This is a genomic window from Marinovum sedimenti, from assembly GCF_054052205.1.
In genome coordinates this window covers 57,672-171,015 of the sequence record NZ_JBSWBT010000002.1, presented here as the reverse complement: position 1 = coordinate 171,015, position 113,344 = coordinate 57,672, and the positions used below count along the sequence as shown (strand labels likewise).

At 60.4% G+C, this 113,344-nt stretch carries 101 protein-coding genes and 10 pseudogenes (2 of these 111 only partly in view); 60 read left to right on the top strand and 51 right to left on the bottom strand.

Annotation, left to right across the window (positions count from 1 at the left end; all coding sequences use genetic code 11):
• From ACW9UO_RS18175 to ACW9UO_RS18165, 3 genes are all read left to right on the top strand, one after another.
• Positions 1-12, top strand: partial view of a L,D-transpeptidase gene (locus ACW9UO_RS18175; RefSeq protein WP_457088737.1) — the 3' portion only. Its footprint begins 552 nt before the window's first position; the window shows 12 of its 564 coding nt (coding positions 553-564); its start codon lies beyond the left edge, outside the window; it ends in the stop codon at positions 10-12.
• A gap of 82 nt (positions 13-94) precedes the next feature.
• Positions 95-247: a hypothetical protein gene (locus ACW9UO_RS18170; protein ID WP_457088736.1), complete on the top strand. Its 153-nt coding sequence runs from the start codon at positions 95-97 to the stop codon at positions 245-247.
• A 4-nt stretch (positions 248-251) separates the two neighbouring features.
• Positions 252-1,562 (top strand): multicopper oxidase family protein, encoded by a 1,311-nt coding sequence (locus ACW9UO_RS18165; protein ID WP_457088735.1) that lies wholly within the window; start codon positions 252-254, stop codon positions 1,560-1,562.
• A gap of 41 nt (positions 1,563-1,603) precedes the next feature.
• On the opposite strand, the gene ACW9UO_RS18160 is transcribed toward ACW9UO_RS18165, so the two are convergent.
• Complete coding sequence (locus ACW9UO_RS18160) at positions 1,604-2,701, bottom strand: mandelate racemase/muconate lactonizing enzyme family protein (protein WP_457088734.1); 1,098 nt, start codon at positions 2,699-2,701, stop codon at positions 1,604-1,606.
• A gap of 139 nt (positions 2,702-2,840) precedes the next feature.
• Between ACW9UO_RS18160 and ACW9UO_RS18155 the strand changes: the two genes are divergently transcribed.
• Positions 2,841-3,575 carry an FCD domain-containing protein gene (locus ACW9UO_RS18155; protein ID WP_457088733.1) on the top strand — a complete coding sequence of 245 codons (735 nt, stop codon included), beginning with the start codon at positions 2,841-2,843 and terminating at the stop codon, positions 3,573-3,575.
• A 22-nt stretch (positions 3,576-3,597) separates the two neighbouring features.
• On the opposite strand, the gene ACW9UO_RS18150 is transcribed toward ACW9UO_RS18155, so the two are convergent.
• Positions 3,598-4,341 (bottom strand): FadR/GntR family transcriptional regulator, encoded by a 744-nt coding sequence (locus ACW9UO_RS18150; RefSeq protein WP_457088732.1) that lies wholly within the window; start codon positions 4,339-4,341, stop codon positions 3,598-3,600.
• Positions 4,342-4,494: 153 nt separating this feature from the next.
• Here ACW9UO_RS18150 and ACW9UO_RS18145 point away from each other — a divergent pair, with 153 nt between their 5' ends.
• Complete coding sequence (locus tag ACW9UO_RS18145) at positions 4,495-5,277, top strand: fumarylacetoacetate hydrolase family protein (protein WP_457088731.1); 783 nt, start codon at positions 4,495-4,497, stop codon at positions 5,275-5,277.
• A 17-nt stretch (positions 5,278-5,294) separates the two neighbouring features.
• A complete protein-coding gene (locus ACW9UO_RS18140; RefSeq protein ID WP_457088730.1) occupies positions 5,295-6,743 on the top strand; it encodes an NAD-dependent succinate-semialdehyde dehydrogenase in 1,449 nt (482 codons plus the stop codon).
• Between the two features lie 81 nt (positions 6,744-6,824).
• Here the strand turns inward: ACW9UO_RS18140 and ACW9UO_RS18135 are convergent, their stop codons facing one another.
• Positions 6,825-8,765: a glycoside hydrolase family 127 protein gene (locus ACW9UO_RS18135; protein WP_457088729.1), complete on the bottom strand. Its 1,941-nt coding sequence runs from the start codon at positions 8,763-8,765 to the stop codon at positions 6,825-6,827.
• 207 nt (positions 8,766-8,972) lie between these two features.
• Here ACW9UO_RS18135 and ACW9UO_RS18130 point away from each other — a divergent pair, with 207 nt between their 5' ends.
• From ACW9UO_RS18130 to ACW9UO_RS18100, 7 genes are read left to right on the top strand one after another with little or no spacing between them, the layout of a single operon-like run.
• Positions 8,973-10,253: an ABC transporter substrate-binding protein gene (locus ACW9UO_RS18130; protein WP_457088728.1), complete on the top strand. Its 1,281-nt coding sequence runs from the start codon at positions 8,973-8,975 to the stop codon at positions 10,251-10,253.
• A 57-nt stretch (positions 10,254-10,310) separates the two neighbouring features.
• Positions 10,311-11,186, top strand: a complete 876-nt coding sequence (locus ACW9UO_RS18125) for a carbohydrate ABC transporter permease (RefSeq protein WP_457088727.1) — start codon at positions 10,311-10,313, stop codon at positions 11,184-11,186.
• A gap of 13 nt (positions 11,187-11,199) precedes the next feature.
• Complete coding sequence (locus ACW9UO_RS18120; protein WP_457088726.1) at positions 11,200-12,084, top strand: carbohydrate ABC transporter permease; 885 nt, start codon at positions 11,200-11,202, stop codon at positions 12,082-12,084.
• 44 nt (positions 12,085-12,128) lie between these two features.
• Positions 12,129-13,205: an ABC transporter ATP-binding protein gene (locus tag ACW9UO_RS18115; protein WP_457088725.1), complete on the top strand. Its 1,077-nt coding sequence runs from the start codon at positions 12,129-12,131 to the stop codon at positions 13,203-13,205.
• A gap of 56 nt (positions 13,206-13,261) precedes the next feature.
• Complete coding sequence (locus ACW9UO_RS18110; protein WP_457088724.1) at positions 13,262-14,119, top strand: DMT family transporter; 858 nt, start codon at positions 13,262-13,264, stop codon at positions 14,117-14,119.
• 23 nt (positions 14,120-14,142) lie between these two features.
• The gene (locus ACW9UO_RS18105) at positions 14,143-15,570 is read left to right on the top strand and encodes a sulfatase-like hydrolase/transferase (protein WP_457088723.1); all 1,428 of its coding nucleotides are present in this window, start codon (positions 14,143-14,145) and stop codon (positions 15,568-15,570) included.
• A complete protein-coding gene (locus tag ACW9UO_RS18100) occupies positions 15,567-16,700 on the top strand; it encodes a mandelate racemase/muconate lactonizing enzyme family protein (protein ID WP_457088722.1) in 1,134 nt (377 codons plus the stop codon). The genes ACW9UO_RS18105 and ACW9UO_RS18100 overlap by 4 nt, the downstream gene beginning before the upstream one ends.
• A 16-nt stretch (positions 16,701-16,716) precedes the next feature.
• Here the strand turns inward: ACW9UO_RS18100 and ACW9UO_RS18095 are convergent, their stop codons facing one another.
• A complete protein-coding gene (locus tag ACW9UO_RS18095) occupies positions 16,717-17,382 on the bottom strand; it encodes a GntR family transcriptional regulator (RefSeq protein ID WP_457088721.1) in 666 nt (221 codons plus the stop codon).
• Positions 17,383-17,526: 144 nt separating this feature from the next.
• Between ACW9UO_RS18095 and ACW9UO_RS18090 the strand changes: the two genes are divergently transcribed.
• The 3 genes from ACW9UO_RS18090 to ACW9UO_RS18080 all read left to right on the top strand — a co-directional run bounded on the left by ACW9UO_RS18090 (position 17,527) and on the right by ACW9UO_RS18080 (position 21,044).
• The gene (locus ACW9UO_RS18090; protein ID WP_457088720.1) at positions 17,527-18,306 is read left to right on the top strand and encodes an HpcH/HpaI aldolase family protein; all 780 of its coding nucleotides are present in this window, start codon (positions 17,527-17,529) and stop codon (positions 18,304-18,306) included.
• 96 nt (positions 18,307-18,402) lie between these two features.
• Complete coding sequence (locus ACW9UO_RS18085) at positions 18,403-19,836, top strand: aldehyde dehydrogenase family protein (protein WP_457088719.1); 1,434 nt, start codon at positions 18,403-18,405, stop codon at positions 19,834-19,836.
• A 38-nt stretch (positions 19,837-19,874) separates the two neighbouring features.
• Positions 19,875-21,044: a mandelate racemase/muconate lactonizing enzyme family protein gene (locus ACW9UO_RS18080; RefSeq protein ID WP_457088893.1), complete on the top strand. Its 1,170-nt coding sequence runs from the start codon at positions 19,875-19,877 to the stop codon at positions 21,042-21,044.
• Positions 21,045-21,167: 123 nt separating this feature from the next.
• On the opposite strand, the gene ACW9UO_RS18075 is transcribed toward ACW9UO_RS18080, so the two are convergent.
• Positions 21,168-22,697, bottom strand: a complete 1,530-nt coding sequence (locus ACW9UO_RS18075) for a sulfatase family protein (protein ID WP_457088718.1) — start codon at positions 22,695-22,697, stop codon at positions 21,168-21,170.
• A 127-nt stretch (positions 22,698-22,824) separates the two neighbouring features.
• Between ACW9UO_RS18075 and ACW9UO_RS18070 the strand changes: the two genes are divergently transcribed.
• The 5 genes from ACW9UO_RS18070 (at position 22,825) to ACW9UO_RS18050 (ending at position 27,698) form a co-directional block, all read left to right on the top strand.
• Positions 22,825-24,048, top strand: a complete 1,224-nt coding sequence (locus ACW9UO_RS18070; RefSeq protein ID WP_457088717.1) for an ABC transporter substrate-binding protein — start codon at positions 22,825-22,827, stop codon at positions 24,046-24,048.
• Between the two features lie 63 nt (positions 24,049-24,111).
• The gene (locus ACW9UO_RS18065; RefSeq protein ID WP_457088716.1) at positions 24,112-24,981 is read left to right on the top strand and encodes a carbohydrate ABC transporter permease; all 870 of its coding nucleotides are present in this window, start codon (positions 24,112-24,114) and stop codon (positions 24,979-24,981) included.
• On the top strand, positions 24,978-25,856 hold the full coding sequence (locus ACW9UO_RS18060) for a carbohydrate ABC transporter permease (RefSeq protein ID WP_457088715.1): 879 nt from the start codon (positions 24,978-24,980) through the stop codon (positions 25,854-25,856). The genes ACW9UO_RS18065 and ACW9UO_RS18060 overlap by 4 nt, the downstream gene beginning before the upstream one ends.
• Positions 25,853-26,611, top strand: coding sequence for an SDR family NAD(P)-dependent oxidoreductase (locus ACW9UO_RS18055; RefSeq protein WP_457088714.1), 759 nt, complete (start codon positions 25,853-25,855; stop codon positions 26,609-26,611). Before ACW9UO_RS18060 ends, ACW9UO_RS18055 begins: the two co-directional genes overlap by 4 nt.
• Position 26,612: 1 nt before the next feature.
• A complete protein-coding gene (locus tag ACW9UO_RS18050) occupies positions 26,613-27,698 on the top strand; it encodes an ABC transporter ATP-binding protein (RefSeq protein WP_457088713.1) in 1,086 nt (361 codons plus the stop codon).
• Between the two features lie 47 nt (positions 27,699-27,745).
• On the opposite strand, the gene ACW9UO_RS18045 is transcribed toward ACW9UO_RS18050, so the two are convergent.
• Positions 27,746-28,597, bottom strand: coding sequence for an SMP-30/gluconolactonase/LRE family protein (locus tag ACW9UO_RS18045; RefSeq protein ID WP_457088712.1), 852 nt, complete (start codon positions 28,595-28,597; stop codon positions 27,746-27,748).
• 97 nt (positions 28,598-28,694) lie between these two features.
• Here ACW9UO_RS18045 and ACW9UO_RS18040 point away from each other — a divergent pair, with 97 nt between their 5' ends.
• The 3 genes from ACW9UO_RS18040 to ACW9UO_RS18030 all read left to right on the top strand — a co-directional run bounded on the left by ACW9UO_RS18040 (position 28,695) and on the right by ACW9UO_RS18030 (position 32,513).
• The gene (locus ACW9UO_RS18040; RefSeq protein WP_457088711.1) at positions 28,695-29,405 is read left to right on the top strand and encodes a GntR family transcriptional regulator; all 711 of its coding nucleotides are present in this window, start codon (positions 28,695-28,697) and stop codon (positions 29,403-29,405) included.
• A 268-nt stretch (positions 29,406-29,673) separates the two neighbouring features.
• Positions 29,674-30,837 carry a mandelate racemase/muconate lactonizing enzyme family protein gene (locus tag ACW9UO_RS18035; protein WP_457088892.1) on the top strand — a complete coding sequence of 388 codons (1,164 nt, stop codon included), beginning with the start codon at positions 29,674-29,676 and terminating at the stop codon, positions 30,835-30,837.
• Positions 30,838-31,061: 224 nt separating this feature from the next.
• Positions 31,062-32,513: a phospholipase D-like domain-containing protein gene (locus tag ACW9UO_RS18030; RefSeq protein ID WP_457088710.1), complete on the top strand. Its 1,452-nt coding sequence runs from the start codon at positions 31,062-31,064 to the stop codon at positions 32,511-32,513.
• A 65-nt stretch (positions 32,514-32,578) separates the two neighbouring features.
• On the opposite strand, the gene ACW9UO_RS18025 is transcribed toward ACW9UO_RS18030, so the two are convergent.
• Complete coding sequence (locus ACW9UO_RS18025) at positions 32,579-34,225, bottom strand: thiamine pyrophosphate-binding protein (protein ID WP_457088709.1); 1,647 nt, start codon at positions 34,223-34,225, stop codon at positions 32,579-32,581.
• A 13-nt stretch (positions 34,226-34,238) separates the two neighbouring features.
• Positions 34,239-35,075 (bottom strand): FadR/GntR family transcriptional regulator, encoded by an 837-nt coding sequence (locus ACW9UO_RS18020; RefSeq protein WP_457088708.1) that lies wholly within the window; start codon positions 35,073-35,075, stop codon positions 34,239-34,241.
• 39 nt (positions 35,076-35,114) lie between these two features.
• Here ACW9UO_RS18020 and ACW9UO_RS18015 point away from each other — a divergent pair, with 39 nt between their 5' ends.
• From ACW9UO_RS18015 to ACW9UO_RS17995, 5 genes are all read left to right on the top strand, one after another.
• Positions 35,115-36,011: an NAD(P)-dependent oxidoreductase gene (locus ACW9UO_RS18015; protein WP_457088707.1), complete on the top strand. Its 897-nt coding sequence runs from the start codon at positions 35,115-35,117 to the stop codon at positions 36,009-36,011.
• A 65-nt stretch (positions 36,012-36,076) separates the two neighbouring features.
• Positions 36,077-37,048 (top strand): TRAP transporter substrate-binding protein, encoded by a 972-nt coding sequence (locus ACW9UO_RS18010; RefSeq protein WP_457088706.1) that lies wholly within the window; start codon positions 36,077-36,079, stop codon positions 37,046-37,048.
• 68 nt (positions 37,049-37,116) lie between these two features.
• The gene (locus ACW9UO_RS18005; protein WP_457088705.1) at positions 37,117-38,403 is read left to right on the top strand and encodes a TRAP transporter large permease; all 1,287 of its coding nucleotides are present in this window, start codon (positions 37,117-37,119) and stop codon (positions 38,401-38,403) included.
• Positions 38,400-38,873, top strand: a complete 474-nt coding sequence (locus ACW9UO_RS18000; protein ID WP_457088704.1) for a TRAP transporter small permease — start codon at positions 38,400-38,402, stop codon at positions 38,871-38,873. Before ACW9UO_RS18005 ends, ACW9UO_RS18000 begins: the two co-directional genes overlap by 4 nt.
• The gene (locus ACW9UO_RS17995; protein ID WP_457088703.1) at positions 38,870-39,202 is read left to right on the top strand and encodes an NIPSNAP family protein; all 333 of its coding nucleotides are present in this window, start codon (positions 38,870-38,872) and stop codon (positions 39,200-39,202) included. The genes ACW9UO_RS18000 and ACW9UO_RS17995 overlap by 4 nt, the downstream gene beginning before the upstream one ends.
• Before the next feature lie 87 nt (positions 39,203-39,289).
• Here ACW9UO_RS17995 and ACW9UO_RS17990 read toward each other — a convergent pair whose 3' ends face one another.
• The gene (locus ACW9UO_RS17990) at positions 39,290-40,195 is read right to left on the bottom strand and encodes a 5-dehydro-4-deoxyglucarate dehydratase (RefSeq protein WP_457088702.1); all 906 of its coding nucleotides are present in this window, start codon (positions 40,193-40,195) and stop codon (positions 39,290-39,292) included.
• 430 nt (positions 40,196-40,625) lie between these two features.
• On the opposite strand from ACW9UO_RS17990, the gene ACW9UO_RS17985 reads away from it, so the two are divergent.
• The 13 genes from ACW9UO_RS17985 (at position 40,626) to proC (ending at position 53,689) form a co-directional block, all read left to right on the top strand.
• Positions 40,626-41,249, top strand: a complete 624-nt coding sequence (locus ACW9UO_RS17985) for a GntR family transcriptional regulator (protein WP_457088701.1) — start codon at positions 40,626-40,628, stop codon at positions 41,247-41,249.
• 306 nt (positions 41,250-41,555) lie between these two features.
• The gene (locus ACW9UO_RS17980) at positions 41,556-42,536 is read left to right on the top strand and encodes a Bug family tripartite tricarboxylate transporter substrate binding protein (protein WP_457088700.1); all 981 of its coding nucleotides are present in this window, start codon (positions 41,556-41,558) and stop codon (positions 42,534-42,536) included.
• Between the two features lie 70 nt (positions 42,537-42,606).
• A complete protein-coding gene (locus ACW9UO_RS17975; RefSeq protein ID WP_457088699.1) occupies positions 42,607-43,089 on the top strand; it encodes a tripartite tricarboxylate transporter TctB family protein in 483 nt (160 codons plus the stop codon).
• Positions 43,089-44,621, top strand: a complete 1,533-nt coding sequence (locus ACW9UO_RS17970; RefSeq protein ID WP_457088698.1) for a tripartite tricarboxylate transporter permease — start codon at positions 43,089-43,091, stop codon at positions 44,619-44,621. Before ACW9UO_RS17975 ends, ACW9UO_RS17970 begins: the two co-directional genes overlap by 1 nt.
• A gap of 370 nt (positions 44,622-44,991) precedes the next feature.
• Positions 44,992-45,780, top strand: a complete 789-nt coding sequence (locus ACW9UO_RS17965) for a GntR family transcriptional regulator (RefSeq protein WP_457088697.1) — start codon at positions 44,992-44,994, stop codon at positions 45,778-45,780.
• A 1-nt stretch (position 45,781) separates the two neighbouring features.
• A complete protein-coding gene (locus ACW9UO_RS17960; protein WP_457088696.1) occupies positions 45,782-46,939 on the top strand; it encodes a mandelate racemase/muconate lactonizing enzyme family protein in 1,158 nt (385 codons plus the stop codon).
• Positions 46,940-46,967: 28 nt separating this feature from the next.
• Positions 46,968-48,002, top strand: a complete 1,035-nt coding sequence (locus tag ACW9UO_RS17955; RefSeq protein ID WP_457088695.1) for a transporter substrate-binding domain-containing protein — start codon at positions 46,968-46,970, stop codon at positions 48,000-48,002.
• A gap of 57 nt (positions 48,003-48,059) precedes the next feature.
• Positions 48,060-49,196 carry an ABC transporter permease subunit gene (locus ACW9UO_RS17950; RefSeq protein ID WP_457088694.1) on the top strand — a complete coding sequence of 379 codons (1,137 nt, stop codon included), beginning with the start codon at positions 48,060-48,062 and terminating at the stop codon, positions 49,194-49,196.
• A 1-nt stretch (position 49,197) separates the two neighbouring features.
• Positions 49,198-50,277, top strand: coding sequence for an amino acid ABC transporter permease (locus tag ACW9UO_RS17945; RefSeq protein WP_457088693.1), 1,080 nt, complete (start codon positions 49,198-49,200; stop codon positions 50,275-50,277).
• Entirely contained in the window at positions 50,270-51,007 is a 738-nt protein-coding gene (locus tag ACW9UO_RS17940) for an amino acid ABC transporter ATP-binding protein (RefSeq protein WP_457088692.1), read from the top strand. The genes ACW9UO_RS17945 and ACW9UO_RS17940 overlap by 8 nt, the downstream gene beginning before the upstream one ends.
• Positions 51,004-51,927, top strand: a complete 924-nt coding sequence (locus tag ACW9UO_RS17935) for an ornithine cyclodeaminase family protein (RefSeq protein ID WP_457088889.1) — start codon at positions 51,004-51,006, stop codon at positions 51,925-51,927. Before ACW9UO_RS17940 ends, ACW9UO_RS17935 begins: the two co-directional genes overlap by 4 nt.
• A 26-nt stretch (positions 51,928-51,953) precedes the next feature.
• Entirely contained in the window at positions 51,954-52,880 is a 927-nt protein-coding gene (locus ACW9UO_RS17930; protein ID WP_457088888.1) for an aminotransferase class IV, read from the top strand.
• Entirely contained in the window at positions 52,877-53,689 is an 813-nt protein-coding gene (gene proC, locus ACW9UO_RS17925) for a pyrroline-5-carboxylate reductase (RefSeq protein WP_457088887.1), read from the top strand. The genes ACW9UO_RS17930 and proC overlap by 4 nt, the downstream gene beginning before the upstream one ends.
• A gap of 27 nt (positions 53,690-53,716) precedes the next feature.
• Here the strand turns inward: proC and ACW9UO_RS17920 are convergent, their stop codons facing one another.
• The 14 genes from ACW9UO_RS17920 to ACW9UO_RS17855 form a co-directional block, all read right to left on the bottom strand.
• Positions 53,717-55,552: a sigma-54-dependent Fis family transcriptional regulator gene (locus ACW9UO_RS17920; RefSeq protein WP_457088886.1), complete on the bottom strand. Its 1,836-nt coding sequence runs from the start codon at positions 55,550-55,552 to the stop codon at positions 53,717-53,719.
• A gap of 225 nt (positions 55,553-55,777) precedes the next feature.
• Positions 55,778-56,266 carry a hypothetical protein gene (locus ACW9UO_RS17915; protein WP_457088885.1) on the bottom strand — a complete coding sequence of 163 codons (489 nt, stop codon included), beginning with the start codon at positions 56,264-56,266 and terminating at the stop codon, positions 55,778-55,780.
• Positions 56,267-56,657: 391 nt separating this feature from the next.
• Positions 56,658-58,229 (bottom strand): GMC family oxidoreductase, encoded by a 1,572-nt coding sequence (locus ACW9UO_RS17910; protein WP_457088884.1) that lies wholly within the window; start codon positions 58,227-58,229, stop codon positions 56,658-56,660.
• A gap of 15 nt (positions 58,230-58,244) precedes the next feature.
• The gene (locus ACW9UO_RS17905; RefSeq protein ID WP_457088883.1) at positions 58,245-58,769 is read right to left on the bottom strand and encodes a Twin-arginine translocation pathway signal; all 525 of its coding nucleotides are present in this window, start codon (positions 58,767-58,769) and stop codon (positions 58,245-58,247) included.
• Positions 58,770-58,809: 40 nt separating this feature from the next.
• Positions 58,810-59,205 carry a VOC family protein gene (locus tag ACW9UO_RS17900; protein WP_457088882.1) on the bottom strand — a complete coding sequence of 132 codons (396 nt, stop codon included), beginning with the start codon at positions 59,203-59,205 and terminating at the stop codon, positions 58,810-58,812.
• A gap of 102 nt (positions 59,206-59,307) precedes the next feature.
• Positions 59,308-60,351, bottom strand: a complete 1,044-nt coding sequence (locus ACW9UO_RS17895) for an NAD(P)-dependent alcohol dehydrogenase (RefSeq protein WP_457088881.1) — start codon at positions 60,349-60,351, stop codon at positions 59,308-59,310.
• Between the two features lie 115 nt (positions 60,352-60,466).
• Positions 60,467-62,098, bottom strand: a complete 1,632-nt coding sequence (gene groEL, locus ACW9UO_RS17890; RefSeq protein WP_457088880.1) for a molecular chaperone GroEL — start codon at positions 62,096-62,098, stop codon at positions 60,467-60,469.
• A 66-nt stretch (positions 62,099-62,164) separates the two neighbouring features.
• Entirely contained in the window at positions 62,165-62,968 is an 804-nt protein-coding gene (locus ACW9UO_RS17885) for an iron-sulfur cluster assembly protein (protein WP_457088879.1), read from the bottom strand.
• Between the two features lie 5 nt (positions 62,969-62,973).
• A complete protein-coding gene (locus ACW9UO_RS17880) occupies positions 62,974-63,999 on the bottom strand; it encodes an amidohydrolase family protein (protein ID WP_457088878.1) in 1,026 nt (341 codons plus the stop codon).
• 103 nt (positions 64,000-64,102) lie between these two features.
• Entirely contained in the window at positions 64,103-64,477 is a 375-nt protein-coding gene (locus tag ACW9UO_RS17875) for an MmoB/DmpM family protein (protein ID WP_457088877.1), read from the bottom strand.
• A 22-nt stretch (positions 64,478-64,499) separates the two neighbouring features.
• Positions 64,500-65,561: an aromatic/alkene monooxygenase hydroxylase subunit beta gene (locus tag ACW9UO_RS17870; RefSeq protein ID WP_457088876.1), complete on the bottom strand. Its 1,062-nt coding sequence runs from the start codon at positions 65,559-65,561 to the stop codon at positions 64,500-64,502.
• A 47-nt stretch (positions 65,562-65,608) separates the two neighbouring features.
• Complete coding sequence (locus tag ACW9UO_RS17865; protein ID WP_457088891.1) at positions 65,609-66,667, bottom strand: NADH:ubiquinone reductase (Na(+)-transporting) subunit F; 1,059 nt, start codon at positions 66,665-66,667, stop codon at positions 65,609-65,611.
• A 79-nt stretch (positions 66,668-66,746) separates the two neighbouring features.
• The gene (locus ACW9UO_RS17860) at positions 66,747-68,411 is read right to left on the bottom strand and encodes an aromatic/alkene/methane monooxygenase hydroxylase/oxygenase subunit alpha (protein ID WP_457088875.1); all 1,665 of its coding nucleotides are present in this window, start codon (positions 68,409-68,411) and stop codon (positions 66,747-66,749) included.
• 561 nt (positions 68,412-68,972) lie between these two features.
• Entirely contained in the window at positions 68,973-70,217 is a 1,245-nt protein-coding gene (locus ACW9UO_RS17855; protein ID WP_457088874.1) for an RNA polymerase factor sigma-54, read from the bottom strand.
• A gap of 95 nt (positions 70,218-70,312) precedes the next feature.
• Between ACW9UO_RS17855 and ACW9UO_RS17850 the strand changes: the two genes are divergently transcribed.
• On the top strand, positions 70,313-71,257 hold the full coding sequence (locus tag ACW9UO_RS17850; RefSeq protein WP_457088873.1) for a hypothetical protein: 945 nt from the start codon (positions 70,313-70,315) through the stop codon (positions 71,255-71,257).
• On the opposite strand, the gene ACW9UO_RS17845 is transcribed toward ACW9UO_RS17850, so the two are convergent.
• The 4 genes from ACW9UO_RS17845 to ACW9UO_RS17830 all read right to left on the bottom strand — a co-directional run bounded on the left by ACW9UO_RS17845 (position 71,254) and on the right by ACW9UO_RS17830 (position 73,342).
• Positions 71,254-71,433: a hypothetical protein gene (locus ACW9UO_RS17845; protein WP_457088872.1), complete on the bottom strand. Its 180-nt coding sequence runs from the start codon at positions 71,431-71,433 to the stop codon at positions 71,254-71,256. The two genes, ACW9UO_RS17850 and ACW9UO_RS17845, sit on opposite strands and share 4 nt — an antisense overlap.
• A gap of 22 nt (positions 71,434-71,455) precedes the next feature.
• The gene (locus tag ACW9UO_RS17840; protein ID WP_457088871.1) at positions 71,456-72,592 is read right to left on the bottom strand and encodes a WD40 repeat domain-containing protein; all 1,137 of its coding nucleotides are present in this window, start codon (positions 72,590-72,592) and stop codon (positions 71,456-71,458) included.
• On the bottom strand, positions 72,593-72,883 hold the full coding sequence (locus tag ACW9UO_RS17835; protein ID WP_457088870.1) for a hypothetical protein: 291 nt from the start codon (positions 72,881-72,883) through the stop codon (positions 72,593-72,595).
• Positions 72,884-73,087: 204 nt separating this feature from the next.
• Positions 73,088-73,342, bottom strand: coding sequence for a hypothetical protein (locus ACW9UO_RS17830; RefSeq protein WP_457088869.1), 255 nt, complete (start codon positions 73,340-73,342; stop codon positions 73,088-73,090).
• Positions 73,343-73,478: 136 nt separating this feature from the next.
• Between ACW9UO_RS17830 and ACW9UO_RS17825 the strand changes: the two genes are divergently transcribed.
• The 6 genes from ACW9UO_RS17825 to ACW9UO_RS17800 all read left to right on the top strand — a co-directional run bounded on the left by ACW9UO_RS17825 (position 73,479) and on the right by ACW9UO_RS17800 (position 79,853).
• A complete protein-coding gene (locus tag ACW9UO_RS17825; RefSeq protein WP_457088868.1) occupies positions 73,479-74,105 on the top strand; it encodes an aspartate/glutamate racemase family protein in 627 nt (208 codons plus the stop codon).
• Between the two features lie 213 nt (positions 74,106-74,318).
• On the top strand, positions 74,319-75,920 hold the full coding sequence (locus ACW9UO_RS17820) for an ABC transporter substrate-binding protein (protein WP_457088867.1): 1,602 nt from the start codon (positions 74,319-74,321) through the stop codon (positions 75,918-75,920).
• A gap of 69 nt (positions 75,921-75,989) precedes the next feature.
• The gene (locus tag ACW9UO_RS17815) at positions 75,990-76,943 is read left to right on the top strand and encodes an ABC transporter permease (protein ID WP_457088866.1); all 954 of its coding nucleotides are present in this window, start codon (positions 75,990-75,992) and stop codon (positions 76,941-76,943) included.
• A gap of 3 nt (positions 76,944-76,946) precedes the next feature.
• A complete protein-coding gene (locus ACW9UO_RS17810) occupies positions 76,947-77,837 on the top strand; it encodes an ABC transporter permease (protein WP_457088865.1) in 891 nt (296 codons plus the stop codon).
• Positions 77,824-78,873, top strand: a complete 1,050-nt coding sequence (locus tag ACW9UO_RS17805; protein ID WP_457088864.1) for an ABC transporter ATP-binding protein — start codon at positions 77,824-77,826, stop codon at positions 78,871-78,873. The genes ACW9UO_RS17810 and ACW9UO_RS17805 overlap by 14 nt, the downstream gene beginning before the upstream one ends.
• Positions 78,870-79,853, top strand: a complete 984-nt coding sequence (locus ACW9UO_RS17800) for an ABC transporter ATP-binding protein (RefSeq protein WP_457088863.1) — start codon at positions 78,870-78,872, stop codon at positions 79,851-79,853. Before ACW9UO_RS17805 ends, ACW9UO_RS17800 begins: the two co-directional genes overlap by 4 nt.
• A 45-nt stretch (positions 79,854-79,898) precedes the next feature.
• On the opposite strand, the pseudogene ACW9UO_RS17795 reads toward ACW9UO_RS17800, so the two are convergent.
• Positions 79,899-80,003: pseudogene (locus tag ACW9UO_RS17795) on the bottom strand (integrase); the annotation flags it as partial.
• Between the two features lie 209 nt (positions 80,004-80,212).
• Positions 80,213-80,605 (bottom strand): annotated as a pseudogene (locus ACW9UO_RS17790) (integrase core domain-containing protein); the annotation flags it as partial.
• 136 nt (positions 80,606-80,741) lie between these two features.
• On the opposite strand from ACW9UO_RS17790, the pseudogene ACW9UO_RS17785 reads away from it, so the two are divergent.
• A pseudogene (locus ACW9UO_RS17785) lies at positions 80,742-82,033 on the top strand (IS110 family RNA-guided transposase).
• 201 nt (positions 82,034-82,234) lie between these two features.
• Here the strand turns inward: ACW9UO_RS17785 and ACW9UO_RS17780 are convergent.
• The 5 genes and pseudogenes from ACW9UO_RS17780 to tnpA form a co-directional block, all read right to left on the bottom strand.
• Positions 82,235-83,001 (bottom strand): annotated as a pseudogene (locus ACW9UO_RS17780) (transposase); the annotation flags it as partial.
• A 25-nt stretch (positions 83,002-83,026) separates the two neighbouring features.
• Positions 83,027-83,323: a hypothetical protein gene (locus tag ACW9UO_RS17775; protein WP_457085819.1), complete on the bottom strand. Its 297-nt coding sequence runs from the start codon at positions 83,321-83,323 to the stop codon at positions 83,027-83,029.
• Positions 83,323-84,936, bottom strand: a complete 1,614-nt coding sequence (gene tnpC / locus ACW9UO_RS17770; RefSeq protein ID WP_457087087.1) for an IS66 family transposase — start codon at positions 84,934-84,936, stop codon at positions 83,323-83,325. The genes ACW9UO_RS17775 and tnpC overlap by 1 nt, the downstream gene beginning before the upstream one ends.
• Before the next feature lie 62 nt (positions 84,937-84,998).
• Positions 84,999-85,346, bottom strand: coding sequence for an IS66 family insertion sequence element accessory protein TnpB (tnpB, locus tag ACW9UO_RS17765; protein WP_457085817.1), 348 nt, complete (start codon positions 85,344-85,346; stop codon positions 84,999-85,001).
• Positions 85,343-85,720: an IS66-like element accessory protein TnpA gene (gene tnpA, locus ACW9UO_RS17760; protein ID WP_457085816.1), complete on the bottom strand. Its 378-nt coding sequence runs from the start codon at positions 85,718-85,720 to the stop codon at positions 85,343-85,345. The genes tnpB and tnpA overlap by 4 nt, the downstream gene beginning before the upstream one ends.
• A 196-nt stretch (positions 85,721-85,916) precedes the next feature.
• Here tnpA and istA (ACW9UO_RS17755) point away from each other — a divergent pair.
• Together istA (ACW9UO_RS17755) and istB (ACW9UO_RS17750) are read left to right on the top strand one after the other, a co-directional pair.
• Positions 85,917-87,427, top strand: a pseudogene (istA, locus tag ACW9UO_RS17755) (IS21 family transposase); the annotation flags it as partial.
• 93 nt (positions 87,428-87,520) lie between these two features.
• Positions 87,521-88,249 (top strand): IS21-like element helper ATPase IstB, encoded by a 729-nt coding sequence (gene istB / locus ACW9UO_RS17750; protein WP_457088862.1) that lies wholly within the window; start codon positions 87,521-87,523, stop codon positions 88,247-88,249.
• Positions 88,250-88,323: 74 nt separating this feature from the next.
• Here the strand turns inward: istB (ACW9UO_RS17750) and ACW9UO_RS17745 are convergent.
• Positions 88,324-88,769 (bottom strand): annotated as a pseudogene (locus tag ACW9UO_RS17745) (IS21 family transposase); the annotation flags it as partial.
• A 233-nt stretch (positions 88,770-89,002) separates the two neighbouring features.
• On the opposite strand from ACW9UO_RS17745, the gene ACW9UO_RS17740 reads away from it, so the two are divergent.
• Positions 89,003-89,593 (top strand): hypothetical protein, encoded by a 591-nt coding sequence (locus tag ACW9UO_RS17740; protein ID WP_457088861.1) that lies wholly within the window; start codon positions 89,003-89,005, stop codon positions 89,591-89,593.
• Between the two features lie 94 nt (positions 89,594-89,687).
• On the opposite strand, the gene ACW9UO_RS17735 is transcribed toward ACW9UO_RS17740, so the two are convergent.
• From ACW9UO_RS17735 to ACW9UO_RS17695, 9 genes are all read right to left on the bottom strand, one after another.
• On the bottom strand, positions 89,688-90,494 hold the full coding sequence (locus ACW9UO_RS17735) for an ATP-binding cassette domain-containing protein (protein WP_457088860.1): 807 nt from the start codon (positions 90,492-90,494) through the stop codon (positions 89,688-89,690).
• The gene (locus ACW9UO_RS17730) at positions 90,487-91,521 is read right to left on the bottom strand and encodes an ABC transporter ATP-binding protein (RefSeq protein ID WP_457088859.1); all 1,035 of its coding nucleotides are present in this window, start codon (positions 91,519-91,521) and stop codon (positions 90,487-90,489) included. Before ACW9UO_RS17730 ends, ACW9UO_RS17735 begins: the two co-directional genes overlap by 8 nt.
• On the bottom strand, positions 91,521-92,411 hold the full coding sequence (locus ACW9UO_RS17725; protein WP_457088858.1) for an ABC transporter permease: 891 nt from the start codon (positions 92,409-92,411) through the stop codon (positions 91,521-91,523). The genes ACW9UO_RS17730 and ACW9UO_RS17725 overlap by 1 nt, the downstream gene beginning before the upstream one ends.
• A complete protein-coding gene (locus ACW9UO_RS17720; RefSeq protein WP_457088857.1) occupies positions 92,408-93,415 on the bottom strand; it encodes an ABC transporter permease in 1,008 nt (335 codons plus the stop codon). The genes ACW9UO_RS17725 and ACW9UO_RS17720 overlap by 4 nt, the downstream gene beginning before the upstream one ends.
• Before the next feature lie 80 nt (positions 93,416-93,495).
• On the bottom strand, positions 93,496-95,070 hold the full coding sequence (locus ACW9UO_RS17715; RefSeq protein WP_457088856.1) for an ABC transporter substrate-binding protein: 1,575 nt from the start codon (positions 95,068-95,070) through the stop codon (positions 93,496-93,498).
• A 57-nt stretch (positions 95,071-95,127) separates the two neighbouring features.
• The gene (locus tag ACW9UO_RS17710) at positions 95,128-98,973 is read right to left on the bottom strand and encodes a hydantoinase B/oxoprolinase family protein (protein WP_457088855.1); all 3,846 of its coding nucleotides are present in this window, start codon (positions 98,971-98,973) and stop codon (positions 95,128-95,130) included.
• Positions 98,970-99,914 (bottom strand): IclR family transcriptional regulator, encoded by a 945-nt coding sequence (locus tag ACW9UO_RS17705; RefSeq protein ID WP_457088854.1) that lies wholly within the window; start codon positions 99,912-99,914, stop codon positions 98,970-98,972. The genes ACW9UO_RS17710 and ACW9UO_RS17705 overlap by 4 nt, the downstream gene beginning before the upstream one ends.
• Entirely contained in the window at positions 99,874-101,028 is a 1,155-nt protein-coding gene (locus tag ACW9UO_RS17700) for a M20 aminoacylase family protein (RefSeq protein WP_457088853.1), read from the bottom strand. The genes ACW9UO_RS17705 and ACW9UO_RS17700 overlap by 41 nt, the downstream gene beginning before the upstream one ends.
• A 90-nt stretch (positions 101,029-101,118) precedes the next feature.
• Positions 101,119-101,328 (bottom strand): hypothetical protein, encoded by a 210-nt coding sequence (locus ACW9UO_RS17695; protein ID WP_457088852.1) that lies wholly within the window; start codon positions 101,326-101,328, stop codon positions 101,119-101,121.
• A gap of 264 nt (positions 101,329-101,592) precedes the next feature.
• Here ACW9UO_RS17695 and ACW9UO_RS17690 point away from each other — a divergent pair, with 264 nt between their 5' ends.
• The 7 genes and pseudogenes from ACW9UO_RS17690 to ACW9UO_RS17660 form a co-directional block, all read left to right on the top strand.
• Positions 101,593-102,978: an ISNCY family transposase gene (locus tag ACW9UO_RS17690; protein WP_457088851.1), complete on the top strand. Its 1,386-nt coding sequence runs from the start codon at positions 101,593-101,595 to the stop codon at positions 102,976-102,978.
• 16 nt (positions 102,979-102,994) lie between these two features.
• Positions 102,995-103,264: a hypothetical protein gene (locus ACW9UO_RS17685; RefSeq protein ID WP_457087457.1), complete on the top strand. Its 270-nt coding sequence runs from the start codon at positions 102,995-102,997 to the stop codon at positions 103,262-103,264.
• Between the two features lie 214 nt (positions 103,265-103,478).
• Positions 103,479-104,511, top strand: a pseudogene (locus tag ACW9UO_RS17680) (IS30 family transposase).
• A 108-nt stretch (positions 104,512-104,619) separates the two neighbouring features.
• Positions 104,620-104,952 (top strand): annotated as a pseudogene (locus ACW9UO_RS17675) (helix-turn-helix domain-containing protein); the annotation flags it as partial.
• Positions 104,953-105,122: 170 nt separating this feature from the next.
• Positions 105,123-106,652, top strand: coding sequence for an IS21 family transposase (istA, locus tag ACW9UO_RS17670; protein ID WP_457088850.1), 1,530 nt, complete (start codon positions 105,123-105,125; stop codon positions 106,650-106,652).
• An 11-nt stretch (positions 106,653-106,663) separates the two neighbouring features.
• Positions 106,664-107,428 carry an IS21-like element helper ATPase IstB gene (gene istB / locus ACW9UO_RS17665; RefSeq protein ID WP_457085811.1) on the top strand — a complete coding sequence of 255 codons (765 nt, stop codon included), beginning with the start codon at positions 106,664-106,666 and terminating at the stop codon, positions 107,426-107,428.
• A gap of 105 nt (positions 107,429-107,533) precedes the next feature.
• Positions 107,534-107,821: pseudogene (locus tag ACW9UO_RS17660) on the top strand (transposase); the annotation flags it as partial.
• On the opposite strand, the pseudogene ACW9UO_RS17655 reads toward ACW9UO_RS17660, so the two are convergent.
• The 7 genes and pseudogenes from ACW9UO_RS17655 to hmgA form a co-directional block, all read right to left on the bottom strand.
• Positions 107,819-107,956: pseudogene (locus tag ACW9UO_RS17655) on the bottom strand (transposase); the annotation flags it as partial. The pseudogenes ACW9UO_RS17660 and ACW9UO_RS17655 sit on opposite strands and share 3 nt — an antisense overlap.
• Before the next feature lie 125 nt (positions 107,957-108,081).
• The gene (locus ACW9UO_RS17650) at positions 108,082-108,264 is read right to left on the bottom strand and encodes a DUF2783 domain-containing protein (RefSeq protein ID WP_457088849.1); all 183 of its coding nucleotides are present in this window, start codon (positions 108,262-108,264) and stop codon (positions 108,082-108,084) included.
• A gap of 2 nt (positions 108,265-108,266) precedes the next feature.
• Complete coding sequence (locus ACW9UO_RS17645) at positions 108,267-109,892, bottom strand: FAD-dependent oxidoreductase (protein ID WP_457088848.1); 1,626 nt, start codon at positions 109,890-109,892, stop codon at positions 108,267-108,269.
• Positions 109,893-109,910: 18 nt separating this feature from the next.
• A complete protein-coding gene (locus ACW9UO_RS17640) occupies positions 109,911-110,861 on the bottom strand; it encodes an MBL fold metallo-hydrolase (protein ID WP_457088847.1) in 951 nt (316 codons plus the stop codon).
• A 12-nt stretch (positions 110,862-110,873) separates the two neighbouring features.
• Entirely contained in the window at positions 110,874-112,130 is a 1,257-nt protein-coding gene (gene fahA, locus ACW9UO_RS17635) for a fumarylacetoacetase (protein WP_457088846.1), read from the bottom strand.
• Positions 112,127-112,768: a maleylacetoacetate isomerase gene (maiA, locus tag ACW9UO_RS17630; protein ID WP_457088845.1), complete on the bottom strand. Its 642-nt coding sequence runs from the start codon at positions 112,766-112,768 to the stop codon at positions 112,127-112,129. The genes fahA and maiA overlap by 4 nt, the downstream gene beginning before the upstream one ends.
• Positions 112,765-113,344: the final stretch of a homogentisate 1,2-dioxygenase gene (gene hmgA / locus ACW9UO_RS17625; protein WP_457088844.1), read on the bottom strand. 779 nt of this gene lie beyond the right edge of the window; only the last 580 of its 1,359 coding nucleotides appear in the window; its start codon lies off the right edge, out of view; its stop codon occupies positions 112,765-112,767. The genes maiA and hmgA overlap by 4 nt, the downstream gene beginning before the upstream one ends.

The following is a 113,344-nucleotide window of genomic DNA, read 5'->3' as shown; positions in this document are numbered from 1 at the left end:
AAACTGATCTAGGCACAGCTCCTGCTGATCCGGCAACGGGCTGGGCCTATTGGTCCGGGCCTGTATGATATTCTGTGCAACAGGGCGATCCGACATGGAAAAAGACATGCTGGCACCGTCTAATACGCGCCGCCCGTTGATGTCTGGCGCGACGGGTTTTGGAGGTGGCGAACCCTTGATTGGCGCGATGTCACGCGCGCAGGCGCGGGCCGTATCGTCCAAAACGCCGCTCATCGCCCGGGCGTGAAGATATGCGGGATGTGAGAGATGTGAGCTCAGCCCTGACCCGCCGTGACGTGCTGGCCGGGTTGGCCGCGCTTTGCGTTCCGGGGGCGGTTGCGGCTGCGCGGCAGTCCGTGGTTCTGCGCCCCTCTGCGATTGTGGCGCGGGTTGCGGGGTTTGATCTAACCCTTCTGGGCTTCAATGGGCAGGTTCCTGGCCCCGAAATTCGGACCCGCCAAGGCGACCAGATTGATATCCGGCTAGAGAACGGACTGGACGATGGCGCGCTTGTGCATTGGCACGGGTTGCGGGTGCCAAACCAGATGGACGGGGTCAACGTGCTCACGCAGGATGTAGTGGTGCCCGGTCAATCACACGACTATCGCTTTGCGCTGCCGGATGCCGGAACCTATTGGTATCACTCGCATTACCTGTCGTATGATCAAGTCAGCCGCGGTCTGTTCGGGGCCTTCGTTGTGGAGGAGACAACCCCGCCGGACGTTGATCATGACATCACCGCGCAACTGTTCGACATGATGATCGACGGCGAGGGCGGCTTCGACGACACGTTTGACCCTGCGCAGTTCGCCACCGCCGGGAAAATCGGCAATGTCGCCACCGCCATTCTGTCACGCAGCACAGTGCGCCGGGGCGACAGGCTGCGCCTGCGGTGCATCAATCCCTCGATCGACAGAATCTACGATTTGAGCCTGTCGGGCCTTGCCGGAGCCATTGTCGCGCACGATGGGATGCCGCTGGCCAAGCCAAGACCGCTGTCGGTGATCACTCTGGCCCCCGGCCAGCGCTGCGATGTGATTGCGGATGTCACCGGGCCGATCTCGCTCACCGATGTTTACGACGGCGGCGATGTTTTGTTGGGCGAAATCGCGGCGGAGGGCGCGCGGGAGCCGAGCCAGAGCGCAATTCCGACCTTGCCGCCAAATGCGATGCCTGTGCCGGACCGCGATGCGACCCCGGTTGAACTGGTGATGCAAGGCGGCGCTGGCGGCGACGCGCATGGTGGGTTTGGCACCTGGGCGCTGAACGATGTGTCGGGCCTGCCGGGGCAACCGCTGGTCGATGTGCGCCGCGGTGCCACCGTCCGGATCACCCTGCGCAACCAGACTGCGTTTGCGCATGTGATGCATCTGCACGGGCACCATTTTTACGAAGTTGATGCTTCTGGCACACTCGGCGATTATCGCGATTCGACGCTGGTCGGGGCGTGGGGGGCGCGCGATATTCTGTGTGTGCTCGACAACCCCGGCGCTTGGATGTTGCACTGCCACATGCTGAGCCATCAGACCGACGGCATGGCGACTTGGGTTCGGGTGAGTTAAGCTACCCCGTGCGGCACCCCGGCCCGGTTTTGCAGACCTGCTCAGGCCGCCGGATCGTGGGCGTGGCGCAGCTTGTCCCAATCGAATTCCACGCCAATACCGGGGGTCATGGGGGCCACGGCGCGATGATCTTCGATCAGTAGCGGGCGGTGGGTATAAGCGTCGATCGGGAAGCTGTGCACCTCAAGCCAACCGCCGTGCGGCTGCGCCGATACGAGGCTGACGTGCAGCTCTTGCATGCCGTGGCTGCACACCGGAATGTCAGCTTTTCGCGCCATATCAGCAACTTGCAACCAGCCGGTGATGCCACGGCAGTTCGAGGCATCAGGCTGGATAAAGGCGAGCTTGGACCGCTCAAAAGCATGGCGAAATTCCGGTTCCGTATGCAGGTTTTCGCCCATCGCCAGCGGGCAACCGGTGGCCTCGGCAATCTGGCCATAGCCGGCGTAATTGTCAGGCTCGATCGGCTCCTCGAACCATAGAATGTCAAACTCCATAAACCCGCGCGCGGCCTCGATCGCCTGATCCACGGACATCGCATAATTGGCGTCGACCATGAATTTCACATCTGGCCCGATCAGATCGCGCACGGCGCGGGCACGCGCAAGGTCTTCGGCAAGGTCGGGTTTGCCCACCTTGATTTTCACCCCGTCAAACCCCTGATCAAGATAGCCCTGAACGCTGGCCAGCAGCTTGTCCTGCGAATAGTTAAGATCGATCCCGCCACGGTAGGCGTGGCACCGATCAGACGTGCCGCCCAAAACCTGCCACAGCGGCTGCCCCAGCGCGCGGCATTTCGCATCCCACAGCGCAATGTCGATGGCGGCGATGGCAAAACTGTCGATGCCGCCGCGCCCGATGTAGTGGATATGCTTGCCCATTTCGGCGTTCAGCGCGGCAATATCATTGGCCTCGCGCCCCTTAAGCCAGCCTGCGAAATCGTGTTCGATCATGGCAAGGATCGCATGCCCACCCTTGCCGCCGGTATAGGTATACCCGGTGCCCGAAACCCCATTGTCGAGGTGCACCGTGGCGATCACCAGCTCGAAATGCGTGTGGTCGCCATGCATGGCGTCACTGAGCACCTCGGCAAGCGGCAAGGTGAACAATTCGGCGGTGACGGCTTCAATCTTAGGCATAAAGGGCTCCTCCAACAAATTTGGTAATACCAAATTTCACGTATATCCGTCAACTTCTGAACGAAGGCGCTGTTATCACAATTTTAGTAAGGCCATATTGCCACCTTGATAGGCCCATCGCCGCGTGAGATAAAAATTCATGGATGACGACCAATCAGCCTCGGCAGACCCCGCAACCGGTCCGCGCGAAAGCGCGGTAAGCCGGGTCGTTGCCGCCCTCGAAGCCCAGATTTTCTCGGGCGCATTAAAGGATGGCGACTCCCTGCCGGCTGAGCGCAGCATCGTCGAAACCATGGGCGTCAGCCGTCCTGTGGCGCGCGAGGCGATCAAGATTCTCGGCGGCAAGGGCCTGTTGGACATCCAGCCGCGCCACCGCCCTGTTGTGCGCAAACCCGGTGCGGATACGGTGATGGACGTGCTTGGCGGGCTGGTCGGGCACCTGACGGGGCGCCCCGGTGGCGTCCGCCAGATTTTCGATGTGCGCATTTTTGTCGAGGCCGGGTTGGTACGGCAGGCGGCGGTCTCGGCGGACAAGGGCGATATCGCGCGTCTGCGTGCGGCGCTTGAGGCAAACCGCGACAGTATCGACGATTCGCTGCGGTTTTATCAGACGGACAATGCCTTTCACGCTGTGCTCTATTCCTTTGCCGGAAACCCGATTTTCCCGGCCATCCATCATGCGTTCCACGACTGGCTCGACAGTCGCTGGCGCCAGATGCCGCGCCTGCCCGAACGCAATCGCAAGAACTATGAGGCGCATGCCGCCATCGTTGAGGCGATCCTAGACCGTGATCCCGACCGCGCCGAACAGGCGCTGCGCGATCACCTTGAATCCGCCTGGGCGCAGGTGCGCGACACGTTCGACGATCTTTAATCCCGGCCAATCTCAGCACACCTTAGCGTGTGAGCTTGACCACTTTCGACAGCCGTTTCGCGGCATCGGCAAGGTGCTCTTTCATCCCCTGATAGGCGGCTTCGGCGTCCTGCGCTTCAATCGCCTGCGCAATCGCACGGTGCAGGGGCACCGATTCCCGGTTCATCCGCTCCTCGGGGTTCGTCAGCCGGATTGACAGCATCAGCCCGGCAAAGATCGCGTTTTCAAGCGCTTCGAGGTAGCGATTGTTGGTCGAGCGCAGCACAGCGATGTGAAAGCGGGCATCGGCGAGCACGTATTCGCTGTTCTCGCTGGTATGCGCCTCCATCTGATCGACCGCGTCCAGGATCGCCTTAAGCTGCGCGTCGCTGCGCCGTTTGGCGGCGTAATAGGCGGCATCGGGTTCGATGGATTGGCGCAGTTCCATCAGGCTGATCAGCCGCTCGTCCTCGATGGTCAAAGATTGGTGCCACATCAGAACATCGCGGTCGAGCATCTGCCAATTGCCCACGTTCTGCACCCGCGTGCCGATCCTTTGGCGGACCTCAAGCAGCCCTTTGGCCACCAGCATCTTGACCGCCTCGCGCACCGCGGTGCGGCTAACGCCGAACTCATCGCACAGCGCGTTTTCGTCGGGTAAGAGTTGGCCGGGCACAAGCTGTCCATCAAGAATACGCTCGCCAAGCTTGCGCGAGATTTGGCCAGAGAGCGAGCGGGAGAGGGTGTTGGACGTCGGGTGCAAGACGTCTTGGTCTGAAGCGGGCACGGCGGAATCTCCTGTCTTTACAGTAAACATAATACCTTTGCGGCGGAAAGCAACGGCCCGACCTTTTGGGGGCCGGGGACATGCGGTCAAATTAATGTATTGATATTATGTTTGATGGTATAGTAGGAATATCGGTAAAAGAGGAGATTACCGATGTTATCGCAAGATCAAGTTGCCGAGGCCGCGCGCGCGCTGTTTCAGGCAGAGCAGACCCGCGTGCAGGCCAACCGCCTGTCGGCCACCTATCCGCAAATCGAGATTGAGGATTCCTATGCCATCAGCCGTGCTGTGGCCGCGACGCGCGCCAAAAATGGCGACCGGCTGATTGGCCACAAGGTCGGGCTGACCTCCAAGGCGATGCAGGCGGCGTCAAAGATTGACGAGCCGGACTATGGCCACGTCTTTGCCAGCATGTTGATCCAAGACGATGCGACGGTGGTCCACGCGGATTACTGCGTGCCGCGCGTCGAACCTGAGCTGACCTTTATCCTGAAGTCGCCGTTGCAGGGCCCCGGTCTGACGCTTGACGATGTGCTGGCCGCGACCGAATTTGTGGTGCCCTCGATCGAGATCATCGACGCGCGGGTGACGGAGCCGCGGCGCATCTTTGACACCGTGGCCGACAATGGCGCGGCGGCCGGGCTGGTGCTCGGGGCCAAACGGTTCCGCCCTGACGAGATTGACTTGCGCTGGGCTGGCGCATTGTTCCGCCGCAACGGCGAGATCGAAGAGACCGGCATCGCCGCGGGCGTCATGGATCATCCGGCCAATGCCGTGGCCTGGCTGGGCAACAAACTGGCGGCCTATGGCGGCGGGCTAGAGGCGGGGCACATGGTGCTTTCGGGCTCTTTCACCCGCCCGGTCTGGGCCGCCCCCGGTGACCGGCTCGAGGCCGATTTCGGCCCGCTCGGCACTGTTTCCCTTAGCTTTTCTTGACATTTCAGGAGCCTGTTATGACTGCACAACCCAAATATCTGATCGGTGACAGCTGGGGCACCGCCTCGGATCTGCCGCCGATGAACGTGGTGAACCCCGCCACCGAAGAAACCCTTTACGAGGTGCCCTGCTGTAGCCCCGACCACGTGGCGCAGGCGCTGATCCATGCCGAGGCCGGTTTCGCCGAATGGTCGGCGCTGCCCGGCTGGAAGCGCGCGCAATACCTGCGCCGCATTGCCGAAGAGATCGTCAAACGCCGCGAAGATTTTGGCCGCGCCATTGCCACTGAAATGGGCCGGGTCCATGCGATGGCGGTGGGCGAGGCCGACTCTGCCGCCGAGCAATTCGTCTGGATGGCGGGCGAGGCCGAGCGGCTGTTTGGCCAAACCATCACCTCGCGTTTTGGCGGACATCTCAGCATCACGCCCGAGCCGGTCGGCATCGTCGCGGCTTTCAGCCCTTGGAACTTTCCGCTTGGTCTGCCTGCCCGCAAACTGGCTCCGGCGCTGGCGGCAGGCTGCGTGGTGATCCTGCGCCCCTCTGAACAGACGCCGCTGGTGGGCACGATCCTTGGCGAATGCTGTCAGGCGGCGGGGCTGCCGGTGGGCGTGGTGCAGATCCTGCAAGGCCACCCCGAGGGTGTGTCGCCCGCGCTGATGGAGTCGGACGCGGTGCGCAAAATCTCCTTTACCGGCTCGACCCGCGTTGGGCGGCTGTTGATGGCGCAATCGGCGCAAACGGTGAAACGGGTGTCGATGGAGCTTGGCGGTCACGCGCCGCTGATCATCTGCCCCGACGCCGATGTGCCCGCAGCGGCCAAGCTGGCGGCGAAGTTCAAGTTTATGAACACCGGCCAGATTTGCGGCTCGCCCAGCCGGTTTTTCCTGCATGAAGACGTGGCGAACGAATTCACCGATGTCTTTATGACTGAGGCGGAAAATGTGCGCATGGGCGACCCGATGTCCCCCGAGACGACCATGGGCCCGATGGCCAGCCCGGCGCAGCTGGATAAGCTGGAGCGGTTGGTTGCGGACGCGGTTGAGCGTGGCGCAACGCTGCGGCTTGGCGGCGGGCGGGCGCGCGAACAGAACAAGGGGTTTTTCTTTGCGCCCACGGTGCTTGAGAACGTGACGGATGACGCCGAGATCATGTCGGAAGAGCCGTTCGGCCCGGTCGCCTCGCTGACCACCTATTCCGACCTTGGCGATGCCATTGCGCGGGCCAACAGCACGCAATATGGCCTTGCGGCTTATGCCTTTACCCGCTCGGAAGTTGTGGCGCGGCGGTTGTCGCGCGACTTGCAATCGGGGATGGTGGGGATCAACAACTTCCTGTTGTCGCACTATGAAGCGCCGTTCAGCGGCGTGAAACATTCGGGCGTTGGCATTGAAGGCGGACAGATGGCGATCAACGAATACCTGACCTTCAAGACCACCCATGCCGAATTCGAAGTGCAAGCGGTCTGACAGCAAAGCAACGCGCACCGGCCTCGTGCCGGTGCCGCAGGGGTGATGGGATACCGCAGAGATGCGGTATCCCTGTTTCGTTTAGCCCTTGCGCGGCAGCCAGACCGCCATGGTGTTGTCGTCGCGGTTGTTCCACGCGAAGTAGGGGATCAGCGTCGCGGGCACCGTGCCGTGATCGGCCGCAGTGACCGGAGCGTAAAGCGCCTGCGTCGACCAGGCCGCGCGCCGGGGCATCGTGGTGCGCAACAGGGTCAGACCGGTGAACAGTCCCGCACCGTCGACCGGCGCGAACTGCGCATCGGCGGGCAGGGCGACATCATTGATCGTTACGCCGTCAGGCAGGTCAGCCCCCTCAAGACAATAGACCACCGGACCGGCCATCACCGCCACCTGATTGCGGATCTCCTCAACCTCTGGCCGGGCGGCCAGAACGCGGGGGCGGATGTCCAGTGTCAGCTCGATCTCGTCGCCAGCCGACCAAGTCCGGGTAAGCGCGAGGTAGCGCGGACCGCTGCCTGTCACCTCGACCGCCTCGCCGTTGACACGCACTGTGGCTTCTTCGCTCCAACCGGGGATGCGCAGATGCAGGGTGGTCTCGCTGTCGGGGGCATCCCCGACGTGAATGCGCACATCGCCCGACCACGGGAAATCCAACTCTTGCCGCAGGGCGATGCGCCCACCTGCTAGGTCGGTGTCGAGCGTGTTGGTGCCAAACAAATGCACCCAAACCGCAGCTTCCGCCGTTGAATAGGCCCAGCGGTGCAGCCCGGCGATGGTCCGTGTCACCTGTGGCGGGCAGCAGTAACAGGTCCACCGGGTCCAGCGGCGCGGCGAGTCATTGTTGCCGATGAAATGCGCCGCGCCGTTAAACCGCAGCGGGTTGGAATAGGTGAAATGCGTGCCCGACAGCGACAGGCCCGACAGACCGGTGTTGTACATCACCTGTTCGATCACGTCGGCATAACGCGCGTCGCCGGTCAGTTGCAGCATTCGCCAGCTCCACATCGCGTTGGCGATATTGGCGCAGGTCTCGTTATAGGCGGTGTCCGAGGGCAGCTGATAAGGCCGGCCATAGGCCTCGGCGATTTGCTCATACCGGGGGTGGCTGCGTTCCGATGTGCCCTTGTGCAGTGCGCCGATGCCGCCGGTGATGTACATCTTGCGATAGGTCGAATCCTCCCAGATCCGGGTGATCGCGTCCATCAGCGGCTGTTCGTCGGTCTCCATCACAAGGTCGGCGGCCCCGGCCCAAAGATACGGCCCGGTCACGCAATGCCCGACCGCTTCGGTCTCTTCAAGCAGCGGCACGCGCGCCTGGCTTTGATCGCCGTTGTTGCCGTTCAGGCCAGGGTGCGCGCCGCGATTTTCGACAAAGATCCGCGCCAGCGCGAGGTACTTTTCGACACCGGTTTCGCGGTACAATTCGACCAGTCCCATGATCTGCGAGGGGTTAAAGCCAAAGCGCGCCAGATCGGGATCGCGGCTGATAAAGGTGTCATACAGATTGTCGGCGGCACGAATTGCGATGTCCATAAACCGCATGCTGCCGGTCACTTGATGGTGCAGGCAGGCCGTGGTGAACAGGTGGCCCAAATTGTACATCTCGTGGTGTTCGATGTCGGTCCAACGGCCCAGATCGGTCAGGGTGATCTGGGTGTTGAGATAGCCATCGGGCTCTTGCGCGGCGGCGATGATATCGATCCGGTCGTCCATCCGTTTGGTCAGATCGGCGTCGGGCGCAATGTCCGTCAGCAGCAGGATCGATTCCAGCGCCTTATAGCAGTCGCCATCGCTCCAGTAGCGGCCATAAAACGGGCCTTCGCCGCGCGGCACCGCGCGGAAGTTGCCGAAGTAGGCGGCGTTCTTGGGGTCTTCCATCGCGTCGAGAACGCTGTGAATCAACTCACTGCGAACCAGCTCAAGCTTGTCCGCCCAGAAGCCACCCGTCCAACGGGTTGCCCGATCAGCAGGGCGCTGCAACAGCGCTTTTGGGCTGATCCGGGTTACAGGATTTCCATCCATTTATCTGTTCTCCCTCAGTTTTTCGTCATTCAGGTCGTTGGATTTGCGCACGCCCGCACAGGCCTGCTCTGGCCAGACCACGGCGTTCGGCGCTGATTTTCTTGTGCTTCGAACCGACTTGACGGATGATGCACAAACATATTATGTTTCGTTTTGTCGACAAAAAGCAATACCAGCGACAAACTTTACGAATTGGAGGAGGACACGATGAATAATCTGAGACAGACGGTGGCCGGCATCTGCCTGAGCCTGCCGCTTGCGGTCAGCGCCCTGACCCTACATGCGACCCCGGCCAGCGCCGAAGGTGAAGTGCAACTGTTCCACCGCTCTGCAGCCGAAGCGATGCGCACGCCGCGCATGGCGATGTGGAATTACTGCAGTGAAAAGCTCGATATTGAAATCGTCGAAAACTTCTCGCCGCCCAAGCAATATGAGGTCCAGCTTCCGGTTCAGCTGTCCAGTTCGACCCCGCCAGACATCTATGCCTATTGGGCCGGGGGCCGGTCGCAATTTCAGGCCGCCACGGGCAAGATCATGGCGCTGAACGAGATGTGGGAGGACATCAAAGGCAATTACCCCGCCGGTGTTCAGGCCACCAGCACCGAGCCCGATGGCAACGTCTACACCATCCCGACCACGTTCCAGCCGAATGTGTTTTGGTACAACAAACGGGTCTTTGCCGAGCATGGCCTTGAGCCGCCGAAAGACTGGGACGCGTTCCTTGATGTTGCGGCCAAGTTGAAAGAGGCCGGTGTCACGCCCTTCCTTTTGGGGTCGAAATCGGGCTGGGAGCCGCTGTTGTGGTTCGATTACATGGTCCTTCGCGTTGCTGGATCAGAGTTCCGCAATGGTCTTATGGCCGGCACCGAAAGCTATCTTGATCCGCGTGTGATCGAGGCGATGGAGCTTTGGAGTGGCCTGCTCGAAGCGGGATATTTCAACGACCGCACCTCCAGCCTTGGCTGGCAGGAAATGGCGACGCGTTTCGCGTCTGGCGAGGGAGCGATGGAGCTGATGGGCACATGGACCGTTGGCAACTTTATCAAGGCCGGGCTTGAGCCGGGCACAGATTTTGATGTCTTCGACTTCCCGATGATCAAAGACGGCATCGAATTGGCCGTTGAAGGCGCCGTTGAAGGCTGGGCCGCGAGCGGAGCGGGCGAAAACACCGACAACGCGGTTGCCATGCTGAAATGTGTGGCCGAACGCGCACCGCAGGAATTGTTCGCGGCGCAGGCCCAGCGGATGGCGGCCAACAAGGATGTGCCAATCGAAATCTATGAACCCGCGTCGTTCCAACCCACGATCGCACGGTTCCAGAAGATGCTCGGCGCACCGTTCCACCAGAACCTCGAACTTGCCACGCACCCCGGTGTGACCGAAGTGGCCAAGCGCGAACTGCCCCGCTTCCTCGCCTATCCGGACCAGTACATGAAGGTGCTGGAAATGCTGGAAGATCGCCGCAACGACGTCTTCGGCGAAAGCTGAGGCATCGCGGCCGGGCGTCCTCCCTCGCCCGGTCGCACCCATAAGGAGGACACCGCCATGAACGCCCGGCTTACGCCTTGGCTATTCCTGATGCCCGCGATTTTGATCTATGGCATCTTCGGCGCCTATCCGATTTTCCAGACCTTCGCCATCAGCCTGACCGATCAGGTTGGCGTGGCGGCTCCGGGGAAATTCGTGGGCCTGAACAATTACATCACGCTGATCCAGGACGATTATTTCCTGAATTCGCTGAAAAACACCGGCATCTGGGTGATTGCCTTTCTGATCGTGCCCAATTCGCTGGCCATCACCATCGCGCTGTTGGTCAAACAGACCTTTTGGGGCGCGAGCCTGATTAAGACGGTGTTTTTCCTACCGCTGGCGCTGTCGTTTGCCATCGTCGGCGTGGTCTGGGGCTGGATCTATGAACCCGATGTCGGGCTGCTGGATCAATTGCTGATCGGGCTCGGGCTTGAGGGGCTGATCGTCGAATGGCTTGGCCCAGAGGCGGCGACCTATTCGGTGATCGCGGCGGCGGCGTGGCGCCAGACGGCCTTCGCCACCGTGGTGTTTCTCGCCGGTCTTTCCTCCATCCCGACCGAGCTGATCGAGGCCGCCAAAGTCGACGGTGGCACTCGGCGGCAGATCTTCTTTCGCATCACCTTGCCGCTGTTGAAACCGGCCAGCACCATCGCGGTGTCTTCGGCGCTGATCCATGCGCTTTTGGCGACCGAGATCGTGTTGACCATGACCGAGGGCGGCCCGTTCGGCTCCTCCGAAGTGGTGGGCTACCGGATGTATATGGAGACCTTCTGGAACTACAAATTCGGCTACGGCGCTGCGATTGGTGTGATTGTCACGCTGATGACGGCAACCATGGTGGTGCCCTATGTGCGCCGCATGGCCAAGGCCCAAGAACGTGATTGGAGCTGAGGCGATGAGTGATATGACCACAGAAATCTCTGCGCCGCAGCGTGACATGATTGACCGCGGCACCCTGCGCGAACGTCTGGAAGAGCCGTTTATGCGCGGCGGCCAGATTGCGCTGCTTATCCTGCTGGCGCTGGTGTTCTTTTTGCCGGTGCTGGGGACGCTGCTGACCGCAGTGCGCACCATCCCCGACATCACCCAGAACGGCGCTTGGGCGCTGCCGTCAAGCTATGAATGGGGCAATCTCAGCCGGGCCTTTGTTGAAATGCTGCCCTATCTCAAGGCGTCGGTGATCATCACACTGCCCTCGGTGGCTGGTACGCTGCTGGTGGCGATGATGGCGGGCTATGCGCTGTCGCGGATGCGGTTTCAGGGACGGATCTGGATGTTTCTGGTGATCGTTTCGCTGAGCTTTGTGCCGATCCACACCCAGCTGATCCCGGTGTTCCGGTTGATGTCCGACCTTGGCCTGCACGATACCTTTATCAGCCAGATCATCGTGCACATCATGCGCCAGATCCCCTTTGCCGTGCTGATCATGACCAACTTCTTCAACACGGTTCCGGGCGAATTGCGCGAAGCCGGTCGCATTGATGGGGCCAGCGAATGGACGATCTTTCGGCGGATCTATGTGCCGGTGGCGCGGCCTGCGCTTTCGGCGCTGATCGTGCTGGAATTCACCTGGATCTGGAACGATCTGCTCTGGGGCCTCGTGCTGACGCAGGGTGCTGGCAAAAAGCCCGTCACCGTCGGCATCCTGTCCTTTGAGGGCGAATACGAGATTGCCTGGAACATGGTGGCGAGCGGCGCGGTGGTGGCCGCGATCCCAACGCTGGCCGTCTTCCTCGCCTTCCAGAAACACTTCATCCGCGGGATGACAATGGGGTCGGTCAAGGGCTGAAGCCCGCCCGACATCCCCGAAAATTCCCGACAAGGAGACAACACATGGCACATGTAACCATCAATCAGGTGATCAAGAATTACGGCGCGGTGCGCGCGATCAAGGGCATCGACGTTGGCATCGATGACGGCGAGTTTGTCGCCCTCGTTGGCCCCTCGGGCTGTGGCAAAACCACGCTTTTGCGGATGATTGCCGGGCTTGAGGACATCACCGGCGGCACCATCGAAATCGGCGGCAAGGTGGTGAATAACCTGCAACCCAAGGCGCGCGACATCGCAATGGTGTTTCAGAACTACGCGCTTTATCCGCATATGAAAGTGGCCGACAACATGTCGTTCTCGATGCAGTTGGCCGGGGCATCAAAAACCGAGATCAAGGCCAAGGTCGAGGACGCCGCGCGCATTCTCAACCTTGAGCCCTACCTCGACCGCTACCCCCGCGAATTGTCGGGCGGCCAGCGCCAGCGGGTTGCGATGGGCCGTGCAATTGTGCGCAATCCCAAGGTGTTCCTGTTCGACGAGCCGCTGTCAAACCTGGATGCCAAGCTGCGGGTGTCGATGCGCGCCGAGATCAAATCGCTGCACCAGCGGCTGGGCACCACGGCGGTTTACGTCACCCACGACCAGATCGAAGCCATGACGATGGCCGACAAGATTGTGGTGATGAGCGAGGGCCGGATTGAGCAGGTCGGCACGCCGCTTGACCTGTATGATGAACCCGCCAACCTGTTTGTCGCGGCGTTCATCGGCTCGCCGTCGATGAACCTGCTTGAGGCGGAAATCTGTGCTGGCGGCGTGCAGATCGCCGACGGCACGGTGCTGGCCCTCTCGGGCACCGAGCGTTTCGAGACTGGTCGCCCGGTGATCGCCGGCATCCGTCCTGACACGTTTGAGCTGGCCGAAAAGGGCCTTGCGGTGCAGGTAAATGTCACCGAGCCGACCGGTGCGGAAACGCAAGTGGTCGGCCAGATCGGCGACAAACCGGTGACCTGCCTGATGCGCGAGCGGATCAGCGGGCGTTATGGCGATGTGCTGCATGTGCTGCCGCAAGGCCCGGTGCATCTGTTCGACCCCGAGACAAGCCTGCGCCTTGGCACCGCCCACGCGGCCCTCGTTAATTGACCTACGCGCGACATACTCCACCAGGGGCGGTTTCGGCCGCCCCTGCCTCGCGCTCCATGCTGGCGGGCATGGGGCTGGTGGCGCTTGCGGGCGTCATTCTGGCCACGCAGGACGCCGCGATCAAAGAGATGACCGCGCGCCATTCACCGATCCAGATCGCCTTTGTCCGCTACGGCTGGCATGCGCTGTTTGTTGCGGTCTTTCTTTGGGCGGCAGGCAAACGGCAGGTCTATCGCACCCGGCGCTTGCCGCTGCATATTGCCCGCGCCGGGCTGTTGTTGATCGCGTCGCTGTCGATGTTTCTGGCCATCGCCCAAATTCCGCTGTCGCAGGCGACGGTGATCCAGTTTCTCAGCCCGCTGGTGGTAACGCTGCTTTCGGTGCTGTTTCTGGGCGAGCGCATCGGCTGGCGCCGCATCACCGCGCTGTGCCTCGGGTTCACCGGCGTGTTGGTGGTGATCGGGCCGCGCCTCGCGGGCACTGCGCCGTCGCTGGTCTGGTTGCTGCCGTTGCTCTCGGCCTTTGGCTCGGCGGGCTATGTGCTGATGACGCGCCGCCTGTCGGCCGCGGAGGAGGCGGCCCCGGCGATGGCGTTGATGCCGGTGCTCTGCTTTGTGGCGCTCCTACCGGCGCAATGGGTTTTCTGGAGCCCGGTTTCGCCACTCGACATGGTCTTCCTCGCCGGGCTCGGCCTGACCGGAACACTGGCCCATGTGGCGATCCAGATAGGAATGCAGGCGGCCCCCGCCTCAATTCTGTCGCCCTTTCTCTACAGCCAGGTGATCTTTGCCGGGCTCTGGGGTGTCGTGTTTTTCGACGACCCGATGAGCGCCGCTTTCTTCCTTGGCACCGCCCTGATTGTCGGCGCGGGCCTCGCGATCTGGTGGATCGAACGTCCGCGCCCAACCCCTTGACACTCTTATCCGAAAGTATCCGCATGACTGCCAAGAACATCGTCCTATTCATCACCGACCAATGGCGTTGGGACACGCTCAACGAGCCGGGTCATCCCTGCAAACTGCCCAACCTTCAGGCGTTTCGCGCCGAGTCCACCAACCACGTCAACGCCTTTACCTCGGTGCCGCTTTGCACCCCGGCGCGAGGCTCGCTGTTCACCGGGAAGTGGCCGCATCAGACCGGCACGATGGACAATGTGCAGGGGTCGTCGTTCTATCCGCACGGCAAGCTGCACCCGAGCCACAAGACCTATATGGAGCGGTTGCAGGACGCCGGTTACGCGGTGTCGTTCATCGGCAAATGGCACCTTGGCGCGGGCACCCTGACCGAACGCGGCATTGATGCCCCGCTCAGCGATGGCGGGGCCGAGGCGCTGATCCCGGCGGATGATCTTGCGTTCGCCACCCCGCGCAAAACGCCGTTTTATGGCACCATCACTCATGGCACGCATATGGATGAAAAGCGGGTGCGGGCGGGGATCGAAAAGCTGGAGGCGCTCTCGACTGGGGACAAGCCATTCTGCCTGATCGTCTCACTTCCGGGGCCGCATTTCCCGCATCACGTTCCGGCGGATTGGGTGGCGATGTATGACGATCTGCCCGCCGATTACATGCCCGATAATTTCATCCCTCAGTTCACTGAGACCGGCAAACCACAGGCGCAGGGCGCGCATTACTGGCCTTGTCAGGACACCCGCGGGCTGGACCAACAGGACTGGCGGCGCACCGCGCAGCACTACTTTGGCTTTTGCTCGTTCATCGACGATCTCTTTGGCCAGTTCCGCCGCAAGATGACGGATCTGGGGTTGGATGACACCACCAGCCTCGCCTTCACCGCCGATCACGGCGAGATGTTGGGCGCGCATGGCTGGTTCGACAAGGGGCCGTTCTTTTACGAAGAGGTGATGCGTATCCCGATGATGGTCCGTTCGGCGGGGCAGGGCGCGGCGGCGGTCAATGAGGGGTTTGTCTCATTCCGCGATGTCTTTCCGACGCTGGTTTCAGGCAGCGACGCGGCGGGTGTTCTTTCGTCCGACGAGGCCGCGCGCAGCTTTGACATCACCGATCACGACCACGCGGTTTATGGCTATGACGCCTATCAGGGGCGGCAGTTCAAGTTCCGTGGCATCCGCGAGGCGCGCTATAAATACGCCTGGAGCCCGCATGACATCGAAGAGCTTTACGACCTCGACACCGACCCGCAGGAGCGGGTTAACCGGGCCGATGATCCCGGCTTGGCGGCCGAAAAACAGCGGCTCAAGGTGCGGCTGTTTGACTGGATGCAGGCCGAAAACGATGCGCTCGCCTATGGCGGCCATCACCTGCCGGTCGGCAGCTATATCGACGGTCGCCCCGCGCACGAACAGCACGATCACCAGCAACATCTCAATCTGGCGTTAAAGCAATGAAAATCACCGAAATCAAAACCTATATGCAGCGCGTCGATGACCGCCCTCGGGTGCTTGTCGCCGTCAAAACCGACGCCGGGATCACCGGCTGGGGCGAAACCTATGCCCACGGGCCAGAGCGCGCCGTCGCCCCGATCCTCGATTATTTCGCCACGCATCTTTTGGGCGAAGACCCGCGCCGGGTGACCTATTTGCATGAAAAGCTGATGCATGTGGCGCGCTTCCCGCCCGGCGCGCTGGGGCTGGCGGCATTTTCCGCCGTCGATCACGCGCTTTGGGATATCGCTGCCAAGGCGCTTGGCGTGCCGGTCTACCAGATGCTCGGCGGGCATATGCGCGACCGCGTGCGGGTCTATTGCACCGCCATCGGTGCGCCCGACAATGGCGTTGAAGTGCTCTCGGATCTGCACGCAGAGTTCGGTTTCACCGCCTTCAAGCTCTCCCCCTATCGCAAGCATCCGTTCGAGCATCGCTGGGGCGCGGTGTGTGAGGCCACCGCCGACTATTTCCGCACCCTGCGCGAAGGGTTGCCCTCGCATTTCGAGATCGCTTTTGATGCCCATTCGGTGCTGATGGAGGGGATCGATGCGGTGCGGTTGGCGCGCGCAATTGAGCCCTACGATCCCTACTTCCTCGAAGAACCGCTGCGGCCTGAGCACATGCCGGCCTGGGGGCAGATGAAGGCCAAGATGAACATCCCGCTGGCCACTGGCGAGGCGCTTTATAACCGCCACCAGTTCCTCGCGCTGCTCACTGCGGGCGGAGCGGACATCGTGCAGCCGGACATCGCCGTGGTTGGCGGGCTGACCGAAATGCGACGGATCGCCGAGGTCGCAGATGCGCATTCCGTGCCGGTTGCGCCGCACAATCCGATGGGGCCTTTGGCCACCGCGCACAATGTGCATTTCTCGGCCGCCTGCACCAATTTCAAGATCCTGGAATACAAAGTGCACCGTGATGTGCCGTGGATCGCGGACCCGTATATCCCGGTCGATGGCCATCTTGAGTTACGCCCGGATCGCCCCGGTTGGGGGGTCGAGATCATCGAAGAGGCGTTGCAGACCGACGAATACACCCACTGGTCGCGGCCCCTGATGACCAAGCCAGACGGGGCAACAAGCTATGCGTGAACTGGGCGGCGCGGCCTTATGGTGCCGGGTCGCCGCGCATCGCCTTGACCGCCTTCACCGTCGTCAGTTCGATGTGGCGGGCCGTCAGCGCACAGGTCGCTTCGATATCGCGCGCGATGGCCGCCTGATAGATCGCGGCATGTTCCGCCGGCGTGTCGCGCCCGCTTGGGCCAAGACTGCGCGACAGGTGGCGATACCGCTCGTGATGGGCGTAGATCTGGCCGCGCAGGTCAAGCAGCCAGTCCGACAGGCATGCCGACACCAGCGCATCGTGGAACGCCTTGTTGCGCGTCTCGATCTCTTGCGGGCTGGTGTTGCGATCCTCGGCCAGCCGCAGGCTGTGGTAGGCGGCGACAAGCTGCGCCTCCCAGGCGTCGTCGCCCCGGCTCAGACTGGCGCGCAGCGCGTCGCTTTCATGCAGGATACGCACCCGGCCGAGATCTTCGACCTCTTCGGCGGTGGCGCTGCGAACAAAGAAGCCGCGGTTCGACCGTTGCACCACGGCCCGTTCGCCAATCAGCCGCGACAACGCCTCGCGCAGGGGGGCGGCGCCAAAGCCAAACTGGCTGCGCAACTCGGCAATCTTAAGCTTGCGGTCCGGCGGCAGCTCCCCGGTGACGATGGCCTGGCGCAAGGTGGCATAGGCACTTTCGGCGTCGGTGACAAATGCGGGTTGTTCCATGGGCTTGGCTGACGCGTCCAGAGTTTCAAAGCTGCTCCTGTGTAGGGGCAGGACGCCCGCAAGCCAAGCCTAAGCCCGCATTTGACTGCGCGCCCGCACGACACACGACAGATTTTCAGACATTCCACAGAAAGGCCCCTCGCCATGCACCATCGCACCAATCCCTTCACCCAAGCGCTGCGCGCGCACCAACGCCAGATCGGCCTTTGGATCACCCTGTGCAGCAATTTCGCCGCCGAGGTGGTGGCTCCGGCGGGCTATGACTGGGCGTTGATCGACATGGAGCACAGCCACAATGACTATGCCAGCGTGCTCGGCCAGCTTCAGGCGTTTGCCGGGTATGACACGGTGCCGATTGTGCGCGTGGAATGGAACGATGCGGTGGCGGTCAAGCGGCTGCTTGATCTTGGTGCGCCGGGGCTGTTGTTTCCGATGATCCAGACGGTGGAAGAGGCGCGCGCCGCCGTGGCCGCCACCCGCTATCCGCCGCATGGGATACGCGGGGTGTCGGGGTCGACGCGGGCGACGAAATTTGGCCGCGTTGCTGATTACACCGCGCGGGTCGAGGACGAAACCGCCGTTCTGTTGCAGATCGAGACCGGCGCTGCCTTGGCGCGGGCCGAAGAGATTGCGGCGGTTGACGGCGTGACGGGGGTGTTTTTTGGCCCGGCGGACATTGCCGCCGACATTGGGATGCTGGGCCAGCCCACCGCCCGCGAGGTCTGGGATCAGATCCGCCCGGTGGCCCGGCGCCTGATCGAGAAGGGCGTTCCGGTTGGCACGCTGGTGTCTGATCCGGCGCTTGCGTCGGCGCTGTTGCACGAGGGCTTTACCTTTGTGGCCTGCGGCACCGACACCGGGCTTTTGGCGCGCGGAAGTGATGCGCTGTTGGCGGATGTTCGGGGGCGTCTGAACGCGGGCTGACCTCTGGGCGTTCCCCGCGCGGGGCAGCTTTGGCCTCGACTCCCGCGTCGGCTTTTGCTAAACATATTATGAATGAACTTAAAGCGCGGAGGCACTATGGTCCTGCACAAGAAAATGTATATCGGCGGCGAATTGGTGGAGGGGCAAGCGCGCCTTGATGTCATCAACCCGGCGACCGAAGACCGGGTGGCCACGGTTGCCGCCGCCGGGCTTGAGGATGTGAACAAGGCGTTAAAGGCTGCGCAGGCCGCCGCGCCGGGCTGGGCCGCGACGCCGGTGGCCGAGCGTCAACGCTGGATGCTGAAACTGCGCGATGCGGTAATCGCCAACCAAGAGATGTTGCGCGACTGCATCCACCAGGAGATGGGCAAACCTTGGGGCGGCACGCAAGAGGATTTCGACCTGCTGGAGCGGTCGCTCAAGTTCTACGCCGAGGAAATCCAGCGCGTGCATGATGAGACCCTGCGCGATCTTGACGGCACCCATGAGCACCGTCTTGTCTATGAGCCGGTGGGCGTTGCGGTGGCTTATCTCGCGTGGAATTTCCCGCTGCTGAACCTCGCTTACAAGATTGCGCCCGCGATGGCCGCGGGCTGTCCGGTGATCATCCGGCCGTCGGCGGCAACGCCGGTTTCGGCTTATGCGGTGGGCGAATTGTGCCATCAGATCGGCCTGCCCGCCGGGGTGGTGAACATCCTGACCACCGACGGCTACGGCCCCTCGGATGCGCTGGCGGCCTCGACGATCCCCAATCTGATCACGCTGATCGGGTCCACCAACACCGGCAAACACCTGATGAAGGTCGGCGCGACCTCGATCAAGAGGTTCTCGATGGAACTGGGCGGCAACGCCCCGGTTCTGGTGTTCAAAGACGCCGATCTCGATCTGGCGGCGGACATCGTCACCACGGTCAAATTCAACAACGCGGGCCAAATCTGCGTCACCCCGAACCGGGTCTTTGTCGAGCGTGCGGTCTATGACGCCTTCCGCGACAAGGTGGTGGCGCGGGCCAAAGCGGTGAACACCGGGTTCGACAAACACGCCGACATTCTGACCGGTCCGATGATTGATGGCCGCGCGTGGAAGCGGGTCAAAGCGCTGATCGACGAGGCGGTCGACAAGGGTGCGGCGCTGCTTGCCGGTGGCGACCGGCCTGCGGGGTTAGCCAAAGGGCATTTCCTTGCGCCGACGGTGCTCGATGGCGTCACGCCCGAGATGCAGATTTACCAAGATGAGATTTTCGGCCCGGTGGTCAGCCTGATCCCGTTTGATGACCGCGAGACGGTGCTGGAGCGGGCCAATGATGGCGAAGAGGGCGGGCTGGCCTCGTATATCTTTACCGCCGATCTGGCGCTGGCTGAACAGGCCGCGAAACGCCTGCGCTACGGTGAGGTGCAGATCAACGGGGTGAAATACGACATTTACCTGCCGCATGGCGGCATAGGGCAAGCGGGCATCGGGCATGACTGTTCGCGCCTCGCCCTCAACGACTATCTCGTCGTCAAACGCATCAGCCGGGGGCTCACATGATGGAGGACTTCATGACACTCGAAGCGATCACCAGCACGTTGAAAATCACCAAGATCATCAGCCATGTGCTGCAATGCGACATGCCCGAGGAACTGGGCTATTCGCAGCAATACTACGCGCAACGCACCGCGCATATCGTCGAGGTCGAGACCGATCAGGGCATCACCGGCTGGGGCGAATGTTTCGGCCCCGGCAATGTCGCGCTGGCCAACAAAGCGATCGTGGAAAAGGTGATCCAGCCGCTGGTGCTGGGCATGGACCCGATGGACCGCGACGTGATCTGGCACAAGGTGTACAATCTGCTGCGCGATCACGGCCAAAAAGGCATGCCGCTGCAATCGCTCTCCGGCGTCGATATTGCGCTGTGGGACATTGCGGGCAAAGTGACCGGCCAGCCGATCCACAAGCTGATTGGCGGCGCGCATCGCACGCATGTGCGCTCATACGGCTACGGCATGATGCTGAAACGCGAGAGCGTCGAGGACCATGTGGCGCGCTTTGTGGATGAGGCGGCGGCGATCAAGGATATGGGCTTTGCCGCCACCAAGATGAAGATCGGTCTGGGCGCGAAGGATGACGTGAAGCTCGCCGAAGCGGTGCGGCGCGGGGTGGGTGATGACTTCGATTTCATGGCTGACGCCAATCACGCCTACAACACGTCGGATGCGTTTTACGTCGGTCGCGCGCTCGACGAGCTTGGGGCCTATTGGTTCGAAGAGCCGATTGCGCCCGAGGATCTTGACGGCTACCGCGAGCTGCGCGCCGGGCTGAAGGTCAACATCTCGGGTGGCGAGGCCGAGTTCAACCGCTGGGGCTGGCGGGCGCTGCTTGAGAGCCGTGGGTTGGACATTGCCCAGCCCGAGGTCTGCGCGCTTGGCGGGATCAGCGAATATCTGCGGGTGCTCGCACTGTGCCACGCGCATTTCACCCCGGTGTTTAACCACGTCTGGGGCTCGGCGATTGCCGTAGCTACCAACCTGCAACTGCTCGCCGCGATGCCGCCGATGCCCGGCGGATTGTTCCCGCGCGAACCTTGGCTGGAGTTCGACACCACCGAAAACCGCTTTCGCGACAATCTGTTGGCCGATCCGCTGGACATTCAAGGGCAGGTCAAACGCAACGACGGGCTGATCGCCATCCCGACCGGTCCGGGGCTGGGCGTCGAACCCGACCGCGACTTTATCAAGGCCTATGAGATCGGGAATTGACGCGCGCGCGTGGCTGCGATTGACGTGCGGCGCGGTCCCCCCTTGGGGCCATCTCTGCGGATCGCGCCGCCTATTTCACTGGCCATGATGCCGCCGCAGGCTGCGGCGGCATTTGGGGTTATCTCAGTGCCAGCCGACGCGCGGGGCCACCGGGATCATATCGTCGGGGCGGGCGCGGATCATGTCGGAATGCTCGGCGCGGATATCGCGATAGGCCGGATCGTCGAACCGGTTGACCATTTCCTCGGGGTCGTCCTGCATGTCGTACAGCTCGCCCGTGTCGGTGCGCAGATCGACCGACATCCGATAGCGCCCGCTTCGCACCGTCATCAGATCCATGTCGACCGCCGACCGCAGGCTGTCCACCTCATACTCCGCCAGCGCAAAATCGCGGCTGTCAGAGCCATCCCAAAGCCCCCGCCAAGAGCGCCCATGCCCCTCTGGCGCGGCAAGCCCGGCCATGTCGGCGGCGGTGGCAAACACGTCAATCGTGCCCACCGGATCGGAGATCACCCGGCCCGCCGGCACCTCTGGACCCTGGATCAGACAGGGCACCCGCAACAGGCCATCATAGAGCATCGGCCCCTTCAACAGCAGCCCGTGATCGCCCAGCCATTCGCCATGATCGCTGATGAAAATCACATAGGTGTTGTCGAGTTCGCCTTTGGCGCGCAGCGCGTCGAGAATGCGGCCAACCTGTTGATCGACCGACGAGATCATGCCGAAATAGATCCGGGTGATGTCGCGCAGCGCCGCCTCGGTCAGCTCGCCTTTCTGCCCCCAGTCGATGCCACCGGCGTTGTGCTCCGACCCCTGTTTGATCGGCTTGGCCCGGTCCTCGACAAAGGCCTTGTGCCACCACGGGCGGGCGTCGAGATCAAGCGTGGGGTTCGGCGCAATCGTCACCTCATCGGGGCCATACATGTCGCACCAAGGCTGCGGCGAGAGGAACGGCGGGTGCGGATCGGGGAAGGAGACCCAGGCCATCAAAGGCGCGGTGCCCTTGGCCTCGATCATCTCAACCGCGCGGTCGCCGATCCAAGGGGAGGAGTGCCACTCTGCGTCAAGCCCCGAACGCCACGCCTGAAAATGCGCGGTGTCGGGGGCAAGCCGGTCCTTGGCTTTGTCCCAGCGCGCGCCGCCTTGGCTGTCCTGATCAAGCCAGTATTCATAGTGCAGCGCCTCGGGCGGGGCGTACCACTGCGTGTGATGGTGCGGGCGCAGCATCATCTGCACGGTGTCAAAACCCATATAGGCCCCCGACCAATCCGGCGCGAAATCCTTGGCGCTTTTGTAACATTCGGGGCTGCCTGTCGGCTCGAACGTTTGCTGGCTCGACAGATGCGCCTTGCCGATAAAGTGGGTGTCATAGCCCGCGCGGCTGAAAGTGCCGCCCAACCCGGTGTCGGCCAGCGCCTCGTCAAGATCGCGGCCATTGTCGCGCACGCCGTGGCTATAGGGGAGCTTGCCGGTGAGGATCGAGGCGCGCGCCGGTTGGCACATCGGATGCGGGCTGATGCATTTGGAGAACCGCACGCCATTGGCCCCGATGCTGTCGATGTGCGGGGTGCGCACGCCGCGCCCTTCGGGGCCGATGCTATCGCCGCGCTGCTGATCGGTCGAAATCAGAATGATATTGGGTTTCTGGCGCATTCGGAGCCCCTTTTCATGATTGGAATCGCAGATGTCGATGATCCAGAAACTATGGCGGGCAGAAGAAGGATGTACAATAAGAAAAGAATAATGTACGATTTTGAGAGGAAGAGAGGAGCATTCCAAAATGATTCGTAGCCTGTCCGCTGTAACAGCCACTGCACTTTTGCTGGCGTCGACTGCCGCCGCCCAGACCGTTCTTGACGTCGTCGCCTGGAAGGGCAACGAGGCCGAGCCTGCCGGTCTGCCCGAGCTGATCGAGGCGTTCGAAGCCGAGAACCCCGACATCAAGATTGACCTGACGTTCGTCGCCCGCAAGGACGTCGACAAAGTGATCCCGCCGCGCCTTCAGGGCGGCAACCCGCCGGATGTGACCATGGTCGACAGCGCGCTGGTCGATCTCTGGGGTGGGGCAGGGTTTCTGACCGATCTCGGCACCGACAGCCCGTGGTACGACCGGATGATCCCGGCGGTCCGCGATGTGATGACCTCGGACGGCGAGATCCTGGTCTTCCCGCTGGAAGTCATCGGCATGGGCAACTTCGTCAATATGGACCTGCTCGCCAAGGTCGGCATTTCTGAGGCTCCGGTCACGCTCGACGCGCTGAAAGCCGCCTGTCAGGCGCTGGCGGGCGAGGGGATTGCACCGATGATCTTTGCCGGCGGTTTCCCGGCGATGCTCTATGTCGGGGCCAACGGCATTGAGCCGGGCGGCATCTCGCCCGCCGAATACGGAACGGGCGAGCGCAGCTTTGTCGACGACGAGAATTTCAACGCCGCGCTCGACAGTGTGCGCGATCTGGTGGCGGCAGAGTGCTTTGATCCCAAGTTGCAGGCCGGTCTTGACCCCTGGGCCACTGCGCCGCAGGAATTCCGCTCGGGCAATGTCGCGATCCTGCCGCAAGGTGCTTGGAACATTGGAAATTTCTCCTCGGTTGAGGGGCTGAACTTTCAGTTTGCGCCGATGCCGTCGCGCTATACCGAGGACGGCCTTGCGCTTGATCTTGTCGGTCCCGGCTGGGCAATTCCGCGCGATGCGGAACATGCAGAGGCGGCGCGCAAATGGGTGGATTTCTTTGCTGAGGAGGAAAACCTCAACGTTTTTCTCACCGCCGAGGGCGCCTATAGCCCTTACAGCGGTGGCGTCTCGACCATGCCCGACCTTGCCGCGCCTTATACTGAGGCGCGCGATGCAGGCAGCCTGATCCTGTGGCCGTTTTCAACGCTGGACTTCCCCAAGCCGCTGCAATCGGAATGGGAAGACAGCATCACCGGTTTCCTGCTCAACATCGACAAGCCCAACGAAGACACGTTGCAGCGTTGGGATGATACTGTGGAAGACAACCTCTAAGACCGCACGGCCCGGCGTTTCGGCACCGGGCCATGCCATGCACGTATAACGGCGGGAGACATCATGCGCGCGCGACATTCACTTTACTGGTTCACGCTACCGGCGCTGCTGGTGATCGGACTGTTCTTTATTCATCCCATTATCCTGACCTTTGACATGAGCCTGACCAGCTTCAAAGGCATCGGCGAGGCCAAAGACGTGGGCTGGCGCAATTATGAGCGCATCTTTAGCCGCGACCGGTACCTCACCGAGATCTGGCTGACGCTGTGGTACACGGTGATCGTGGTGTCGGCGCTGACGGTGACGGGGCTGTTTTTTGCCGCGATGCTGCACCGCCTGCCATTGATCCGCAATTTCAGCCGCGCCGCGCTGTACACCCCCGCGATGATGTCGTTTGTCGTGGTCGGTTATGTCTGGCAGTTCCTGTATTCGCCGCTCAACGGCGGCATCAACGTGGCGCTGCGCGAGTTGGGCCTTGGCGGGCTGGAGCAGAACTGGCTGGGCGATCCGGCGCTGGCGCTCTATTCCGTGGCCTTCACCCAGATCTGGATGTTCACCGGCTTCACCTGCGCCATCTTCCTGGCCGGGTTCGCCGGTATCCCCGAAGAGATCGGCGAGGCTGGGCGGCTTGAGGGCGCAAGCTCTTGGCAGCGGTTCCGGTACCTTGAATTGCCGCTGTTGGGGCCATCGGTCACGGTGTCGGTGATGCTGACGACCATCGGCACGCTCAAGACCTTTGAACTGCCGTTTATCCTCACCAAAGGCGGGCCGGACGGGGCGACGCGCCTGCTCTCGATTGACATCATCGACAACCTCTTTGGCCAATACAAGTTCGGCTTTGCCAGCGCGCTGTCCATCGTGATGCTGGTGATTGTTCTGGGCGTGGCCTTTCTGCAAAACAAGGTCCTTCGCGACCGGGAGTCCGCATCATGAGCCTCTCTGACACCGCCCCCGGACGCGCCACCGCCGGCCCCGATTGGGATCTGATCAAGCGCCGCGGCAAGTCCATCCTTGTGCATGGCATCGTGCTGGCGCTGGTTGCCATCATGCTCTTGCCGCTGGTTTATATGGTGATGATGTCGTTCAAGACCTCGACCGAGATCGCGCAAAATCCGCTGGGCCTGCCCGAAAGCCTGTATTGGGGCAACTACATGGCGGCGCTGTCGTCGATGGGATATGTCCGTTCGGTGCTCAATTCGATGGGCATCACCATTTCGGTGATTGTCGTGGTGGTTTTTGCCGGGGCGATGGCGGCCTATCCACTGGCCCGCCTGCAAAACCGCATCAGCCGGGTGATCGTCATGGTCATGGCGCTGGGGCTGGCAACGCCGAATTTCGTCACCATCACCCCGATCTACGTGATCTTCCGCGATCTTGGCTTGCTCGACAGCTATCTCGGCATTGTGCTGGCCTTTGCGGCGCTGAAACTGCCGCTGGCGGTGTTCTTCTACACCAGCTTTATCGCGGCGATCCCGATTGAGCTGGAAGAGGCCGCGCGGCTCGACAATTGCAACAACTGGCAGATTTTCTGGCACGTGATCCGGCCCTTGCTGGCCCCGGTGACGGCCACGCTGTCGCTGTTTGTGATGATCATGGTGTGGAACGATTTCATCTATCCGCTGCTGCTGTTGACCGACAAAGACAAGCTGACGGTGATGATCGCGGTCTATAAATTCGTCGGCAACACCGGCATTGACCCGACCAAGCTGTTTCCGGCGGCTGTTCTCGGCTCTTTGCCGCTGCTGGTGATGTTCGCGGTGTTCCAGCGCAAGATTATGGCCGGGGCCACGGCGGGGGCGGTGAAATGAACCTTGAAGGCAAACATATCATCGTCACGGGGGCGGGGGCCGGGATCGGGCTTGGCATCGCGCGGGCCTGTCGCGCGGCGGGGGCCGAGGTTACGGGCTTCGATGTCAAACCCGATGGTCAGTCGAGGCTGGAGGAAATCGGCGCGCGGTTTGTGCAGGTCGATGTCACCGATCTTGATGGTTTCGAGGCGGCGATTTCAGAGGCGTATGAACGGTCAGGCCGGCTTGACGGTATGGTCAACAACGCCGGCGTCACCATCAAGGTGCCGTTTCTCGAGATGACCCGCGACCAGATGGAAACCCTCTGGACGGTCAACCAGCGTTCGGTGCTGGTGGGCTGTCAGGCGGCGGGGCGGATCATGAAACAGGCCGGCAGCGGCGCAATCGTCAACCTGTCGTCGGTGCATGCCCGCGCCACCAATCCCGGCCATGAGGCCTATGCCGCCACCAAGGCCGCCATCGCCGCAATGACCCGCGCTATGGCCTGGTCGCTTGGCCCCTACGGTGTGCGGGTCAACGCGATTTGCCCGGCTTTGGTGCGCACCGAGATCGTCGATACCGCGATGCAAGACCCGGCCATTGCGGCGCGGGTGCAGGCCTATAACCCCGAAGGCACGGTCACCACGGTTGATGAAATCGGTGCCTTGGCGGTGTTTCTGCTGTCGGACGCCGGGTCTGCGATGAACGGATCCGAGGTGATGGCCGACCGGGGGATGTCGGCGCTTTTGGATGTTTTTGATATGAGGAGGACGTGAGATGGCCGAACTGGCGCTCAACAATGCGATCAAGCGCTACGGCGCAACACAGGTCATTCACGGTGTGGATTTGCAGGTCGATGACGGTGATTTCTGCGTCTTTGTCGGGCCGTCGGGCTGTGGCAAGTCCACGCTCTTGCGGATGATTGCCGGGCTCGAGCAGACCTCGGATGGGCGCATGACCATTGGCGGGCGCGACGTGACCCATGCCGATCCGGCCAAGCGCGGCGTGGCGATGGTGTTCCAGACCTACGCGCTTTATCCGCATATGACCGTGCGCGAAAACATGAGCTTTGGCCTCAAGATCGGCGGCACCGACAAGGCCGAGATTGAACGCAAGGTGGGCGACGCGGCCCGTATCCTCAAGCTTGAGGATTACATGGACCGCAAGCCCAAGGCGCTCTCTGGGGGCCAGCGGCAGCGGGTGGCCATTGGCCGGGCCATCGTGCGTCAGCCGGATGTGTTTTTGTTCGACGAACCTCTGTCGAACCTTGATGCCGAGCTGCGCGTTGAGATGCGGGTCGAGATTGCCAAGCTGCACAAACAGTTGGGCGCGACAATGGTGTATGTGACGCATGATCAGGTCGAAGCCATGACCATGGCCGACAAAATCGTCGTGCTGCGCGATGGCCGGATCGAGCAGGCTGGCGCGCCGGTCACGCTGTATGAAGACCCTGACAACGTGTTTGTCGCCGGTTTCATCGGCTCGCCACGGATGAACTTCTTTGATGGCACCGTGACGCGGATCGAGTCCGGCCGCGCGCATGTAACCCTGCCGCGTCTGGGCAATGTTGAGGTGCCGGTGGCGCTGTCCGATCTGCCGCAGCCGGGGCAGGCGGTGCAGCTTGGCCTGCGGCCCGAGCATTTCGAGGCGGGCGGAGCAATCCGCGCCGCACTGACCATCGACGTGATTGAGAACCTCGGCGGCGTGTCTTACGCCTATTCCTCGTCTGAGGGCGACGCGCATCCGGTGATTGTTGAGATGCGCGGTAAGGCGCGTCCCCGCAAGTGCGGGCACCTGGAGGTGGGGTTCGATCCCGCCTCGGCGCTGCTGTTTGACAGCGACACAGGTCTTCGCATCCGCTGACTTTCGTATGAGTGGCCCCCGTCGAAACCATCGACGGGGGCATTCCTTTATGGCGCGGTGGCCGCGTAGGGCAACACGCCAGGCACTTCCATCTCAACCGCGAACAGCCCGCCCGCCAGCGGATTGGCGGCTTTCTCGGCCTCGGTCATGCTGAAGGTGCCGGTGGTGACATATAGCGTTTTCAGGTCTGCCCCGCCAAAACAGCAATTGGTGACGATCTCGCAAGGCAGGTCGATCTGTGCGATTATTTCGCCATCGGGGCGCATCCCGAGCACCCGACCCCGGTCACATATCGCCACCCAAAGCGTACCCTCGGCATCCACCGTCAGCCCGTCTGGTTTGCCAGTGCTGTCGTCAAACGCGCGCAGCACGCGCCACGCGCCACCCTCACGCACTTGCAGCACCCCCGGCACACTGTCGACGAAATAAAGCCGCTCCCCATCCGGGCTCCAGCCTAGCCCGTTCGAGATCGTGGTGCCCTTCATCTGCACCTCCGGCCCCGCTGCGCCATAGCGATACAGCGCGCCTGTGGGGCCCTTGGCCCCCTCTGACATCGTACCCACCCAAAGCGCGCCGTCCGGCCCGGCGATCATGTCGTTCAGCCGGTTGCCGGGGGTGTCGGGTTCGGGATCATGCAGGATCTCGATCTCGCCAGTCTCGGGCGTCACAATCCCGAGTCCGCGCGCCGTCGCGATCAACAACTGCCCGTCGTGGCGCAGCGCCAGCGCGCTGATCAGATAGGGCAGAGGGGTGCGCGTCGCGCTACCGGTTTCGGGGTCGAAGCCATGCAGCGCCTCACCAGAAATATCGACCCACCACAAACGCCCACGCCCGGCATCCCACAACAGCCCTTCCCCACAGCCAGCTTTGGCGGCATCAACGCAGTTTGGCGAATCCATTTCGTTCTCCTCTGGAAATAATGTATGATAGTGTATAGATGATGGATGAAATGACGAAAAGTCTTGACGACCGCAACGCTCGGGTGAATCTGTACCTATGACAACACATGGCCCCATTTCCCTTTCCGCCGACAAAGACCCGGCCGAGTCTTCGTCGACTTCGATCTATGATGCGATCCGTCACGACATCCTCTCGGGCGCGCTCGAGGCCAATGCGCGGCTCAAGATTTCAGAGCTGGCCAAGCGGCACAATACCTCGACCAACCCGGTGCGCGAGGCGTTGCAACAGCTGCGCGGCGAGGGACTCGTGTTGTTCATCCCGAACCAGGGCGCGCGGGTGCGCCCGATTGACACTGAGTTTGTGCGCGACGTGGCCGAGGTGGGCTATCAGCTTGAACCCTATCTTTTGAAGCTGTTTGTCGAGACCGCCAGCGCCGAAGACATCGCCGAGCTTGAGCGCATCCAGGATGAGATTGAGGCGCTGAACTTTGCCGATAAGGCGCGCCATACCGACCTGAACCACGCCTTCCACGAAACCATGTATGAGCGGCATTACAACCGCGTGGCCTTTGGCGTCTGGAAGCAGCACCGCGAGATTCTCGGGTCGATCAGCGCCCGGATTCCGATTGCGATGGGCCGACAAGAAGCGATCCTGCGTGAGCACCGCGCGCTGATTGACGCGATCAAGGCACAGGATGTGGACGGCGCGATCAATGCGTTGAACCAGCACATCGGTGATGCCGGGCGGCACGTCGTTGATCAGTTGCGCATCGAGCTGAGCCGCGTTGCGCGCAAGCGTGGTGCCTGACCTCTGACCTCTGACCACTGACGACTGTCTTGCTGGCGATGAACCTGCGGCCCACGGCGGGCGCGGGGGGCGTTTGCCGCATTATCGCCATCTGTCGTGGTGCTATAATAAAATACTAAATTATAAAAATAATGTACGATCTGTACTTTTGATGTACAGTGATGGAAAGACGATTCTATTTGGAGGTGCCGTTGTGCCCGCAAGTCCATCCAGCGCAGTCGCCCATCAGGCCACCCTCAAGCAGACCACGGTTCAGCCGATAGGCCGGGTGTCCTCCGACGTGGCGATTGCCGCGATTGAGGCGATCCCGGCGCGTGTAGGCGGCCGCAATCAACTGCTTGTCCGGGTCGAAACTGGCGACGGTCTGGTCGGCTGGGGGGAATCCGGGTTGTCGTCACGCGAGGCGGCAGTCACAGCGGTGATCAACGATTTCGCAGGCTTCCTTGTTGGCCAGGATTCGCGCCAGATTGGCCGCATCTGGCAGGAAACCTATCGCAGCCAGTATTTCGAAGGCGGGCGTGTGCTCACGGCGGCAATCTCGGCCATCGACATCGCGCTGTACGACCTGCTGGGCAAGCGTTTGGGCGTGCCGGTGTACCAGCTTCTGGGCGGCAAACAGCGCGACGTGGTGCCGACTTTCGCCAGCTTTCTGCCCACCTCGATCGAGCAATCCTTAAGCAACACCCAAACGCTGGTCGACGCCGGTTGGGACTGTGTGCGGATCTATCCCGACGGCTTCGACGATGGCACGGTGTTCAATCCGCGCGCCTCGCTGGGGCGCACGGTCGAGACGCTGATGGCCCTGCGCGAGGCTTTTGGCCGCGACCTCTGCCTTGGCATCGACCTGCACCACCGCTATTCCCCCGCAGAAATCGCCAGCTTTTGCAATATGTTGCCACCCGGCACACTGGATTTCCTCGAAGAGCCGATCCGCGCCGAAAGCCCCGAAGCCTATGCGACCTTGCGCAAAATGACCGACATTCCCTTTGCCGTAGGCGAGGAGTTTGCGTCGAAATGGCAGGCCGCGCCGTTCCTTGAACAGGGGCTGACCCAGTACATGCGGCTGGATATTTGCAACATCGGCGGCTTTACCGAGGCGATGAAGATCGCCGGTTGGAGCGAGCGGCATTACGTCGATCTGATGCCGCACAACCCGCTTGGGCCGATCTGTACGGCGGCCAGCGTTCACATGTCGGCTGCCGTGCCGAATTTTGCCTGGCTGGAGACGCGGCAATCGCCGGTCGAAACCCTCGGGTTCCACGATCCGGCGCTGTTTCCGGTGCAGGTCGCGCTTGACGGGCCGGTCTACCGCGTGCCCGACGCGCCGGGGCTGGGGGTTGAGGTCGATGAACCTGCAATCCGGGCCAGCCAGCCCGCGCCGGTGGAGTGTCCGCATCTAACCAAGCCGGACGGATCCGTCACCAACTGGTGAACCGTTGCAGAGCGGGGGCGCACCTTAGGCCCGCAGACCGCCGCGCCTCAAACGCACAAGCCGGGACACTGCCGTTTACAAACCGCCAGCGGGACCTAACTTCGGTATAGGAATAGGCCGGTGTGGTCGGATTCCCGGTGGCTTTGATCCCTAAGCGCCGGGCCGACGCACGGTGTTTTGGTTTGTGCGGCGGCCCCAGGCCCCGCTTGGTTTGGAGGGTGAAAATGGCAACTGAAGTGCTGCAAGAGGGGGAAACGTGCTGGCGTATCGCGCAGGCGGACCGCATGGCCGTCATCATTGACGCCGCCGATTATTTTCGGGTCGCCCGCGACGCCATCCTGCACGCGCGCCACAGCGTTATGCTGATCGGCTGGGACTTTGACACCAGGATCAAGCTCGACCCGCAAGACGACAGCGAGGTGCCCAACGATCTGGGTAAACTGATCAAATGGGTGGTTAAACGCCGCCCCGAGTTGCAGGTGCATATCCTCAAATGGAACCTCGGCGCGCTGCAGGCTTTTGGGCGGGGCGACACGCCGCTGGTGATTCTGAACTGGGTGCTCAGCCCGCGGGTTCACGTTCGGCTCGACCACGCCCACCCGGCGGTGGCGGCGCATCACCAAAAGATTGTGGTGATCGACGACAGCCTCGCCTTTTGCGGTGGCATCGACATGACAGCCGACCGTTGGGACACCCGCGACCATGCCGACGAACACCCTCTGCGCAAGCGCCCGACAACCAAGCGACCCTATGGCCCGTGGCACGATGTGACCACCGCCGTGACCAGCCCCGCCGCCAAGGTGCTGGGCGATCTGGCGCGCGACCGCTGGGAACGCGCCACGGGTGAAAAGCTCACGCCGCCGCCCAAGGTTGAGCCGCGCTGGCCAGAGGGACTTGACGTCTTTGCGGAAAACGTGCCGGTGGCGATTTCGCGGACCATGCCGAAGTATGAAAGCTGGGAGGCGGTCCACGAGATTGAAAACCTTTGTCTGGCTGCGATTGCGGCGACAAAACGGGTGCTTTACATCGAAAGCCAGTATTTCGCCTCGCGCAAGGTGGCCGAGGCGATGGCCGCGCGATTGTCCGAGCCTGACGCGCCAGAGATCGTGCTGATCAATCCCGAAAGCGCCGATGGTTGGCTGGAAGAGGCGGTGATGGGCTCGTCGCGCTCGCGCCTGTTGCGGCTGGTCGAACGCGCCGATGTTCACAATCGCTTTCGGCTGTATACGCCGGTCACCGAGCAGCGTGCGCCTATTTATGTGCACGCCAAGGTGCTGGTGATGGACGACCGCCTGCTGCGGATCGGGTCCTCCAACCTCAACAACCGCTCGATGGGATTTGACACCGAATGCGACCTGTCGTTGGAGGCGGGCGCAGATGATACCGACCTGAATGCCCGCATCTTGCGCCTGCGCAACGATCTGCTGGCCGAGCATCTTGGGGTTGAGATCAGCGATGTCGAAGACGCTGTGGCCAACAACGAAGGCTCGCTGATCAAGGCGATTGAAAAGCTGCGCGGTGAGGGGCGCTCGCTGGTGCCGTTTGAGCGGTCGGAGCTGAACGATGTTGAGGATAACGTATTGGCCGAGAACGAACTTCTCGATCCAGAGCGCCCGGCGCGCCGCAGCCGGGCCTTTGAGCTATCACGTTGGTTGCCTTGGGTGGACTCGCGGTAGGCGCGGTACCCCCCGTTGACGCGGTCGGTGCCCTCACCACCGTGCCAACGGAAATGCCACGCCGATCAGTGCCCTTCGAGGCGCAGTTTCGGCGACAAGGCGGCAGGGTCAAGTTTGAGGTGCAGGATCGCGGGCCGCCCACTGTTTTGGGCGGCGGCGAGGGCCGGGCCGAACTCTTCGGTTGTCGTCACCGTCGCGCCAAAGCCGCCATAGGCCTCGGCCAGCGCTTTGAAGTCGGGGTTTGCCAGCTGCGTTCCTGAAGGGCGGCCCGGATAATGCCGCTGTTGGTGCATGCGAATGGTGCCGTACATGCCGTTGTCCGACAGGATAACGATGACATTGGCCCCCCGCTCGCAGGCGACGCCAAACTCTTGCGAGACCATCTGAAAACAGCCATCCCCCGCGAGGCAGATCACATCGCGCTCGGGGTGGTGCAACTTGGCGGCGATGGCGGCGGGCAGGCCATAGCCCATCGAACCAGAGGTCGGCGCGAGCTGCGTGCGCCAGCCGCGATAACGGTAATAGCGGTGCAGCCAGGCGGAGTAATTGCCCGCGCCGTTGGTCAGGATCGCATCGTCCGGCAGGACCGCGTTCAGATGGGTGATCACCTGCTCCATCTTGAGCGCGCCGGGGGTTTCCTGCGGCTGCTGCCACGCCTCATATTCGGCCCGCGCCTCGGACAACCATGGGCCACCCTCGCGCGCCTTGGCCAGCGCCGCAAGCTGTTGCACCACCGGCCCCGGCTGGCCGACAACCGCCAGTTCGGGGCGGTACACCCGGCCAATTTCCGAAGGATCGGCATGAATGTGGATCAGGCTTTGCTGGGTCACCGGCGGCGTCAGCAGGGTATAGCCCGAGGTCGTCATCTCGCCCAATCGCGGCCCAAGCGCGAGGATCACATCCGCGTCGCGCACCCGCTGGGCCAGTGTCGGATTAATGCCGATCCCAACGTCGCCCACATAGTTCGGGTGGCGGTTGTCGAGGAAATCCTGGCAGCGGAACGACGCCCCGACCGGCAGGCCCATCGTGGCGGCAAAATCGCCCAAAGCCCGCGCCGCCTCGGTGCTCCAGCTGGCCCCGCCAACGATGACCAAAGGCCGCTCGGCCTGCGACAGCCGGTCGATCACCTCGGATAGGTCGGCCTCGGCGGCCTTGCCCGAGGGCAGGGTGGCGGCGGGCACCGGTTCACCTTCGACAACGCTCGACAGCATGTCCTCGGGCAGCGCCAAAACCACCGGGCCGGGCCGTCCGCTTTGGGCAACATGGAAGGCGTGGCTGACATATTCCGGAATGCGGTCGGCGCGGTCGATCTCGCCGACCCACTTGGCCAGCGGGCCGAACATCTTGCGGTAATCCACCTCCTGAAAGGCTTCGCGGTCACGCTGGTCGCTCGCGACCTGACCGACAAACAGCACCATCGGCGTGCTGTCCTGAAAGGCGATATGCACACCGGCGCTGGCATTGGTGGCACCGGGACCGCGGGTGACAAAGGCAACGCCGGGGCGACCGGTCAGCTTGCCCATCGCCTCGGCCATGATCGCCGCGCCGCCTTCGTGACGGGTCACAACCACGTCAATCGCGGCGTCATACATGCCGTCGAGCGCGGCAAGATAGCTCTCGCCAGGGATGCAAAACACGCGCTCGACGCCCTGTGCCACGAGGCACCGGGTCAAAAGCGCACCGCCGTGCGGCGCAGTCTGGGTTTCGGTCATCTCGGGGGTCCTTTCAGGCGAAATCGGCGCGGGCGGCCAAGCGGTCGGCGGCGCGCTCAAAACGGGTGCGGGTGGCGGTGCGGGCGGCCTCGACATCGCTGGCATGCAGGGCGTCAAGCACGGCCTGATGCTCGGCCATGATCGCGGGGCCAAACTCGGATGCGGCGGCGTTTTTCAGGAAAGCCGAGCGCAGGTTGTTCTGAATATTGGCCTCGATCATCGAGACGACCTCGGCATAATACGGGTTGTTCGAGGCCTCGGTGATCTGACGATAGAGCAGCAATTCGGCATCGACCCGCTCCTCGAGAGCGTCGGCCGGGCCGCGCGCATCTGCCGCCGCCATGCGGGAAAAGGTGGCGTCGATCTCGGTCATCTGATCCGCGCTGCGGGATTCGGCGGCGAGGGCAGAGGCGCCGGCCTGCACCCCGGTGCGCAGTTGCAGCAATTGCACGATCTGTTTGCGTTTCTCAAAGCACGCCGGGCTGATGCGAAACGCCTGACGCTGCGAGGCATCGGTAACAAAGGCCCCAACGCCGCGGCGCGAGTCGACGATGCCATCGTAGCGCAGCAGCGAAATCGCCTCGCGCACCACGGTGCGGGCGACGCCAAACCGCTTCGACAGCTCGGCCTCGGTGGGCAACCGGTCGCCCGGTTTAAGCTGCCCGCCTTCGATTGCGCCAAGGATCGACACCGCCACCTCGTCGGGCAACCGGCGGGGGCGATCGATGCGATCAAAAAGCGCAGGTGTGTCGGCCATGGTGACATCCTCCAGAAATGACAACGCCGCCCGATGATAGAGGCTGCGCTGGCTGTCTTCAAACGAGTTATTGTAAAACAGGTTGTCTGACAACTGGTTTGATGCTTAGTTGCCGAGAAAGTGGAGGACAACATGAGAATCGGATTGATCGGGCTTGGTGGCATGGGCCGTGGGCTGGCCAAGAACATGGCCGCCAAGGGCATCGACCTCACGGTGAGCGACCTTGACCCCGCGCGGGTTGCGCTGGCTGTCGAGCAGGGGGCCGTTGCAGGAGAAAGCCCGGCGAAAATGGCGGCAGACTGCGATGTGCTGATGGTGTGCATCACCACCGCCGAGGCCGTGCAAAAGCTGGCCTTGGGGCCGAATGGCCTGTTGGCGGCGATGTCGCCCGGCGATGTCTTTGTCGACCACACCACCGTCTCGGCCGATCACGTCGATACCATGCGCGAGGCTTGCGCCGCAGTGGGCGTAGACTATGCCGAGGCCCCGATGACCCGCACCCCGGCGCATGCCGACCGCGGCGAGGTCAACATCCTGTTTGGTGGCGACGAGGCCTTGCTCGACCGGCTGCGCCCGGTGTTTGGCACCTATGCCGAGAACATGTTTCACGTCGGGCCAGCGGGCCATGCGATCCGGCTCAAGCTGATCCACAACTACATCGCTTTCGCCAATGTCGCGTCGTTCTGCGAAGGGTTCGCGCTGGCGGCCAAAGAGGGCCTCGACATGTCGAAGGTCATTGGCATCATCTCGGCGGCGGGCGGCAAATCGGGCATGATGGACCTCTACGGCAAGATGACCCTGCTGCGCGATTTCACCCCGCATATGTCGCTGTCGAATGCGCAAAAAGACGTGCGTTATTACGCCGAATGGCTCGAACGCGCGGGCCTGCCCGGCTTTATGGCGCAATCGGTGCACCAGACCTATGCGCTGGCCTCGATCATGGGGCATGGCGACGAAGGCTGTACCGCAATTATTAAAGCTTATGAAGATCTTACCGGCGTCGAGGCAAAGCTGCCCGGCGCGGAATGAGAGGCCGCTCGCGCGGGAAAGGCGCGGGTGGAAAGACAAGACGAATTGAATGGGAGGATACCAAAATGCTTAAAACACTTATGATCTCGGGGGCGGTGAGCGCGCTTCTGTCAGCGCCGGTCATGGCGCAGGATGTCACGCTGCGGCTGGCACATTTCGCGGCTGAAACACACCCGGGCCATATCGCCGCCCAAGCCTTTGCCGACGCCGTGGGAGAGCGATCAAACGGGGCCATCGCGGTTGAACTCTACCCCGCCAACCAGCTTGGCAGCCCGCCCGAACAGCTTGAACAAACGGTGCTTGGGGCGATTGAAATGAACCTGCCCACTCAGGGCGGTCTCGACAAATACGAAAAGGCGTTTGGCACCGTGATGACGCCGTTTGCCTTCTCAAGCTACGAGCATGCGCATGAAGTCCTCGACGGGCCGTTTTCCGACTGGGCCGGGCCACGGCTGGAAGAGCAGGGGCTGGTGCTGCTGTCGAACTGGGAATACGGCTTTCGCAACATCACCAACTCGACACAGGCGATCAACACGCCGGAAGACGTCAAAGGCCTGAAACTGCGCACCCCGCCCGAACTTCAGATCGTGGCGGCGCTCGAAGGGCTAGGCGCGGCGACCACCCAGATCGCCTTTCCCGAGCTGCCCAACGCGCTCAATCAAGGCGTGGTCGACGGGCAGGAAAACCCCATTGGCGTGATCTATCACTATAAACTGAACGACTTTCAGGAGCATCTCGCGCTCACCCGCCACGTCTATAATTCGATGGTGCATGTCATCAACAAAGACGTGTTCGACGGGCTGACCGAAGAACAGCAGACCATCCTGCGCGAGGAAAGCAAACGCGCCGGCAATATGATGCGTGAAGCGGTCATTGCGCAAGAGGCCGAAGAGATTGCTGCGCTCGAGGCCGCCGGCATGGCGGTGACCCGGCCCGACCTTGCGCCCTTTGCGGCACTGATGGGCCCGGCCCGCGCCCGCGTGGCCGAGTATTCCGGTCAGGAGAACATGGACACCTTCCTGAGCTTCTTGAAGTAACGCACGGCCAGTCATCCACGGCCGCCCGCGCGTCCCGGCGTTGCGGGCGGCCCAGCAAGGCTTCTGACATGATAACTTTTTTGATCCTCGGCGCACTTGTGTTGCTGATCGCCCTCGGCGTGCCGATCGCCGTCGCGCTGGGCCTTACCTCGGTCGGGTTCTACGCCCTGATGGGGGATTTCCGGATACTGGCGATGCTGCCGCAGCGGATGTTTTCGGCGACCACCGGCTTTACCCTGCTGGCGATCCCGTTCTTCATCCTTGCGGGCACCCTGATGAACACCGGCGGCATTACCGAGCGGATTTTCCGCTTTGCCAATGCCTGTGTCGGTCATGTGCGCGGCGGCTTGGGGCAGGTCAACGTGCTGGCCTCGCTGTTCTTTTCCGGCATGTCCGGGGCGGCTGTTGCCGATGCCGCCGGGCTTGGGCAAGTCGAGCTGAAGGCGATGGCCGACAAGGGTTATGACCCCGATTTCAGCGCCGCGATCACCGCGGCCTCGTCAACCATTGGCCCAGTGTTTCCGCCGTCGATCCCCTTCGTCCTCTATTCCTCGATCACCGGCGTTTCGGTAGCGCAGCTGTTCCTCGCAGGCGTCGTGCCCGGCGTCCTGATGGCGCTGGCCTTGATGGGGGCGGTCTGGTTGATGGCCTTGCGTCACAAGATGCCACGCGCCGATCACATCGACTGGACCGAAATTCGCGATAGCTTTCAAGGCGCTGCGCTGTCGCTGTTGACCCCGGTGATCATCATCGCCGGTATCTTTGGCGGATTGTTCACTCCGACAGAAGCGGGTGTGATGGCGAGCGCTTATGCGATGTTCCTGTCGATGGTGGTCTATAAAGAGATCGCGCCGCGCGACCTTCCTGCGATCTTCTGGAGCACCTTGCAGCACACACTGCGTGTGATGTTCGTGATCGCCGCCGCCGGGTTCTTTGGCTGGCTCTTGGTGCATCAACGGGTGCCCAACGCGCTGGTCTCGTCAATGGTCGGCTTCTCCGACCAACCCGCCGTGATCCTTGCCATCGTCGTAGTGATCTTGCTGGTGCTCGGCATGTTCCTCGAAGGCATCGCGGTGATCGTTTTGACCGTGCCGCTGTTCGCCCCGGTGATGCAGGAAATCGGCGTCGATCCGGTGCAGTTCGGGGTGATCATGATCATGTGCTCGATGCTTGGGCTGTTGACCCCGCCGGTTGGCATGGTGCTGTTTGCCGTCTCGTCAGTCGCGCGGATGTCGGTTGGGCGGCTGTCGAAAGCGCTGGTGCCCTATCTGATCGGGCTGGCGCTGGTGTTGCTGCTCGTGGTCTCCGTTCCCGCGGTCTCGACCTGGCTGCCGAACCTGGTGCTGGGGCTATGAGGGCGCTGGAAACTGCCTTTGGCAGATTGTTGCGCGCGGTGCCAATCGTCTGCCTTGCGGCCCTGTTCGCGCTGATCCTTGTTAACGTCGTGGCGCGCACCTTTCAGATTTCTGGCGTTACTTGGTTTGATGAGGTGGTGCAGGGGCTATTCGCCTGGATGGTCTTTGTCGGCGCCGCCGCGCTCTGGCGTGAGAATGACCACTTTCAGGTGGTGTGGCTGCCGCAATCCCTGCCGCCGCGCGCCGCCCGCGCGTTGCAACTGCTGATCACCGTGCTGGGCCTATGCTTTTTGTGCGCGATGACGTGGTACGGCACCTCGCTCACCCTCAAGGCGCGTGCGCTAACCCCAATTCTCGATCTGCCCACTTCGCTTTTCTATGCCGCGATCCCGATCTCGGGCGCGGTGATGATCGCCTATTCGCTGCGCGATCTGCTCAAACTTCTCAGCCGAAAGGACCCTATCCGATGATCTTCGACCACCGCACCTATACCTGCCACCCTGGCCGGATCAAAAACCACATGAAAATGTATGAGGAGCATGGCTGGGCAACCCAGAGCCGGCATTTGGGCCAGCCTGCGGTGTACGGCGCGGTCGAGACCGGCGATGTCAATTCCTATGTGCACATCTGGGTGTATCGCGACGTCGCCGACCGGGCTGCGAAACGCGCCGCATTGGCGGCCGATCCCGAATGGCATAAGTTCATGAAGATGAGCGCCGAGAGCGGCAATCTTGCCCGTCAGGTCAACACCATCCTGACAGCCGCGCCGTTCTTTGAGTATCCGAACGAGATTGGCTGAGTGCGGACAAAAACGGCCAAGGGGATCGCCCTTGGCCGTTGGTCATTCGTGCGGCCTTGCAACGGGCCGAGGGTCGCCGGGGCGAGGTTACTTGGTGCTGGCGATCAAGGCGCGCATCATCTCGATTTCTTCGCCGGTCAGATCGGTCAGCGGGGCGCGCACATGTCCGGTTTTGAACCCGCGCAGCGCCACGCCCGCCTTGACCGCCGACACCGCATAGCCGGCCTGCCGGTCACGGATCTTGGCGAAGGGGTAGTAAAAGTCGCGCAACAGCGCATCGCATTTGGCCCGGTCATCCGCCATCAAAGCGGCGTGGAACGCCAGCGCGGTTTCCGGCACGAAGTTGAACACCGCCGAGGAATAGGTCGGCATGCCCGCGCCCTTGTAGGCTTGCGCGAAAAGCTCATGCGTCGGCATCCCGCCGATATACGACAGCCGATCGCCAAGCGCGATGGTCACCCGGCGCACGGTGTCGATGTCGCCGGTGCCATCCTTGAACCCGATCAGATTGGGGCAGTCCGCCGCCAATTGTTCCAGCGTCTCGGCCGAGACCTGCGCCTGCCCGCGATTATAGACGATCACCGCCATATTGGTGGCCTTGCACACCGCGCGGATCCGCGCAGCCACGCCAATTTGCGGCGCTTCGGTCAGGTAATGCGGCAGCAACAGAATGCCGTCACCGCCCGCCGCCTCGATCTCGCGCGCGAGATCACAGGCAACGCGGGTGCCATAGCCGCAGCCCGCGATCACGGGTGCGTCGCCCGAGATTTCCTTGGTCGCGCGCACCACATCGACGATTTCGCCGGGGGTAAGCGAGAACATCTCGCCAGTGCCGCCCGCCACGATCAGCCCGGCCACCGGGTAGTGCGACAGCCACTCGAGATGCGCCTGAAACGGAGCCTTGGCAAAGCGGTCGTCGCTGTCGAAGGGCGTGACAGGAAAGGATAAAAGGCCGTTGCGAATAATGTCGCGCAGGTCGGTGGGGGCAATCATGCGAGTCTCCTTGGGGTGCGAAAGGGGTGTGGTACGATTGGTCGGGTTGGCCTTGGTTCGGGGGTGAAAGCGCAATTGGGCGCCGCCCGATCAAGCGATTTCAACTCAGTTCATCATCTACACTAATATATTAATTTGAAAAGGGGGCGATTTCCAGCCTATTCTGAGATGGGGGCGGGAAACCTGAGCGTTGGCATGGGTGAACATCTCACGAGCTACGGCCCATTTGCGTGATGGTCATGGGAAAAGCGCGCAGCTTGTGGCAAATATATGACTGTGCGGCGGGTCAATCTGTCGGTCTAAGTCGAATTGACGGCCCCGTGCTGGTAGAAGAAGGTGTTGCGATATGTCCGTAAAAGCTGCGTTTGATTTGGTACGAAGCAGTGAGCCCCGCGCACGTGTTTCCGCGTCGGGCCGGATATATGACGACTTGCGCCAGCGGATATTGTCGCTGGAATTGCCGCCCGGAACCAGCCTGCTGCGCACGGAGTTGGCCGCGAAATATCAGGTAAGTCAGACCCCGCTGCGTGACGCGTTTCAACGGTTGGAGCAGGACGGTCTGATCCAGATTTTCCCCCAATCGCGCACTATAGTGACGCGGATTGATGTGGCTTTGGTCCACGAGGCTAATTTCCTGCGAACCGCTTTGGAAACCGAGGTTGTGCGCCATTTGGCCCGTAAAGGGGCACCAGAAACCGTTGTCAAAGCCCGCGCGGTGCTGGAAATGCAGCAATCTCTTGCCAATGAAGGCTTGCAGATGCGGCTGTTTCACGAGCTCGATGAATACCTGCATCGGGTGCTGTTTGACGGGTTGGACCGTGGCAATCTGCACCAGCTGATCCGCTCCAAAGCCGGGCATCTTGATCGGGTGCGGCGGTTGCAGGTGCATTCGCCCGCCAAGATCCAGTCGATCCTCGCAGGGCACGTCGAGATCATCGAGGGAATCGCGGCCTGCGACGAAGAGGCGGCGGTGGCGGCGATGCGCACCCACCTGCGCAAAACGCCCGACTGGGTCGAAGTTCTGCGCGCCGCCAATGCCGATGTCTTTGCCTGAGAATTACCTGGAAACGTAACGCGCTGCCGAGGCATTTGCCCCGGTATCGCGGTTTTCACACCGTTCCCTTAGTAGGATCGTCCAAGCCACGCGCCGCCCTTTGAGGTGTCGCGAAAGATGCAACTTGCTAAACAAAAATCTCTAATATAGTAATATATGAGTTGGGTCGGTACATGCCGGCCAATCACTGTTCACGACCCCCGGAGAGGGCTGAACAGGTCCCATTTCGGGAAGGCGGGCACAGCGCGGGTCACTCTTGGTGACGCGTGGCGAGGGGGCCGTCTTGAAATCTGGAGGAGACATCAAATGCACAGACGTACACTTCTGACCGCCGCGGCGGCGCTGGCCACGGTTCTGACACCGCTTGCCGCCACGGCCGCTGACTTCCCGAGCCGTGACATTCGCGTCATCGTGCCGTGGGGCGCGGGCGGCGGCACCGACGGGATCGTGCGTAAAATCACGACCATCGCGGAAACCGAGCTGAACGGTGCGGGCATGTATGTCGAAAACATCGAAGGCGGCATCAGCGCCACTGGCGTTGGTCAGTTGATGACGTCGCGGGCGGACGGCCACACCATCGGCGCGCTGACCTATGACAGCGTTGTGACCGTGCCGTGGCAAGGCATGCTGCCGACTTACAAGATGGACAAACTCAAGCTGATCGCCCGGATCACCAGCGAACCGGATGCGATTATCGTCGATGCCACTTCCGATTTTGCCACGCTTGATGATCTGGTGGCCGCAGCCAAGGCCGATCCGGGCCAGGTGCGCATCGGCATCCAGAACCTTGGCGGGCGCATCCATTTGACCTTGCTGCAATTGCAAGAAATGACTGACACCGAGTTCAAGATTATCTCCTACCCTGGCGGCGCGGCCCCACAGAAAGAGGCGATCCTTTCCGACGAAGTTGACGTGGTGATCACCAGCCTTGGCGATTTTGCCGGCCTGCTCGAAGATGTCACCACCCGCGGCCTTGTGGAATTCGGCGACGCGCCGAACCCGACCTATGATGTGCCTCTGGCCAAAGACGAAGGCGTCAACCTGTCAAACGGCAGCTTTATCGTCATCGCGGCTCCGGCTGGCACCCCCGACGACGCGGTTGCCACTATTGAGGGCGCGTATAAGGCGGCCTTTGACAGCGATGAGTTTCAGGATTGGGTCGCCAAAGTCGGCGTAACCCCGGACTGGATCGGGTCTGACGCGGTAACGGAATGGGCCGCCGAGGCCTCTGGCGTGTTGTTCGACAAGATGGATGCGCTGGTCGAAACCGGTGTTCTGTCGAAATAGGCGTTTGCCATTCACAATCGTGGGCACCGGGCAAACCCCCCGGGTGCCTGCCTTGTCAGGAGGGCCCGCCATGAGCGGCAAAGCGGGCGTGCTACGGCTGGGGGTGCTCTTTCCCCTTATCCTGTTGGTGCTCACCACGATCTATTTCGCGGCAGCGTTCAACATCCGCGCGCAATTCACCCCCGAAGGCGAAATGGGCCCGCAGCATTTTCCGATGCTGATCGCGGGCTTGATGTATGCCGCTGTTTTGGCCGTTCTGGTGAACGAACTGCGCCAACCCGCGCCGTTGGCCGAGACGAATGAGGCTGCCGATTTGTTGCTCCCGGTTTTGGTGGTGATCGCGACCGCGGGCTACATCTGGCTGTTTCGCCCGTTGGGATATGCCCTGTCGACGGCGCTGTTTGTGGCGATCTTGTTCCGCGTTTTCCGGTTTGAGACCGGGCGGCCTCTGATCTTTGCGCTGTATGTGCTGGGCGTGGTCGCGGCATTTTACGGGCTGTTCGCCGGGATATTCGGCGTGCGCCTGCCCACATTGATCGGAGACCTGTTGTAATGGAAACCCTGAGCATCTTTGCCGGCGGCTTTCTGGAACTGGCCGATCCCGAGGTTCTGGCTTTCATGGTGATCGGCTTTCTGGTCGGCACCTTTTTCGGGGCCATGCCCGGCCTGACTTCGGTCCTTGCGATCGCTTTGCTTTTGCCGATCACCTACACCATCGATGTCGTGCCGGCGCTGGTGATGAGCGCGTCGATTTTCATGGCCGGGATGTATTCCGGCTCGATCACCGCAACCACGATCAACATTCCCGGCGCGCCTTCGTCGATGATGACAGCGGTCGAGGGCAATGCCCTGATGCGCCGGGGTAAGGGGGCGAATGCGTTGGGCCATGCCGCGCTTGGTTCGATGATCGGCGGCGGCATCGGGGCGGTGTTGCTGATGGCCTTTATGCCGGTGGCGGCGGATATTTCGCTGCTGATCCGCACTCCGGGCAAATTCGCATTGGTGCTGTTTGCGCTGGTGGTGATCATCATCGTTGACAGGGGCGCGATGGCCAAAGGATTGGTCGCGACGCTGCTGGGCGTGATGCTGGCCACCATCGGGATCGACGTGCTGCAACCGGTGCCGCGCTTTACTTTCGGCACCGAAACGCTTGTACAGGGCATCGACCTGATGCCTGTGGTGATTGGTGCCTTTGCGATCAGCGAGGTATTGATCCAGGCGCAAAACTGGCGGTCCTCGCTGAGCGACACATTGGACAAGGCCAAAGACATCAAAATCCGTCGCCGCGATTTTCTGCCGCCCCTGTCCGAGATCCGCGACATCGGGGTGCTGACCTATATCAAAAGTGCCTTCATCGGCTATGGCATCGGGATTTTGCCCGGCGCGGGTGGTTCGATGGCGGCTTTCGTGTCTTATGCCATGGCGCGTGGCAGCTCTCACAAGCCAGAGGAATACGGCAAAGGCTCGCGCCAGGGCATCGCCGCAGCGGAATCCGGCAACAACGCGATGTGTGGCGGGGCCTTTGTGCCGATGCTGATGTTCGGCATTCCCGGCGATCCGACGACGGCGGTGGTGCTGGGCGTGCTGGTCATCAACGGGTTGCAACCCGGGCCGCGGCTGTTGGATGGACAGGCCGAGCTTTTGGCACCGATGTTCGCATCGCTGTTTGTCAGCGCGCTGGTGTTGATCCCGCTGACGCTGTTCCTTCTGGGGCCGTATTTCGTGCGGATCGTGTCGATCCCCAAGGGGCTTTTGTACAGCGCGATTGCTGTGGTCGCCCTCGTCGGCAGCTATGTTGCCACCTATTCGGTGTTCCAGATGGCTTTGGCGGTGATTTTCGGCGTGCTGGCCTTTTTCATGCGCAAACTTGGCTATTCGACGGTCTCCCTCTTGCTGGGCTTCATCTTGGGGCCGGATCTGGAGCAATACCTAAGGCGGTCGCTGTCCCTTAGTGACAACAATCCGATGGTGTTCCTGACCAGTCCCGACAGTCTGTTTTTCATCGTTCTGACCGGCTTGTTCGTCTACGCCATCCTGTTTCGCCGGAAGAAACCTATTCCCGGCAAAGATATCGCGGAAATATGAATGAAAGATAAACTGCGATTTTGAGGTGCGAAGAGGGCGGCCCAGTGCCGCCCTTACGCTATCGCGCAAGCCCTTTTGCGCGCTGGAATCTCCATCCGGTATTGCACAGTCTGCCCACGCCACATTGCAACCAAGTTGGCAGTTCCATTGGTATGTGACCCTGTTCGGCACCGGTCACGCAGTTCGCCAGACTGGCAAAGCGCAACGACAGCCACGGCTGGCCCGCCGACGAAAGGGCCACAACAATCTAATCCATGAGCAACCACACCCGACTTGCCTGTTTATTGGGCGGTTTTTCGGGGTCTCAAGGCGGATGCTGCGATTTTGGCACAGTCAGCTTGCTCAATCTTGCATACATGATGTACGCAAGATGAAACACGGCGAGTCGCTCGGGCGCGCCGAGCAAGTGGGGGAGTTCAGCGTGACTGCGGAAAAACTGACCAAACCCTACCAGCGCGGGCTTGCCTCGTCTGAAATCCACGACATCCTGCGCGATGAGATCCTAACGCTGACGCTTGAACCCGGTTCGCCGCTCGACGAGGTCAGCCTGTCCAAGCGGTTTTCGGTGTCGCGTTCGCCCATTCGCGAGGCGCTGTATCGGCTCACGTCGAACCGGCTGGCGCAGCGGCTGCCCAACCGATCTACCATCGTTGCGCCGGTTGACCTCACGCATTTTCCCGAGTTCATTCAAGCGCTTGACGTGCAGCAAAGACTTGCGACCCGGCTTGCCGCGCAGAACCGAACGGATGAGGATATCACCCGGCTGCGCGCACTGGCGGACGCCTTTAACCTCTATGTCGAAGAGACTGACGCACTGCAGATCATGCAGGCGAACTTTGCCTTTCACGTCGGCGTCGCCGAGGCCGGGCGCAATCCTTATGTGATCCGGCCCTACAGGGTGCTGCTGTCCGAGGCGCGCCGTTTGCTGCATATCCACGTGCGGTTTCTGGACGCGGCCAACCGCAAACATGTGATGCGCGACCAGCACCATGACTTTGTTGATGCGATTGAGGCGCAGGACATTCAGCAGGCCGACGCCATCGCGCACGCCCACTCGATGCAGTTTCACGACCGCTTTCTTGCCGCGCTCAACCATGTGCCCGACGACAGTTTTGACATCGGCAACCCGCCCGCCGTGACCCCGAAAGCGGGGGGCTGACATGCCCCGCATCGCCCGTGCCACCCTTGCGACCCATGCCAATGACATTGGCGGCAAACTGTGGAACCCGGCGATCCGCTGGACGGTAAAACACGCGGTTTTCGTGGTTTTGGAAGATGACGCGGGCAACGCCGGTCTTGGCGAATGCTGGTGTTTCGATGCCGCGCCGGATGCCTTGCTGGCCTTTCTGCGCACCGAGGTTTTGCCGCATTTCGAAGGCGCGGAACTGTCGGATGTCGAGGGCATTGCCGCCCGTTTGATTGACCGCGCCACATTGACCGCGCGGCACGGGATATTGCTCTCGGCGCTGTCGGGCATTGACCTCGCGGTTTGGGATTTGCGCAGCCGGCAGAGCAATCTGCCGCTGTGGCAGGCGCTTAACGCGACGGGCAGCGGCGCGGTATCGCTCTATGCCAGCGGCGGGCTTTATGGGGAGGGTAAGAGCGATCAAGATCTTGCCCGCGAGATGGCCGGATTTGCCGCGCAGGGGTTTCCCCTCAGCAAGATGAAGATCGGCGGTCTGTCGATCTCCGAAGACCTTGCGCGCGTCAACGCCGTTCTAAGCGCGCTGCCGCCCGAAGCCCGGTTGATCATCGACGGGGTGTATTCCTACACGGCGACAGAGGCGCGCGCGATTTACGAGGCGCTGCCCCAAGGCCGGATCGAGGCGTTTCAATCGCCGCTCAAGGCGTATGACATCGCCGGTATGGCCGAATTGTCGCGCGCGGGCGTGCCGGTGATGGCGCTTGAGGCGGAGTACCGCCGCGAGGTGCACGCGCTGTTGGTGCATGAGGCGCGCGTCGCCTTTCTGCAAACCGCCCCGATTGCCAGTGGCGGCGTGACCGGCGTGCGCGCGCTCGCAAACCTGTGCAGTGGCACCGACACAAGGCTGTCGCTTGAGGTGTCGTCAACCGGCGTGGCCTTGATGGCCGCCTGCCATATTGCCGCCGCCGAACCGCTGGTGGCGCATGTGGAATATCACAGCGTGCACCGTGTGTTCTTCAACGATTTCGGGTTGGGGCCAGAGGGCTTTGATCCGCGCAAATTCACCCTGCCTGCGACCCCCGGCTTTGGGGTTTCCCTGCCAGACCCACAGCGCGCGGCACCGCACAACAAGAACGCGCCAGTTGCGTTCCAAGAACCGCACAAGCGGCCATGATCCCACACACCCACAGACGGAGAAACCAATGACCCATTCCCTACTCAAACTTGCGAGCGCTGCGGCGCTTATGCTGTCCGGTGCCACGGCCGCCAGCGCGCAAGAGGCCAACCTGCTCGACACCATCAAAGAGCGCGACAGCCTGCTCTGCACCGGCCACAACGGCAGCTATCTGGGCTTTGCCGAAGTGGACGGCGAAGGCGCATGGCAGGGCTTTGACATCGAATTCTGCAAGGCGCTGGCCACCGCGATCCTGGGCAGCCCCGACAAGCTTCAGGTCATTCCCGTCAGCTTTGCCCAACGGTTTCCGGCGCTGCAATCGGGCGATGTGGACGTGATCATCAAGGTCACTGGCTGGACGCAATCGCGCGACACCGACCTGGGCCTGCAATTCTCGCGCCCCTATTTCATTGGCCCGTTCTACACGATGGCCAAGACCGAGCTTGGCGCCGAAACCATTCAAGATCTTGACGGCGGCGTGTTCTGCGTCAACGCGGGCACCACGGTTGAACGGGTTCTTGCGGATTATATGGAAGTCAACGGTGTGTCGTATGAACCGCTGGCCTTTGAAAAGGGCGAAGAGCTACGCGCGGCGTTTTACAACGGCCGCTGCGATGCCATCGCGGGCTTCGGCCCCTTCCTGTCGGCCACTCGCGTCAACGCCCCCGACCCGGAAGCCTTCACAATTCTTGGCGACGTGATGAAGCTTGAGCCCGAAGGCATTGTGGTCCGTCAGGGTCAGGACGACTTCCTTGATGTCATCAACTGGATGGTCAGCGCCCTGCTGATGGCCGAGGAAAGCGGCATCACCCAAGCCAATGTCGACGAGATGAAAGCCAACCCGCCGTCGCCAACCATCGAGCGGCTGCTGGGCGTGACCCCCGGTGTGGGCGAGCGCATGGGGCTGAGCGATGACTGGGCCTATAATGTGATCAAGACCGTCGGCAACTACGGCGAAATCTATGACCGCACCGTTGGCGAAGGGTCGCGCTATAAACTGCCGCGCGGGCTTAACAATCTGTGGAACAACGGCGGCGTTCTGTACCCGCTGGTTCTGGACTAACCGAAGTCGAAGAGCCGCCCACCGCGGGCGGCTCTTCCTTTAGTCGGAAAAGCATTTATGCAAAAGATCCTCGCATCACGCCGCTTCAGACGGGTGGCCCTTCAGGCCGGGTTCATCGCCCTTATTGTGCTGGTGACTGTTGGCCTTGTCGTGACCACACAGCGCAATATCGTCGCCCAAGGCATCGCCACCGGGTTCACCTTTCTCGAACGCACCACCGGCTGGCCGATCAACTTTTCGGTGATCGAAGTCAGCGCGCGGTCGACCTATGCGCGGATCATCTTTGCCGGGCTGCTCAACACCATGCTTGTTGGCTTTCTGACGCTGTTCTTTGCCTCGATCCTTGGGGTGATCCTTGCGCTGTTGCGGGTGTCGACCAACACGCTGTCGCGGCTGATTGGCACCACCTATGTTGAGGTGTTTCGCAATGTGCCTGTCGTGTTGCAGGTGTTCTTTTGGTACGCGGTGCTGACCCATTTGCCCGGCCCGAAAGAGGCGCACAGCCTTGCGGGCTTTGCGATGTTGTCAAACCGCGGCATTGTTTTGCCCAGCTTTACGTTGATGGAAAACGGCCTTGTCTATCTGGCGCTTGGCGTCGTCGCGGCCGGTCTTTGGCTGTGGCTGACACGCGACAGGGTGGCGCGCGCGATCCGGCTGGGTGTCGGTCTTGGCGGGGTGGCCCTGTTGTTTGTGACGCTGGCTGTGCTCGGCCATGAGCCGGGCGCGCCGATCCTGTCGCTGCCGCAGCTCAAAGGTCTGCGCATCGCCGGGGGTGTGACGCTCAAGCCGGAAATGACAGCGCTTGTCGTCGGCCTCGTGCTGTTCGGGGCCGCCTATATCGGTGAGATCCTGCGCGGCGGGTTGATCTCGGTCGGCCGGGGCAAGCTTGAAGCCGGGCGCGCCCTGGGCCTCAGCAGCTTTCAGATCAACCGCTTGATCCTCGTGCCGCTGGCACTGCGGGCCGCGCTGCCGTCGCTGACCAATCAATATGTCTGGCTGATGAAGGCGACCACTGTCGGCCTTGCCGTCGGCTTCCCCGACTATTTCGCCGTCATCTCGACCTCAATCAACCAAAGCGGCCAGACGCTCGAGCTTTTGGCGCTGTTGATGGGTGGGTTCATTGTGCTCAACTACTCGATTGCCTTTGTGATGAACGCGATCAACGAGCGGATCAAGATCAAGGGGAGAAGTTGAGATGAGCCTTGCCCTCACCAATCCGGAGCAGGCCGCGGGCTTTGTCGCCAAGCTGCGCCGCAACTTCTTTGCCACCAAGCTCGATGGAGTGATGTCGCTCGCCTTCGGCGCGCTGATCGTCTGGTTGATCCTGTCGCTTGTCGACTGGGCGATCTTCGATGCGATCTTTCGGCTCGAGAACCGCGATCAATGCACCTATGACGCGGGTGCCTGTTGGGCCGTGATCGAAAGCCGGGGGCGGCTGATCATGTTCGGCTTGTACCCCTACGCCGAGCAATGGCGCTCGACGCTTGCCTGCCTCGTTATCATCGTCACGATGGTGCTGTCGTGCCTCCCGATGTTCTGGTCGATCCGGCGGATACCGGTGCTTTGGGTCGGCGGCTTTGCCACCTTTGTATTGCTGATGCGCGGCGGGTTCTTGAATATGCCGCTGGTCACATCCGAGCAATGGGGCGGGCTGGCGCTGACCCTGTTCATCTTTTCGGCGGTGTTTGTGATCGGCATGCCCTTGGCGGTGCTGTTCGCGCTGGCGCGGCGCTCTGACTTGCCGGTGATTGCCAAAGCCTTTGGCCTGCTGATCGATTTCGTGCGCTCCTTGCCGCTGTTGACGATCCTGTTTGCCGCGGCCGTTGTGGTGCCGCTGATCGCGCCTGAGGCGTTGCAGGGCAACAAGCTGATGCGCGTGGTGGTGGCCTTTGCGGTGTTCTTTGCCGCCTATCAGGCCGAGATTATTCGCGCCGGGCTGCAATCCACTTCGGCGGGGCAAGAAGAGGCCGCTGTCGCGCTGGGGATGCCCTATTGGTCGCTCGTGGTCGACATCCTGCTGCCGCAGGCGTTTCGCAACACGCTGCCCTCGACGATCAACCAAGCGGTGATCACCTTCAAGGAAACCTCGATCGTGACCTTCGTTGGGTTCTTTGAGTTGATGGCTTCGGGCAATGCCGCCATCGGCACTGGCGAATGGGGCAATCAATATGTCGAGGTCTATATTTTCCTCGCCTTCATCTACTTCATCTTCGTCTTTGGCCTGTCGCGTTACGGGGCTTGGCTGGAAACCCGCATGAGGCTTGGACATGGCTGATCCCGCAATCCACATTCAATCCGTCGACAAGTATTACGGCGATTACCACGCTCTGCGCGACGTCAGCCTTGATGTGCCCGATGGCCAGACGCTGGTGATTTGCGGGCCGTCGGGGTCGGGGAAATCCACCCTGATCCGCTGCATCAACGGGTTGGAAACCTATGCCTCGGGCACGGTCGAGGTGCTGGGCCTTGCGGTGGGCGACGACAGGCATTTGTGCAATCTGGTGCGCAAGCAGGTTGGCATGGTGTTTCAGAACTTCAACCTGTTCCCGCATCTGACAATTCTGGAAAACTGCGTGCTGCCGCAGATCCGCGCGATTGGCAAAGACCGCGCCGCCGCCACCCAAGAGGCGCGCGCACAACTGGCCAAGATGCGGGTGGAGGAGCACGCCACGAAATTCCCCGATCAGCTGTCCGGCGGACAACAACAGCGGGTTGCACTGGCGCGCGCGCTTTGCCTCAAGCCGAAGATCATGCTGTTTGACGAACCGACCTCGGCGCTTGACCCGGAAATGATCTCGGAGGTGCTCGACGTGATGCAGGCGCTTGCGCGCGAGGACATGACCATCATCTGCGTTACCCACGAGATGGGCTTTGCCCGCGCCGTGGCCGACCGGGTTATCTTGATGGCCGAGGGGCGCATTGTCGAAGAAGGCACGGCGGAACAGATGTTTACCGCGCCGTCCCACCCAATCACCCGCGATTTTATGAAGGCAGTACAGCGATGAAACTTGTGACCCGCGCCTCCTACGGCGAAAAGATCGACTGGACCCGGATCGTCGATGCCATCGACGCGGGCCACCGCATGCCGCCGGCGCATATCGAAGACGTCTTCCTCGGCCCGCCCGGTCACACGCTGCTGAGCCGGGCGGCGTGGATTGAAGGGTTGGGCTATGGCGTCAAAAGCGTGACCGTCATGGCCGAAAATGCCAAACGCGGCCTGCCAACGGTGCAGGGCGCGATGCTGGTGTTCGAGGACAAGGCCGGTGCGCTGATCGCCACCATCGACAGCGCCTTGGTGACGGATCTGAAAACCGCCTCGGATTCCGCCCTTGGTGCGCGGTATCTGGCGCGCAAAGACAGCAAAACGCTGCTTATTCTGGGGGCAGGGCAGGTGGCCCGCAACGTCGCCGCCGCCTATCGCCAGATTTTCCCCGGTCTCGAGCGTATCCAACTGTGGAACCGCACCGCCGAAAAAGCCAGCGCACTGGCGGAGAAGCTTGCGGCCAGCGGCTTGCCGGTTGAGGCGGTGACTGACCTTCCCGCTGCCGCCGCGCAGGCCGACATTGTCGTCACCGCCACGATGTCGAGCACGCCCGTGCTGCACGGCGACTGGATCAGCCCCGGCACCCATGTCGACCTAATCGGAGCTTTCCGCGCCGAGATGCGCGAGGCCGACGATGCTCTGCTGCAAAAGGCGCGGATCTTTGTCGACAGCCGCAACACCACGCTGCACCACATCGGCGAACTCAAGATCCCGCTCAAAAGCGGCGCGATCACCGAGGCCGATGTTCTGGCCGATTTCTACCAATTGAACGCGGGCCACGCAGGACGCACCGGCCCCGACGATATCACCGTTTTTAAGAATGGCGGCGGGGCGCATCTCGATCTGATGACCGCCTTTGCCATCCTTGGCGACGCCGACTAATACCCTGTTGAATAAGGATTATCCCCATGTTGGATGAAAAACAAACCTCGCATGATGCCGAAGAAGATCCCCGCAACCTTGACACCAAGGTCTATGTGAACGGCGAGATCGTGCACCGCGACGAGGCCAAAGTCTCGGTTTATGACAGCGGCTTCATGCTCGGCGATGGCATGTGGGAAGGGATGCGGCTTTACAACGGCAAATGGGCGTTCTTTGACGAGCATATGGACCGCTTCTTTGGCTCCTGCCACGCGGTGTCACTGGACGTAGGTATGGACCGCGCCGGCATTCTCGACGCGCTGACCCAGACGGCCGCGGCCAACGGCATGATCGAAAACGCCCATTGCCGCCTGATGCTGACCCGTGGCAAAAAGGCCAAACCGTATCAGCACCCCTCGCTCAGCCGCACCGGCCCGACGCTGGTGATCATCATGGAGCATTCCAAACCCTCCGCCACCCTGCAATCGCGCGGCATCCACCTGGCCACCGTGCCCCAGGTGCGGGGCCTGCCGATGAGCCAAGATGCCAAGTACAACAGCCACTCCAAGCTGAACTGTGTGCTGGCCTGCATTCAGGCCCAGCAGGTGGGCGCAGATGAGGCGCTGATGCTCGATCCGCATGGCTTTGTGAACACCACCAACGCCTGCAACTTCTTCATCGTGCGCAAAGGCGCGGTTTGGACCTCGACCGGAGATTATTGCATGGCCGGTGTGACCCGCCAAAAGGTGATCGACCTGTGCAAAGCCAACGACATCCCAGTCTATGAGCGCAACTATTCGCTGTACGAAACCTATAGCGCCGACGAGGCGTTCATGACCGGCACCTTTGGCGCGCAAACGCCCGTCGGCACCATTGATGGCAAGGCCATCGGCACCGGCGACCGCCCAGTGATGGAACGCATTCAGGCGCTCTACAAAGACCTGATCCGCGCCGACACCGGGGCCACATTGTGAAGGCGATCAACCAACGCGGCATGGTCGTGATCGGCTGCGGTTTCATGGGCAAGGCGCTGCTGGAGGGCTGGCTTGCCAGCGGCGTTGACCCTGAGGCGATCCATGTGCAAGACCCGAGCCCCTCGGACTGGCTCAAGGCGCAGACCGGGTTTCACCTGAATAAAGAACTGCCGGACAATCCTGCGGTTTTGGTCATCGCGACCAAGCCGCAGGTGCTCGCCGAGGTGTTGCCGCCGCTGGCGCAGTTTGGCGACGGCGAGACCATCGTTGTGACCATCGCCACCGGCGCACCGCTGGCCTATTACGAGGCGGTGTTCGGCGCGAAAACCCCGGTGGCCCGCGCGATGCCCAACCTGCCTGCCGCCGTAGGTGCCGGCGTGACTGTTTTCGCCTGCAACGCCAATGTCAGCGCCGCCCAAAGCGCGCTTGTCGCCGACCTGTTCAACGCTGTTGGCGTCGGCATCGCGCTGGAAGACGAGGCGCAAATGCACGCGGTGACCGGCATCTCTGGCTCTGGCCCGGCCTATGTGTTTGCGATGGCCGAAGCCATGACAAAAGCGGGTGTGGACATGGGGTTGCCGACAGATTTGGCCGCGACCCTCGCGGTGCACACCATCGCTGGCGCAGGCGCAATGATGCGTGAAACCGGCAGCGAGGCGGGCGACTTGCGCCGCGCTGTCACCTCAAAAGGCGGCACCACAGCCGAGGCGCTGAAACACCTGATGGCAGAGGGCAGCGGGCTGTCCGACCTGATGGCAAAAGCCGCGTCCGCGTCGCGCGACCGGAGCATTGAGCTGAGCAAGCCTTAGGCGGCATTCTTAAGGACCTGAGCCGGGTCAATCCTTGCGGATACGATAGCGGTTCATCTTGCGATATAGCGTCGGGCGCGAAATCCCCAGCACCTGCGCGACCTTGGTGAGATTGCCGTTCTCGGCCACGATTGTCCGCCGAATGGCGCTCGCTTCGATGCTTTCGAGATCGCCGGAATGGCCGCCAAGGATGTGCTCAAGTGAATCTTCGTCACTGCCTTCGAAATTCGCAACGATTTCCGGTGGCAAGTCCCGTTCCGTCACCAGATTGTCGTTCTTGATAAGATAGCAGCGGTGCACCACATTACGCAGCTCGCGCACATTGCCAGGCCATTGATATTGCGAGAGGAACTCAAGCGCTCTCTCGGTGAATGTCATCGGCGGGCGGGCGGTTTCTTCGGCGTAATGTTGCGAGAAATACTCAACGAGCTCCGCGACGTCGTTGCCGCGGTCGCGCAGGGGGGGCACTTCGATGGTGATCACGCCGATGCGATAAAACAGATCGCGGCGGAAATTGCCTTTTTCGATCTCCTGTCGCAAGTCGCGGTTGGTCATCGCAACCAGACGCACATCGACCGGACGCCGCTGGTTGTCGCCCATCCGATAGATCGCGCGCTGCTCCAACGCCCGCAGCAGATAGGGCTGCAATTCGATCGGCATATCGCCGATTTCATCAAGGCACAGGACGCCCTTGTTGGCCTGCTCAAACTTGCCTTTGCGCCCGCCGCGCACCGCGCCGGTAAAGGCACCTTCGGAATAGCCAAACAGCTCGGCTCCGATCAGATCGCTGGAAATCGCGGCACAGTTGACCGGGACATAAGGCGCATTGGCGTCGGGCATCCGGCTGTGGATCAGCCGCGCAAACAGCTCTTTGCCGACACCGGTTTCCCCGTGGATCAGCACCGAAATATTCGCCCGCGCCGCACGTTCCGCCAGCCCGATGGCCTCGGCCATTTTCGGCGAAGACCCCACGATGTGGATGTCACGCTCGGATACATTGGCGCGCGGTTTTATAGTGCAGGTCTCGCCAGTCTTGCGGCCCGAAGTGCTGGTGTCGCGCAGGAAAAGCGCCAAACCCCGGCTCTCGCCATCAAGCTTGAGACGTTCGATGCCCTCTGCCTCAACGCTGAGCGGCAGAAGCTTGGGAATGTCCTGATCGGACAGGCCCGCCAGCTTGGGCAAGAGCTTGTGACCGACCGACAATTCCTTGGCGCGTTGCAGTTGGCTTTCGACAAAACCGCGGCGAAACAGAACGCGCCCGGATTGATCGACCAGCACCACGCTGTGGTGGGTGCGAAAATACTCCGACACGAAAAACGCTTCGAGCAATTGCGTGCGTTCCACCTGGGTCTGTTCAGCCAAGGCAATCTCGATCTCGCGCGCGGCGGCCAGCACCAATGCAACATTGTGCTGGCGGAAAATTTGCGGCGGACCCGACAGATCAACAACCCCGATGATGGCTTGGGTGAACGGATCAAGGATCGGTGCGCCGGCGCAGGTCCAGGCCTGAACGCCCTCGGCAAAATGTTCGGAGGCGTGCACATAGGCGGGTTTTCCGGTCTTAAGAGCGGTCCCTATGCCATTGGTGCCAATGGTCTTTTCGCTCCAGTCGCCGCCAAGCTGAAGATGGATTTCCTGACCCTCGTCCAGCACATGTTCGTCGCCGATGGCATCGATGATAACGCCTTGATCATCGGCCAGGATCAGAATGGTTTTCGCCTCGCGCAGGTGAGGTTCCAACCGTTTGAAGGCAGCCGAAGCCGCCCTGCGCAGCGCCGCGTTGCGTTCGCGGCGCAGATAGATCTGGTCCCCGTCACACACGTTGCGCGACGCGAGGCTTGCGGCATCGACACCGGACTCCATGCTGCGCTGCCAAGAGCTCAGGATTTCTTTCCTGACCTTTGGCGGCTGCGTGTCGTCAGTCTTGGCGGGGGACACAAACCTTTCCCACGCCTCGCGGGTGTCATTCTCCGAATAGCTGGTTCTTCGTGGCACTCGATCGACCCTCTCGCTATTTTGAATCGGACCAAAGATGCGGCCCGATAACGTACCCTTGTGGTCTATTGAGGGAAAGCGCGGTGTTACATCTCATTCGTCGCGAGGCACAAGCAGCGCGTCAAGCTGCGCCGCAAGTTGGCGCTCCGCGCCGTCGCCCGTCATGTCGGCCCCATCAAGATGCCCAATAGCCTCAAGCATATCGCCGCTCAGAGGGGACAGGAACCCGTTTTCCTGCGTTGCCAGAACGAAATGTTTCGACATGAAGTTGCCGCGGATTTCACCCAGCATTTGCATCTGACGGCCGGTCGATCTATCCACCTGCACCACACGATTGTTCAGGCTGACCTTGACGTAAGGCTCTGGCACATCGCTTGAAACCCGGACCTTCAGATCATGGATGATCAGACCGTCGGGTTTTGGTTTTTCCTGTCTGCGCGCCTGATCGGCCTGCATCTTGGAATAGCCGCCGTTGCTGATCTGATCCGCAAGTCGCCGGATCGTGCCTGCATTTTCGTTCAAAAGACGTTTGGCCTTCACGTCTTCGAGACGCGGTCCATCGCGTTTCGAAAAAATATCCACCACTGGTTTCCTCCCGTGCGCAAAAGTTAACAGGTAAGCTCGCCGGACGCCAATTCTTTAGGGTCGTAGAGGGGTCGTAGAGCTTTGTTTTTGTTGGGCGCCGCACAGCGTTTCGAGGGCAAAAATCCCAAGAGACCCATCGGCTGAACGCCCCTTCGCCTCTGCATGCCATCGCGAGAGTGTGCGCTTTGCACCCAAGCTGTTTTGCAGAGGCTTTTCTTACGGTTATCGCGTGCACGGCGCGCCCTTCTCCCAAAAGGCCGGTCCGTTCAGCGGTCTTCGTCTTGGTCTATCGCGGCCCTCCTTTGTTAAATTGCTTCGGTTTGGTTTTGCTACGTCGACCCGCCAAAAGCGGGTCAACGGGAGTTTGTGTAGTGGCATTGGCTTATAGTCAGAGCGCTTTGCGGCTCAACTCGCCCGCAATGAAATCGGCCTGTCGGATCGCCAGTGCCACGATGGTCAGCGTCGGATTTTCCGCCGCGCCAGTGGTGAATTGGCTGCCGTCCGAGACAAACAGATTGGCGATGTCATGCGATTGGCCGTGGCTGTTGACGACGCCATCCGCCGCTTTGGCCGACATCCGATTGGTACCAAGATTGTGGGTCGACGGGTACGGCGGCGTGGGAAAGACGCGCGTGGCCCCCACCGCTTCATAGACCGCGATGCCTTGTTTATAGGCGTGCGCGCGCATCGCGACATCGTTGGGGTGGTCGTCGAAATGCACATTGGCCGCCGCCATTCCGTGTTGATCCGTCACATCGGGGCTCAGGGTCACGCGGTTGCTTTCTTGCGGCATATCCTCGCCGACGATCCACATTCCGGCCATGTTTTCATAGTGGTCAAGCGCGGTGGTAAATTCGCGCCCCCATGCGCCGGGGTCAAGGAAGGCGGCCATAAACGGCAGGCCCAGCGACAGGGTCTCAAGCTCGTAGCCGCCGACAAATCCGCGCGCGGGATCGTGTTTGGCTTCGTCCTGAATGATCCCGGCCATCGTCGTGCCGCGCCACATCCGCACCGGTTGGTCGAACACCGCATAAACCGATCCGGTGACGTGGCGCAGATAGTTGCGCCCGACCTGGCCCGAGCTGTTGGCCAACCCGTCGGGGAACATGGCGGAGGCGGAATTGAGCAACAGCCGCGGGCTTTCAATCGAGTTGCCGGCTACGCAAACCACGCGCGCCTTCTGCTCCTGCTGGTTGCCGTCGGCATCGACATACACCACGCTCGAGACCTTGCCCTCAGCATCGTGTTCGATCCGCATGACATGGCAGCGCTCGCGCACTTCAAGATTGCCAGTCGCCTCGCCGCGCGGAATGTCGGTGTACGCGGCCGACCACTTGGCCCCGAATTTGCAGCCTTGAAAACAGAACCCGGTTTGTTGGCAGGCAGGGCGGTCATCGCCATCCGCCGAATTGATCGCCATCCGCCCGGTGTGGACCTGCTCATAGCCCAGCGCCTTGGCCCCGCTTTCAAACACCTTGTAATTGTTGTTGCCCGGAAGCCCGGCGCGGCCACCTGTGCGGGTCACGCCCAGTTTGTTTTCAGCCTTGGTGTAGTAATCGTCCATCTCGCGCGGATCGATTGGCCAGTCCAAAAGGTTGGCCCCGTCGACCGCGCCATAGTTGGTCAGCGCCTTCCACTCATGATCCTGAAACCGCAGCGACGCCCCGGCCCAGTGAGTGGTGGTGCCGCCAACCGCCTTGACGATCCAGGCGGGCAGGCCCGAGAAATCCTTGGCCACGCGCCAATCGCCCGATGTGGTGCGCGGATCGGTCCAGGCCAACTGCCCGAAACTCTCCCATTCATCGTTGATATAGTCGTCGGGCAGATACCGCCCGCCCGCTTCCAGCGCGACAACGCTCACGCCTTTTTGCGCCAATTCATTGGCCAGCACGCCGCCACCGGCGCCAGTTCCGATCACGACAACGACGTTGTCATCGCTCAGCTCAAATGGTGCACTCATGTTCTCACCCCTTCCTCAAAGCCAGTTGATGTCGTCGAAGCCACGGTCGATGTAACCGCCCTCGGAAAAGCTTTCGCCTTCGTAGCCAAAGATCGGCCAGACGGCTTTTTGGTTGTAAAGTCCGGTCACAAGACCGCCGCGGATCTGTTGGAAAAACGCGTTTTCCTCCATCGTGCGCAGCAGGTCGACGCGGTCACGCTCCCAGCCGATATCAAGATAGCGGGCATAGCCGACGCTCTTGGCAGCCTCGTTGATCATAGCCACACCGGCCTCGATGCCCTCGGCTGCTTCGGCGGTGTCATAGCCTTTGACAGCGATGGCATAGAACTTATCGGCCACCTGATCGTGCGGATAAATATCGCGCGCCATCTGGATCAGGGTCGCCATGGTTTCGGGTTTGAGATGCGCCACCTCGATGGCCCAATTGGCCGCCTCGGCCCGGCCCGCCACAAAGCCCGCGCCAATCGCAAAGCTCGCGCCGCAAAGAGCGCTGCGTGACAGAAGCTGGCGGCGCGTCATGGTGTGTTTTTGCAGTGTCATGATGTCCTCTCCTCCTTGGAATGGGGTGCTATGTCGGGGGTCAGCGGAACCGGCCGCCGCGTTGCAGCACCTCGATTTCATAGCCGTCCGGGTCTTTGACAAAGAAAAACCGGGCGAGGGTTTTGCCGTCGTGTTGGAAATCGACCAGCTTTCGGGGGGCAAAACCGGCGGCCTCAAACCGCGCATGTTCAGCGTCAATATCGCTGACGCAAAAGGCGAAGTGGCCATAGCCATTGCCCAGATCATACGGCTCTGTGGTGCCTTTGTTGACCGTCAGTTCAAGTTCAAATGCGGCTTCGTCATTGGACAGATAGACCAGCGTGAAGCCGTCAAAATCGATACGCTCCGCCACTGTCAGCCCAAAGGCGACGCGGTAAAAATCAACGGATCGCTGCTCGTCGAGCACGCGGATCATGGAGTGAAGTGCTTTGGCCATGGCATCCTCGGCGTGTAAGTTGGGTTGGGGTCTGCGGCGGGCCGGAAGGAAACCCGCCGCAGGATGAGGCGCGCAATGCGCCCCCGGGAGCCGGGCAGGAGATCAGGGAACGATCACGCCCCGCCCGGTGAACTTGCGATCCTTAAAGTCGGAAATCGCCTGATTGATATTGGCGAGGCTGTATTCGGTCTGGTGCATCTTCACCAAACCATCGGCGTTCATCTCCATCAGCTCGACCAGTTCCACAAACTCGCCCACCAGCGAGCCGCCGATCTTGATCTCATTGGCGACCAACTCCAGCGTCGGCACTTCGATGGTGCCGCCATAGCCCACCATGATCAGCTCGCCGCCCTGGCGCAGCAGCTTCCAGCAGGTGTTTTCGGTGCCATGTTCGCCAACGAAATCAATCGCTACATGCACGCCGCCGCCGGTCAGTTCCTTAACCTCTTCGATCAGGTTGTCGCCGCCGTCGAGCACGATATCGGCACCCAGTTCCTTGGCCAGCGCCTGTGCCGCCGGTTCGCGGTCCACCGCGATGATGCGCGCGCCGCAGGTGTGTTTGAGCACTTGAAGCGCGATATGACCCAGCCCGCCAATGCCCAAAAGCAGGATATAGCCGCCGGGATTGACCAGTTTGGCGGCCTTTTTGGCGGCGCGGTAGGCGGTGATCCCGGCATCGGCCATCGGCGCGACCGACAGCGGCGTGATGCCGGTGTTAAGCTTGATCAGCGAGCTTTCCTTGGTCTTGAAATACTCGGCAAAGCCGCCATCCTGCCCCAGCCCCGGAAACGCGCCGTGTTCGCAATACATGTCGTGGCCATAGCGGCAGCCGAGGCAGATGCCGCAGCTGTTGAACGGGTGGCAGATCACCGCATCGCCGGGTTTGACCGAGGTGACATTGCTGCCGACATCCTCAACCCAACCGGCGTTTTCGTGGCCCATCGTATAGGGCAAAAGCCCGCCCTCGACGTCCATAATATCCTTCCACACACCTTCGATAATGTGCAGATCGGTGCGGCACAGACCGGCCGCGCCGACCTTGACGATCACCTCATCGGGGGCGGTGATGGTGGGCGCTTTGACGTCTTCGATCCGCAGTTGCACGTTCATCGCCGGATCGTATTCGTAGAGTTTCGCTGCTTTCATGTTCTCATTCCTTCAATCTGGTCGGGCCAGAGTTCGTTTGGGCCAGAGTTTGTTTGATCCAGAGATTGTTTGGGCCAGCCCCGAAAGGGACCGGCCCGGTCGGGAAGACGCGCGGTCAGGCCCGGCCCAAAAGCTCGGCACCGCCGCCAAGCGCTGCGCCTGCTGTCGGGTCGGCCTCGCCTTCCTCAAGATCACCAACAAGCGTTTCGGTCGTCAGGATCAGGGTCGCCACCGAGGCGGCATTGACCAGTGCGCTGGCCGAGACGCGGGCGGGATCGACGATGCCGAATTCGAACATGTTACCAAAGGCCCCAGTGGCCGCGTTATAGCCGTGGCCGACTTGCGCTTCGGCCACCGCCTGGGCGATCCCGGCAACATCGGCACCGGCGTTGCGGGCGATACGGCGCACCGGCTCGGTCAGGATCGAGCGGACCAGTTGGATGCCCTTGGCCACGTCGCCCAACGCATCAAGCGTATCGAGGCAATCCCCGATCTGCGCCAGCGCGGTGCCGCCCCCGGCCACAACGCCCTCTTCGGCGGCGGCTTGCACCGCACACAGCGCGTCTTCGACCAGCTGGATCGTGCGCTTTTGTTCAACTGGGGTGAAACCACCGGCATAGATGATCGCGCTGCCACCAGTGAGTTTGGAGAGCCGTTCGCGCAGCTTGTCCTTGTCGATGTTGGGCGGGGCCACGTCATGCTGGCGCTGCACCTGATTGCGCCGGGCTGTGATGGCATCCGGGTCGCCTTCGCCACGCAGCACCGAGGTGCCAGAGGCATGGGCGCGCACCGTTTCCGCACCGCCAAGCTGGGCGCGGGTGACATTTTCGATCTTTTTGCCAAGATCGCGGGCCAGCACTTCGCCGCCGGTCAGAATGGCCAGATCGTCCATCATCGCGGTGCGCCAGTGGCCGTATTCCGGCGGATGCACGATCAGGTATTTGCCCGCGCCGCCGTTTTCGAGCAGTTTCACCACCACATCAGGCGCAATCTCTTCTGCGATGATCAGAAGCGGGCGGTTTTCACCGTTGGCAATCGCGATGGCATTGTCGAGGATCTCGGGCTTGAGGATCTTTTGATCCGTCAACAAGATCAACGGATTGCGCAGGATCGCTTCCATATTCTCGCGGTCGGTGACCATGTGGTGGGAGATGTAGCCGCGTTCAAACGACATGCCCTCGACCACCTCCATCGTGGTGTCGACGGTGACGCCGAATTCGGCGGAAATCACCCCGTCGCGGCCCACCCGGCGAAAGGCTTCGGCGACCAGAGCGCCCAGTTTGGGATCGGTCGAGGACACCCGCGCCACCGCTTCGAGGTATTCGGGATGATCGTCGCAGCTGATCGACGAGGCGTCGATGGCATCGACCACCCGCGCCACCGCCAGATCGATGCCCTTGCACAGATCAACCGGTTTGGCGCCATTATCTGTCAGGTCAACGCCGCGCTGGATCAGCGCATTGGCCAGAACGATGGCGGTGGTGGTGCCGTCGCCGGCCACTTCGTTGGTCTGCATCGATACTTCGCGCACCACCTGCGCACCCATATTCTCGAACCGGTCCCTCAGTTCGATTTCGGATGCAATGCTGACGCCATCGCGGGTCACCAAAGGCGTGCCGACCGGGCGATCCACCATCGCGTTAAGCCCCTTGGGGCCGAGGGTGGGTTCGACCGCCGCCGCCAGCCGCGCAACACCGCGCGCCAGACAATTGCGGGCCGCTTTGCCGTGTACCATAAGTTTAGCCATAACTTCCTCCTTCGCGCCGAACCATGTTCGGGCGCCTTCCGATTTTTCGTGAATGTTCCCGGCGTCTTAGCTGGGGCGCACAGCCTCCTCCCGAGGCGGCACGCGGCCGGCAATAAAATCGATCAGCATCGGCCCGTCCGGCCCGATCTCGACTTCTTTGTAGCGCGTCTTGGCAAGCCCCCGGCACAGCGCGCCGTTGAACTCCATGTTGATGCGGGTGCTGCGCAGCTTGGTCAGATGCGCCTTAAGCTCATGGGTCTCGATCTCGTCGCCCTCCCATGTGGGGAAGGCCAGATCATGTGCCTCAGACGCCAGCCCCTGCACCGCCAGCAGCTCGGTATAGCGCGGCAATTGCCGCAACTCTTCCTCGCCGGTAAAGGTGATCCGGCGCAACTGGCCCAGCGTCATCGAGACGATGTCAGCCGGTTTGTGGCCCAGCGATTGAAGCCCCAAAAGCACGGTTTCCTGACGCCGATCAAAGGCTTTGGCGAGGAAGGTTTCGATCACCTCATCCAGCTTTGCGCCGTCGCAGTAGTCCGCAAAGACCTTCTGAAATTCCACGCCGCTGTTGACGCCCTCGTTGACCTTTTCGCCAAAGCAATGGTCGTTCAGCTGCACATCAGCCTCGACAACCCAAGGCAGGGCCATCACCTCGCGGCGGATGCCGAACGCCATGAGAAACGCGAAATTCGGCGAACACCAATAGGTTGGCAGGCGAAACTCCACTTCCACCCGGCGGGCATCGGTCACTTCGACCCGCTCGACGAAACCCATATCTGTTATGGGCTCGTCAAGTTCCGGGTCGGTCACCGCATCGAGGCATTGCCACACCTCAAGCTCTAGCTCCTTTTGAAGATTGGCGACCAACATCCCCCTTACTCCGCCGCGATCTGGACAGGGGCACCGGCAAGCTGCGCGCGCTTTGCCTCGACATCGACGTTGTAAAGCTTGGCCGCGTTCAGCCCGAGGATCTTCTCCTTGATCTCGTCGGTCAGTTGCACACCGCCACGCTCGGCCGAGATGTCTTCGGGGATCTGATAGTCCCAGAATTTCTCGACCAGCCACTTCGGTGTCCAGATTGCATAATCCGAGCCAAACAGGATCTTGTCTTCGCCAATCCACCACAGCAGTTCGGCCATGATCTCGCCGAAATAGCGCGGGCGCGAGTGGATGAAGGGCATCGCCACGGCGAGGCCAGCATAGACGTTGGTTTCCTGCGTCGCGATCCAGCAGAAATCATCGAGGCGGGGCAGGCCGCAATGCTCGACAATCCAGTTGAGGTTCTGGAAATCGGTGGCGGCGTAGTCGACGTCATCGACGCTGAAGGCATCTTTCGACAGCGGGATGATCGTCGGGCCTTTGTGGACGTGGATGTTCTTGATGCCGAGTTTGTCGCAAAGCTCAAAGCATTTGTAAGCCGCCGGATCGTTCAGCGCCCAGCCTTTGCTGTCGCCATTCCACTCGGCGGTGTACATCTTCACGCCGGAGATGTCGTAGGTCTCCTTCATGTAATGGATGTATTCCAGCGCCTTTTCGCCATCGCGCGGATCGAAAGAACCGTTGACGATAAACCGCTCGGGGTGGCGCTTGGCCATCTCGTTTGACCGCTCAAGACAGCCAAAGCCGTTCTTGTAGAAATCCTTCAACACGGTGGTCTGGATGATCGCCATGTCGTTGGGGCCATCCACAAACAGATCGCGGTAAATGTCATCCTCGGACTGTTTGTCGAACTTGGCCTTCTCCCACAGCTCTTCGGGCGGGCTGAGGTTGGTGTGATAGGCGTAAAAGCAATCAATGAACTGCTTGCCGTGAACGTTCGCCTGATTTTCGGGGCTGCCGTCCCAGAAATGGGTGTGGCCGTCGAGTACGAAAACCTCTTTGCCTTCCGGTGTCTTGAACATGGTGTCCTCCCTTAAATGTCGTTTGTTGGTTTTGGGGTCCGGGGCCAGTGGTGGCTTGGGGAGCGTGGCCCCGGACTAGGTCATGTGCTGATCGCGGGGCCGATCAGATGTATTCCATGACCTCATTCATGTCGCCGAACAGGATCACGGTCTCGTCGTCGATCCGCACCATCCGCCCGTAGTGGGTAGAGGTGTTCACCTCGAAGGTTTCGGCAGTCATTTCGCGGCCAAGGAACTCGGTGATCTCGTCCATTTTGAAGATCAACTTGCCCTCGCCATCGATGCGGATGGTCGCCGGGTTGTAGGTGACGGTGACCTTGGGATCGTTCTCTTCCATGAACTCGGCGATGGCGCGGGCCTCTACGCTGTCGTTCATGGTGACGCCGCATTGGTGCGAGACCTCGCGCGAGGTCAGGTCGATGTCCTTCATAGATTTGAAGATGTTCTGGTTGGACGCATTGCGCGCGATGCTAGACATTTTCTATTTCCTTTTCAGAGAATTACGACAGGCCCAGCTCGCCGGTGATCTGGCTCAGGCGCTCTTGCGAGACGGCTTTGACATCCTCAAAGGACACCGGCTTGGAGTGCGGTTGCGACCAGATCGGCTGAAGCGCGACAGCGGCCTTTTCAGCAAGGTCGCCGTGTTTGGCGAGCCAGGATTTGAACAGCGCGCGGTTGTGGGCACCGTGCTCTTCCTCGTGGGCCAGCAGGTAGATCAGGTCGACGGTATTGGCGAGATTGCGCTCGTAGTCGGCCTCGGCGGCAGAGATCACCGGCGGGGTGATAAAGTCGTTGTTGGCCGCCGCCGCCTGCATGAAAAAGCCCGAGCGGATCAGCTCGCCGACCATCGGTTCAAACACGATGTTGATGGCAAAATACTGCTCGAGGTAATCTTCACAGCCCATGATCGTTTCGATCGCTTCGCGGCAGGGCTGCCAGATCGGATCTTCCAGCCAGGCTTGCTTGCCCGCCTCGTCGTTCCAGCCGTCAATCTGCATACCGATCTCGGCCAGATAGAGCGTGATGTCCTGCGCCAGCCGCATCTTGTACGACGAATTGGTCAGCGTGGCGTTGTTGATCATCTGGGTATAGCCATAGCGCTGCGCCTGCATGAGCGAGGTGCCAAGGCCAAACTCCGCATGTTTCCACGCGCCGAGATGCTTTTGCAGAACCGTCTGCCATGCTTTGTCAAACGTCTTGGGCGCGCCGGCCTTGCGGGCGTTCGAGATGACGTTCTGCACCATGTTTTCGATTTTGGACTGGCGCTGAAAGTGCGTGCGTTCCCATTCCTGATCGGGTGCCCGAAAGGCGTGCCAGTTCGACGAAAGCGCTGCGGTGCTGTCCTTGGTATAAGCGCCGCCGCCTTTGCCGCCCTCAAACTCGATGATCCAGTTCTGGATCAGATAGCGTTCGGGATCGGGTTGCACGTCAACGGTGACGTCCTCGTAGTGGGTGGCCCGTTTGCCGCGCGGTTCAAAGTAGTTGTACTTGCGGCTTTTCGAGCCGGTGAAATTCGCGGCACCGGCAGCGCCGGACCCCACAGAGCTTGATGTAGCTACCATTGTAGCCTCCCTTGGTTTTTGTTCACGTCACTAGCGTTCGGCCCGTTTCAGTGGGCCGAAGAACCGGAAGTGGGGGTGAACTTGTCGAAGAAGATGCGATCGGTGTCGAAGTCGTGCATGAAGAGCACCGGCGTCAGCGCGTCGATCATCGGCGGCGGGCCGCAGGCATAGACATCGCCGTCGCCGTCAATCCCAAGATCCTTGAGATAGCTGTCGACGTATTCGTGAACAAAGCCGCGCGCTCCGGTCCAGCCGCTGTCGGCCTCTTCGTGGCTCAGCACCGGGATGAACGTCACGTTCGGATGCGCGGTGGTCAGCGCGTCAATCTCATCAAGCTTGAACAGATCGCTCTGGCTGCGGGCGCCATAGAAGAAATAGACCGGACGATCCTCACCGCTGGTGACCTGATCATTCAGGATCGACCAGACCGGCGACATGCCCGAGCCCGCCCCCACAAGGATCACCGGTCCTTGTCGGTCTTCGCGCCGGAAACACATCCCGTAGGGCCCTTCGACCCGCACGTCTGCTCCGGCTTTGATCCCGCCGTCGTCGAGCTCGTTGCTGAACCGTCCGTCGGGGTATTTCTTGATGATGAACCCGAGGTTTTGGGTTTCGCTCGGCGGATTTGCCATGGAGAACGAGCGTGTAATCTCCTCCCCCGCTTCGGTTTTGACCGTGATGTCGACATATTGGCCCGCCCAGAATTTCAAAGGCGCGTCCAGTTCGATCTGAACACCGCGAATGTCATGGGTCAGTTTCTGAAAATCGGTGATCTTGCCAGAGAACGGCTTGACCGGGATCGATTTCGACAGAACTTCTTCGTCGAAATTCAGAAGCTCGATCTCCAGATCGCTGAGTGCCAGCGACCGGCACATCAGGATGTGTCCTCCCTCCTTCTCCATGTCGCTCAGCGCGAAGGTCGAGTATTTCTCCATCTCGGTTTCGCCATCGAGTTGGACGCATTTGCAGGCCGAGCACTGGCCTTCCTTACAGCCATGCGGCAAGGCGATGCCTTGGCGGAATGCGGCATCAAGGATGTATTCGCCATCCTCGACCTCGAATTCCACGCCGACCGGCTCTAGTCGGACGTTATAGGTGTCCGTCATCATGTTTTCCTCCCTCTCCCAAACCCTTGCGGGGGGTGCGCAGGGCCGCGTATCGGCGGCCCCGCGTCGATTGGTGTGATCAGTTGCAGGGGTTCATGGTGAAGCCGGCCTGGTACTCGGCGATATGCGCCGCCCGGTCGGTTTCATTCATGCCGCGCAGCATGTTGAGCGGCGAGCGCAGGGTGTGCCCACGAACATGCTCAAGCTTCCACATGTCTTTGTTGTCAAAGCGCAAATGCGGCTGTGCGGTCAGGGTCTCGCCATCGTCGCGGACAAAGTTGAGATCCTTGATGGCGTCGGCCAGATCCCAACCGTCATAGACGCTTTCCCATTCACGCTTGCCCGAGAATTTGCCCATCGCAGGCGTCGGACGGCCCTCGTATTCGTCGGCAAAGGCTTCGACCGCGGTCCAGCGATCCAGCTCATGCGCAAAGGTGTGCAGTTGACCGTCGATCTCGTCGACAACCATGTCTTCGCGGATGAGGCAGGGCACGAGGCACGACCAGCAGCGGTGCGGATAGACGTAGCCGGTGTCCTGGTTAAACGTGACAACGGTTTCGCCCGGCTTGGACAGTTTCGCGTACCACTTCCAGAAGTCGCCAAACTCGGCGTACCAGCCCGGATACTTGTGCTCGAACCACTCGAAGTCTTTCTCGGTCTGGGCTTCGATGCGCCAGAAGTTGACGGGCCAGCCGACAGCAAAGAACTGGGCGACCTTGTGGACGTAGTTCTTTTCGGTGATCCGTTTCCAGGCTTCCTGCACGTCGTCGTGGTGGACCTTTACGCCGTATTTCTCGAGCGGAAGCATGTAGGTTCGGTAGTAGTCTTCAAAGATCCACCGGTGCCACATTTCCGCATAGGATTCCTTGTCCTTGTCGCGGTTGGTGGTGCCGTATTCGATGAACGTGCCGATGGCGGCGTCAACGATGGCGTGGTTCTGCCAGAAGGCATACTTCAGATCGCGTTCCAGCAGCAGATGGTTTTCCGGCTCTTTCAGCGCGGCCATCAGCAGCGAGTGACCATTGCCGATGTGGCGGCTTTCGTCCGACTGCACCGACAGGAAAACGGTGGGCAGGGCATAGTCGCCATTGCGCGCCGCTTCCGAAGGCATCGCCACAAACAGCGTGTTGGTAAACGCGGTTTCGGCCACAACGGTCAGGTACATGCAGGCGGCGGTCATGGTGTCGCCGGTGATGAAACCTTCGCCGAACTGGCGGCCGATGGTGGTGGCATAACACTTGCCAAAGGCCTCTTCGGTGATGTCGAAACCGGCCGGGTCGATGTAGTTTTCCATGTACCACTTCTTCAGGTTCATCTGAATCGTGGAGTGGCGGAATTCATCGACCATCTGCATGGTAAAGCCGGTGCGCAGGTCTTCACCGGGAGAGATCCGGGCAACCATGGCCATCGAACGGGCAGCCGAGATTTCGGGGAAGGGGATGATCGCCAGGAACAGCTTCATCCATTCGATCCAGCGCGGTTCGACATTGCGGAACATATCGCCCCGCAGCGCCGCATCAAGCGCACCGTATACCCGGTTGTCCTTTTCCTCTTCCATCGGGAAGTAGGAGCGCAGGACCTGTTTCATCGGGTCGCGCGGGGCCTTGGTGATCTTGTAGTCGGTGGGATAGGTGCTGGCTTCCTGAACGTAGGTCGGGTTCCAGCCAAGATCGGAAATCTTCTTGGTTGCCTCCCCTACCGAGATACCACGTTGGGACGTGATTTTATTAAGCGTCAAAGTCATGCCATGAGCCTCCTTACAGCTCTGCGGCCGGTTGCCCGGCCTGTTGGCGGCTTTTGCCGTTTCGGTTGAGCGCCCGGACCAATCCGTGCGCCGGTTCTCGGCAAAGGTTAAGAAGATCGCAGCGCCGTTTGGGCACTGGCCTCACTCCCTGTCCTTCGTTCTTTGGACATCCTCGGCTGGCGAGCCGTCCGCATCTTGTGTCTCTTCTGGCAAGGCCGGTTCCAGAAACGGGCAGATGCGAAAATTGTTGGTAAAATTTTCGTAAGACGTTGATTGTGAGTGTTATTTTTTGATTAAAATTTCTCGCTTTCCGTTTCGGGCAAAAAGGTTCCTGCGCGCAGCAGCGACAGGGTGTCGCATAACGTTACAATTGGCCGAAATCGGGGTTTACAGGGCGTTACAGATTCAACGTCGCGGGCGTTACACTTCTTGCTCCGTCACCGCGCAGAGACACACGGATGACCGGTCAAGAGATTGATAAAGTTGGATTATTCTGCGGTGCAGCATGAACGGGGGGCTCAGAGACTCTCCGCCCGGCGGGCCGCGATCCGAGGTCGACCGTCAGGCCCGTCTGCGGCGTTTTGCAGCAGCGAGGATGCCGCTGTCTTGGCGGTAATTTGAAACCACGCGCCGCGACACCGGAATGCCTTCGGCCTGCAACAGCGTGGCAAGACGTCGATCGGAGATCGGGTTTGATGGGTCTTCCCCAGACAACAGCGCCCGAATGCGCGCCTGAACCTGCGGCTTGGATTGGTCGCAACCCGCCGCCGCCGAACCGGAAAACAACGTGCGTGCGGCAACAATCCCGCCGGGCCCTTCGATGAGCAAACCGTTCATCACCCGGCTGACAGTACTGAGATGAAAGCCGGTGTCTTTCGCGATCTCGGACATGGTCATCGGCACCAAGGCGCAGGCCCCGTGCCGGAAATACGCGCCTTGATGTTTGACCAACTCGCCCACCACCTGTTTCAAGGCAGAGACCCGAATGTCGAGCGCTTGTTTCAACGCCCGCGCCCGCGCCAAGGCATCGCTGGCGTCGGCAGTCCGGCCTTGGCGCGGGAGGTGTGAAATCGTGAGATCATCTTGAAAGGACGAGAGAAATTCGATCTCCCAACCCTCGCCCGACGGGGTAATCCGCACGTCCGGCTCTCGCAAAAGCGTCTGGTCCGTCACAAAACCGCTGCCCGGTTTGGGGTCAAGATCCCGCAGCACGTCGAGGCATGTGATGACCAGATCGGTGTCCAGTCCGCAGGCCTTGGCCAGCGCCGAAACACCGCCGCTTTCCAGCAGCGAAAGGTGGGCCAAAACACACGCAAAATCCGGGTTCATCGTGCCGCGATCTTCCAGTTGCAGGCGCAAACAGTCCTGAAGATCGCGCGCAAACAACCCGGCAGGCTCGATGCGTTTCTGCACCACGTTCAACGCGGTTTCGACCAGATCAACACTCAGATCCAGCCCCTTGGCGATGTCTTCAGTTGCCGCTCCCAACCAGCCAGACGGCTCAAGCTCAGCGATCAACGCCGTGATCAGCCGCTCCATCGCGGGGCTTGTCGACATCAGCCCGGCCAATTCGCGAAAAACGTGATCGTAGAGGCTGTTGGCCTCCGCGACGGCAGTCATTTCCAACAGATCTGTCGCGCTCGAACCCGCCGCGGGGCGAGGGCGCAGCATGAGCATTGGATTGTCCTGCGCCTCCTGCGCCAGCAACTCGCTCAGCTCGCCTGACGACATTTGCAACAGGCTCACAACCTGCCCCAAACGGAACACCTGGCTGTGTTTGGCGCGCAGATGAAGCCCTAGCGACATGTCGCCCCCCAAGCGCCATCGGCGTGACAAATTGCTGGCATTGAAACGCGGCCTCGGACTAGACTGGACGAAAGAAACCGTTGAAATGCAGTGACATGAGACAGCCCCCTCCCATCCGCGGCGTCGTTCCGCTTGAAGGCGCAGCGCCGGAATTGTCGTACCCCGGCCTGTCGCCGCAGCTCTTGGCGCGGGTCCGGCAGCTGTGGTCCGCCGCCGGTTTGAACTTTGATCTCGGCTGGCGCGCGGGCGTGCGCAGCCTGCCCGGATTTCGCGCGGTCCCCAGGGTCGACGCCGCCGCGAGTACCGATGTGGACCTGGTGTTTCTGTTCGACCAAGCCATCCTTTGGGTGCGCGCGCTGCACGCGGCGGCCTCCATCGGGCTGACCTGCGAAATTGACGGTTTGAAGCCGGCGCAATGGCATGGGCTGGCCGCGCTTTCGGCGCGGTTGACCGAACAACTCGCCGCGCTCCGGCTGCTGGCGTTGACCGATCTGCCAATGCCCGCAATGCAGATTGCGCGCTCGATTTCCGAAGACGTCGACATGGCGCTGGTGCTGCTGATCCGGCCCAAACTGGCGCAGCGCTTCGCAGACTGTCAAAGCGCCGAGGACGCCAGCGATTTTTGGCGCCGCCACATTGCCGGTGGGCGGGCCTTTCGCAGCATTTCCGAAAAGCTTTACACCGTGGGCATCGATCATTCGGCCGACACCGACTATGCCAAATGGCGCAAATCGGTGCTGACCACGCTGGGCGCTGCGGTGCACAGCAACGCGCTCAACACGCAGGTGCCGCGGCGCGGGCAGGGCGCGGTTTTGTTGAACGGCGACAGTCTGCATTTTGCGACCTTCCGCATTCATGAGCTTTGTGCCTTTGGGCAATTGGTGGAACCGGAGTTGACAGAGGCCTTGTCGGGTGCGGCCAAAGCGCAGGCCGGCCAGCTTGCCGCACTGGCCGCCCCGTTGAGCGGTGTTCTGGTCAATCAGATCCAGTCTCTGTCGTCACCGCCCGAGCCGTCACGCGGCTCTGCAACACGCCATTAATGCTTGGGCGCGTCTTGTTTTCCCAGCCGGTTTTCCGAAACCCACCGGGCCGCAAGAACCAGCGCACCAGCGGCGAAATCCTTGCCGTGCTCTTCGACCATGTCTTCGGCCACTTTGGCAAGCTTCTGAAAGTAAACGTCTTTACTCTGTTCGTCTGAGGATAATGCTTGTGTCATCGGTTTCCCTCCCTTGGGGTTTTTATTTGAACATGTTCTTGGGGAAAGTGACGATCGACAGATCGCCATCCTTCCCGCCAATCGCCAGATGCGCGCCGTCATCAGACCAAGCGAGGGCCGCCACCGTCGCGCCCGTGCCTTCGCGCACCAGCATTTCGTCGGCATGCCCGACGCGGCACAGCATCACCAAACCGTTGGCATAGCTGACGGCGCAGAGATCACGCGCCGGGTGAACCGCCACCCGGTCCACCAGCGTCAGGCCGGGTTTTCCGGTTTCAATCGGCGCGCCGGAGTGGGTGTCAAACGGCAGGTCAGGCAGGGTCCAGCCAACGACGCGGAACGCCCCGGACGCGACCATCGCATTGGCGGGTTCGCAGAAATCCGTGGTGTGAACATCGGCCGGGAAATCGACGATCTTGTCGGATTTGCCCTGCGCGAGATCGACCAAAAGTACCGCTTTGTGCTTGCACCCCGCCACCAGCCAGCGCTGACAAGGCGACCAGTTCAGGTCAAGCACCTCGCCGTCGCAGGCAATCGGCGCCTCTGCACTCAGGTCCGCAGCCGTCACGATGCTGACCTTGCCAGCGCCCCAACAGGCCAGCCGCTTGCTGTCTTTGGACACCGCGATCCGGCTGATTTTATGGGGTAATTTGACGTCGGCAATGACCGCGCCGCCCTCTTCGGCCAGCAACGAAAGCTGTTTTCCCTGCGCGACGACGATGTGCCCCGCGCGCGTCAACCCGGCCAGCGCCGTGACAACGCCGCCGGGCGCACCGGTCACGGCAAGGGTCTGGCCCCGCGCCGTTGCGCGCCACAAGGCGCCGGTGTCGGCACTTGCAAACGCCAGTCCCTGTTCGCCAAGGCGGCAGGGCACGACGTTGGTCGTGGCAACCGGGGCTTCGCTGACAATCGGAACGGGCAGGGGTTTGGTGCGGGGGCGGATAGTCGGGCGGCCAGTGTCGGCCTCGACCCGCACGCGGGAATCCGGGCTTTCCGCGTCTTTGACGGACAGAAAGGCCAGACGGCCATCCTCCATCATCACGGTCAAGGCGCTGCCTTTGGCATTGAAGTGCAGACCCCGAACCCCGGCATCAAGGGCCCAGGTGCGGGCGATCAGATCGAATAGCGTCATCGCTTGCGGTGGCTTGTGCTGGGTCATTCACCCGTGCTCCTTCATCGCGGTTTCCAGCTCTTCGTCCAAAGCCGAAAGCTTGGCGTCGAGCCGATTTATCGTTTGCAAATTGTCGTCTAGCGCGGCGTCATTGCGCTTTCGCGCGGCATCATGGGCCGGGTCTTCGACACCGTCGCGTTCGTCTTTCATGTCGAGCACCATGAAGCCGCTGGCCTCTTGGTTGAGCCGAAGGTGCTGGGTGTTGGCCGCGGCGATGGCCTGAATGATGTCGATGCGATCCTTCATGATGTCACGAATGTCGCGCGGTTGATCTGTCATCGCGGCCCCCTGTCATTGCGCGCCGGGGCGCGGCCAACAGTGCTGTTGGCGATGATCGGCCAAACTGAACCGGCCTTGGTGGCGCCTGTCGCCGTGCCTGTGCTGCGCATTGCAATCCCCTCCCTGGCTCCCGTTTTCCCGAGCCAGACGAAGGCTAGACGAGTGGCAAGGTGACGCAATGAGATCGGGTGAAACAGAGGGGTTTTAGGTGGTTTTTTCCGGCGCGCCGGGAAAAGTGTAAATATGTGTTACGTTTTGAAACCCGTGCTGTAACGCCCTGTTTCGCAATGGTTTTTGCTGCATCGCAGCATTCGCTTTCGCACGCGCAGAAACCATCCGAATCGCATTCGCCTGTACTTTCGTCAGACCGAGCTCGCCGATGACGCGCGCACTTTGGCGGACTTGGATGGTAGGCATCGAACCCAAAACGACAAACGTCGCTTTTGTGCGCTGAAACATGTGGCGGTCCTGATCAACGGTCGCCTTTTAACCAGTGAAATCCCCGTCACGGCTTGCGCGCGCCCTTCGCCGGGGTGATGCCAGTGGCGGTACAGCCAACCGCGCTGGACAGACGACAGGATAAGGACGCGCAGGCATGACACCGCTGTTGATGAACCCGAACGCGAACGCCCGCACCACCGAGGCGATGCTGCGGATTGCGCGACAGCTTTTGCCAGATGTCACCGGATGGACCGCGCCCGCCGGGCCGCAGATGTTGATTGATGAACCGGCGCTCATGGCCGCCGGGCGGCTGGTGGCCGAGGCCGCGTTGCCGAAGGTTTCAGGGGTCATTGTCTCTGCCTTTGGCGATCCGGGGCGCACGGCGCTGGCGGCGCGGCTGTCCTGTCCGGTGATTGGCATTGGCGCCGCTGCCGCGCGGGCAACGGCGGGGCGGCGCTTTGCCGTGGCGACGACGACACCGGGGCTGGCCGGGGCGATTGATGCGCTGATGGCCCCCTTCGGCGACTACCTTGGCTGTTACCTGACGCCCGGCGATCCCCGGCCCCTGATGGCAGAGACTGCGCGGCTGGACGCGGCGCTGGCGGCGGCCACGGCGCGGGCGGCCAAGGACGGGGCCGAAGTGGTGATCATCGGGGGCGGACCGTTGGGCGCAGCCGCAGACCGGCTGGCGGACACAAGCCCGGTGCCGCTGATCTCTCCGATTCGGGCGGCCTGTGTCGAGATGCGCTACAGCCTCGGGTTGAGCGCGGCGAAGGTCTAAGTTTCCACCTCGCAAAATTAGATGCACGAAACGAAGCAACCGCGCAATTATTGAGCATTTATGCTGCGTCGCAGCATTATTTCAGAGGCCAGACGCTGGTTCCTCTGGGCGCGCGCCACTGTCGGGTTCACTCTTTCTGTTGTCAGGGTCGGCCCACCACGGGGCCGATTTAAGCTATGCAATATCAATGACATACATCCGAAAGGGGCATCTATGCCTAAGTTTCTGAAAGGCGCGGTTGCCGTCGCAACTGCGATAACGCTGGCCTGCACCACATTGGCCAATGCCCAAGGCACGCTGCGTGTCGGCATGACCGCCGCCGACATTCCGCTGACCACCGGCCAGACCGATCAGGGTGGCGAAGGCATGCGGTTCATGGGCTACACCGTCTATGACTCCCTGATTGAATGGGACCTGACCAGCGCCGACAAACCCTCGGTTTTGATCCCCGGTCTGGCGACCGACTGGTCGGTTGGTGAGGATCAGTTGACCTGGACCTTCACCCTGCGCGATGGCGTGACCTTCCACGATGGCTCGCCGCTGACCGCCGAAGTGGTGGTCTGGAACCTCGCCAAACTGCTCGACGACACCTCGGCGCAATATGACCCGCGCCAATCGGCGCAGGGCAAAAGCCGTATCCCGGCGGTCGACAGCTATGCGGTGGTGGACGATCTGACGCTGACGATCACCACCAAAGTGCCCGACGCGACGCTGCCTTATCAGCTGGCTTGGATCCTGATGTCCTCCAAGGCCAATTGGGAAGCCAACGACATGGACTGGGAAAAGGTCGCGATGGCACCCTCGGGCACCGGCCCGTGGAAGCTTGAAAGCTTTGTGCCGCGCGAGCGGGCCGAGCTGGTCCCCAATGCCGCGTATTGGGACGAGGCGCGCATTCCGAAACTCGATAAGATGGTGCTGATCCCGCTGCCCGAGCCGAATGCACGCGCCGCTGCGCTGATGTCCGGCCAAGTCGACTGGATCGAGGCCCCGGCGCCCGACACTATCCCGGCGATGACCGGCAACGGGTTTGTCATCTCGTCCAACGCCTATCCGCACAACTGGACCTGGCATCTGTCGCGTCTGGAAGGCTCGCCCTGGAATGACATCCGCGTGCGCAAGGCCGCGAATATGGCGATTGACCGCGAGGCGATGAAGCCGCTTCTGGGGGGCCTGATGGTGCCGGCCAAAGGCTTCCTGCCGCCGTCGTCGCAATGGTTCGGCACGCCCGATTTCGACCCGTCTTATGACCTTGACGCCGCCAAGGCGCTGATGACTGAAGCCGGTTTCGGCCCCGACAACCCTCTGCAAGTCAAGGCGCTGATCTCGCCCTCAGGCTCGGGTCAGATGCTGCCGCTGCCGATGAATGAATACGTCCAGCAGAGCCTTGCCGAGGTCTGGATCGACGTAGAATTCATGGTGGTCGAGTGGAATCAGATGATCAACCTGTGGCGCGCAGGGGCCGCCGATGACGCGGTGGACGGATCGCAGTCGATCAACTTCACCTACTTCATCCAGGACCCGTTCACCGGTCTGATCCGTCATCTTGATGAGGGTCTGATTGCGCCCAACGGCACCAACTGGGGCCACTACAAAGATCCGGAAATGCAAGAGCTGTTCAACGCGATCAAGACCACCTTTGACCCCGAAGAACAGAACGCCGTGCTGCAAAAGACGCATGAGAATTTCGTCAACGACGCGCTGTTCCTCTTTGTCACCCATGACGTTGCCCCGCGTGCCCTGAGCCCCAAGGTCGAAGGCTTTGTGCAGGCGCAGAACTGGTATCAGAACTTCTCGTCGATTTCGATCGCCGACTAAGCGCTGATCCGACACAAGACCCTCGCCGCGCTTTGTGGCGGGGGTATCCTGAACAAAAGGCCAATCCCCGTGCTCAGTTACCTCATCCGCCGCATCCTGTTGGTGTTGCCCGTTGCCTTTGGCGTCTCGGTGATCTGCTTCCTGCTGGTGCAGATTGCGCCCGGCGACCCGTTGACAGCGATCATGCCGATTGACGCCACTGCCGAGGAACAGGCCGCCATGCGCGCCGCCTATGGTTTGGACAAGCCGCTGCCGGTGCAATACGCCATCTGGATCGGCAATCTGGTGCAGGGCGACATGGGCAAATCCATCGCCTCTGGCCGCCCCGTCGCGGGCGAAGTGTTTGGCGCGGTCAAGAACTCGCTGCTGCTGGCGGCCTCGGCGGCGGTGATCGCCTTTCCCATCGGCATCTTCCTTGGCTTCCTTGCCGGGTATTTCCGCGACACCTGGATCGACCGGTCCGTGACGGCGCTGTCGATCACCGGGGTCTCGGTGCCCAATTACTGGCTCGGCATCGTGCTGGTCATCATCTTTTCCGTCAATCTCAGCTGGCTGCCCTCGATGGGCGCTGGCCCCGGCGGATCGCAAAGCTGGGCCTGGGACTGGGCGCATATTCGCCACCTGATCCTGCCCGCCGTAACGCTGGCCGTGGTGCCAATCGGCATCGTGTCGCGCACGGTGCGCGCACTGGCGGGCGACATCCTGAGCCAAGATTTCGTCGACGCGCTGTATGCCAAGGGCATGAGCCGCGCCGACGTGCTGCGCCATGTGGCGCGCAATGCCGCCGCCACCGCATTGTCGGTGATGGGGCTGCAACTGGGCTATCTGCTGGGCGGATCGATCCTGATCGAGACGGTGTTCAACTGGCCCGGCTCCGGCTTCCTGTTGTCAAACGCCATCTTCCAGCGCGATCTGCCGCTGTTGCAGGGCACCATCCTGATCCTTGCGCTGTTTTTCGTGGCGATGAACCTGATTGTTGATGTGGTGCAGGCCGCCATCGACCCCCGCATTCAAAGGACGTGACCCATGGCCTTGGCTGAGACCACCTCCATCGCCGCACCTGTGAAACCCGAGGCCTCAAAGGGCTATTGGGCCGGTGTCGGCGCACGGCTGATCCGCGATCCGCTGACCATGCTCTGCCTTGCGGTGATCGCGCTGCTGATCCTGTCGGCGCTGTTTGCGCCCTGGCTTGGGCTGGCCGATCCGTACAAAGGCTCGATGATCGCGCGGCTCAAACCCATCGGCGCGCCGGGCTATCCGCTGGGCAGTGATGAGCAGGGCCGCGACATGCTGGCCCGGCTGATTTATGGCGGGCGGCTGACGCTGTTCATCGGGTTGATGCCGGTGGTGCTGGCGTTCTTTGCCGGCTCGATCCTTGGCATCACGGCGGGCTATCTTGGCGGGCTGACCAACACCATCATCATGCGCACGGTTGATGTGTTCTTTGCCTTTCCCTCGGTCCTGCTGGCCATCGCCATTTCCGGCGCGCTCGGGGCAGGGATCGTCAATTCGCTGGTGTCGCTGACCATCGTGTTTATCCCGCCAATTACCCGCGTCGCCGAGGCGGTGACCTCGGGCGTGCGCAAGCTTGATTACATCGACGCCGCCCGCGCCACCGGGGCCAGCGCGCTGACGGTGATCCGGGTGCATGTGATCGGCAATGTGCTGTCGCCGATCTTTGTCTATGCCACCTCGCTCACCAGCGTTTGCATGATCCTGGCCGCCGGGCTGTCGTTTCTTGGCATCGGCGTGCGCCCGCCCGAACCCGAATGGGGCCTGATGCTGAACACGCTGCGCTCGGCGATCTACGTCAACCCGTGGCTGTCGGCTTTGCCCGGCGTGATGATCTTTGTCACCTCGCTTTGTCTCAATCTGCTGAGCGACGGTCTGAGGAGTGCTATGAATGTCCGTGACTGAAACCTACCATCCCACCCCCGACACCGGCGGCCCGGCACAGCCATTGATCCGCGTGACCGGATTGCAGAAATACTTCCCCGTGCGCGGCGGCATCCTGGGGCGGACCCAGGCGCAGGTGCAGGCGGTCGACGGCGTGTCGTTCGAGGTCAAAAAGGGCGAGACGCTGGGCATCGTCGGCGAGTCGGGATGTGGCAAGTCGACCACTGCCAAGCTGTTGATCGGGCTGGTGGAAAAGGACAAAGGCGAGATTGTGTTTGACGGTCATGCGCTTGGCGAGCGGCTCTCGCTCAAGGATCTGCGCCGGGGGGTGCAGATGGTGTTTCAAGACAGCTATGCCACGCTTAATCCCCGGCTGACGATCCTCGATTCCGTCGCTTTTGGCGCCAAGGTGCAGGGGCTCGAGGCACCGGAAACCCTCGCGCGCAAGATGATGGACCGGGTCGGGCTTGACCCCGACCGCTTTGCCCATCGCTATCCGCACGAGCTCTCGGGTGGGCAGCGCCAGCGGGTCAATATCGCCCGCGCGCTGGCGATGTCGCCCCGGCTTGTGGTGTTGGATGAGGCGGTGTCGGCGCTGGACAAATCGGTCGAGGCGCAGGTGCTGAACCTGCTCAGCGACCTGCGCAAAGAGTTTGGCCTGACCTATGTGTTCATCAGCCACGATCTGAACGTGGTGCGCTATATTTCCGACCGCATTCTGGTGATGTACCTTGGCGAGGTGGTCGAGGTCGCACCCGTTGACAGCATCTGGGCCGAGCAGGCGCACCCCTACACCCGCTCGCTGTTTTCGGCGATGCCCTCGATGGACCCGGACAACCGCACCACCGAACCGCCGCTGGCCGGCGACCCGCCCAACCCGATCAACCCGCCCTCGGGGTGCCGGTTTCACACCCGCTGCCGCTTTGCCAGCGAGGTTTGCAAGACAGCCACGCCCAAGCTTGCCGGACTGGCGCGCAACGCCGCACATTTCGTGGCCTGCCATCTGCATGATGCCACCTCGGGCCATCCGAAAGCCGGGCAGGGGGTGCCACAATGACCAAACTGCTAGAGATCAAAAACCTCAACGTCCGGTTTTCCGGCAAACGCACCGTGCATGCGATCAACGATGTGTCGCTGTCGATGGAGCAGGGCGAAACGCTGGCCTTGCTGGGCGAAAGCGGCTCGGGCAAGTCGGTGACGCTCAAGACCCTGCTGGGGCTTTTGCCGCCGAAGCGCAGCCAGATCGACGGGTCGATCCAAGTGAACGGCACCGATGTGATGTCGCTGCGCGGCAAGCCGCTGCAACGCTATCGCGGCGGCGAAGTGTCGATGGTATTTCAGGAACCGGCGCTGGCGCTCGACCCGGTGTATACCGTTGGCCATCAGATCGCCGAAGCGGTGATGCGCCACAAAGGCGTGGACAAGGCCAACGCGCTGTCGGTGGCGCTGGATATGCTCGACCGGGTGCGCATTCCGTCGGCCAACCGGCGGCTGCACAGCTATCCGCACGAGCTTTCGGGCGGGATGCGGCAGCGGGTGATGATCGCGCTGGCGCTGGCCTGTCGGCCCCGGCTGTTGCTGGCGGATGAGCCGACCACGGCGCTGGATGCGACTGTGCAGATCCAGATCCTTTTGCTGCTGCGCGAGTTGCAGAAAGAGTTCGGCATGGGCGTGATCTTTGTCACCCATGACATTGGCGTTGCTGTGGAAATCTCGGAACGGGTGGCAGTGATGTATGCCGGTCAAGTCGTCGAAGAAGGCACGACCCATGACATCATCCGCGACGCCCGCCATCCCTATACCCAAGGGTTGCTGGCCGCGAATTTGCATAACGTCGCGCGGGGCGAACGGCTGTCGGCCATCCCCGGCGCGCCGCCCGCATTGGAGGACCGTCCCACCGCCTGCTCCTTCGCGGCGCGCTGCCCGGTGGCGCTTTCCGATTGCAAAACGGCCCTGCCGGCGATGCATAAACCAAGCGAACGCCGCCGCGTAGCCTGCTTGCGCGCCGCCCAACCCATAGCGGCCGAGCGAGCGTAAGCGGCTCGTGGGCTGTGAGCGATACCTGAAGCGCGACTCCTATTGCTATTGAGGGTAGGGTGAACGGCCCATTTCCTCCATCATCTTTTCACGGAAGACTTCGGCAGGTGTTTTCCATCCCAGGCATTTGCGTGGCGTATTGTTGAGCTGCTTGTTGAATGTCACTGAGAACTGACCCGGTAGCCCCATAAATTGTCACTGAGAATTGACCCATGTGAACACATGGCCCTGACGTTTTTGTTCAGGGAGATTTGGAGTGATCGACATGGGATTTTTGAGTGTCATTCGACGCTGGGCATTGCGTGATAAAATGCCGATACGAGAGATTGCGCGTGACCTGCCCCCCGAGGCTCCCTCATTCATAACGAGAGTTTGCGGGTTTGGATTTCATATTCGTCGGTTTCGTTTTGGGCAAGCGCGTCGTGCGCGGAGCCCTCAAATTGCTCAAGCGCCCGACCATCGGCTGGCAGTGGTTTGCGTGCAAACCATGAGAAGCGCGCTTCTGCCGGTGTTTGGTTCCCAAGCGATGAGTGCGGCCTGACGTTGTTGTAGTCGTATCGCCAGAGTGCCAGCTTACGACGGGCGGCATCCAACGTATCGAAGATTTCCTCATTCAACAGCTCGTCGCGCAGGCTGCCATCGAAGCTTTCCATGAAGCCATTCTGCTGGGGTTTGCCGGGGTCGATGTAATGCCAATCAACGTCGTTATCACCGGCCCATTTTAGGATCGCACGACTGGTAAACTCCGTGCCGTAACACCTTCGGAATGACGCTTTTAAGAGGCTATGACAGCCTGCGCAGCCTTCATATAGCGCAGCAGGTGGTCATAGCCGTGCCTCAGGTCTCTACAGTGGTTTTGCACAAACCACACTGCAAAGGAGACCGACTATGACCGAGACAAGTATTACACAGAACGCGACCATTTTGGTTGCGATCGATATAGCAAAGGCGCGTCATGAAGTTCTGATTGCCATTCCGGGCAAGAAGCGACGCCGTAGATTGACCGTGCTCAGCCAACTGGACGACTTCAAGCGCTTGATTGCATCATTGGCCAGTTACGGACTGCCCGTCCGGGTCGCTTTCGAGGCCACCGGCAATTACCACCGTGCCATAGCTTATCATTTGGCGGCAGCAGGCTTTGAGATGAAGTTGGTCTCTTCGGTGTCATTGGCTCGTACACGTGAGGCCCTTCATAACAGCTGGGACAAGAATGATCCGAAGGATGCCCAAGTTATCCTGCACATGATGGAGATCGGGAACACCCAGTTCTACCATGACCCACTGGCGTGCGGCACCAATGACATTCAGGAACTTTCAAAGACGCATGACATCGTTTCCAAGTCCAAAACCGAACTATGGCACCGCATCCTGACACATTATCTGCCGCTATATTTCCCCGAGGCAGACCGCTTTCACCGTAGTTCACGCGGAGATTGGTTCTTTGCCTTTCTGGAACGTTATCCGTCACCCCATTTGATCTCGGCGATGGATAGGGATGCGTTCATCGCTGAGGCCTGGGATGTCGTGGGCCGTAAAGTTGCAAAAGAACGTTTACTTACAGATATCTACGAGACTGCCAAAACATCTGTTGGCTTGCCTGTCGGCCCAGACTCAGACGCGGTTAGCATGTTCCGTTTGGTTCTCGGTGAGGGGCGCGGCTTAATCGCACAACGCAATCAAATTGAACGCCGCGCCGTCGAACTGCTCCAAGATTTACCTGACTATCAGCTGCTGACATCTGTCCCAGGGATAGGCCCAATCAACGCCCTGACCATACTTGCCGAAGCTGGAGACTTGCGCCGCTTCAATCATCATCGCCAGTTCTTGAAGTTCTGCGGCATGGACCTCGCCACCATCCAATCGGGAACATTCCGCGGCCAGACCAAGCTCTCAAAATACGGCAACGCGCGTTTGCGGCGTACCCTCTGGATGGCCGGACAAGTTGCTATTCTTCAAAAGACGAACAGCTTCCGTGACAAGTTCGAGCGCTACATCGCCAAAGACCGTCACAACACCCATTTGCGCCGCAAGGCGTATACAGCAATCGCCGCGAAGATGGCCCGAACCGTTCACGGGATCATCAAAAACGGTGAACCATATCGCCCCTTCTTAGAGGGGTGATCGACAGCAGTAGGACCTTTCTCTGTAGTTGCCGTGGAGGCAAAATTCTGACCTCGTAGATAATGTTTAGGCCTTCTGCTCAACGACCGAAGATCTCGTCTTAAGGACGGTGAGAGCCGCAACAGCGTACTCTGTGTTTGTTATGGGAGAGACAGTTCGTTGACCAAAACGCCAAACTGGGCCATGCTTCAAACGTGTTGAGACATCTCGATGCGACAATAACCTGATGCCAAATCAGCCAATCATTCCGCGCATAGGACGTTATCACTGACAATGCAGGCAGGCTTTCCATAAATACGGACAAGCGCGTCAAGTTCCCGCGCGACACGAGCGCCCGAGATGCTGGTGTCAGCCATCAAACAGAGGTTCTCGCGGCAACAATCGTCGTTCACAGCCAGCATGCGGAACTTGCGTGACGCACCAAACGTATCAGACACAAAATCCAGCGACCAACGTTCACCTGGCCGCAAGGCCACCGGCATGGGCGTGCGCGACCCACGTGCGCGCTTGCGGCCCCTTCGCCGCCTGACGCCCAGCTTTTCGTCAGTATAAAGCCGATACAGCTTTTTGTGGTTCATGATCATGCCTTTGCGTTCCAACAGCACGCCGATCCGGCGATAACCGAACCGACGCCGCTTGCTGGCAATCGCTTTCATCTCTTCGCGAACTTCAGGATTGTCCGGCGGATGATCACGCCGGACAGTCTTGGGATCGACACCAACAAGCCTGCACGCCCGACGTTGCGAGATGTCATGATCCCGCATTGCCGTGCGTGCCGCAGACCGTCGCACATTCGGTGTCGTCAGTTCTTTCCCAGCAAATCCTTCAGGACAACGTTATCCAACATTGTGTCCGCCAGCAGACGCTTCAGCTTCGCGTTCTCATCCTCCAGCGACTTCAGGCGGTGGGTGTCAGACACGTTCATGCCACCATATTTGGCTTTGAACTTGTAAAACGACGCAGGGCTCAGCCCATGCCTACGACACACCTCTGCCGTCGGCATCCCAGCTTCTTGTTCTTTAATCATCCCAATAATCGTAACCGCTCCGTTGCTACCGCGGTGATTTTGCCTTGATCCGGGCGACAAGGTCGGTGTCATCGACAAAGTCGTCGAGGAAGTCGTGCCAGGTCTGGGTTGTCAGGCGTGCTTCTCTGATCATGTCAGCCAGCTCTTCGATGCCGTAATCGGTGAGGCCAGTCATGCCCTCCTCTTGCCCTGTATAGATGCGGATGATGCTGCCGTAGGTCAGATTATCATCGTTGCGGATGATTGCCTCGAGGAGGTCTTGGTCTTCGCCAAGCATTTTCGCGACGTGGGCGATTGTGCAAACATGCGTCACTGCTGCCATCAGGCTGCCTTCGATTGCGCGGTTCCAACGGGCACCCAATTCCAAGGTAGCAATTCGTCGAGACGGTTGATCTTGTGATCATGGATGCGGTCGAGAATGTTGGCCAGATAGGCCTGCGGATTGAGGCCGTTGAGCTTGGCGGTCTCAACGAGCGTCATGGCCCGGACAAGGGTTTCCGCACCGGTATCGGCCCCGGCAAAAAGCCAATTTTTGCGGCCTATGCCAATCGGTCTCAGGGCGCGTTCGGCCGGGTTGTTGTCGATTGCCACGCGGCCATCCTCAAGGAACAAGCAGAACGGCGTCTGACGGCTCAGACCATAGCGGAATGCCTTGGCGAGATCGCCTTTGCCGGGGATGCGCAGGAGCTGTTGTTCCGACCAAGCGAGGAAGGCTTCGACCTTCGGTTTGCTCAGCTTTTGGCGCGCGGCAAGGCGCAGATCGGCAGGCTGGCCTGCGATGTCGCGCTCGATATCGTAGAACGCCCCAATCCGGTCGAGCGCTTCACGGGCGATCTCGGATTTGGTGGATGCCCAGACGTCATGGAAGTCGCGTCGCAGGTGCGCCCAACAGGCGGCCTCGCGGAAGCGCGTGGTTCCGTCCGGTTCTGGGTCATAAAGCTTGGCATACCCCTTATAACCGTCAGCCTGCAGGATGCCGCAGCCTTCCGAGAGGTGCCGCAAAACATGCTCTTCTTTCCAGTCCGGGGCGAAGTAATAGATCGCCCCCGGTGGCGCTGAACCCGCCCATGGGCGCTGATCACGAACATAGGCCCATATCCGGCCCCTTTTTACGCCCTTGCCGAGGCCCTTGTCGCGCAAGGACCGGTCCAGCACACGGATTGGCGTGTCGTCCGCATGCAGCAGATCACTGCCCATAATATCAGCCTCGATCCGCTCGATAAGCGGCTGGAGGGTTTTCATGGCACGTCCACACCAGCTGACAAGCGTGCTTTCGGGAATATCTGCGCCCATGCGGGCAAAGATCTCGTGCTGGCGATACAAAGGAAGATGATCGTCAAACTTTGAGACCAGAATATGGGCCAGCAGGTTCGGACCCGCCATGCTGCCGGGGATCGGGCGGCTTGGAGCGGGCTCCTGCACCATCTTCTCGCAGCGACGACAGGACTTTTTGATGCGGGCAATCTGGATCACCTTCATCTGGGCTGCGATCATATCAAGCAGTTCGCTGACATCCTCGCCCACTACACGTAAATCACCACCGCAATCAGGGCAGCAAGTGCCAGGATCGAGTTCACGACGCTCGCGCGGCGTTGCGTCAGAGACGCGCGGACGACGGCGGAGCTTCGGAACTGCCGTCTCATCGGGTGCTGGCTCATTCTGACCTTCATCGATGAGGTCATCATCCCCTTCGGCGACAGCGACCAACAGGTCTTCCAGCGCCAGTTCCAATTGTTCGATCTCGCGCTCGATCTTTTCCGACGTTTTGCCAAAGGCCAGTTTCTGCAGCTTGGCGATCCGCAAACGCAGTGCCTGAACAAGTTGGTCATGGACACGCAACGTGGCCGATATCTTGGCATTCTCTGCCTGCAAAGCAGCGATCATTGCCTTCAGAACAGCGGGATCATCAGGAAGATTTACAACATGGTTTGACATGCGTCCAACTACCATGGCGCAAGTGGAAGCGCCATAAAAACAAGGCTAATCAGGCGGATAATTCACCCAACTCGAGCCGGTGGTGCGCCCCAGTTCGGGCGACGCCAATCTATCCCTTCCCACAACATTGCCAACTGCGCCGAGGTCAGCCGCGCCGCGCCCTCTGTCGCTGCGGGCCAGGGAAATCGACCGCGTTCGAGCACTTTGTAATAGAGGCAGAACCCCTGACCGTCCCAATAGAGAAGCTTCAGCCGGTCGCCCCTGCGCCCCCGGAAGGCAAAAACCGCACCGCCTGTCGGCTTCTGGCGCAAGACATCTTGGACCAGAGCTGCCAGACCGGCGATGCCCTTCCTCATGTCCGTGACGCCGCAGGCCAGATACACCCGAACGCCGGTCCCCGGGCCGATCATGCCGCCTCCACCGCTCGGATCAGCAGCGTCAGCAACGCCGCGTCCATGTTGCTGTCAAAGCGCAGGCAGCGCCCGCTGCGTAGACGCAATTCGACCGGCTTGGGCTCTGCTCCGGGGGACGCTTCGGAGATGGCGGGAACGCGGTGCGCGGGTGGAATATCGACAGCAAGGAACAGCACGCCGCTCTCCGGCGGCAAAAGCCCTTTCTTCTTCAGATCATGGCGCCAGGCATAAATTTGTTGCCGTGTCACATCATGGCGCTGCGCAACTTGCGTCACTGTCGCATTATCGATCCCGACCGACATGACGATCCCGAGCTTCTCTTCATCGCTCCACCGCCGCCGCCGCTCAAGTCCAAGAATTTCACCCCGCATCAACACCCCCGCATAAGACACGTCGCAAACGACGTCGTTATGCACGTGTCTTAGCCCATCACGCCAAAATCAGGCAGGCGGTAGCAACGGAGCGGTTACCAATAATCTGGGCTTCAGTAAAACGACTCTGTCGCATGTGTTTGCTCCTTCGAAGGTTGAGCAAACTCTACATTAAAGTGAGGGACGTTTCGGGGGGCAGGTCACGCGGCGCGCGGGTTTGTCTCGCAACACTATCCGGAAGTACCTGCGTGAAGGCGCGGCCGAACCGACGTTCAAGACACCGTCGAGGCCAAGCAAGCTGGATCCTTACGCGGATCGGTTGTCGGCATGGCTTTTGGCGCAGACCCGTAAATCTCGGAAAGAGCGGCGCAACGTTAAGCTGATGTATGAAGATCTGGTTAAGCTCGGGTACGATGGATCCTATGAGCGCGTTGCCGCTTTTGCGCGTGCATGGCGGGCTGATCGGCATCGCGCAGAACAAGCGACCGGGCGCGGGACATTTGTGCCTTTGATGTTCCAACCGGGTGAGGCGTTCCAGTTCGACTGGAGCGAAGACTGGGCCACGATCGGCGGCGAACGCGTCAAGTTGCAAGTGGCACACACCAAGCTCTCACACAGCCGCGCCTTTATTGTTCGGGCCTATCCTTTACAGACACATGAGATGCTGTTCGATGCCCACTGGCATGCATTCCGCGTGTTCGGCGGCGTTCCGGGACGAGGCATCTATGACAATATGAAGACGGCCGTAGATCGTGTCGGTCGCGGGAAACAGCGCGACATCAATGCGCGCTTCAAAGCGATGGCCAGCCATTACGTCTTTGAACCTGAGTTCTGCAATCCGGCGGCGGGCTGGGAACGCGCTTTTGTTCGCCATTGGTTCAAGAACAATGGCGCGTGGCCAAGTCGAGAAGAACGTCCGCGATGCCCGGAACCGGCTGTGGCAGGTCATGCCTGTCTTCAAGGATCTGGAGGAACTGAACCAGTGGCTTGAAGACCGTTGTATAGCCCTTTGGTCCGAGACCGCGCATCGCGCGTTACCGGGCACCGTCGCTGATGCTTGGGCCGCAGAGAAGCCAACGTTGATGACTCTGCCGCCAGCCTTCGATGGCTTTGTTGAGCACAGCAAGCGCGTGTCTCCGACCTGTTTGATCACCTTCGAGCGCAACCGCTACAGCGTCCCAGCCAGTTTTGCGAACCGGCGCGTGAGCCTGCATGTTTATCCAGAACAGCTTGTCCTTGTTGCAGAGGGTCAGACTGTTTGCACCCATGACCGGATTATCGATCGTTCTCATCGTAAGCCAGGCAAGGTCATCTACGACTGGCGCCATTATCTGGCGGTCATCCAACGCAAGCCGGGAGCACTCCGCAATGGTGCGCCGTTTACAGAGATGCCGGACATCTTCTGTCGATTGCAAAACCACATGCTGCGTAAGGAAGGTGGAGATCGCGAGATGGTCGATATCCTGTCCTTAGTTTTGCACCATGATGAGAGCGCAGTTTTGCGAGCAGTTGAACTGGCACTGGAAGCCAGGGGTGCCAACCAAGACGCATATCTTGAACCTGCTGCACAGGCTGATTGACCCAAAGCAGACAGATCACCCAGAGATCGATCCACCAGATGCCCTCGCTTTAGAAACGGCCCCAAAAGCAAATGTGGATCGCTACGACGACCTCAGACAGGCAGGAGGAAAGCGCAATGCGTCATGATCCTGCAGGAGCCTCCATCGTCATCATGCTGCGCAGTCTCAAGCTGCGTCTCGCCAAAGGCGAGCATCTATATTGGCGCACCTTTGGTGCGACATGGCGCACGCGGTCGATGACTTGGTTGCACAAGGTGCGCCCGCGTTTGAAGCCGCCACACCTATGTTGTCCCAACTGCTCAAGGCGGAAATGGCCGAACGGGAAGTGCGATCAATTGCCTATCATACCAAAGTTGCGCGCTTCCCATCCTACAAGGACCTCGCAGGCTTTGACTTCGCATCGAGCGACATCAACGAAGCCACGGTCCGACAGCTCCATCGCGGCGCGTTCATAGAGAACGCGGAAAACGTCGTTCTGATTGGTGGACCTGGCACTGGCAAAAGCCATGTCGCCACCGCAATCGGCGTCCAAGCAATTGAGCACCACAGACGCAAGGTGCGCTTCTACTCCACCGTCGAACTCGTCAACGCGTTGGAGCAAGAAAAGGCCCTCGGAAAGGCCGGGAAAATGGCTGAGATGCTCACCAAGATCGATTTGGTCATCCTCGACGAGCTTGGCTACCTGCCGTTCAGTCCGTCCGGCGGCGCGCTCCTCTTCCACCTTCTGAGCAAACTCTACGAGCGCACCAGCGTCGTCATCACGACCAACCTCAGCTTCAGTGAGTGGGCGCAGGTCTTTGGTGACGCAAAGATGACAACAGCGCTCCTCGATCGCCTCACGCACCGCTGCCACATCCTCGAAACAGGCAACGATAGCTACCGCTTCAAAGCCAGTTCAGAGGCAGCAAAGAAAACCACAAAGGAGACGCCAACATTGACCAAAACCTAACTGCTGATAAACAATAAAGGCGGGTCAAATCTCGGTGACAATACCGGGTCAGTTCTCAATGACATTCAACAAAAAGTGTGTCCTGCATAATCGACAAACAGCCGTTCACCCGCAGGGTGCCGCTGGCGCATCACTGGCGACAAGCGCCCCTCCCAGCGGGTGTAGAGTTCACAGTAACGGTATAACCGTAACCGTCGGGATAAACGCCGCGATACTCTTCCCAAAGCAGTGCCAGCGTCACACCCTTGCGGCGCAGTTCAGCGTGAACATACGCCCAATCAGGTTGAGGGATTGCCCGCGTCGAAGCGCCCGGCTTATGCGGAAACAGCCGCTGCTCAAGGACAACATCCGACAGATCATCGGGCAAAGGCCAGCCCAAACCGGCCACATCTGCGCGCCGGAAATACTCCGACACCGTCGCACGACCCAGCGACAGGCACTGCGCCACTTGACGCCCTGAAAATCCATCTACTCGAAGCCGCAGGGCTTCCCGTATCTTGCGCATCGACAATCTCTGCATCGTGCCACCTCCCATTCAACATGAACGGCAAGATAGCCAGTTAAAGACTGCCTCAAAACAGACGCCAAAATCCCAAATCAGGGGTGGCCGGATGCCCCGGTTTGAGTGACCGGGTTAAATCGGTACGGGTGGCCGGATGCTATCGGTATAGGTGGCCGGATCACCCCAGAATGCGCACACGCCGTCACGAACTTTCGACGGGGCGGTAGAAAGTGACTGTCCGAGCGTTGGTGGTGCCCATTCTCGCACTTTTCGATAACGCAATTACCCTTTGCTTTCATGCCAGCGCCGAGGATCAGTCCGACGGGCTTGGCTTTATGCCTGAACTGCCGCACATCTGCGGATATTCAGGCCGAGGGCGCGCAGATTGGCCGTGTATCGCATGGCTGGCATGCCCCGAATTCGCAAATGCGCAAGGTTCATCTGATATTTCAGGCGTGACATCGTCGCTTCGATGCCAGCGCGCCAACGATAGATTTCTCGGAATGCGCAGCTGCTTTCGTAAAGTCGTCGTTTCTGGTTTTCGGCCCGTGTTGGCGTGTATTGAAAGCGAGCGAATTGCCCCTCGTGTTTCTCAGCCTGCACAGGACAGCGTGCCCTGTCGGGGCATTCTCTGCATGTGGCAAGATCGAAACGCGCCTGTGCAAATCCTTCGACGGGCGACCCAACCGATCATCAAAATGGGGCAACAATTCATCGATCGGAAGATCATCAAGAAGGTGGTCTCGGAACACCCCCGCCCAAGAACGATCCAGCAGCCGTCGACGCTTCTCGCCCATTTCAGACCAGCGATCAAACAAATCACTCGTCCTTCTATCGCGTAAAGTAAACATGCTAAAATATAGTCGATCCAGCGCGGTAAATGAATCGACTTTTTACCGCCCCGTCAACTTTCGGGCATAGCTCATAACCTGAGCGTCAAACCCGCACTTCGGGCATCGCGCCTATCAGCATTTTGGCATAGTCGCTTTTCGGATTGTCAAAAATCTCGTCGCTGCTCCCTTCTTCGACAATCTTGCCGTGCAAGATCAAGGCAACGCGGTCGCAGAGGTATCTGACGACCGCAAGATCGTGGCTAATGAAGAAATAGGTCAAGCCGAGTTTGTCTTGCAAATCGAAAAGCAGGTTTAGCACCTGGGCTTGAACGGAGACATCCAGCGCCGACGTGGGCTCGTCGAGGATCAAAAGTTCAGGACCGGAGGCGAGCGCTCGTGCAATGCAGATACGTTGGCGCTGGCCGCCTGAGAATTCATGCGGATAGCGGCGTAAATGCTGGGGGCCAAGGCCAACCAAGGACAGAAGCTCTGCGGCGCGATCAGTGCGTTGCCGCGCGTTCAGACCCAGAGATTGCACATGAATGAGCATCGGCTCAGTCACGATATCATGGACCGACATGCGCGGGTTGAGCGATGCATAGGGGTCCTGGAACACGATCTGTATGCGGGCGCGCAATTGGCGCAACTCAAGCGGTGAGAGATGGGCCATATCCTTGCCTTGAAAACGGATTGCGCCCGACGTCGGTTTCTCCAATTGCAGGATGGACCGTGTCATTGTGGTTTTTCCTGAGCCGCTTTCCCCGACAAGGCCAAAGCTTTCTCCCCGGATCACCGACAGCGATACATTGGTCAGCGCGTGTACTTCGGATGATTTTCCGAACATTCCGCGGCGGCCGGGATAGATCTTGCTGACGTCATCAATCTCAAGCATCGGCGTGGCATCAAGCATCGATCCGTACCTCCATTTCAGCCGCGCGGATACAGGCGACGCTGTGGTTGTGCCCGACAGTTTCGGGCGGTGGGGTGACATTTCTACAAGCGGATTGTGCAAAGGCGCAGCGCGGCGCAAAGCGGCATCCGGGGGGCGGTTGCAGCAGGTTTGGTACGGTCCCCGCAAGCCCTTTCAAGGCGCCGCGCTTGGTAGTCTTTGTCGGAATGGCAGAGAGCAGCGCCCGCGTATAAGGGTGCGCAGGGGCACCGATGACGGCGGCAACTGGTCCGCTTTCGACGATGTTTCCCGCATACATCACCGCGACGTGGCTACAGGTCTGGGCCACAACACCGAGGTTGTGAGTGATCAGCACCACACCCATGTGGTATTCGGCCACGTTGGATTTGATCTGCTTCAGGATCTGCGCCTGAACCGAGACATCCAGCGCCGTTGTCGGTTCATCCGCAATCAGAAGGTCGGGGCGCCCGATCATTGCCATCGCGATAAGCACCCGTTGCCGCATTCCGCCAGAAAACTCGTGCGGATAACTGGAAAGTCGCGCGTGCGCGTTGGGAATGCCGACCCTCTCCAACATCTCACCCGCAAGGCGCAGCGCAGCCGCACGACGGGTGCGTTTGCCCGAGCCCGGAGGGCAATCAAGGATGGTGTCATCCTGCGATGCGGCCGCAAGCGCCACATCGTTCAACTGCTCACCGATGCGAAAAGCCGGATTCAGGTTGGTTGTCGGGTCCTGAAAAATCATGCCGATACGCTTGCCGCGCAACTTTTGCATTTCATGCGGCCCGAGGGTCAAAAGATCGGTGCCTTCCAGCCGTATCTCGCCCTTTGCATAGGTCGCAGGAGGCGAGGGCGCGAGACGGGAAACCGACAGCCCCGTAAGCGACTTGCCGCAGCCGCTTTCCCCCACGAGACCCCAGATTTCTCCTCTGTTTACGGTCAGGTTGATGCCATTGAGAACATGCGCACTGCCTTCATAACTGCTCATGTGCAGGTGCAGATCGCGGATTTCGAGCAGAGCGGTCATCAGCGTCTCGCTTTCGGATCAAGAACGTCGCGCAGGCCGTCGCCAAGCAAGTTGAAGCCAAAGACCGCCACGAACATCGCCATGCCAGGGGCCATTGCTGTCCACCAGTAGTCCGGCATGTACGACCGCGAGATTGACAGGAGCGTGCCCCATTCGGGGGTTGGTGGCCGCACGCCAATACCGATAAACCCCAGCCCGGCGACAGTCAGAATGGCAAAGCCCATATCCAGCGACATTTTCACGATAATCGGCGACACGGTATTGGGCAGGATGTGGCGGAACAGGATGCGCCGGGGCGTGGCACCGATTGCCCGTGCTGCCGTCACATAGACTTCTTCGCGCGCGGCAAGCACCTCGCCCCGAACAAGCCGCGCATAGCCGGGCCACCAGGACAGCGAAATCGCGATGACCATATTGCCAAACCCCGGACCAAGCGCTGCGGCGATGGCCATTGCAAGGATCAGGCCCGGAATGGTCAGCGTCAGATCGGTCAGCCGCATCAGCACCTCATCGACCCAGCCGCCAGCAAAGCCTGCAACTGCGCCTACTACCGTCCCAATTATGGATCCGATCAGAACCACGCCAAACCCGGCGAGCACAGACACTGTGGTGCCTGCCATCACGAGTGACAGAACATCTTGACCCAGCTCATTCGTGCCAAACGGATAGGCCCAAGTTGGGGCAATAAAGCGGTTTGCGGTGTCGACCCCGCCAGCGATATGCTCGGGGTAGGGCGCAAGAACTGCTCCAAAGACGTTGAAAAACAGCACCATAGCAACAAGGACACCTCCCAGCAGAGACAGCTTGCTTTGCCGGAACCTGAAAAATCCGCGACGCAGTTTGTCATGCTTTGGCGGTGCCAGGTCGTCGATTGAGACAGCGTCGGTCATGAGTAGCGCACCTTAGGATTGATGACGCCATAGAGGACGTCAATGATCAGATTGGCGATCACGAAAAGCAGACCTATCACCAGCGCAACCCCGATTACCGGCATCATGTCCTGGCTCACGATGGCCTTCGTGGCGTAGAGACCAAGCCCGGGCCAGTCGAACACGGTTTCCACCAGAACGGTGCCGCCCAAGAGCCAGCCAAAATACAGCCCTATGACGGTCAGCGTGGCCGATACAGCGTTTCGGGCGACGTATTTGGTGATGATCAAACGCGGCGCCAAACCCAGTGCGCGGGCGGTCATCACATAGTCTTGCTGCATCACCTCGATGGTCGAAGACCGCATCATGCGCATGATGGTTGCTAAGGGAGACAGCGACATGGCGATCGCCGGCAATGCAAGGTGGCGCAAAGCCAAAGTAAAGGTCGTCCAGTCACCGGCCAGCAAACTGTCGACTGTCAGAAACCCAGTGATGTTGGGCGGCGGGATAACGATAATAGGCAAGCGCCCGCCCAAAGGTAGCCACATCAGCCACATCGCAAAGCACAGTTGCAGCAGTAGGCCCAGAAAGAAGCGCGGCATCGAAATAGCGCCAATCGCGCCGATCTGACTCAGGTAGTCGGGCCATTTGTTGCGCCAAACCGCAGTCACCAACCCCAGCGGAATTCCGACAACGATGGCAAATCCCATCGCGGCAAGCACCAGTTCCAAGGTCGCAGGCAGATAGGCGGCGATATCGGTGGCAACCGGTCTGCGGGTCAGCAGCGACGTTCCCAGATCGCCGTGCAGCAACCCGGTGACGTAGGTCCAATATTGCACCCAAACCGGCTGATCGAGACCAAATTCAGCAGCGAGCGCGTCAATCTCGGATTGCGTCGCATTCGGGCCCGCAGCGAGACCGACAGGATCGCCTGGTAAAATCCGCGCGATGGCAAACATGATGATCGTCAGGCCGATGATCACCGGGATCAACATCAGCAATCGTCGCAGAATAAATTGAAGCATCGGGCAAGCCCTTTTCTGGCGCATTCCGTCTGTGCAGGCGGGCCAATTTGATCGGCCCGCCCGTTTTTTAAAAGAGTGGCTTACTCCATCGACAGGCCGAAAACCTCAATCGCGTTGGAAGCGACGGGCGTGAAGGTGTAGTTCTTCACAGTGTCCCGCATCGCCAACCGCCGCTTTTCAAGGACGCCGAAAATATCCGGTGCGTCAGCAACAACGACGTCCTGAAACTTGCGGTAGATTTCTTCGCGCTTGGCAGGGTCTACCTCGGCGCGGCCAGCCTCGATCAACGCATCAACCTCGGGGTTGTTATAGACAGCGTTTTGCCAACCGCCGTTGCGCGAGGAGTGATAAGCTGCAAATGCGATGTTGTCGGGGTCGCCATAGTTCGCGGTTTGATAAACCGGGAACAGATCAGGGAAGGTCTCTGGCGATTGGCTGGCGGCAACCATATCGGGCCAGTTCATCGGCATGATCTCCAATTCAATGTTCAACGCCTTCAGGCTGTCGAGCATGATCAAAGCCCAGCGCCGTTGTTGCTCCAGCCCGGAAACGTGGACCATCCGCAACTTGATCCCGCCCTCCGGTGTCTCGGTCATGGCAAGATACTCTTTCGCCTTTTCGAGATCCATTCGATAGACCGACAGATCAGGGTTGAAGCCCAAAATGCCTCCCGGCAAAGGCCCCGTCATAAGTTCGGCATAGCCCGCTGCGTCAAGGATGGCTTGATAGTTGGTGGCATAAGAGATTGCCTTGCGCATGTTGATGTCTGCACAGGGGCCATTTTCGGTATTCATCTTGATCGAGAAAGTCCGGTACTCGGGTTCGAGTATCCGCACAACGCCGGGCGCATCTGCCAAAGCGTCCATATCCTCAGAGGTCACATCCACAGCGATTTGTGCCTCGCCCCGCTGGACCATCAGGCGCTGGGTCGCGGTTTCATGCACAATCTGCCAGATGACACCAGCAAGGTTACCGCCACCTGCCTGCCAAGCGGTGTCCGCCCGCGCGAGGTGGTAGAGCGTACCGGGTTGGTAGCGCGCCACGGTGAAAGGTCCGGACGCCGCCGTATTGGTCATGAGCCAGGTTTGCCCGTCATCGCTACCCAGATTGGCCTCGACGACAGCTTTCTCGACAATAAACACCCAAGGCAACACTTGAAGGAAGGGCGCGAATGGCACGGCGAGGGTGAACTTGACCGTTCCGTCGTCAATGGCGGCAACACCGTCCTGAGTGACGATATCGCGGATCATCCACGAGTTGCCCTTGGCAAGCCGCAGGGCCCGCTGGAAGGAATAGACCACGTCCTCTGCTGTGACCTTGTTGCCGCTGTGGAACTTCGCGTCCGGGTTGAGATTGAACGTATATTCCAATCCGTCCTCGCTCACTTCCCAGTCAGCCGCAATCGCTGGCGTGGCTTCGGGCGGGTTGCCAGACACGCGCACCAGTGGATCGTAGACGTTGCGCATAAAGAAAGACGCCGAATAGCCCGTCGCGGTGTGGGGGTCAAAATTCGGGATATCCTGGCCGGACGCGATGACCATGACAGCGGAGTTCTGAGCCAACATCGCTTTGGGAAAGACAGTGGTCGCAAGACCAGCGCCGGCCATAGCCAACAGGCTGCGACGGGTCAGATTGAGGGGGGAAGCAGTTTTCATCGGTTTCTCCATGTTGGGAATGCGGGGGGCAACTTTCTGGCCCCCCGTCGTTTTGGGTCAGGCAGGCACTTTGCTTCTGGCCTGAGTTGCGGTGGAAGATGGCGAATGTGAATAATGGCGCGCCGCGTGGTCTGGGGTGATCAGTCCAAGCTGTAAATCGCGGGTCACGGCGGCGGGCGCGCGCTCGGCTGGATCACCAAATCCCGATCCGCCGCCCAATATCAGTTCGACAACCTCGTTTTGGCTGAAGAGCGAGACAAGCTCACCTGTGCCGCAATCATGCAACTCGTCGCCTGATGCCGAGACAATCCGGCCCCGCGCACCAAGTCCGGGCAGGCCGCCAAAGAAACCGTCAATCGGGTTGTCGACCCCCTCGGGATAAACAGAGACCAGCATTTCGATGCCATCATCATCGCGTTTGCGGAACAAGATGCGCTGCGCCAGACCACCACGGGTTTTGCCGGCTCCGCCGCTGTCGGGAACATAGGCTTTTTCCATCACCAGAACCGGCACACGGCTTTCCATCAATTCGATGGAGGTATTGGCCGCAGAGGTTGGCCAGAGCAGAGAGGAGTGACCGTCGCCCCGGTCCGATCCGCCTTGTCCGCCGCCACAAAACAGCATGTCGGAGTAGAACTGTCCTGACGGGTCCTGGCCATAGATATTTGCGGCGACGGCAAGACCGGTAAAGCTTTGGACCTTGTCGCGCGCAGCACCTGCCAGTGCTCCGAAAATATTCGGCGCCAGATACCAGCCGGTCCGGGTCCGCAAGTTCACCGCGGCAGGATAGGTCGGGTTCAGAATGGACCCTTCAGGTGCCTTGACCGTGAAGGGGCGGTAACACCCGGCATTGCCGCGCACCGTTGGCGTCAACATGCACTTGAGCGGATAGGTCGCATGGGCTGCCGTGTAGTTGAGGGTGGAGTTCAAACCACCCTGTGGCAACTGCGGCGGCACACCGTCAAAATCCACCGTGATTGCATCACCTTCCACTTGGACCAGCACCGGATATTCGATGATCTCGCCGAGCGGGTTATTGGTGATCTTCGAGTGATAGTCGCCGTCCGGTATTGCACGGATCGCGTCCCGCATCGCTTTTTCCGAAAGTCCCTGTACAACCTCTGCAAGGGCGCCGAGGTCGTGCAGCCCGTAGTCGCGCATGAAGGCGTCCAGTCGCTCCGCCCCCAAGGCATTTGCTGCGACGAAGGAATAGATATCGCCCAGAACCTGTTCGCCGTTGCGAACGTTCTGCTGGATCATCCGCACCAATGTTTCGTTTGGTGTGCCCGCCTCGAACAGCTTCATCGGCGGAATTTGTAGGCCTTCTTCATAGATCTCACGCGCATGCAGGCTGTCTTTGGTGCCGCCAATGTCAGAGACATGGCCGACCGTGCCCATTAAGCCCACGAGTTTGCCGTTGCTGAACGCCGGCGTCACAATGGCGATATCAAACAGGTGCCCGGCACAAAGCCACGGATCGTTGGTGATCAAGACGTCGCCAGGCTTCAAGGTGTCCGCAGGATAGGCCTCGAGCAGCGCCTTGACCGCACGCGGCAGCGTGAGGTTGAACACCGGCATGGCACGCGGGCTATGCGCCAGTGTCTCGCCATCCTTGTCGAGCAGTTCGCACGCAAAGTCCTGCGCCTCTGCGATGACCAGCGAGAATGCGGTCCGGCACACCGTCAGCCACATTTCCTCGACCACGTTCACCAGGCGCGACCACATGATCTCAAGTCCGATCGGATCATCTTCAATTCTGGCAACCGCTTGGGCGCGGCTCATGTTTTCGGGGATCAACGCCTCGGCGGCCACGACTGCGCCCACCCGGACGCAAAGGTTCAACCCCGCGTCAATGCTGACATGGTCATTCGGACCGATCACAGTCGTCGACTCGCGTTCTTCGATGATGGCCGGACCGGAAATCTCATCGCCCGCCTGCAAGGCATAGCGGTCGTAAACGGCGGTTTCGAATTCGCCTTCGTCGAACCAGCATTGACGATGGCCTTTTAGCCGATCGGCGCTGTCGCCGCCCCCGGTTGCGCCGGTCAAAGCCAGCTTTGGCGTGGGTCCAGCCACACGCACGCGGAAGGTTACGGCTTCGAACCGCGCACCTTCAAAGGGTTCGGCATAACGGGTCGAATAGGCGCTGACAAAAGCGGCCCTGATCGCTGGCAGATTGCTTTCATCCAAACGCCCCAGTGGTAGCGGAACCGAGATATCATGCATCTGCCCGACAAGGCGCATATCGGCGGTACGCTCGATCACGGCCTGATCTGTCGCAATGCCCGCGCGGGTTAAATGGTGAAGACCCTCGGCCTCCAGATCCGCCAGCAGGGTGTTAATGGCCTCGGCGTCAAACCCGGGCGCGAGCTCAACACGGCGCGACCGCACGCCATCGAATGATAAAGGTGCTGCCAGAAACCCAACGGCCGACGCCGCGCCGGAGGCGGGCGGGATCAGAACCGAAGTAATCCCCATCGCCCGCGCCACATCGACCGCATGCGCGGGGCCAGCGCCGCCGAAGCCGACCATCGAATATTCGCGCGGGTCCTTGCCGCGCTCGACAAGGTGAACGCGGGCTGCAGCCGCCATGCTCTCGACCACAACCTTGTGAATGCCGAGCGCTGTTTGCGGCACGCTGAGACTCAGACGGCTGCCAACACGCGCAATCGCGGTTTGTGCGGCTTCAAGGTCCAAGGTCATACGCCCGCCAAGAAAGAAGCCGGGATCATAGTAGCCAAGTGCGAGATTTGCGTCTGTCACCGTAGGCTCCAAACCGCCCATCCCATAGCAGGCAGGGCCGGGATCCGATCCCGCCGAATGCGGCCCGACCTTCAAGAGCCCGACCTCGTCAATCGCCGCGATGGACCCCCCACCTGCGCCAATCTCGATCATTTCGATCACGGGGGCTTTGATCGGCAAGCCGGAGCCCTTCGTAAAGCGGTGAACGCGGGCAGCTTCCATCATCGGCGCGACTTCGGCGCGCCCGTTTTCGATCATGCAGGCTTTGGCCGTTGTGCCACCCATATCGAAAGAGATCACATCCGACAGCCCAGCTGCCTCTCCGAAGAGTGCCGTCGCCAAACCGCCGCCCGCAGGGCCGCTTTCCAGCAGACGTATCGGGAAATCGCGCGCTGTCTCCAAAGACACCAGACCACCTGCAGAATGCATCAATCGCAGCGGACCGGAAAATCCGACACCGCGCAAATGCTGCTCCAGCTTGGTCAGATACCGATGCATAAGCGGTTGGACAAATGCATTAGCGCAGGTCGTTACGATCCGCTGGTACTCGCCCATTTCCGCGACCACTTCAGAAGAAATGGAGATCGAAATCTCGGGATATTCGGCTCTGATCAACGCGGCGGCACGCTGTTCATGGGTCGGGTTGGCGTAGGCATGCAGGAAGGTGATCGCGATCGCTTCGCACCCGGCGTCAACAAGCTGACGCGCGGCGCTAAGAACAGCACCTTCATCAAGCGCCGTAACAACCTCGCCCGCGGCATTCATCCGCTCCGCGACCTCCATCCGCAAATCGCGGCTGACCATCGGGTCGGGGAATGAAACGAAAAGATCGTAAATATCGTAGCGCTGCTCGGTGCCCATCTCGAGCAGATCACGGAAACCCGTTGTCGTGATAAGGCCGACAGGCGCGCCTTTGCGTTCGATGACGGCATTGGTCACCAAGGTGGTGCCATGTACAATCTCAGAGACATCGCCGTGGCTGATACCGCGCAATTCCAACAGTTCGGCAAGGCCAAGAAGCGCGGCCTCTGAGGGATCGTGCGGCGTGGTCAGACGTTTGTGCAGTGTGACACTGGCGGTTTGGGCGTCGTAAAGTACAAAGTCAGTGAAGGTGCCACCGATGTCAAAGCCGACGCGCCAACGATTTTGCGATAAAGTCATGCCGAGTTGTCCTTATGTTCGAATTTGGGGGCGACAAAGGCGCTATCGCCAAAGTCCGCCGCGATTTCACCCGCCGCTCTTGCGAGCGCGGTAAGCATCTGTTTGCGGTCGTCGTCATTGACGGTGCCGTGAGGGTACACGATGCATAGGCTGAGGATTTCGTGGGTCGCGGGATCGCCTACGGCGACCGCGATTGCATCCACGCCAGCGGTGCTTTCCTGCGAGGACGTGGCAAAACCGTTCTGCCGTATCATCGCCAATTGAGAGGGCAAACAGCCGGTTGGCGGCTGTCCGTCATACAGCGCTGCCACCTTATCGTCCGACATGCGCGCGAGTATTGACCGCCCCGTGGCACTTTGATGCGCCGACAGCCGGCGGCCAATGTTCGAGACGACACGCAGCGCGTTGGTGCCCGGGAAGTCAGCAACCGCCGTGACCTCCTGGCGATCAAGAATAGAGATATAGCCTGTGTGCCCGAACTGGGTCGAGAGAGTTGAGACGGCATCGCTTGCGCGCGCAATCAGGCGGGACGAGCGCCGGAAAATTGCGGCGAGATCAAGCATGACTGTCCCCGGGCGATGGCGCATCGTATCGCCGATTGTGCTCAGCATGCCGGTATCGCGCATCGCCTTCATCAAACGAGAGGCGTTGGCTTTCGGCATGTCCAAACGGCGGACCACATCCGTCACTGTCAGCTCCAAACAGTCAGCAGAGTAAAGCCTGAGGACAGCAGCAGCGTTTTGCAGAATCGACACGACACCTCCGTTGTTCCATTTTATGGAACCATAGATCCATATAAAGCAACTTGACGGGCGGAACCTGATTCGGTCAACAAAAAACCGCGCCGTTTGCAGGTGCGGTTCGGAATTATGAAGATTTAGGGGAGGTGTCGTTGAAAGTTTAGGCAGCGCCTCGGCGTTCAACAAGGCGCGCCAGAACACTTGCGCCGACGGGCAAGATTGTATCGTCAAAAATAAAACCCGGATTGTGCAACGGCACTTCACCGTGATGCCCTAAATTGAAGAAGGCGCCGGGCACGACGTTGAGAAGGTCCGCCATGTCTTCGGACCCCATCGTGAGCGGGGCATCCGGTTTTGCCTGGTCTCCAACAATCTCTTGCGCAACTTCGATAAGGTCATCCACCCTTTGCGGGTTGTTTGACAGGACGCTGAAGATGTTGCGAATATCGACGTCGATGGTGACCTCGTGTGCCAGTGCAAAGCCTGCGCAGATTTTGCGCATCCGCGTTTCGATGAGCGCACCATCGGCATCGTCAAAGAACCTGAATGTGCCACGCAAGACAGCGCTTTCCGGGATGACGTTATAGGCGGATCCTGCGTTGAACTGCGTGACAGAAACCACAGCCGGGTGGGTCGGGTCCATATTACGTGACACGATTTCCTGAAATGCCTTTACCAACCCGGCGCCGATCACCACCGGATCACGGCTCGCCTGTGGCATCGCACCATGGCTTCCTTGGCCAAGAATTTCGATATCAAAGAAGCTTGCTCCGGCCTGCGCTTTGCCCGGGCGGATCGAGAGGCTGGAATGGCTGCTATAGGGCGAATTGTGCATGCCATAGAGTTCGTCACAGGGAAACCGGTCAAATAGCCCATCAGCAAGCATCGCGCGCGCGCCACCCAAACCCTCTTCTGCGGGTTGGAATATAAACACGACGCGGCCGGAAAAATCACGATTTTCCGCGAGATAGCGCGCTGCACCGAGCAACATTGTCATATGGCCATCATGACCACATCCATGAAACACACCTTCGTTCTGCGAGGCATACGGCAGGTTGGTTCGCTCCTCCATCGGCAGCGCATCCATATCCGCGCGCAGACCGATGGAGCGACCGGCACGCGCGCCATTGAGCACCCCAACCACTCCGGTTTTTCCTACCTGTCGCGTGACCTCGATGCCCCAACCCTCCAACAACTCGGCGACGCGGGATGAGGTGCGAAACTCTTCGAACCCGATTTCGGGATGGGCGTGAAAGTCGCGGCGAATGGCGGTCAACGCGTCTTGAAAGGCGATGATCTGGTCTAAGGCGGGCATGATTAGATCCTATTGTACGGGTTGTTTCGAGGAGTACCCTCACCACGTCAGGTTAGAAAGGGGAGTGAATTTCGCAGGCGGCCGAGCCTGTTACTCTGGTGAGTGGCTTGCGCGTTGCCATATGCCCTGTCGCTCGGCACAGTCACCAAAGCGATGTCTTGGATTCGTGCGAAGCGTCAATTTCGACAGCCCACGGCTATGACCCCGTAATTCGCCGCCCAGCCGCAACACCCCTTTAACCAATGCGAGCAGCATCGTGAAGAAGGTCAGCCCGGATTGCAAATTCATGATCGTGTTCATCACGAAGCCGCCGCCGCCGGTCTCTGTAAGAGCCCCAGTGCGGGAAGCAGCGGTCCCGGCAGCGGTAAAGACCAGAGGAATCAGCGTCGTTTGCGCCTGTAACTCGCTGGCGAGGATGACTGCTCAGATAACAGAGAAAAGAATACCATTATATACATAACCCTGATTCTGCGGAAGCATAATGTAACCGCAAAGCGATAATGTCACCCCTGTGCAATTCAGGAATGTCACTCTCTTGTTCAAGTGAGCAACGGGAGATCGGACATGGGATGGGTGATGATGAGCGAACGCGAGTTGAACCGTGTGGAAGTTTTAGCGCAGGTCGATGATGGTCGGCTTAGCGTCGACAACGCGGCAAACATGTTGGATTTGACGTGTCGTCAGGTTTTCAGATTGCTGAAGCGTTATCGCCAAGATGGTGCGGCGGCGATCCGACACAAGGCGCGTGGGAAGCCCCCAAACAACCTGATCCATAAAGCTAAGCGAGAGTACGCGCTGTCGCTGATCAAGGAGAGTTACCCGGATTTCGGGCCGACACTGGCCGCTGAGATGCTGGCGGAACATCACGGGTTCAAGGTGTCACGCGAGACGCTGCGCAAATGGATGCAGGACGACGGCATCTGGCTCTCGCGCAAGCAGCGGCGCAGGTTTCATCAACCCAGATTGCGACGGGAATGTATGGGCGAACTGATCCAAATTGATGGCTCAGATCACAGATGGTTTGAAGATCGTGCGGGCCCCTGCACCCTGCTCGTCTTCATCCCTCTCAGAGTTTGCTGCGCAACCGCCTGCCGGGCAACGGACGATGCCACCAGCACGTTGATGGAACTGCGGTTTGTAAAGTCGGAGAGCACGTTCAGCTATTTCGAAGCGCTGGAAAGCTACCTGCTTGCACATGGCCGCCCGGTCGCCTTCTACAGCGACAAGCACACGGTGTTCCGCGTGGCCAAGAAAGACGCGAAGGCTGGTGCGGGTATGACCCAGTTTGGGCGTGCACTGAACGCGTTGAACGTTGAGATTCTCTGCGCGAACAGCTCTCAGGCCAAGGGCCGCGTCGAACGGGCAAACCGGACGTTGCAAGATCGGCTGGTGAAGGAATTGCGGCTGGCAAGCATCTCGGACATGGAGGCTGGAAACGCCTATTTGCGAGGCTTCAAAGAACGTTTCAACGCGCAATTCGCCAAAGCACCGGCCAAGCCTGACAACCTGCACCGCACTCTCAATGTCGAACCTGATCGGCTCGATGAAGTACTGTGCTGGCGCGAGTACAGGTACGTCGGCAGGCAGCTGACGTTTTCCTATGACCGCAAACGGATCATGCTTGAAGAAAGTGATGTCACACGCGGCTTGGTCGGCAAATACGTGGACACCTATGCTTTCGTGGATGGGCGGTTCGAAGTGCGTTCAAAAGGCCAATCCCTGCCCTATAAGATCTTCGATATGGATCAGCGCGTCACTCATGCCGCTATCACCGACAACAAGCGCCTTGGTGCCGTGCTGGAACACATCAAAGAGATGCAAGATAAGGCACCACCAAAATACCCGGTCAGGACAAATTCTGAGAAGATGGGCTATAAGCCGAGTGGTAAAACGCCGGGTCGGCCGTCAGGGGCGCGGAACAAAAAGACGATTGTACAGGCCGCAGAATAGGCTCAAGATTGGAGCTATGAATGCTGAAGAAGAACCTGAGATCATCATGTCCGATCTGTGCGCCGATATCGAAATAGACGGGCACTTCCTGACAATCGATATCTACAAGAGCGACATCGACCCTGGCTGGATTCTGGAAGTCATAAATGAGTTCGGCACATCCACTGTCTTCGACGATCCATTCATCGCGGACGGCCTCGCTTGGCAGCAATTCGAGAAGACCTTGCACGAAGAAGGCTTGGCCGCGTTCCTCACCAGAAAAGAGAAACGGCAGCTCTTGCACTGACCCCTGCAAAGCCAGCCAGGTCTCCGATATCTGAGGTCTACGCCCTGTCAGGCTTTGCTACCGTCAGCGCCCAAAGTGTCATTCCTGCTTTGCGCAGCCAGTGACATTTCTGAATCGCGTTTACACACACACACACACACAGTGTAACCGCGGCACATTCTAAACTGGGTTGCGAATTTTCCCCTATCTTGCTGGAAAGCAAGGAGAATGAAAGATGGCGCATAGAGAGCTAAACCTACGTGAACGGCGCACGATTGAGGATATGTTGAATGCGACTGTTGCTGTTCGAGAAATTGCAACAGAGATCGGCAGGCATGTTTCGACGGTATATCGCGAGATCAAACGCAACTTTGTGCGCTTTGACGATCAACCTGAAATAGACGGGTATTATGGCATGGTCGCGCAGCGATCAGCGACGCAGAGACGTGCGCGTCGGCGTAAGCTGGTGCGGCTGACTGAATTGCGCAAGGCGGTCATCATGCAGCTCAAAGAAGGCCCCCTCTCGGCGTTTGCTTTGCAAACGTCTGCCGGTCTGCGGGTCTCCCGAACAGATTGCTGGTCGACTTCAGTTTGAAAGCCAAGCCGTGCGTGTAAGCCACGAGACGATCTACGCCTACATTTACGGCCCCGATGGCCAGTCCAGAGACCTTGCTCGCTATCTGCCCAATCGACGCAAGAAACGGCGACCGCACCATTCACGCAGGCCCCGTGGCCTTGTGTTCCCGCCGGATCGCTCCATCCATGAACGGCCTGACTACGTTAACACCCGTGAGACATTCGGCGAGTGGGAGGGTGATCTGATGATCTTCGAGCGTGCTCAGGGCAAGATGAACGTCGCTTCGCTGGTCGAGCGCAAGACCCGTTTTGCCGTGCTGTTCCGCAACAACGACCGCAGCACGACGCATCTGATGAACCGCTTGATGGGCGTGATGGAACCCCTGCCCCAACCGGCGCGTAAATCCATCACATTCGATCGTGGGATCGAGTTTAGGAACTGGCGCAAGTTGAAGCCTGGGATTGGCACCGAGGCTTGGTTCTGCGATCCGCAAGCGCCGTGGCAAAAGGGTTCTGTAGAGAATTTGAACAAGCGAGCGAGGCGCTACCTGCCCAGAGATGCGCCTCTGGCTGCCCTCTCAAATCGAGACATGAAGTCGATTTGTGACCGCTTGAACGGCACGCCCAGAAAGTGTCTGGGATGGCGGACACCGACCGAAGCCTTCAGAGAAGAACTGATGAAACTGAGATAGCGGAAACCGTCGCAACGACCCTTGAGAATCCAAGCAAAGCGATAATGTCACCCCTGTGCAATTCAGGAATGTCACTCTCTTGTTCAAGTGAGCAACGGGAGATCGGACATGGGATGGGTGATGATGAGCGAACGCGAGTTGAACCGTGTGGAAGTTTTAGCGCAGGTCGATGATGGTCGGCTTAGCGTCGACAACGCGGCAAACATGTTGGATTTGACGTGTCGTCAGGTTTTCAGATTGCTGAAGCGTTATCGCCAAGATGGTGCGGCGGCGATCCGACACAGGGCGCGTGGGAAGCCCCCAAACAACCTGATCCATAAAGCTAAGCGAGAGTACGCGCTGTCGCTGATCAAGGAGAGTTACCCGGATTTCGGGCCGACACTGGCCGCTGAGATGCTGGCGGAACATCACGGGTTCAAGGTGTCACGCGAGACGCTGCGCATTCCGGGGTGATCCGGTCGGGGATTCCGATTTGATCCGGTCACCCATTCCAATCTGATCCGGTCACCGATTCCGGGGTATCCGGTCACCCTTTCGGGGTGAGGTTGTGACGCTGCCGGGCAGTCCTGTGGCGGGCTACGCTTGTTCTTTCAAACAGAGCAGGCGGCCCCATGAAGAGACTGAAGATGCGGAAGATCAGAGAAGCGCTGCGGCTTCACGCCAGCGGATTATCGACCCGGAAGATAGCGACGAGCCTTGGCGTCGGGCAAAGCACGGCCAGTGAGTATCTGAAGCGGATTGAACGGGCCGCGCTCACATGGCCGCTTGCGGCGGAGATGACGGACGCCGCATTGGAAGCGCTGCTGTTTCAACCGATCGGTGGCGCCAGCCGACTTGTCGAGGCGCAACCGGATTGGCCGACGATCCATCGCGAGCTCAAGCGCCCGGGCGTGACACTGTCCTTGCTGTGGGAGGAATACCGCGCCGTTCATCCGGAAGGCTATGGATACAGCCGGTTCTGCGATCTGCATCGCCGTTGGAACGGGCGTCTGACGCCGGTGATGCGCCAGCACCATGTCGCCGGGGAGCGGGTTTTTGTCGACTACGCGGGCACCACGCTGGAGGTGATCGACGCAGGCACGGGCGAGGTTCGTCAGGCGCAGTTGTTCGTGGCCGCACTCGGGGCCTCGAACCTGACCTATGCCGAGGCAAGCTGGAGCCAGAGCCTGTCAGACTGGATCGGCGCGCACTGCCGAGCTTTCAGCTACTTCGGCGGCGTCCCGGCGCAGGTGGTATGCGACAACCTGAAGTCCGGCGTGACCAAGGCCTGCTTTTTTGAACCGGCAGTGAACCGGACCTACGCCGACATGGCCGCGCATTACGGCACTGCTGTCGTGCCAGCACGGCCCTACAAACCCAGGGACAAGGCGAAGGTCGAGGTGGCAGTTCAGATCGCAGAGCGCTGGATCGCAGCGCGTCTGCGCAACCAGCGGTTCTTCTCGCTGGCGGAACTGAACGCGGCGATCCGCAGCCTCCTCGACCAGCTCAATGATCGGGTGACCCGGCATCTTGGTGCCAGCCGCAGGGCCCTGTTCAATCAGGTCGAGCGATCCGCACTGCGGTCCTTGCCCGCGGCCCCCTACGTTTTTTCTGAATGGAAGCAATGCACTGTCGGACTCGATTATCACGTCGAGGTGGACAAGCATTACTACTCGGCCCCGCACAGCCTGCTGCGGGAGAAGGTCTGGGTCCGGCTCACTGCGCGGACGGTCGAGATTTTCCACCACGGCAAACGTGTCGCCGCCCACGCCAGAACGTCCTCCAATCGCAAGCACACCACCATCGCCGATCACATGCCAGCCAGCCATCGGCGTTACTCCGAATGGTCGCCGCAACGATTGAAGAACTGGGCTGCGAAGATCGGGCCCAATACCGCGACGCTGGTCGAAGTGATCCTGCGCGACCGCAGCCACCCCGAGCAGGGTTTCCGCTCCTGCCTCGGCATCATGCGCCTGGCCAAACCACACGGCCCAGAGGCGCTGGAGGCGGCTTGCGAGCGGGCGCTCACGATCGGGGCGCGGTCCTATTCGTCGGTCAATTCGATCTTGAAGAACAACCTGCATCGCAACCAGCCCGAACCCGCCGCGGACGGGCCCGCGATCCAGCACGGCAATATCCGCGGCCCCGGTTACTTCCATTGAAAGGACAAACGATGTTGACCCACCCCACCTTGGACCAGCTCCGACAGATGAAGCTCGACGGCATGGCCGAGGCTTTCGTCGACTTGCAGGCGCAAGATGCCACCACCGACCTGAGCCACGCCGAATGGCTTGGCCTACTGGTCGACCGCGAGGTCGCTACCCGCAATACCCGGCGGTTCCAGACCCGCATGCGAGCGGCAAAGCTGCGCCACGTCGGGGCAGCCATTGAAGACGTCGACTTCCGCACACCGCGCAAACTGGACCGGGCATTGTTCCAGCAACTCGCTACCGGACGCTGGATCAAAGACGCCCGCAACCTGATGATCACCGGCCCCTGCGGGGTCGGGAAGACCTGGCTTGCCTGCGCCCTGGGCCAGAGAGCCTGCCGCGACAACCTCACCGTCATCTACCAGCGGCTGCCACGCCTGTTCGCCGATCTCGACTTGGGCCATGGCGACGGACGCTTTCCACGCCTTTTCCGATCGCTGGTAAAGGCAGACCTGCTCATTCTCGACGACTGGGGGCCGGACCGCCTGACCGCCGGTCAGCGTCGCGATCTCATGGAGATCGTCGAGGACCGCCATGGACGCGGCTCGATCCTGATCACCAGCCAACTCCCGGTCGCAGCCTGGCACGACGTCATCGACGAACCCACGTTCGCCGATGCCATACTCGACCGCTTGGTCCATAACGCCTATCGCCTCGAACTGGACGGCCATTCAATGCGCCGCTCGACAGGTGCCACAGAAAAAGTTGACGAAGGCCCCACGGCCTGACATCAAAAACCATGCCTTCGCGGCGACGATCCTCAAGTGACCGGATACCCCGGAATGACTGACCGGATGTTGTCGGAACAGCCGACCGAATGCGTCGGAATGCGCACGCTGACCGTCTGGTTCGATCCCTCGATGCGGTGGGAAGCCATTCCGTCGGGCCGTCGCGGACGTCAACAGGCCTATAGCGACGCTGCAATTCAGGCCTGCCTCACCCTGAAGGTCATCCCGGACCGTCTTGCCCAGATCCCGCCGGATCAGGAGATCGCCACCGTTACAGCCGACGGTGCCTACGACACGCGCGCCTTCCACGAGGCCGTCGCCGAGCGCGGTGCGGCAGCAATCATTACGCCCCGCCGCAACGTCAGGCCATGGAAGCCGGACAGCGCCGGAGCCCAGGGGTAATCGCCACTTGTAAAAAGGCGCGTCGCTGACCCCGTGCTTACGGCACAACTCCTTCGCACCAAGCCCCGCCTTATGCTCCTTCAGTATCCCGATTATTTGTTCTTCGCTGAAACGGCTTCTCTTCATCGTCTGTCACCTCAGTTGGAGAACAGGCTAACTCAAAACACCGGACTTTTCAGGGGAGCAGGTCATGTCTTATAATCGCAGTCAGTTTGACGGCAATGTGCCCGACATTGCCGTCAAAAGTTGCTTCACTTTGCCGCTTCTAGCGCTGTGCTCAAAACTGCGCGGTCGCCAACATGGTTAGCCAAAATTAGGATCAGCCGAGCATTGAACGCATCGCTTTCCTCTTTGCTCAGCTCTTCATGTGCACCGAGCAATTCATCGTAGAACCCGTCTGGATCGGTGATGTTAGCGTCAAGATTGAGTTCCATAATTACTGTCCTCTTCCTGTTGCAATTCGTACGCCCGCTTGGATGTCCGTGACGTTGGCGGTTGCCCAACGTGCCACAACATGCTGATCTGGCCGGATCAGATAAACACCACAGGGTTCGTCCCCCAGATATCGTGCAGCAATTGCCCCGGTCGGGTCATCGCGGTTTGTATCCAGTTGGATTGTACGAACCGAAATTCCATCTACATCCGTTATCGCTGGTGGCATGGCATTGATCGCCAAGACAGTAAAATCATCGCCCAAACCATCGAGCAAGAACCCGGCCTTCAACGGCGCATCGGCGCAAGTGGCCCCGACACGGCTGCGCGTTGGGCCGTTCAATTCATCAGGCCCGTTCAAAAATAACCCGTCATACACGCAAGGCACCGACAGGCGGCCCGAATTCACCAAAGGCCGCGCGAAGGCGTGTTTTTGCGCCAGTTCAAGGACCGCATTGCGGAAAATCTTGCTGATCTCGCTTTTGGGCGTAAGGAAGTCCGTCGCGCGCGTGGAGTTCAAGATATTTTCATCCGCCCCATGCACACGTTCTTCTGAATAGCTGTCGAGCAGGCTGTCTGGCGCAAGCTCTTTGATCACAAGATCAAGTTTCCACGCCAAATTGTCGGCATCCTGAACACCCGAGTTCGCGCCTCGTGCGCCAAATGGCGACACTTGGTGCGCGCTGTCACCAGCGAACAGCACATTTCCATAGCGGAATTTTTCCATGCGTCGGCATTGGAATGTATAGATTGACGTCCATTCCAGCTCGTATTCAGCTCCCTCGCCCAACATAGCATCGACGCGGGCGCGAATGTTTTCTGGCTTCAATTCCTTGGCGCGATCAATGTCCCAGCCAAGCTGAAAGTCGATCCGCCAGATATCGTCGGGTTGTTTGTGCAACAAGGCCGACGCGCCGCTGTCTTTGAACGGCGGCTCAAACCAGAACCAGCGCTCCGTCGGGAAATCAGCCTTCATTTTGACGTCGGCGATCAGGAAGTTATCCTCGAACACCCGCCCATCAAAGCTAAGGCCCAACATGTCCCGCGACGGGGAACGCGCACCATCGCAGGCGACCAGCCAGTCCGCCTCAACTTGGTATGGGCCATCTGGGGTGTCGAGCTCCAACACCACATAATCGTCGTGTTGCGTAATACCTGTCACCACGTTCTGCCCGCGAATTTCAATCGGTGCGCCCTCGGCCTGTGCCTCACGGATTGTATCCACGAGGAACTTTTCAAAATAGGGCTGCTGGAGGTTGATGAACGCTGGCGCTTTGTGCCCATCTTCGGGCGACAGGTTGAATTCAAACACCCGCTCATCGCCATGAAACACTTTGCCGACGTTCCAGACGACACCCTTGTCGACCATGGCTTCAGCCGCGCCAAGGCGGTCGCAAATCTCAAGCGTGCGTTTGGCGAAACAAATCGCGCGACTGCCCTGCCCGACCCCTTCGTGGTCATCCAGCACCAACACTGGCGTTCCCTTGCGACCGAGATCAAGGGCAGTTGCCATACCAATTGGCCCGCCCCCAATGATCACCACGGGGTGTCGCTTGGGTTTCAAGTCCTGATCTGCAACCTTGGCGTAAGGGTACAGTTTGAATGCGATGTCGTAACGAACGTCGACCATGTATTGTCCTCCCAGACCTTAGCCCTGCAACTGCGCCCACATGTCCAGATCGCGCTTGTCGGTCCAGATACGTGGGTGCCAAATGCCACGGGCTTCGTCGTAGGCACGGCTGACGTTGAACGGCAGGCAGTGTTCATAGATGGCGTAATCTTTGAACTTTGGATCACATTCCGCGCGCACGGCATCCCATGCGTCTTTCAATGAACCGCCCTTCATGGCGACCTTCTTGGCGGGTTCAAACGTGCTGTTCACAAAGTCGCGGGTGGACTCAATCGCGCGTTCAACGGCCTCTTTGCCGATCAAGGCGGCGCCACGACCGGGCGCGATCGCGTCCACATCGTAGGCTTTGATATTATCGAGCGTTTGGCCCCAATCGCCAAAATAGCCATCACCACAATAACAGGCGGAATGATCCTCGACGATGTCGCCGGTGAACATAACGTTTTGATCTGGAACGTGAATAACCGCATCACCCGCCGTATGCGCGCGACCGATGTGTTTGATGTCAACGCGGCGCTTGCCCAGATAAACCGTCATAGAGTCGTTAAACGTCGTTGTCGGGTAAGTCAGGCCGGGAATGGATTCATAGCCCTCAAACAGGCGTGGGAAACGCTGGAATTCACTATCCCAATCTTCTTGGCCGCGTTCTTCGACCATTGCGCGTGCCGTGTCGGACATGATGATCTGATCAGCACCGTAAGCAGACGCACCAAGAACACGCACCGCGTGATAGTGAGTCAGAACAACATGGCTGATTGGCTTATCTGTGACTTCACGTACCTTTTCGATGACCTTGTTCGCCAAACGCGGTGTCGCTTGCGCTTCTACAATCATGACGCTGTCGTCGCCGATAATGACGCCCGAATTCGGATCGCCTTCGGCTGTGAACGCCCAAAGGCCCTCACCGACTTCATCAAACGTGATCTTTTTTTCCGTCATATCCCCTTGGGATGCGAATGCTTTTGCCATTTTCTTGGTCCTTTATGCGGGGAATTTAACTGCGGGGCGGATCGTGCCTTCGCACGTGCCGAACCCGATTTGATAACCGTCGCCCTTCGCGGCACCGCGCAGGGTCAACGTGTCGTTGTCTTCGATGAATGTGCGGGTCTCGCCTGTGTCGAGCGTAAACGGCTCGCGACCGGCCCAGCTAAGTTCCATTAGCGATCCGTATTCGGATTTTTGCGGGCCAGAGATCGTACCAGACCCCAACAGATCGCCAGAGTTCATGCCGCACCCGCCGCTTGCATGGTGGCACAGTTGTTCGGCGGCGGAATAGTACATCCGGCTATAGTTTGTTTTTGTCAGCGACGTCGCTTTCGCAGCACCCTCAGGCTGCATCAAAACTTCGAGTTCAATGTCAAACAGACAATCGGTGGTGCTGTCGAGATAAGGCAGCAGTTTCTTGTCACGTGCTGGCGTTGCAGTTCGGAACGGTTCCAGCGCCGCTGTGGTCACGATCCAAGGCGAAATTGTTGTGCCGAATGCCTTGCCCTGAAACGGGCCGAGCGGTTGGTATTCCCAGCCCTGAATGTCACGTGCGGACCAGTCGTTTAGCAAGACATAACCAAAGATCATTGCGTCAGCCTGATCCACGGTAATGGGCGCGCCAAATTCAGATGACGTGCCAACGATAGCACCCATCTCAAGCTCAATATCCAACCGTTTAGACGGGCCAAAAGACGGCATGTCGGCGTCCGGCGCTTTGGATTGCCCGTTGGGGCGATGAATATCGGTGCCGGACACAACAACCGAGGACGCACGGCCGTTGTACCCAATCGGAATGTGCAGCCAGTTGGCTGGCAAATCTGGCGATCCACGCAGGATTGCACCCATGTTTTGCGCGTGCTGCTTGCCTGCATAAAAGTCAGTATATTCGGCAACCATCAGCGGCATGTGCAATTGCGCGTCAGCAATTGGGACAAGGTAAGGCTCAATCGCCGCTTGGTCCGCAGACCCTTCGGCAAGCATCTCTTGCAAGCGCGCGCGCAGTTTGGCCCAGACATCGGGCCCCAACTCCATCACGTCGTTCCAGAACGGCAATTCGAACGCGCCGTCTTCATCAAGCGAAATCAATTCAGCGGTTTCTAAGGCGGCCATATCAAGGATCATGTCACCAATCGCCACGCCGCAACGTGCATCTTCGCCATCCAGTGAGAACACGCCGTAGGGCAGATTGTTCAACGGAAAAGGCGTGTTAGCGGAATTCGCGCTGGTTACCCAGCTTTTCATCAGTGTCATAGGCCTAATTTCGCGTCAGGCTGTTTGTCAGGGTGCGCATTGGCTATGGCAGGAACAGTTAGACAGTGCCGTTCAATGCGCGCGGTTTTCGGGAAATTCGTCATATCAACGCCCCAACGGTGGGCGTTGTAAACTTGGGCTGTGATACAGATATCGGCCACGTTCGGGGCATCGCCAAAAGCAAAGGCATCACCGTCGGGCAGCATCGCCTCAAGCGCGGCAAACCCCTCGATCATCCAATGGCACATCCAATCTTTCGCTTGTTCAGGCGTCGCACCGAAACGCGATTTCAACTGCCCGATCAGGCGCAGGTTGTTCACCGGATGGATATCCATCGCGACCGTATGCGCCACAGCCATGACCTGCGCCCTCATCAAAGGGTCGCTCGGGATCAACTCCGGATCCGGCCATGTTGCATCAACATACTCAAGGATCGCCATGGATTGCGTCAACACGGTGCCGTCATCCAGCACCAACGTCGGCACGCCTTTGCCCGCATTCATCGTGACATAGTCGGGCGTACGTTGATCACCGGCAACGAGATCAACAGGCACAGTGTCATACGCCAAACCTTTCAGGTTCAGCGCAGCACGAACGCGGTAAGATGTAGTTGAACGCCAGTAAGAAAAGAGCCTCATTTCTTACCCGGCGTTCCGTCGAACTTCTTCTCAAGCGACGTCCAGCAATCGATATAATCGTCTTGCATTGGTGCCTCGTTCGCGGCGAATTCCGTCAGGTGCTGAGGGAAACGGGTTTCGAACATGAACGACATGGTCTCATCGAGCTTTTCTGGCTTCAGGTCGGCATTCGACGCGCCCTCGAATGCATCCTTGTCCGGACCGTGGGGGATCATCATGTTATGCAGGCTGACCGATCCGGGCGCAAAGCCGTTCGGCTTTGCGTCGTATTGGCCGTAAATGTTGCCCATCATCTCGGACATGACGTTCTTGTGGTACCACGGCGGGCGGAACGTATCCTCCATCGTCATCCAGCGTTCGCGGAACAGCACGAAGTCGATGTTCGCGGTGCCTTCGACACCGGATGCTGCGGTCAAAACGGTAAAGATCGACGGATCGGGGTGGTCGAACAAGATTGCCCCGATCGGGCAGTAGTCGCGCATGTCATATTTGACCGGCGCGTAATTGCCGTGCCAGGCCACAACGTCCAGCGGGCTTTGGTCGATCTTGGTTTCGTGGAATTGACCGCACCATTTC

What these genes read in the sequence shown, in the direction of transcription:
- ACW9UO_RS18170 (WP_457088736.1), top strand. Translation starts at nt 95, where the DNA reads ATGGAAAAAGACATGCTGGCACCGTCTAATACGCGCCGCCCGTTGATG.
- ACW9UO_RS18165 (WP_457088735.1), top strand. Translation starts at nt 252, where the DNA reads ATGCGGGATGTGAGAGATGTGAGCTCAGCCCTGACCCGCCGTGACGTG.
- ACW9UO_RS18160 (WP_457088734.1), bottom strand. Translation starts at nt 2,701, where the DNA reads ATGCCTAAGATTGAAGCCGTCACCGCCGAATTGTTCACCTTGCCGCTT.
- ACW9UO_RS18155 (WP_457088733.1), top strand. Translation starts at nt 2,841, where the DNA reads ATGGATGACGACCAATCAGCCTCGGCAGACCCCGCAACCGGTCCGCGC.
- ACW9UO_RS18145 (WP_457088731.1), top strand. Translation starts at nt 4,495, where the DNA reads ATGTTATCGCAAGATCAAGTTGCCGAGGCCGCGCGCGCGCTGTTTCAG.
- ACW9UO_RS18140 (WP_457088730.1), top strand. Translation starts at nt 5,295, where the DNA reads ATGACTGCACAACCCAAATATCTGATCGGTGACAGCTGGGGCACCGCC.
- ACW9UO_RS18135 (WP_457088729.1), bottom strand. Translation starts at nt 8,765, where the DNA reads ATGGATGGAAATCCTGTAACCCGGATCAGCCCAAAAGCGCTGTTGCAG.
- ACW9UO_RS18130 (WP_457088728.1), top strand. Translation starts at nt 8,973, where the DNA reads ATGAATAATCTGAGACAGACGGTGGCCGGCATCTGCCTGAGCCTGCCG.
- ACW9UO_RS18125 (WP_457088727.1), top strand. Translation starts at nt 10,311, where the DNA reads ATGAACGCCCGGCTTACGCCTTGGCTATTCCTGATGCCCGCGATTTTG.
- ACW9UO_RS18120 (WP_457088726.1), top strand. Translation starts at nt 11,200, where the DNA reads ATGACCACAGAAATCTCTGCGCCGCAGCGTGACATGATTGACCGCGGC.
- ACW9UO_RS18115 (WP_457088725.1), top strand. Translation starts at nt 12,129, where the DNA reads ATGGCACATGTAACCATCAATCAGGTGATCAAGAATTACGGCGCGGTG.
- ACW9UO_RS18110 (WP_457088724.1), top strand. Translation starts at nt 13,262, where the DNA reads ATGCTGGCGGGCATGGGGCTGGTGGCGCTTGCGGGCGTCATTCTGGCC.
- ACW9UO_RS18105 (WP_457088723.1), top strand. Translation starts at nt 14,143, where the DNA reads ATGACTGCCAAGAACATCGTCCTATTCATCACCGACCAATGGCGTTGG.
- ACW9UO_RS18100 (WP_457088722.1), top strand. Translation starts at nt 15,567, where the DNA reads ATGAAAATCACCGAAATCAAAACCTATATGCAGCGCGTCGATGACCGC.
- ACW9UO_RS18095 (WP_457088721.1), bottom strand. Translation starts at nt 17,382, where the DNA reads ATGGAACAACCCGCATTTGTCACCGACGCCGAAAGTGCCTATGCCACC.
- ACW9UO_RS18090 (WP_457088720.1), top strand. Translation starts at nt 17,527, where the DNA reads ATGCACCATCGCACCAATCCCTTCACCCAAGCGCTGCGCGCGCACCAA.
- ACW9UO_RS18085 (WP_457088719.1), top strand. Translation starts at nt 18,403, where the DNA reads ATGGTCCTGCACAAGAAAATGTATATCGGCGGCGAATTGGTGGAGGGG.
- ACW9UO_RS18075 (WP_457088718.1), bottom strand. Translation starts at nt 22,697, where the DNA reads ATGCGCCAGAAACCCAATATCATTCTGATTTCGACCGATCAGCAGCGC.
- ACW9UO_RS18070 (WP_457088717.1), top strand. Translation starts at nt 22,825, where the DNA reads ATGATTCGTAGCCTGTCCGCTGTAACAGCCACTGCACTTTTGCTGGCG.
- ACW9UO_RS18065 (WP_457088716.1), top strand. Translation starts at nt 24,112, where the DNA reads ATGCGCGCGCGACATTCACTTTACTGGTTCACGCTACCGGCGCTGCTG.
- ACW9UO_RS18060 (WP_457088715.1), top strand. Translation starts at nt 24,978, where the DNA reads ATGAGCCTCTCTGACACCGCCCCCGGACGCGCCACCGCCGGCCCCGAT.
- ACW9UO_RS18055 (WP_457088714.1), top strand. Translation starts at nt 25,853, where the DNA reads ATGAACCTTGAAGGCAAACATATCATCGTCACGGGGGCGGGGGCCGGG.
- ACW9UO_RS18050 (WP_457088713.1), top strand. Translation starts at nt 26,613, where the DNA reads ATGGCCGAACTGGCGCTCAACAATGCGATCAAGCGCTACGGCGCAACA.
- ACW9UO_RS18045 (WP_457088712.1), bottom strand. Translation starts at nt 28,597, where the DNA reads ATGGATTCGCCAAACTGCGTTGATGCCGCCAAAGCTGGCTGTGGGGAA.
- ACW9UO_RS18040 (WP_457088711.1), top strand. Translation starts at nt 28,695, where the DNA reads ATGACAACACATGGCCCCATTTCCCTTTCCGCCGACAAAGACCCGGCC.
- ACW9UO_RS18030 (WP_457088710.1), top strand. Translation starts at nt 31,062, where the DNA reads ATGGCAACTGAAGTGCTGCAAGAGGGGGAAACGTGCTGGCGTATCGCG.
- ACW9UO_RS18025 (WP_457088709.1), bottom strand. Translation starts at nt 34,225, where the DNA reads ATGACCGAAACCCAGACTGCGCCGCACGGCGGTGCGCTTTTGACCCGG.
- ACW9UO_RS18015 (WP_457088707.1), top strand. Translation starts at nt 35,115, where the DNA reads ATGAGAATCGGATTGATCGGGCTTGGTGGCATGGGCCGTGGGCTGGCC.
- ACW9UO_RS18010 (WP_457088706.1), top strand. Translation starts at nt 36,077, where the DNA reads ATGCTTAAAACACTTATGATCTCGGGGGCGGTGAGCGCGCTTCTGTCA.
- ACW9UO_RS18005 (WP_457088705.1), top strand. Translation starts at nt 37,117, where the DNA reads ATGATAACTTTTTTGATCCTCGGCGCACTTGTGTTGCTGATCGCCCTC.
- ACW9UO_RS18000 (WP_457088704.1), top strand. Translation starts at nt 38,400, where the DNA reads ATGAGGGCGCTGGAAACTGCCTTTGGCAGATTGTTGCGCGCGGTGCCA.
- ACW9UO_RS17995 (WP_457088703.1), top strand. Translation starts at nt 38,870, where the DNA reads ATGATCTTCGACCACCGCACCTATACCTGCCACCCTGGCCGGATCAAA.
- ACW9UO_RS17990 (WP_457088702.1), bottom strand. Translation starts at nt 40,195, where the DNA reads ATGATTGCCCCCACCGACCTGCGCGACATTATTCGCAACGGCCTTTTA.
- ACW9UO_RS17980 (WP_457088700.1), top strand. Translation starts at nt 41,556, where the DNA reads ATGCACAGACGTACACTTCTGACCGCCGCGGCGGCGCTGGCCACGGTT.
- ACW9UO_RS17975 (WP_457088699.1), top strand. Translation starts at nt 42,607, where the DNA reads ATGAGCGGCAAAGCGGGCGTGCTACGGCTGGGGGTGCTCTTTCCCCTT.
- ACW9UO_RS17970 (WP_457088698.1), top strand. Translation starts at nt 43,089, where the DNA reads ATGGAAACCCTGAGCATCTTTGCCGGCGGCTTTCTGGAACTGGCCGAT.
- ACW9UO_RS17965 (WP_457088697.1), top strand. Translation starts at nt 44,992, where the DNA reads ATGAAACACGGCGAGTCGCTCGGGCGCGCCGAGCAAGTGGGGGAGTTC.
- ACW9UO_RS17960 (WP_457088696.1), top strand. Translation starts at nt 45,782, where the DNA reads ATGCCCCGCATCGCCCGTGCCACCCTTGCGACCCATGCCAATGACATT.
- ACW9UO_RS17955 (WP_457088695.1), top strand. Translation starts at nt 46,968, where the DNA reads ATGACCCATTCCCTACTCAAACTTGCGAGCGCTGCGGCGCTTATGCTG.
- ACW9UO_RS17950 (WP_457088694.1), top strand. Translation starts at nt 48,060, where the DNA reads ATGCAAAAGATCCTCGCATCACGCCGCTTCAGACGGGTGGCCCTTCAG.
- ACW9UO_RS17945 (WP_457088693.1), top strand. Translation starts at nt 49,198, where the DNA reads ATGAGCCTTGCCCTCACCAATCCGGAGCAGGCCGCGGGCTTTGTCGCC.
- ACW9UO_RS17940 (WP_457088692.1), top strand. Translation starts at nt 50,270, where the DNA reads ATGGCTGATCCCGCAATCCACATTCAATCCGTCGACAAGTATTACGGC.
- ACW9UO_RS17935 (WP_457088889.1), top strand. Translation starts at nt 51,004, where the DNA reads ATGAAACTTGTGACCCGCGCCTCCTACGGCGAAAAGATCGACTGGACC.
- ACW9UO_RS17930 (WP_457088888.1), top strand. Translation starts at nt 51,954, where the DNA reads ATGTTGGATGAAAAACAAACCTCGCATGATGCCGAAGAAGATCCCCGC.
- ACW9UO_RS17920 (WP_457088886.1), bottom strand. Translation starts at nt 55,552, where the DNA reads ATGGAGTCCGGTGTCGATGCCGCAAGCCTCGCGTCGCGCAACGTGTGT.
- ACW9UO_RS17910 (WP_457088884.1), bottom strand. Translation starts at nt 58,229, where the DNA reads ATGAGTGCACCATTTGAGCTGAGCGATGACAACGTCGTTGTCGTGATC.
- ACW9UO_RS17905 (WP_457088883.1), bottom strand. Translation starts at nt 58,769, where the DNA reads ATGACACTGCAAAAACACACCATGACGCGCCGCCAGCTTCTGTCACGC.
- ACW9UO_RS17900 (WP_457088882.1), bottom strand. Translation starts at nt 59,205, where the DNA reads ATGGCCAAAGCACTTCACTCCATGATCCGCGTGCTCGACGAGCAGCGA.
- ACW9UO_RS17895 (WP_457088881.1), bottom strand. Translation starts at nt 60,351, where the DNA reads ATGAAAGCAGCGAAACTCTACGAATACGATCCGGCGATGAACGTGCAA.
- groEL (WP_457088880.1), bottom strand. Translation starts at nt 62,098, where the DNA reads ATGGCTAAACTTATGGTACACGGCAAAGCGGCCCGCAATTGTCTGGCG.
- ACW9UO_RS17885 (WP_457088879.1), bottom strand. Translation starts at nt 62,968, where the DNA reads ATGTTGGTCGCCAATCTTCAAAAGGAGCTAGAGCTTGAGGTGTGGCAA.
- ACW9UO_RS17880 (WP_457088878.1), bottom strand. Translation starts at nt 63,999, where the DNA reads ATGTTCAAGACACCGGAAGGCAAAGAGGTTTTCGTACTCGACGGCCAC.
- ACW9UO_RS17875 (WP_457088877.1), bottom strand. Translation starts at nt 64,477, where the DNA reads ATGTCTAGCATCGCGCGCAATGCGTCCAACCAGAACATCTTCAAATCT.
- ACW9UO_RS17870 (WP_457088876.1), bottom strand. Translation starts at nt 65,561, where the DNA reads ATGGTAGCTACATCAAGCTCTGTGGGGTCCGGCGCTGCCGGTGCCGCG.
- ACW9UO_RS17865 (WP_457088891.1), bottom strand. Translation starts at nt 66,667, where the DNA reads ATGACGGACACCTATAACGTCCGACTAGAGCCGGTCGGCGTGGAATTC.
- ACW9UO_RS17860 (WP_457088875.1), bottom strand. Translation starts at nt 68,411, where the DNA reads ATGACTTTGACGCTTAATAAAATCACGTCCCAACGTGGTATCTCGGTA.
- ACW9UO_RS17855 (WP_457088874.1), bottom strand. Translation starts at nt 70,217, where the DNA reads ATGTCGCTAGGGCTTCATCTGCGCGCCAAACACAGCCAGGTGTTCCGT.
- ACW9UO_RS17850 (WP_457088873.1), top strand. Translation starts at nt 70,313, where the DNA reads ATGAGACAGCCCCCTCCCATCCGCGGCGTCGTTCCGCTTGAAGGCGCA.
- ACW9UO_RS17845 (WP_457088872.1), bottom strand. Translation starts at nt 71,433, where the DNA reads ATGACACAAGCATTATCCTCAGACGAACAGAGTAAAGACGTTTACTTT.
- ACW9UO_RS17840 (WP_457088871.1), bottom strand. Translation starts at nt 72,592, where the DNA reads ATGACCCAGCACAAGCCACCGCAAGCGATGACGCTATTCGATCTGATC.
- ACW9UO_RS17835 (WP_457088870.1), bottom strand. Translation starts at nt 72,883, where the DNA reads ATGACAGATCAACCGCGCGACATTCGTGACATCATGAAGGATCGCATC.
- ACW9UO_RS17830 (WP_457088869.1), bottom strand. Translation starts at nt 73,342, where the DNA reads ATGTTTCAGCGCACAAAAGCGACGTTTGTCGTTTTGGGTTCGATGCCT.
- ACW9UO_RS17825 (WP_457088868.1), top strand. Translation starts at nt 73,479, where the DNA reads ATGACACCGCTGTTGATGAACCCGAACGCGAACGCCCGCACCACCGAG.
- ACW9UO_RS17820 (WP_457088867.1), top strand. Translation starts at nt 74,319, where the DNA reads ATGCCTAAGTTTCTGAAAGGCGCGGTTGCCGTCGCAACTGCGATAACG.
- ACW9UO_RS17810 (WP_457088865.1), top strand. Translation starts at nt 76,947, where the DNA reads ATGGCCTTGGCTGAGACCACCTCCATCGCCGCACCTGTGAAACCCGAG.
- ACW9UO_RS17805 (WP_457088864.1), top strand. Translation starts at nt 77,824, where the DNA reads ATGTCCGTGACTGAAACCTACCATCCCACCCCCGACACCGGCGGCCCG.
- ACW9UO_RS17800 (WP_457088863.1), top strand. Translation starts at nt 78,870, where the DNA reads ATGACCAAACTGCTAGAGATCAAAAACCTCAACGTCCGGTTTTCCGGC.
- ACW9UO_RS17775 (WP_457085819.1), bottom strand. Translation starts at nt 83,323, where the DNA reads ATGGCAGCAGTGACGCATGTTTGCACAATCGCCCACGTCGCGAAAATG.
- tnpC (WP_457087087.1), bottom strand. Translation starts at nt 84,936, where the DNA reads ATGTCAAACCATGTTGTAAATCTTCCTGATGATCCCGCTGTTCTGAAG.
- tnpB (WP_457085817.1), bottom strand. Translation starts at nt 85,346, where the DNA reads ATGATCGGCCCGGGGACCGGCGTTCGGGTGTATCTGGCCTGCGGCGTC.
- tnpA (WP_457085816.1), bottom strand. Translation starts at nt 85,720, where the DNA reads ATGCGGGGTGAAATTCTTGGACTTGAGCGGCGGCGGCGGTGGAGCGAT.
- istB (WP_457088862.1), top strand. Translation starts at nt 87,521, where the DNA reads ATGGCGCACGCGGTCGATGACTTGGTTGCACAAGGTGCGCCCGCGTTT.
- ACW9UO_RS17735 (WP_457088860.1), bottom strand. Translation starts at nt 90,494, where the DNA reads ATGCTTGATGCCACGCCGATGCTTGAGATTGATGACGTCAGCAAGATC.
- ACW9UO_RS17730 (WP_457088859.1), bottom strand. Translation starts at nt 91,521, where the DNA reads ATGACCGCTCTGCTCGAAATCCGCGATCTGCACCTGCACATGAGCAGT.
- ACW9UO_RS17725 (WP_457088858.1), bottom strand. Translation starts at nt 92,411, where the DNA reads ATGACCGACGCTGTCTCAATCGACGACCTGGCACCGCCAAAGCATGAC.
- ACW9UO_RS17720 (WP_457088857.1), bottom strand. Translation starts at nt 93,415, where the DNA reads ATGCTTCAATTTATTCTGCGACGATTGCTGATGTTGATCCCGGTGATC.
- ACW9UO_RS17715 (WP_457088856.1), bottom strand. Translation starts at nt 95,070, where the DNA reads ATGAAAACTGCTTCCCCCCTCAATCTGACCCGTCGCAGCCTGTTGGCT.
- ACW9UO_RS17710 (WP_457088855.1), bottom strand. Translation starts at nt 98,973, where the DNA reads ATGACTTTATCGCAAAATCGTTGGCGCGTCGGCTTTGACATCGGTGGC.
- ACW9UO_RS17700 (WP_457088853.1), bottom strand. Translation starts at nt 101,028, where the DNA reads ATGCCCGCCTTAGACCAGATCATCGCCTTTCAAGACGCGTTGACCGCC.
- ACW9UO_RS17695 (WP_457088852.1), bottom strand. Translation starts at nt 101,328, where the DNA reads ATGAACACGATCATGAATTTGCAATCCGGGCTGACCTTCTTCACGATG.
- ACW9UO_RS17690 (WP_457088851.1), top strand. Translation starts at nt 101,593, where the DNA reads ATGGGATGGGTGATGATGAGCGAACGCGAGTTGAACCGTGTGGAAGTT.
- ACW9UO_RS17685 (WP_457087457.1), top strand. Translation starts at nt 102,995, where the DNA reads ATGAATGCTGAAGAAGAACCTGAGATCATCATGTCCGATCTGTGCGCC.
- istA (WP_457088850.1), top strand. Translation starts at nt 105,123, where the DNA reads ATGAAGAGACTGAAGATGCGGAAGATCAGAGAAGCGCTGCGGCTTCAC.
- istB (WP_457085811.1), top strand. Translation starts at nt 106,664, where the DNA reads ATGTTGACCCACCCCACCTTGGACCAGCTCCGACAGATGAAGCTCGAC.
- ACW9UO_RS17650 (WP_457088849.1), bottom strand. Translation starts at nt 108,264, where the DNA reads ATGGAACTCAATCTTGACGCTAACATCACCGATCCAGACGGGTTCTAC.
- ACW9UO_RS17645 (WP_457088848.1), bottom strand. Translation starts at nt 109,892, where the DNA reads ATGGTCGACGTTCGTTACGACATCGCATTCAAACTGTACCCTTACGCC.
- ACW9UO_RS17640 (WP_457088847.1), bottom strand. Translation starts at nt 110,861, where the DNA reads ATGGCAAAAGCATTCGCATCCCAAGGGGATATGACGGAAAAAAAGATC.
- fahA (WP_457088846.1), bottom strand. Translation starts at nt 112,130, where the DNA reads ATGACACTGATGAAAAGCTGGGTAACCAGCGCGAATTCCGCTAACACG.
- maiA (WP_457088845.1), bottom strand. Translation starts at nt 112,768, where the DNA reads ATGAGGCTCTTTTCTTACTGGCGTTCAACTACATCTTACCGCGTTCGT.